Source organism: Shewanella sp. YLB-07, from assembly GCF_009377275.1.
In genome coordinates, this window is record NZ_VOQB01000001.1 from 674,048 (window position 1) to 789,390 (window position 115,343).

Below are 115,343 nucleotides of genomic sequence, written 5' to 3' on the forward strand. Positions count from 1 at the left end.
TAGGCTTGAACTTAACGTGTGGAGCACCAGCGAGTTCGATAGGCTTGAATTTCACGTGTGGAGCACCAGCTAGCTCGATAGGCTTGAATTTCACGTGTGGAGCACCAGCGAGTTCGATAGGCTTGAATTTTACGTGTGGAGCACCAGCTAGCTCGATAGGCTTGAATTTCACGTGTGGAGCACCGGCTAGCTCGATAGGCTTGAACTTCACGTGTGGAGCACCTGTAAGAAGGAGTTGATTAGAGCCGATTGCAGGAGTTTCAAATGCCATTGTAGAAGTTGATAACACAAGGGCGATAGTCGTTGCTAATACTTTAATCATAGTCTTCTTCTCTCAAGTTTTTGTACATCAGTTAGTGAGGTACATGGTCAGTAGGTAGGCCAATTATTATTTTTTGGCACTTGAGAGAATAGTTGCAGTTGTTATGCCATCTTTATCATTTCCTTAAAAGCAATCGATTGTTTTGTTGGGTTTATATGGCTTTTTTGCCATTTTGTACTAAGTCTGGTTCGATGAACTCCTTGTGGAGTAGTTTGGTAAATTCTGCTTCTGATACAGGCTTGCTGAATATAAATCCTTGAATTTCCTCACAGTTAAGCGCTTTTAAAATACTAAGCTGTGAGGCGTCTTCTACACCTTCTCCTACAACTGAGAGCCCCATGTTGTGGGCAATAGTAATAATCGAGTCAACCATCTTAAGATCACGATCGGACTTATCGATATCGTCCACAAAGGCTTTATCTATCTTCAGCGTATGAATAGGGAAACGTTTAAGGTAGGAAAGTGAAGAGTAACCCGTACCAAAATCGTCTAATGCTAGGGTTACTCCCATCTTAGATAGCTGTTGCATCACCTTTATTGCTTTCTCTGGCTCTTTAATGACAGTCCCTTCGGTGATTTCAAGCTCTAAATTCGCTGCCGGAAGCTGAGTTAGACGTAAAATTGACTCGATACGCTGCTGCAGATCGGGTAGAGCGAACTGATATGAAGATAAATTGACTGCCACACGTCCATTGAAGATTCCTTGACTCCGCCATTTTTGTGCCGCGAAGCAGGCTTTTTTCATGACTATGTCGCCAATTTCTACGATCAGGCCATTCTCTTCGGCTAATGGAATAAATTCACTAGGTGGGATCAGTCCTTGCTCTGGGTGATTGAGCCTGACTAGCGCTTCCATACCTGCCATTTTTCCACTTTTAAGATCAATCTTAGGTTGATAGTAAACTTCAAACAGGTCTTCCTTGATACCTTGTCTGATTAGGTTTTCCACTTCCAGTTGTCTAATTGCGTTACGGTTCAGTGATTCTGAGTAGAACTGATAGCGATTGCCACCCGCTGATTTGGCGTGGTACATGGCAATATCAGCTTTACGTAGTAGGGCTTGTTCATTTTGGTCATCTTCAGGGTAGAGGACTATACCAATACTCATGCCAACTACGACCTTGTCTGAGGTCAATTCGAACGGTGTGACGAAGGCTTCGATAACACTATTAGCAATAACCGCACTTGAGCCTATATCTGGATTATCGTCGACGAGGATGGCGAATTCATCACCTCCGAGGCGATAGATACTGGTGTGGTAGGGGACTGCAGTTTCGATGCGTCTAGCGACTTTTATCAATAATTCATCACCAACCTGATGTCCTAGAGAGTCGTTAATTTTTTTGAAGTTATCAAGATCGAGCACCATGAGTGTGTGATGAGAGTCGCGTTTAACCAGGTTACCTAAGGTGACCATCAAACTTGAGCGGTTGGGAAGATTAGTCAGTAGATCGTTGTTGGTTAGCTTTCTAAGCTCTTCCTCTTGCTGTTTACGACGAGAAATATCTGAGAACACGCCTACGTAATGAGATAGTTGCCCCAGTTCATCATAGATAGCATCGACAGTGAGTTCCATCAAGAAACTAGAACCATCCCCCTTAGCGGAATCGACATCGTTACTCCATCGACCTTGTTGATGCAATATAGTACGGATCTGTTCAGAATAGCTATCGGGGTAAAGGTCGAAGTTAAATTGCTCGCCAATAAACTTATCTCTGGGTTTTAAACACAGCTCACAACAGGCTTCATTTACTTCTACAAATCTAAATTCACTGTCTAGAATAAACATGCCTTCTGAAATGTTGGCGATAGCTCGTTCAAAGAGCCTCAACTGTTCTTCGGCATGTTTAAAGTTGTTGATGTTCTTGATGGTACCCGTCATTCGAAGCGGATTATCTTTCTCATCACGTTCGACAATTTTAGCCCGATCTAAAATCCAAACCCAGTCATCGGATTTTCCTTTTACACGATAGGCTGCTTCGAAGTGATCTGACTTGCCATAGAAATGATCATTAAGCGCCGTACTGACACGCTCCTGATCCATGGGGTGAATATTACTCTCTTCGCCTGTTTCACCTGATCTCTGCCCATCCCGAGGAAATTCGAGTGATCCCCAGATATTGGAGCGGTATATCTGTCCGGTTTCAATATCCCAATCCCACATCTCATCACCGCTCCCCCATAAAGAGAGCTTTAATCGTTCTTCAGATTTAGCTATTTGATTTTGAACTTCACGACGCCTGAGTATGGCTTTGACTATTATTGCTGAGGTAATCAATGAAAGCATAAAGTAGACAAATTTAGCTTGTTTTGATAGCCACCAGGGAGGCGTAATGATGACTTTAAGCCTTTTAATGTCGCCTTTTTTACTTAAAAATCGGTCAACAGCATAAATGTTAAAAGTATATTCACCTGGAGAAAGGTTAGTGTATGTTGCTGAATTTACCCCCTTTGACTCAATCCAAGAATCTGATAATCCTTCCATCTGGTATAAAAAATCTATTTCACCAAGATGGTTGCTTGGTGACCAAAATTTAAAAGTGAAAGGGTAATCTGAATACTTCAAGGAAACTTGTTCAGAAATTGAAATTGGTTTTGATAATATACCATCACCTGGAGTTTTTACTATATTGAACACTAGGAGGTCTTCTATTTTTACTTTCGGGGTCGATGTTTCTGATATATATGAATCAATATCTTTTGGTATCAAAATACTGACACCATTTATTCCTCCAAAAATAAATTTATTCTTCCAATATAATGATGATTGAGTATTGTACTCATCTTGACTTCCAATAGTATCATCAAGGATATAAAGGCTTTCTTTATTAATATAAATTACTTCGCCCATAGATGTCGCGATTAACTTATCATTTTCAGACGAGATAGAGAATACTGCAAGATTATTACTGTATATCACTTCGTGATGATTGTTTTCCTTGTTATATACCATTAGGGATTTGGTGGTACCAAAAAAAACTTTGTTAGATGTATTTTTAACGCTGAACACTATGTCATCAGTATAAACTGGTTTTGAATTATCTTTGTTAATCTCAAAAAGTCCACCTTGGCTTGAGACGAAAACTGAATCGTTATATGAAGATATATCAAATATAGGATTCCCTATGTCTACAGGCAATCTATTAATAATAGTGTTGGTTAATGGTTGAACAACTAGTAGTAACCCGTCGGTTGTTCCTGCAAGTATCGTGTTGTTAAATTCATTGAACTTTAAAGCTGAAACAGGATGGTTTGTTAAAATCTCTCTTTCATTGCTCAGTAAATCTATTGAAAATAATCCACTTGTACTGCCTACATAAAGTTTTCTTCTGTAAGTTATGGCAGTTTTTGCGCCAGTTATACTACTATCGTACTTTTTTATATTGTTCGAGCTGTCATAAACAGAAACAATATTTGAATCAGTTGCTATAGTCAGTTTTATATTTTTTTCTTTATTTATTGACCATATGTTATTTGTATTCTCTGAGCTTTTTTTTATTATATTTAACTTTTCTCTTATTTGTATGAAACCCATATTTTGAGTTGATACAAACAAACTATTTGTTTCGGGGAAAACTAGTGGTTTGTCAAGAGTGTAATCTAAATTTGTAATTATTCCTGAGAGTGACGGAGTGAAGTTATAATCGATAGAGTAAAGTTTGTTCCCGATCATTCCGTGAAGAGTCTTTTTTAGAATGAAAATCGTATCAAATTGCATTGGGTTAACTTGGATTATTTTATTTCCTTGGACTGTAGATAATCCGAATTCGCCATTCACGATGATTGTTTCATTGTACTTTAAAATGTTTTTGGAGTTTTTCACTATTATTTTGTTTTCGATTTCATCTATAATATCTCCATTGTAGTTTCTAACCAAATATGCGTTATTGTTTTTTATTATTGTTTTTATCCCATCGAATAAGTCGCTTTCAATAATCGAGTTTATAGAGAAATTATCTTTGTTTATATTTATAATTTTCTTATTTGTACCTACAACTATATTATTTCCAATAATCATTAATGACCATATTGGAAGTTTTTTTGATATTAACTCTTTTGATATAGGTACAAATTTGTCAATAGTTCTATCTAACATCACTAAACCTTTGTCCGTCCCCACCAAAAGGTTACCTTTATTATCAATAAGTAAGCTTCTAATAAATGAGCTGGGAAGACCAGAATAGCTATCATCTGCAAAATAATGTTTGAAATCTTTGCCATCAAAACGGTTTAGACCGTTAAGTGTCCCTATCCAGACATATCCATCTTTATCTTCTACTAGTGATGTCACAGTACTTTGTGATAAACCTTCAGGAACACTGTAAGTGTCTGCATTTAGGAGTATTGAAGCTTGCTTCAGTTCTAGAGGGATTTCATTGCTTGATTCAGATGGTTGATCAATAGCTTGCGCCTGGCCGAAAAGACAGAGGGCCAGTAGGAGGATGGTGATTGTTTTCATAATCGCGTTTGGCATCATTTTTAGTTTGATTATTAGCCAGTAATGCTTAGGCAACAGGGATTTAACCTCACTTTTTCAGAAAGTGAAGACTTTGTCAAAATTTGAAGGAAAATTGTTTAGTGATAATCATTATTGATTAATGCTTGGCTGTTGTTTTATGCCTAATAACCTTCTTAGTTTAACCATAACATCTAGAGTTTCCTTCAAGTTTAGGTGATTTGACTAAAATAGGAGTGTTTTTATGACTTCTCTAATTTGTTGAATAATCCAGCATCGTTTGTGGGAGAGGCGGGAATCTCTTACGGCTCTGAATGTGAAAGATCAATTTCTATCACAAGTCAAAGCTGAGTCGAATTACTATTATGCTATAAGTTTAGCTTAAATTTGAGCTCATAATGCTCAACCGGCTAAATTTAAGTGACTAATTTTAAGAGATTAGTAGCTGAATTTATTTGCTTGAAACTTAAAACTACGCAGATCTGTGATCATGTTGTCCGAGCTTATGCGCTCCTCATGTCTGTGATTGTCGCCTGTGGTGAACAGCACTAACCGATCACAGAGTTTGTTACGCATTTTTTGCATCATAAACTTGATCACATCGGCGCGAGTCAGCTTTTCAATCTCCTTCACGACTAGCTCTCGTTGATTAAAGTCATAATCCTTATTGCCAATGCTAGACCAATAGCGCTGGCCTCGGGTCTTAAGGTTAGCATCGTGTTCCATCACTTGGTTGACAAGTCCTTGTTTAGTTAGCTCCCACTGCTGATTAGTGATCTGCATAACCGCGTAGTTAAAGTCGGCAATAAACTCGTCAATAGCTTCTAGGAGCTGCAAAGGGCTAGATGTTGGTGACTGGATATAAAATATGATACCTGGATAGCGATTAAGTGGTAAGTAGCCAGTACCTACCATATAGCCCAGCTGTCTCTTGGTTCTGAGTTCGTGAAAGAAAGTCGAAGACATGGTGTGGTTCAATAAACTGAACAGGGCCATGGTTTCAGGATTCGATTGAGAAGCTTGATAGTAGATGATGATGCTGCTGTCTTGGTGAGACGCGGTAATTTCACGTAGAACCGTTCCCTTACCCGAAAGGTTAACCAACTCACGGTCTGATTCCCCACTGGGTGATGAGACTAGGGAGAGGATATGATCTAATCGCTTGCCTAGTGCCTTAACTTCTTCGACCAACCAATCGCCGTAGACTAATCCTTCGAGGTGGATTTTTTCATAGAATTTTCTGACGTGTTCATGTAGATCTTCTAAAGTTATCTCTTCTAACTCTTCAGCCATGCGTGATGGCTCATAACTGCGCTTTTGAAGTGTCACCGTTAAACTGGTGAAGATCTGTGAGATTGGCTTAGCTCTGGTTTGGTTATACCAATTTCTCAAAATCTGACGTTTGATTGAATTAAATCGATTCTGAGTAAAATTGCGTTCTCTGGCTTTATTGATCAATAGCGATAACAGGGCTTCTTGTTTACCGGTAAAACCTGTCAGGTGTAAGGTGATACCGCCTTGGTGAGGATAGATGTTGTAACTTAAGCCTGCCACTTCGGCTTGATAGGTATATTCAACCAGATAGTCGAGCAACATCTCAACATAGAGCCTGGTTAGTGCGGCATTTCTGGGAGACGATGCGGCATGTTCAGAATCAAGAGATAGATACATATGGCCCTTAGGGACATTAAACTCATCATCCTTGCGGTGCCAGATCCGATAACCTTCCTCTTGAGAAACGATAATAGGGGTCTTATTCTGACTCTTTTCGGGGCGAGGAATTGAGTCAGATATGATAAATGGATTCGCGGTCGGTAGCTTGAGTTCGGGTCTGATCTGAATATGACTCCAGGACTTGAGCCTCTCATCTGCAATGGGCTTTATCTGATACGGCGTGTGGTACCAGGCAGCTTGCTGCTCCGTATCTAACTCGGGTGCTATGATCTGGATGCGCATATTCGATGGTGTCATCTGTTGCAGTAAGTCTAACGTTTCGCTAACGTTAAGACTGTCCATCTTATAGTCACCATAAACCAAATCTTCCACATCATAATGGTGCATATTGATGCTGAGGTGGCTGGCCAGATCTAATGTTCGAATCTGCTCTTGATACCTAAATGCCAAATTGAGCAGATTCGCCCGCTCTTGATAGCGCCAGTCTTCTAGACCTTGGGTTTTAATGAGCTCGATATATTCAAAAGCGCAGCGAATGACCGTATCCAGGTGAGCGAGTCCTTTCTCCGTAAGCTGAATACTGATGTTGTAATCTTTAAAGTTATAGCCATTGACTCCACCACCGGCAGATAGATTGATAGCAAAACCTTGTTCTTTCAGGTAAGACAGTAGGCTGCCATTACCTTCATAACCCAGTAAATGGCTGATAAAGGTCAGTGGCTTGTGTTTATAGAAAGGATCTATCGCTGGCAAGTTGAACGTGATCGCCACTCGCTTCTGTTCCTTGAGCGGGATGATATGCAGTTGGGTTGTAAGTTGTTCTTTCTGATAAATAGGTACCGCAGGATAGTGCTTCTCGAGTTGGTGATTATTTACTTTGCTGAAATATTGCTCTGCCAGTAATTTAAGTTCATCTAGCGGTCTGGGACCAACCAGGCACAGAGTCATTATATTCGCACTGTAATGGCTGCGATAAAACTCGACGAGCTCCTCTCTCAGAATTGATTCTTCGCCGCAGAGTGTTTTCAAATTTCCCACTGAAAACTTTGAGAAAGGATGCTCAGGGTTGACCGTCTCTTTCTGTACTTGATAGGTTCGACGAATGTCATCCTTAAGCTTTAAACTAAATTCAGACTCTATGGCATGTCGCTCACGATCGACGAGCTCTTCATTAAATAAGGGCGCGATAAAAAATTGGCTGAATCTATCTAACGATTCCTCAAAAACATCGGCATTAATACTGAAGAAAAAATTGGTGTGTTCAGTGCCTGTCCATGCGTTATTGTTACCGCCATGCTGATTAATAAATGCGTGATACTCGCCTGAGTCAGGGAATTTTTCTGTGCCCAAGAAAAGCATATGCTCGAGAAAATGTGCCATGCCGGCCCGCTCAACGGGATCATCGAAGTGACCCACATTGACTACCATAGAGGCTGCGGCTTGGCTCGCTTCCATATCTTCAACCAAGAGCACGGAGAGACCATTGTCGAGTACTAAATGTTGATATCGACGGAGATCATTGGGACTTTTGATTATTTGCAAGGATTCTGACAAGTAGAAGGCTCCGTCTGATATACCAATAGGCTCATATACACAAGTTAACTATGAGGTATCATTAAAAAAATACTAGCTATTTATCGGAAATAAAAAGCGAGTAATACATATTGGTCCCCTTAACCTGCTTTAGCAAGTCTCTATAGGGGCTAAATATTATCCATTTTTAGTCTCGAATTTGAAAGATAGAGAGATCCTAAGTCTATTCGACTAATTAATAACTTAAATAGGGTTTGTGCCGATGACTTTTGCGGCTACAATTGGCATATAACGAGAAAAATGAGTAGCGAGAGTGGTATGCAGCTATTTTTAATGCGTCATGGTGAAGCGAGTTATCAAGCTCACTCAGATAGAGAACGAACCCTAACCGATACGGGGCGATATCACACCTCTGTGATGAGTAACTGGTTGGCCAAAACTGTACTTGAGTTTGATCTGGTCCTTGTCAGCCCCTATTTGAGAGCACAGCAAAGTTGGCAAGAAGTCAGTAAACATTTCCCCGAGCCCAGAAAGTGGTTAGTGCTCGATGAATTGGTTCCATCGGGAACCCCTAGCACTGCTGCGGAGCTCACCTTAGCGTATGCCGAGCAATATAAAGCCGACAAAGTGTTAGTGATTGCTCACATGCCTTTGTTGGGTTACATGGTGAGTGAACTGGTTGCCGGTATCGAGCCGCCTCTTTTTGCTACTTCAGGGGTAGCCTTGATAGATAAGCATAGCGAGTGTGCAACTCTGGTATGGCAACATGCGCCCCACACCATCAGTTAAATACTCTTTGTTACATGCTATTAATTAGCTATATTTAAAAACATTAGGTCTATCTTGTAAGAAAACAGTGGTTCGCTTGACTGTTTTCTTTGTTTGAATATCATACTGCTCGCACCTCGCACCTCGCACCTCGCACCTCGCACCTCGCACCTTTTACCTTCTATAGGGCTCATCGCCAATATCAATAAGCACGAGTAAGGCTGCATCACCTCCCCATTCTTTGGGCGCCTTATGGAAAGCCTTCACATGTGGATGCTGGGCTAGCCACATGGGTATATTCTGTTTGAGGATACCGGTGCCGTGGCCGTGCATGACACAGCAGCAATGAGACTGTTGCTTAATACAGGCTTGAATTAATGCCGCAAGCTCAAGTTTTGCTTCCGACTGACGCATACCATGCAGATCCAAGAGTAGGTCAGGTTGATAATCTCCCCGGCGAAGTCGTTTCAGCTCGAAGCTATCAATATCATCCCGTGACCAACGCATTGGGCCCTCACTGGGCAGGTGAGGTTGATAGGTATCAGAGAAATAGCTGTCGGCATGGAGCTGTTGGGTTTTCTCCTCGATCACTTTCTTATCTTTCTGCTCAGATCTGAAGTGACGCTTATCTTGCTTAAAAGGTTTGATCCCTTTAGTCATAGATGAAAATAGATCTTGCTCATCAGAGGTGTCTTTATTCTTCATGTGTCTATTTTGTAAACCTTAAAATCGTTTGAAGCCGCTGTAGATACTAATAAACCAGTACAAAAGCTAAATCATAGAGATGATCGGCGTTATTCATACTGCTATTTTATTGAATCCGATGCCTTATGAATAGAGTTCAGTTACAATGAAACGGAATAATTATGCTGGAGTGAGTTTTGGATAAGATTTTTGTAGATGAAGCCGTAACTGAGCTACGTACCATAGGTGATATGTTGCGTTGGGGCGTGAGCCGTTTTAATGATGCCAATATTTATTATGGTCACGGAACCGATAATGCCTGGGATGAAGCCATAGCCTTAGTTTTTCATGCCCTTCACCTGCCTGAAGAGCTAGGTCAGCAAGTTATCCACTCTAATCTCACCAGCAGTGAAAAGCATAAAATCGTCGAGCTCATTATTCGTCGCGTAAGAGAACGCCTACCGGTTCCTTATTTGACTAACAAGGCTATGTTTGCCGGGCTTGAGTTTTTTGTCGATGAACGTGTGCTGGTGCCGCGCTCTCCTATTGCCGAGATGATTGCTAACCGTTTCAGCCCTTGGCTCTATAATAAGCAAGTTAATCGCGTACTTGACCTATGTACAGGCAGCGCTTGTATTGCTATCGCATGTGCCTATGAATTTGACGAGGCAGAAGTGGATGCACTCGATATCAGTGCCGATGCACTCGATGTCGCCCAAATCAATATAGAGAGTCTAGGCGTGATGGATAGGGTTTTCCCTATCGAATCAGATATATTCTCTGCGATACCTAAAGGTCCACATTACGATCTTATCGTGTCTAACCCGCCTTATGTGGACGCCGAAGATATCGGTGATATGCCCGATGAATATCAGCACGAGCCTGAGATCGGCCTGGCATCGGGACGTGACGGACTCGATCTGACTAAACGTATTCTGGCAAATGCAGCAGACTACATGACGACAGATGGTTTACTGGTTGTCGAAGTGGGTAACTCTATGGTTCACCTGATGGAGCAGTTCCCCGATGTGCCGTTCACTTGGGTGACATTCGAAAATGGCGGTGACGGTGTGTTTGTTTTGACCCGTGAGCAGCTAGTCGAAAATGAATCATTGTTTGCCATTTTCAAAGACAAGTAATAATCGCGGCTCGACAAGTCTCAATGGGCGCTGGTGATAAAAAAGGCTAATGACGCATAAGTTTTATTTAAGCTTGTCACTTGTTGCTCATTTAAGCTAATCTCGGCTTGTGTACAAATTCAGAGTATTTTTAAACTAGTCAGAGGTTAATAGAGCGGATGTCGGGAAATAGTATTGGACAAAATTTTGTCGTGACAACATTTGGTGAGAGCCATGGTGTCGCATTAGGTTGCATTATCGATGGCGTCCCCCCGGGACTCGAGCTCAATGAAGCAGATATGCAACATGACCTTGACCGACGTCGTCCAGGGACTTCTCGTTATACTACTGCAAGACGTGAAGCCGATGAGGTGCGTATCTTATCTGGTGTATTCGAGGGTAAAACCACAGGCACCTCGATCGGTCTTATGATTGAAAATACTGACCAGCGTAGTAAAGACTACTCCAATATTAAAGACTTGTTCCGTCCGGGACATGCCGATTATACCTACCAGCAGAAGTACGGTTTACGTGATTATCGCGGCGGTGGACGTGCATCAGCACGGGAAACTGCCATGCGTGTGGCTGCAGGTGCCGTGGCTAAAAAATATCTGAAACAAGTTCATGGTATCGAGATCAATGGTTACTTGTCTCAGCTTGGCCCCATCAAGGCCGAAACAATAGATTTTAGTCAGATTGAGCAAAATGCCTTCTTCTTCCCCGATGCGTCAAAACTCGACGCGCTCGATGAATACATGCGAGACCTGAAGAAGAGTGGCGATTCTATCGGTGCCAAGGTATCTGTGGTTGCTACAGGTGTACCCGTTGGTTTAGGTGAGCCAGTATTCGATAGACTCGATGCCGAGATTGCCCATGCATTAATGGGGATTAACGCGGTTAAAGGTGTCGAGATTGGCGATGGTTTCGAGGTGGTAAATCAGAAAGGCTCGGAGCACAGAGATTTGATGTCCCCCGAAGGCTTTGCTTCAAACCATGCAGGCGGCATTCTAGGTGGAATTTCATCGGGTCAACCGATTATCGCTCATATTGCCATGAAGCCGACGTCGAGCATCAGCATTCCGGGTGAGAGCATCAATGCTCAAGGTGAGAAGGCTGAAGTTGTGACTAAAGGCCGCCATGATCCTTGTGTAGGCATTCGCGCCGTTCCAATTGCCGAGGCTATGCTTGCCATCGTATTGATGGATCACCTGCTTAGGCACAGGGCGCAAAATATGGATGTGCACAGCAGCACACCCCAGATAGGTATGCGTTAATTAACATTGATGTGTGCTAAATGAATTCGGGGGCGCCTCTGTTGTATTCGGAGGCGCCCCTTTTGTTTTCTCATAACTACTTATTTTGTTGTTAGCAGCTTAAAATCGATAGCTGCTTTATATAAGAAGCGACATCATGGATCAAACATCTCAAGTCAGTACACAACTACGTTGGATCAGCGCCTGTTATTTCTTCTTCTTTGCCATCTTAGGCGTGATGGTGCCATATCTCGGGGTCTTCTTCGAAAACCGGGGCTTTAATCCTCAGGAGATAGGCTTTCTTCTGGCCATTTTAATGGCCACCCGCATCATAGCACCCAATATTTGGGCCATGGTGGCCGATAGAACTGGCATGCGTGCCCAGCTCGTCAAGTGGGGAGCCGCCGCCGCATCGGTAAGCTATCTGACCTTCTTCTATGATGGCAGTTTTACCTATCTTGCCATCAGTCTGTGTGTCTATACCTTCTTCTGGAATGCTATCTTGGCACAGCTCGAGGTGATTACCTTAGAAACCTTAGGCGAGAATACCTCCCGTTACGGCGCCATTCGCAGCTTTGGCAGTCTGGGTTATTTGGTTTTTGTCGTGGGGGTGGGCTTTGGTATTTCCCTCTGGGGCACTGAGATCTTGCCCTATGTTGGCATGGTGTTATTTATCGGGTTACTGCTCTGTGCGCTGCCTCTACCCTCGGACCGAGCCGTGGTGAAGAAGAAAAGCGATACGCCTAAGCTCACCTTAGATAAAGGGATTATCTGGTTTTTAATCTCGGCAATATTACTGCAGATGAGTGCGGGGCCATTTTATGGATTCTTCGTGCTCTATCTTAAGCAAGCTGGATACACAGAAGCGGTCGCGGGGATTTATGTGGCACTGGGTGTGCTGGCCGAAATATTGATGTTTATGATAGCGCCAAAGCTATTGGGGCGCTTTGGAGTCAAACCTCTGTTAGTGGTCAGTTTAGGTTTTACCGGGATCCGTTGGTTGTTAATGGCATACTTGGTTGATAGTGTTATCTGGCTTGGCCTGAGCCAACTGCTGCATGCCTTTACTTTTGGCTTAGTCCATGCAGCCTCGATACAATTCGTTCATCGCCGCTTCGATGCGAGTCACAGAAGTAAAGGCCAAGCCTTATATGCCAGTCTCAGCTTCGGCGTCGGCGGCGCACTGGGTACTTGGCTGTGCGGCATGATCTGGGGAGACGGCACGGGGGCTTATTTAGCCTGGCTTGCCGCGGCGATTTGTGCTTTTCTCGCGATGTTGACTGCTTATTTTATACCTAAGCAGATCAATAGCAATCAGCACACAGCTTAAAATAGGGTCGCTCTAAAAGAGTCGAAGGTGAGCTTTAAGGTCTAATTTGAGTTATTTCACTCTTATATGTGACCATTTATAGAGTGCATGTTTATCAGACAGAATAAAGGACAGTAAATGGCAATTCGATTTCGTCTGGGGTTAATCATCAACCCTTTCGCAGGTCTTGGGGGCAGCGTTGCACTCAAGGGTAGTGATGGTGTGGCTGAAGAGGCGTTGGCGCGCGGGGCTAAACCTAAGGCGCATTTGCGTATGCAACAGGCACTCGAGGTGATCTTACCCTACCAAGATAAGATTGAAGTGATCACCGCCTCCGGCGACATGGGTGAAGCCTTGGCTAAAGAGATGGGTTTTGATGTCCGTGTCGTGCATCAAGTTTCCGGCAAGAGTGAAGCTAGAGATACTCAGGCTGTGGTTAAACACCTGTTAGATGAAGAGTTAGATTTGCTGCTGTTTGCCGGTGGAGATGGCACTGCGCGGGACGTGTATTCAGTGGCCGATGAAAACATGCCGGTTCTCGGTGTACCAGCTGGGGTCAAGATCCACTCCGGCGTATACGGTATCACGCCCCATGCATCAGGCATGGTGGTTAAGATGTTACTCGATGGTGAGCTAGTTAGCCTGATGAGCGCCGATGTGATGGATATCGATGAGGTGGCTTTCAGAGAAGGCACTGTCAGAGCCAAGCGCTATGGTGAAATGCTGGTACCCGCCGAGCCAAGGTATATTCAAGCGGTAAAGATGGGCGGAATAGAAATCGATGAGTTGGTGCTTAGTGATATCGCCGCCGAAGTCATAGAGAACATGGAAGATGAGCTTTATATCATGGGCTCTGGTAGTACTGTCGCCGCCGTGATGTCTGAGTTGCAGCTTGAAAATACCTTGCTGGGTGTCGATTTGGTGCAGGACAGTCAAGTTATCGGTGCAGACTTAGGCGCCAGACAGTTATTGGATATGACTAAAGATCAGCCAGTTAAGTTAGTGATCACCCTGATAGGCGGGCAAGGGCATATTCTGGGTCGAGGTAACCAACAGTTGTCCAGTGAGCTGATTAAACGTGTTGGCAAGGACAATATCATCATACTAGCGACAAAAACTAAGTTAAAAGCACTTGAAGGACGCCCCTTAATTGTGGATAGTGGCGACCCTGAATTAGACAAAGACCTGTGTGGCTATTATCGAGTCATCACAGGTTACCATGATTACGTCATGTATCAGGTTGCTAATCCCGACCTGAATTGAGCTAGTCAACACATAAAGATTAAGCTTTGCTGCCAGTGAGCGGCATGTATTGATAAAGAAAGAGCGGAGTTACCATGTTAGAGCAGTATGAAACATCATTATATGAGTGGATAGACGATATCGTAGCGAAAGGGGATGAAGATGCCTTGTTTGCCAGTGGTTACCTTCAGGGGCACTTTGCGGTGGCTATCTCTCAGTTAGAAGTAGAAACTGTGCAAGGCATCGCGGCTCTCGGTGAAAAAATGGATGTGTGTCTGGAGCTGGCTAAGAAAGAGCTGGATGATACAGATTTTGCTTTGGTTGCCTCTGCATGGCAGCAACTGAATGATAAACTTAGCGCGTGACCTCAAGTGTTGACAGCGTAGACAGAACCAGCCTGGTTAAAATTGGTTTAGTGAATCCCAAAAGCCCGACCAACGTGGGTGGTGTGATGAGAGCCGCAGGTTGTTATCAGGCCAATGAGATCTTATACACGGGTAAACGTTATGCGCTCGCCGCTAAACACAGAGGCGAGCAGTACAATACCGATACTAAGAGGGCGGGGCAACATATTCCCCTGACTGCAACTGACGATCTTTTATCGGCCCGTACAGACGGTGTAAAGCTGGTGTGCGTCGATTTAGTCGAAGGCGCAATTCCCTTGCCTGAATTTGTTCACCCCGATAAAGCCATCTATGTGTTTGGCCCGGAAGACGGCACCATAGATCAAGCCCTCATCGATGAAGCCGATGCCGTGGTTTATGTTCCTACCATAGGCTGCATGAATCTGGCGTCGTCGGTCAATGTCTTACTCTATGACCGTTTAGCCAAGACCAATATGCAGATCGCCGATGATGCGCTTATCAGGCAAAGCCGTGATAACAATAATCGGGTTAGAGTCAGACAAAAATAACATCGACCAATGTAAACTTATTCATGATATACAATCCATTAGCTATGGATTATGTTGCTGAGACCCGCATTAGCAATGGATTGTATTATGAAACGTTTAATTTCCCCCATGTTTTTTCTTATATTGGCTACAGTCGCATGCAGTACTCAGCCACTCAAACTCAGTACCGATAGTGCAGATTTCAGAGATGATGGCCTGGTTAAAGTCGAAAACTCAAAGCTCGATATGTCCTTCGTCAGGCCAAACGTCAACTGGTCACAATACACTAAGCTCTATTTTGAACCAGTCAAAGTCACAAACGACCACGCCCCTGACTATAAACCTCCCAGAATCGATCGGATTAGCGATGGGATGAATGCGAGCTATGAGCTGCGAGAGCAAGATCTGCAGAAGATGGCCGATGAATTTCATCTAATGATTCAGAAAGTATTTAATAAGGAACAGCCTTATACGCTGGTCGATATGCCTGGGGAGGGAACGCTCGTGGTAGAGGCTGCGGTTACCGACATCAGGCTCAGTGCCCCTCGTGAAGACACGCGTAGAAGTTACAGTTCAATGGGTAAAACCTATAGTCAAAACTCAGGTTCTATGGTGCTATTGGCGAGTATAAAAGACGGTAAAACCGGTGAAGTGTTGGCAAAGGCTGCAGATAGAGGCCAGGGCTTCGATCAGTGGCGACAAAATACTTCGGTGTTTAACTGGGGGGATGTCAGAACCGTGTACCGCAGTTGGGCTAACTCTCTTAAAAATGCCCTAATACAGGCTGGAGCCGAAACGCAGAAATAGCAAGAATTGCATAATACATTCGCTAAATATAAACAAAGCCAGAGGCCTTAACGCCTCTGGCTTTGTTTATGGAAACTAGACTAAAGTGCCTTACCTTTAATCAGTTTACGCATCCACATTCGATTGGGGTTAAGCAGGGCTAGTGTCGCCATATCCAGTGGTATCATCTCTCCGCAAAGTTGAGAAGCTAGAGCCTCGGCAGCGAGTGGTCCTGTGGTTATTCCCCTCGAACCTAATCCACCCAAAATAAACAGGCCATCATGAATTGGGGCTGGATTATCCTTCCAGAACTTGATACTAGCCTTAGTATGTTGATGTAGCTGGTAATTTTCTAGCATTACATGGGTATCGGGGGCGCAGCCCAGCATGGGCGCATGATCCCGAGTGACCATACGCACGCCGACTCTGGCACTGTGTCCTGTGATATCTATATCGTCGACCCACGCCTTGTTTTCAAAGCTGTGCTGCATCTTTTTAAGATTATCCAACTGCTCGTGAGGACAGTAATCAAGGTGCTCTGGGTCTTTAACATAACTGGCACCTGTGCAATGAAGCTGGTCATTGCTCGGTGTCAGGTAGCCGTGGGAGCACAGAACCGTAGTGAGCTTTGCCAACTCATTGCGGGCAGGAATATGACTGACTTGACCTCTGAATCCGGTTGCTGGCAGGAGTTTACTCTGTTCAAACTGAGTTAACCCATGGCCATTAGCGAGTACTAAGGTGCTGAAGGGACCATGCTTAACTTTATTATCTTTACCTTCTTCTTTGCTATTTTCAGAGCCTGTCTCATTTCCTGAATTAGAGTCATTCCCTGAGCCAGAGCCCTGATACAGGTACCACTGACCTTGGCTTTGCTCGATACGGGTGATGTTACAGTTAAATAAGGCTCTGATATCGGCAATTTGGCTAGCCTTATCGAAAGCGGCTTGGGTAAAGTCTGGCGGACTTATCCAGCCACCTAATGGATAAAACACACCTTCCTGGTCTATATCTATGTCGGCGAGATTGGTGGCTTCTTGTGCGGATACCCTGTGGGCTATCTCTTTTGGCCAAGCTTGAGCCGAGATGATTCGGTTGATTCTGCCGCGGCTGCGTTCATCGTGGCCAGTATGTAATACACCACACAGTTCGTTGGCTATGTTAAAGCCTTCATCGACCAGGGTGGTTAATCTTCTTCGGGTAAACAGTAAACCTTGCTGGAAATATTGACTCAAGGTGCCATTATCCGGAGTGAGCAGGGGATAAATTGCGCCTTGCTTGTTGCCTGAAGCTTGTTGGCTAAAAGCCTCATCCTGACAAAAAATCCGTACGCTTTTATTTCGCTCCGCAAGGGATAGCGCAAGATGAGTACTGGCAATCCCCCCCCCTATAACAGCAATTGTGCCCTCTTTTGCCGGTAACTGAGGATAGTGCTGAAACCCATTGGCCTGAGCTTGCCTTAATGCCCGTCTCTCTTGTTGGGATATCTCGTCACTTAACTGGGCCGATGCCCGGGGGAGAGCGCTCTTTTCTGGTGTTGAGTCATTTAAAAAAGAGTTTGCTAACAGAAAGCCCGCTATTTTCGCCAAGTTAGTCTGTTGCTGGCTCATGTTCGAGCTTGATAGCAAGGCGGTATTACGGCTGAGTTTTGCCATCTGCCATATTGTTCGCTCATCCAGTGAGTGTTGATCTGAGGTGTGAAGCCAAGCATGGATATAAGAGGCTGGATCTGCAGGCGCTAAGGTGTCGCTTAAACTTGAGAGTATATCACCGATATATAGGTCGATGAGGCAACGCCCTTGATTCAAAATAAGTCTCTGGCAGCCAGGTATCGCCACTAGTTTGGCATCGATAATTTGTTTAATTGCAGCTTGCTTATCTACACATGAGCCAGACTCTAAATTAGAGTCGAAGCCAGAGCGAGAGCCTAAATCGGTATGGGCCGATTCTTGACACTCTTGGTTCTGAGTTTGAAGTGCGACGAGTTGCAGATTTATGCGCTCAACGGCTGAGCAATCAGATTCGAAAATTTTCACATAAAATCGAGTATCCGGTATGGACTTTTGTTGCAATAAGATGACAGATAGCAGTTGCTGAGCATCACAAAGTCCTATTTGGCCTAATGATAATTTTTTTTTGTCTGGATACATTTCAACTATTTGCTCATGAAATGAGTCGAAATGACTACAATTACGGCTATTTACCATCTTTTCTTCACGTTCTTGGCTCAAGGAATTTACTCTGTGTCTTACTTTAGGCATTATTTTACCCGTGTTTATGGAAAGCTGACCACTTAATTGCACTAAAAGCGATATTATTGCCGCAGCAAATTTAGTACTGAAAGTACTAAATGTACTAAATGGAAAGAAATAATGAAAAGAGTCGTGATCACCGGACTTGGCGTAGTTTCAAGTATTGGTAACAATAAGCAAGAAGTCACTGAGTCACTGAAAGCTGGCCGCAGTGGTATTACCCACTCAGCTCAGTTTGAAGAAATGAAACTTCGCAGCCGTGTTTGGGGCGATATCACGTTAGATCCGAAAGAACATATCGACCGTAAAGCACTTCGCTTTATGGGTAAAGCCGCAGCCTATGCCTATGTTGCCATGGCTGAAGCCATTAAAGATGCCGGTCTAACTGAAGAGCAGTATTCAGATCCTCGTGTGGGTATCATAGCCGGTACTGGTGGAGCTTCATCAGCTAATCAGGTACAAGCCGCGGATATATTACGTGAGAAGGGCGTTAAGCGTGTAGGCCCGTATATCGTGCCGCGTATCATGTCTAGTACTGCGAGTGCGTGCCTAGCCACCCCATTTAAGATTAAAGGCATGAACTATTCAATCAGTTCTGCTTGTGCAACCAGTGCTCACTGTATTGGCCATGCCGCTGAACTTATCCAGATGGGTAAGCAAGATATGGTCTTTGCCGGTGGCTCTGAAGAAGTTGATTGGACTTTGACTATGGGCTTCGATGCCATGGGCGCACTGTCTACTAAATATAATGACACGCCTGAAAAAGCGTCTCGTACCTATGATGCTGACCGTGATGGTTTCGTTATCTCAGGTGGCGGCGGAATCGTGGTTGTCGAAGAGCTTGAGCATGCGTTAGCACGTGGCGCGAAAATCTACGCCGAAATCGTCGGTTATGGCGCTTCATCAGATGGCTATGACATGGTTGCTCCGTCAGGAGAAGGTGCAGTACGTTGTATGCAGATGGCGCTTGCCGATGTGGATACGCCTATTGATTACATCAACACCCATGGTACATCTACGCCAGTCGGTGACATGCGTGAGCTTGAAGCTCTGCGTGAAACCTTCGGTGATAGCTTGCCACCGATCGCATCGACCAAGTCACTGACGGGTCATGCACTCGGCGCTGCTGGTGCTCACGAAGCTATCTATAGCCTGATCATGATGGAACATGGTTTCATTGCGCCGAGTATCAATATTGATAACCTAGACGAGAAAGCCGAAGGTATGCCAGTCGTGACTGAATATCGTGAAGCAGAACTCAACACTGTGATGAGTAACAGCTTCGGTTTCGGTGGCACTAATGCGACCTTGGTCATGAGAAAGTATAAGTAACCTTCAATCTGAACGTTACGTAAAGTGTGAGCTACTTTATCGCTAAAGTACCAAACACCGCGAAGGGAGCTTAGGCTCCCTTTTTTGTGTCTGGCATTCTCGTAGCGATAGTTATGTCAATTTTGCATGGATAGCTATAAATTGACTTTGTATCTTGACCCAGCGGGAGCGTCCTCATATGCCTATGTTATCGCTAACAATTGCGAATAATTTACTTTAACGATATTCATTAGCAAAATATATGGGTAACATCCCCTCCATTAAATTTCTAACAACAAGTTGTAATCATGGATCCAAAGATTGAATTATTAGCACCAGGCGGAGATGTTGATGCGATTAAAGCGGCGATTATTGCTGGAGCCGACGCCGTTTATTGTGGCTTAGATACCTTCAACGCTCGTAACCGTGCTGCTAATATTTCCTTTGAGGAACTTGTTGGGATCATTCGTCTAGCACACCAGTATCAATGTCAGATATTTCTTACATTGAATATTGTTATTTTAGAGAATGAGTTTAAGTCACTGGCCAAGCTGCTAAGTAAGTTGGTTAACACCACATTAGATGGTGTTATTGTGCAAGATATCGGCATGTTCTATTTACTTAAAAAGCATTTTCCGACATTAGACATTCACGCATCAACTCAGCTAACAACCCATAATGTTGGTCAAATCTCTTTTTTAAAGAAATTAGGCGCCTCACGGGTTAATTTGTCGAGAGAGCTTAATTTACGTGAGATCGCTGTATTAACCGCTACGGGTCTTGAAAACGATATCACCACTGAAGTGTTTGTGCATGGATCCTTATGTATAGCGTTCTCAGGGTTATGCTATTCCACATCAGCCAGTGTGGGTAACTCAGGTAACCGCGGCCGCTGTAGCCAAGCTTGCCGTGAAGAGTATGAAACCACTGAGACTGGTCATAATTTTCCGCTCAATATTAAAGATAATTCGGCGTTTTTCGACCTACCAGCATTGATAGAAGCAGGTGTTCACTCGTTTAAGGTGGAAGGTCGTATAAAGGGCGCAAGTTACGTCCATACAGTCATAGACAGCTTTCGTAAGCAGATAGATGGCTTCCTAGCTACTGGAGAGCTGCTTGAAGACGGTGAGCGCCTTTATAAGGTATTTAACCGCGATCTGACCAACTCTTTTCTAAAGGGGGACTTAAATCAGTCGATGTTTATCGATAACCCCCGTGATAACTCGAAAAACCACCTTAAAGATAAGCTCACTCACAATGGTTTGAAGTCTATTTCGGTAGTACAAATTCATGATGCAGAGCAAGAGTTACAGGTAGAAAAGAGCCAAATTCAAACATCTGTCGACGATAAAATTAAACATCTCAGCATAGAAAAACTGCCACTGACATTGTCTTTTTCAGGGCAATTGGGACAGCGGTTATCAATTACCGTGAGCACTCAAGACTTTATTATTGGCCAAACCCAGTTAGAGGATAAAACCTTTACTGTGCAGTCTCCTAGTCTGCTGACGATTAGTGATGATGCCAGCATTGATGCCAGTGCAATTGAGAAGCGATTTAAGAGTTTACATAATGCAGAGTTCGACTTGCAGCAGTTCGTCACTGATGATTTAGCCGCTGGCCTTAGCATTCCCTTTAAGGAGCTGACAAGCTTAAAGAAACAAGTGCTGTTGCAACTTAACCATGAAATTCCCGTGTTACCAGCCGTTGAGTTACCTAAACTGGCGAAGTATCTAAAGCCTGAAACACAAAGACCTAAATTGTCTATCTTGATCTGTGATGAGGCTGATATCGCCCTTGCCGATGCCACCGATGCCGACATTTACTTTAAGTTACCCGATGCCTATAAGCGCGGCTGTACTAAATATGTAGATTTCTTCAAACAAAACCCGCGTCTTATCCCTTGGTTCTCATCAGTGCTAATAGGTAAAGATTTTGATGCGGCGCTGAATATTTTAGAGCAGGTTCAACCAGCGCTTATTGTCACCAATAATACCGGTATCGCCAATCGCGCCTTTGAGCTTGGAATTAAATGGATCGCGGGTCCGTTTTTAAACACAACTAACTCTTATGCATTATTGGCCATACAAGAGCAGTTTGATTGTCACGGCGCCTTTATTTCTAACGAAATCAATCAGAATCAAATTAAACATATTGCACGGCCTGCAAACTTCAAAATGCTATACAGCATCTATCATCCTATTTTGCTTATGGCGAGCAGACAGTGCTTCTTCCAGCAAAGTGTAGGTTGTGAAAAGCCACGTATCGACAATGGCTGTATGTTGTCTTGCGATAAATCTACCAGCATCACCAACCTTAAAGGTGATGAGTTTGCTATCGATAAGCAAAAAGCAGGCTATCCAAGTATTTATAATCAAGACCAATTCTTAAATACTGAGATCATTGAGGATCTAGCACACCTCTTTGATGGCTTTATGATTGATTTAACCAATATTGGTGCCGGAAATAAGCCATCTCCTGACAAGGTGCAGCTAATCCAACAGTTTGAGAGACTCCTCAGTGGCCAATCTAATGTGGTTACAAGCCTAGGTAATATGGTGCCTAAATCGACGGTATTGCAGTACCACAATGGGTTGTAACTTGTGGGGTAACAGGCTGGGAAAAGTATCTATTGTGGTTTCATTGGGCTTTATTGTTATTTAATTGGCTTTTTGAATGGTGTGACTTCTATCTAATCCATCAATTACCGTGAGTGCTGCGTAAGGATATGCGAATGTCGTGATCACATGGATGTGAATGAACGACCTTAAAGTGCAAACACTTCAGTGACATGCAGCAAGCACTGGCCATCTTCTTTAGAATAAGAATGGATGTCTTGGTTATCGTATGACCGTCTAGTTTGAAGATCGAATAGCAGACTATATATAAATTAGGTTGTTACACTGAATCTGATATAGGGCCTTTAAACTGTCAATGTCAATGCTCGTCAAGCTCTCTATTACTCCAACTACGTCTATCTTCATAGGATTTACTACAAGTGGCCATCAACCCCTGTTATCTAGGTGTGTCTAGGGCCTGCTGCAGCTCAATACTCATTTGAGCGCTTCTTGGGCAGGGTATAGCAAGCTCCTAATTTAAGCCAATAAAGAAGGGGAAAGTTTAGCTATGCCCCTGTTTATTCTTTAGCAGCATAGCTGTATCTGAGGAAGTCCGTTCCTTAATTTATAGCGGCGAGATCTCTATTTTCGACAGAATTTTAATTAAGCTTCAGCTAGTTTCAGTTTATTTACAGGCTTAGTGAAGTACCCCATTGCAGTCATCGTAGTTAAAAGTACAGCAAAGGCAAAGTACGAATTGTTCGCAGACCCCGAAATACTGGCTAAGATACCTCCAAAGAAACCTGATACTCCCCATGCAGAATAAAGAATACCAAAATTAGTTCCGTATGTTTTTAAACCGTAATCATCAGCAGTAATTGGGGGGAATACACCGAATAATGCACCGTAAGACATCGCACCGATTGAGATCCCAACCATTAATGGAATTGGCGTTGTAATAGTGGTGAAAAATACCATATTAGCTGCTTGCAACATGAATATTAATGCCAGCGTATGAACACGCCCAATCCTATCAAAGATTAATCCGCCAATAACACGGCCAGAAGTATTAAAGATAGCGAGTAAAATGATACTAAATGCAATTTGTTCAGATGTTAAACCGATTGACTTACTTATTCTACCGACAGAACCAATAAGCATGATTCCTGCAGAAGATGAAACCATAAACATTAACCATAATTGATAAAATTGTGGTGTTTTTAACATTTTATGCCAACTAATATTAATGTCACTTCCTAATTTAAGTGCATTATCTTCTGGTTTATCTGTAACGTAATCAATAGGTGGGTCCACAAGCATTGATGCGATGGGGACCATAAATAGTAGACCAACCCCTAATATCTTAAAGGTGTCTAAGATACCATAATGTTCAATAAGGCTAGTAGATAATGGTGCTAAATATACTGCGGCCATTGCGAAACCACCTGCAGTTAAGCCACTAACTAAACCTTTTTTATTTTTTGGCCACCACTTCATAGTGCTCGGACCAATACATGCGTAAGCGAATCCCATACCAGCACCGACCATACAACCAAAAGTGAACTGAAGTTCAGCTAAAGTAGTAGCGTAGCCAGAAGCAATAAGACCTAGACCAACAAGAGAGATGCCAAGCATTGTCACTTTCTTAGGGCCCACCTTATCTTGCCATACACCAGCAACAAGTAAACAAACAGCAAATGTGAAAACAGAGGTTTGGTATGGACCGTCAATATTTTCAGGGGCTACATTTAATACTTCAGCCAGAGGCTCACTAAAAACACCCCATACATATAGAATACCTATTGATAAATTAATCAGAAGACCAATCAATAGGATTTTAAGTGGTTTATTAATCATTTTTATTAGTTGTAAAGGCTATTAGAACTCGTTACTTATAATAACTTTGAGTGCTTTATGATCAGAAGCATGTATAAAAGTACTGTATGCTTGTTCGCATTCAGATAAGTTAAATTGATGACTAATTAGCTTCTTAGGTTTCAAGTGACCGACCCTAATTTGCTTGATTAGCATGGGGATAGTATTGGTATGAACCATGCCCGCAGTCATAGTAAAGTTACGTTTCCACATATCTTCAAGGTTAATAATTGCTGATTTTCCATGCACACCTAATACAGCTATATTTCCGCCAGGGCATACAAGTTTCTGAGACATATCCCAGGCAACTGGTATTCCAATGGCTTCAATAACCACATCAACCCCGATCCCATCTGTGACGTCTAAAATTTGTTGAACTGCAGTGCCATCTGAGTTATCGATTGCATGTGTAGCGCCTAACTCTGTCGCAACTTGGAGTCTGTGGTTGTTTGTATCGATGGCGTAAATTTCACTTGGAGAAAAGAATTTTGATGTCATTAATGCTGAAAGTCCAACAGGACCACAACCAATAATGGCAACAGAGCACCCTGGTTTCACTTGACCATCTAGAACACCAACTTCATACCCTGTTGGGAAAATATCACTTAATAACACAAGGGAATCAGTATCAATATCAAGAGGTACAAGGTGCAGACTGGTATCACCAAAAGGTACTCGAACATATTCAGCTTGGCAGCCATCAATTTCATTTCCTAATAACCAGCCGCCCTGTAAGCACTGACCGAATTTTGAAACTTGGCACATTTTGCACCTACCGCAAGATGTAATGCATGAAATTATTACGCGATCACCAGGCTTGAATCTGCTAACCAATTCTCCACATGACTCTATAATTCCGACGCCTTCATGACCCATAATTGTACCTGGGTTAAATGTCGCGACATTATTTCTCAAAATATGTAAGTCAGTGCCACAAATAGTTGTCTTTTCGACCCTTACGATAACATCAGTCTGCTTTATAATTGTTGGTTTTGGTCTTTCTTCTAGTTTGGAACTTTCTTTACCGTCGAATACGTACGCCTTCATAATTTAACCTTTAATTAATGTTGGTATGTGATCTGAATTTGTTTTTATATACGCAGTCGTGATACTAACAAAATTTATATAACAGTGCTCCCAATAATATTATTTTAACCTAATTTAGCTTCAGCTTAACTATTTTATAGGGGTCCCTATATATCAACTGTACAGTTGGGCAGGTTATCAGATGTGTAATATTATTATTTTAAATGACGAACTCACCCGGATTGACATTGTTGTGAGTTTATTTTTTGGTATGTAACAACTTATCAATCGATGGGCGAAACTCAACTTAGTTCAGTGGTGCGTCTTCTTTATTAAATTAGTTATTGCGTTTGTATTTATATGTGTCACTTAAAGTGGTTGATTTGTTCTGTCAATCCATCTGTTGGCGGTTTACTTATTATGGTTCTACGACAAAATTATTTCAGGCAAGATTTTTATATGTTTTATAATGTACGGCAGATTATTAATGCTATTTTTGGTCTATTGTTTTATTGTATTTTTAATTATTTTTATAATGATTGTGTTAAACAATTAACCATAACAGTTTATGAGTCATCCTAAGTTTAGGATATTAATTTAGGTTTTTTATGCTGTATATATGAGCGTAGTTTTAATCGGTATAGTCGACTGGCGATACCGGGGAAAGGTTTATCTGAGGTTCCTTGAACATCCTTTTACGCAGCTCGATAGCGGCTCCTCCCTCTGCATACCAAGTCTGCACACAAAGGATAATGCCATAGGAAAAGGGCTGGTATTTAACGAGTGCCACCAGATTGTAGATCTAAAATCTGGTGGCACTTAGCTGAAAGCCTATCTTTGTAACCTGAGCTCAATAAACGAGTTCGGTAAATAATGCCCGATAGCGTTACATTAATGCCTGATCTCGTTAGTTACCCGTCACCAAGAAAGCGAAAATGATTCCTATTTTGTGGAGTATTTATGTTGCTTTCAAATGATATGAGTCGCATGACAGCATTCAAGGCTATGCTGTCATGCGAGCAGCGAAGAGTACGGATCTCAATCGGGTGTGCAGTCCTGTGCAGTATGGTCGAAATGGTGCCTTGGTTATGCCTATACTTTTTTGTTCAGGCTATCTATGACCAACAATCCCCCTATGAGTATCTAGTTGTCATGGTAGGGGCCTTGATGACCCGTTATGCTTTGTATACGTTGGCTGTGTGGTATGCCCATTTGGCTGCCTATCACATTATTCAAAAAATAAGGCAACACATGGTGCTTGCTTTGGCGAATATGAAGATAGACAAGCTGCGAAGTCTGAAAAGGGGCGATATTGAAAAACGCATTTCAGATGATTGTCAGAGTTTAGAGCCGCTCATTGCCCATCATGGCACCGATATTATCAACGGGGTCTTGATGCCACTCTTTATGACAGTGTTCCTTTTTTATATTGATTGGCGGATAGCCCTTATTGCGCTGGCACCATTGCCTTTGGCGTTGAGTGCTCAGTTTTTGATGATGCGTGGCTTCGCAACACGCCAAGAGAAATATACCCAAATTGTGTCGAATATGCACCAAGCCCAATTAGAGTTTCTTCGTAGTATTGGCGTCATGAAATTGTTTGCCGTTGATGCGAACTCTTATCTCGAGCTCAGTCGCACAATCCAGTCACACAATACGATGGTATCGAGCTATACCAAGAAAATGGTGGGGGCATGGGTAACTTTTGTGACACTGGCTCAAATATCCTTGATCTTGGTGGTACCGGTTGCCATTGCGCTGAATAATATGGGGCAACTGACGCTGGTTGACCTCATGATGGTGGTTTGTATAAGCGCAGGTATTCTTAAGCCTTGGCTGGACCTGACTCAGGTGTTTTCACAAATTCAGCAATCAATTGTCTCTATCGATCGCATATTACCTTTTTGCCATGCCAAAGAGCAGAGTGAAGTGGTTTATGACCAAGCTTTACAACAACTATCTTGCGAAAATTTGACGGTCACTCGCGGCCCGTCACGAGTATTTGAAAACGTGAACCTCTCCTTTTTTCCAGGGCAAAGAGTGCTTATTGAGGGGGACTCAGGTGCCGGGAAAAGTACACTTTTATCGACACTTTCCGGCTCGCTAACTCCAGAACATGGCGGTTGGAAAATCAATAAAGGTTTCGTCACGGATTTAGATGACGAAAGCCGAAGCCGTTATATTGCAGTGGTGGATCAAGAGGTCACATTTTTCTCAGGGACGTTGCGTGATAATTTGGCACTTGCTAAACGGGTGATTAAAGATGATGAAATATGGTCTTTATTGGATTTATTGGGTCTTAAGGACTTGGTTGCTGATCTTCCGGAACAGCTGAGTTGTGATGTTGGAGAAGCGAGTCGATGCTTCAGTGGCGGCGAAATGCAACGTTTGGCTATCTTGAGAGCAGCGTTGGCCAAAACGCCCATTCTGATCTTAGATGAAGCGACTGCACACTTAGATCAATTATCGGAACAAACGGTACTAGCCGGGCTGCGCCAATATTCCCCTAATCAGATCCAGTTGATTATTAGTCATCGCCCTCGGCAAGTTAAGCAGGTTGATGTGCGTTTGAATATTATAGGAGGCAATGTTGAGGAGGTGTCCCTTGGATAAAATGAGACAGTTATTTGTTCATAGTGGCGCGCAAACTCGCCAATTTTGGTTTGGCTTATCAGGAAAAGTAGCCACTGAAATTATGCCTCTCGCGATTTGGTTGATGCTATTTGCTTTCATACTTTCCCTCTATACCTTGTCTGTTAGTCATATGCTTCTCTTGGCTTCCTCAGTTATTGTCCTGCAGTGGGGCTTAGGTCAAAGTGCTAAGCAAAGCTTTTTGGGCGCGTATGAGATCACTCATCATCTGCGCAGCCAACTGTTAACCGATATCCGTCGTCAACCACTTGCCTGTTTAAAAGGCAAAGGCTTGGGGGAGAAGATGAAGTTGCTCACATCAGATCTGAAGCAATTTGAAGACATTTTTAGTCACATACTGGCTGATTTTGTCGCGGCTTGGGTTATTCCTATCTCCATGATGACGATGTTGTTCTGGGTTCAACCTCAGATAGCGCTGGCGATGCTAGGTGTCTTTCTCCTGGCGATTGGTGCCTTAATTATGGCGGAGAAAAAATTTAGCCACCAAGCGGATCATTATCATCATTCTAATATGGAGAGTGCCAACCAGCTGCTTGAGTATATTGATTGCTTGCCTATGTTGCGTGGGTTTGCTCAAAGCCACCAATTGGCTAAGCCATTATGCGATAAAATTGAGCAACAAAGGCATGAAGGGCTGGGTTTAGAGTGGGCCGGCGGGATGGGGGTACTCATGGCGACGCTAATCCTAGAGCTTGCGTTAGTGCTTAATCTGGCGCTCTGTCTCTGGTTTATCAATGAAGGTTTGTTAAGTCTTCCCCAATTTCTCATCGTGATCATTGCGACAGTTGCTTGTATTCGGCCATTGGCACGAATGACCGTTTACGCGGCATTACTCAGGTATATGCTCAAAGCCGCTAGCCGTTTACAGCAGCTTGCTCAAATGCCTCAACAGCAGGAGGAAGGCACTAAGCCTTGTACATTTAACCTCTCTTTGACCAATGTTGACCTAACCATAGATAATACGATGGTGCTGAAGGGCATCAATCTTGATATTGCGCAGGGTGAGCATATTACACTGGTCGGTAAAAGTGGATCTGGAAAGTCAACCTTGTTGGATTTAATCGCCGCCTTTCATATACCCAGTGAAGGCAGGCTGTCGTTGGGCAAGAAATCCTTCGATGAAATAGGGACTCGGCAGTGGTATCGCCATATCTCTTACGTGACTCAAGATGTTCAGTTGCTTGGCGGCAGCCTGCGCGATAACTTACTATTAGCCAAGCCAGAAGCTGTGGAAAAAACGCTTTTTGAGGCTATTGAGGCGGCCGGATTAAGCCCTCTTATTGCCAAATTGCCAGAGGGTATAGACACATTGATTGGGGAGAACGGCAATCAACTATCTGGTGGAGAGCGTCAAAGGTTGTCTATTGCCCGCGCCTTACTTCATGATGCACCAGTGTTGTTATTGGATGAAATTACTTCAGCACTGGATTATCGTACACAAGCACAAGTGTTGGATTCGATTGAAAAGCTATCTAAAGGTAAAACGGTGATCTCTGTGGCGCATCGGTTAGATACCATTCGAGATACAGATAGGATTTACTTTATGGAGAGTGGGCAGATCATTGGAATGGGTTATCACCATGAATTGGTGATAACCCATTCTGGTTACCGTCAATTATGGCAAGCGGGTCAGGTGGCATAACAGGACTGGATATGTGGTTATATCAAACTTAAAGCATTTAGCTTGCTGTATATATCAATAAAAAGAGCCTAGCTTGCAAGCTAGGCTCTTTTTATTACCTAGGGCTATAGATTAACGATACGTGTTGAGCATCCAAGGTTTTCCATTAGGGCCCGGTACGCTTTTTTTGTCTATTTTCCCGACCGCGGTTTTAGGAAGGGAGTGCACAAGGTGCAATTCGTCTGGCATTTTAAATGCAGCGAGATTTTTAGATTTCAGAAAATGGCGAATGTTCTGCAGCGTCAAAGGCTCGCCTTTACAGACTAAAGCTACGCCGATACGTTCGCCTAAATGAGTATCGGCAACAGGAACGACGGCAACCTGAGCGATCTCTGGGTGGCTGAGTAGATGTGCTTCAATTTCATCGGTGGCAATGCTTTCCCCCGCACGGTTAATTACATCTTTGATTCGGCCAGTGACCGTGATATATCGATCTTCATTCATTCTCACTTTGTCTCCACTTCGATAAAAACCGTCATCGGTGAATGCAACTTGATTGTGTTTCGGTGCTCGATAATAGCCGCGAAGTGTATAAGGGCCACGGGTAAGCAGTTCGCCTTCTTCGCCGATGGCGACTGGATTTCCTGCGTTATCGACGATTCGAATTTCATCCCACTTGCTGACCGGGCGACCTTGTTTGGCCGCGATGATTGCCGGTGCGTCGCCTAATCGGGTGCAAGCGATTAAGCCTTCTGCCATGCCGAAAACTTGCTGCAATACCTTAGGAAAGGCGGTTTGAATCGCTAATGCGTCGCTATAAGCCAGCTTTGAACCACCGACTTGCATCAATCTGAGACTGGACAGGTTTGCCGTCTCCCATTCGCTCGCTTCTGTCCATAACTGAGCCAATGCAGGCACGAGCGCTGTCGCTGTGATCGAGTGGTTTTCAATTAAATCGAAACAATGATCTGGCCCCGCCTGGGTCGAAAAGATCACTCGTCCCCCTTTTGATAATGCGCCTAATAGGCCAGGGCAACCCAGTGTAAAGTTGTGTGCGGCGGGTAAAACCGCGAGGTAGATGTCGCTTGCCGTGATATCGCTAACTTCGACGCAACTTTGAATGTTGAACAGATAATCGTTGTGCGTGCGTGGGATAAGTTTGGGGAGCCCTGTGGTTCCACCGGATACCAAAAATAATGCCGGATGTTCGGGGATTACCTTTGGCGGAGTGAAGCCGGGTTGAGATGAGGGGTGAAAGTCGAGATATTTACCGTGATGCTTGATGGCATAAATATGGGTCAACGAATTGTCGCTCATGCTCAGTGCGTCCGCAATTGCCAAAGACTCAGGCGACCCTGGGATACGTTCACAGATGTATCCTTTGGCCTGAGATACTGCGACAAAATGGCTTATTTCTGCGAGCCCATGAGCGGGCAGTGCCATCACGGGGACCAGTCCTGCTCGCTGAGCGGCAAAAAAGGCGATGGCAAAGTAACAGGTGTTGCTCAGTTGAATGACCACGCGATCGCCCATGATCAATCCATCTTCTTGGAAGCGCTTGGCGATCCCATCGGCTTGCTCGAGTAACTGACGGTAGGTCAGCTCACGTACTGTATCTTTAATCGCCACTTTGTCAGCATGATGTTGTGCCCCTTGGCTTAATATTGTCCAAAGGGGGGCGTTGTCCCAAATCTGGGCTTCGGTGTAGCAGCGTGCCAGAGATGGGGGGTAAGGCTCAAATCCTTGAAGTAAATCATCCACTGCACTTAAGGTATCAGACATTGAGTTCATGACTTTTCCTCGCAAAGGATGCTATCAGCGGGCACGGTATCGGTGGCAAGGTGGTGCTTTTCTTGTCCTTTTTCAAATACTAAATGATCGAGTACACAGGCCATCTTTTCACCGGTTTCTTCCCATTCTCTTTCGGGGGTTGATAAACCTATAATACCAGCGCCAGCTTGTAATAAAGAAACTGACTGGTGCTTATAGGCCGTCCTCAGTACGAGTGCTGCGTCGAAGTAACCATTGTGATCGGTCACAAGAACGCTGCCGCTGTATAAGCCCCGGGGTAAAAGTTCGAACCTGGCAATCGCATCAATGGCTTCTCGCTTTGGGATCCCCGATGCAGTAATTGAGGGAAACAGTACATTGAAGGCATCCCAGGCGGATTTCCCCTCTGACAAGTTGCCAGTGACACGAGAAGCAAGGTGCTGAACGCTGCCTCGTTCTGATACTTGCATAAACTCTGCTACGTTCACTGTCGAAGAGGGACAAATCTGCGTTAACTCCTCGACCGCGAGTTTGACTGAGGCCGCATGTTCGGCAATCTCTTTCGGATCTGTCAGCAATTCGTTTCTAAGTAGAATGGCGGCTTGCGGATCATCAGGCAATGCGCGAGTGCCCGCAAGGGGCTGGGTGCTGAGATTGCCGTGTTCATCGACTTCTAATACTGTTTCAGGAGAAAAACCAAAGGCTTCAATTTCACCGAGTTTCAACATAAATGAACGAGCAGGTGTATTTTTCCTACGCCCTTCGATGAAGCTTTTTTTCGAGTCAACATTAGCTGGAAGTATTGCGACACGGGACAAAATAACCTTGTTGTATTTGTGTTCCTTTATCTCCTCGACAGCTGAGCGCACGCTTTCCTGAAAGTGCTGTTTGACTGCCTGAGCATGAAGAATATCGTCTTGGGTCAGAGCGGTGTGGCAGTGCTCTGTGGCGGTCGTGTTATTGGTACAGTCAGCAATAATACTTTGGATCTGTGGCAGTACCGTATCGTCCATTGTGCGAATGACAATGCGCTTTTTTGTGATCCGTATATCCGTTTCCGGCACAAACAATTCCAGCAGTTCGCGGCTGGTTTCTTGCTGTTGTAGGTTGTGAGCAAAGCGGCAGAACTCGAAATCTGCGCGCCCAAACAACCGCCAATCTTTTATGTTTAACGTTTGGGTTGCTTGATGAATCGTCTGGCAAATTTTTGTGGGCTTGACCCTACGCTTGTAGCCATTAAAATCAGTAATTTCACCGCTGCTACTGACGGTCAGTTGGGTTAGTTTGTTGATGCCTATGGCCCATTCATCGTGGTGTTCATAGACGAGGTAATCCTTGCAAAATGCTAAGCTAGTCAGCTCAGTTGCCAGTAATATGGGTTGGCATTGGTGTGCTAGTGTGAATGTTTTGTAGGTTTGTTCGTGGTGATTAGCCATGTTGCTCTCCGGATCTGACAGGGTTTGCGCTGTTTGTTTGCTTTGGGGTGGAGCGAACTAAGGTGGTACTTTCCGTCTGTTCGATAACATGTCGAATAAACGTCGCGGGGGATGTGGTGATATAAAAATGGTCGCCGGGAATTCCGACTACCCGGGCATGTGTGCGTAAAGCAGGGTCAAGCCATTCACGCCACTCTTGTACCTCTGAACTCCAAGCTTCTGGATCGCTTTCTCCAAACACTAACGTGCATGGGGTGTATCGCAGTTCAGGGGCGTTTTCAAGTGCACTGTAATAGCTTTCGGTGGCAAGGAAATCGGCTCTTAACATGGGAAGAAACACCGGTAAAAGTTCGGGGTGTTGTTTGAGGACAGCGCTTCCGCTGCCGATTTCAATTAATTGATCGATGAAGTCGCCATTGTGTAAGTGGCTGAGTGTTCTTCGACTTTCTAGATGTGGGGCGTGGCACCCTGATAACACCAATTGGGTGATTGGGGTGGCAGAACCATAGTGCTCCTCCAATTGCTTGCAAACTTCAAAGGCGACCTGGGCGCCCATGCTATGACCACACAGGCGGAGAGTGGCATTGGCGGGTAAGTCGCTATGGGAAATCAGGTTAATTAACGCGTCAAACAGATTGTTGGCTAAATCCGAAATGTGTTGATGTGGCCGCTCGCGCATGCGGTTATCGCGACCTGGGTAGGTTGCGAGTAAAATAAGCGTATTGTTTGGCAGTAGGTCATCTCCCAGAGATGTCCAACTTTTGAATGCGCTCAGGCTGCCTCCGGCAAAGGGGAAAATCACCCAAATATGGTCTGGCCGATTGCTACTTTTATGTAAGGTTTTGAATACTTGCTCCATTATACTTGTCCTCTTATTGGCTCAGCCAATGGCATCTTGATGCGGATAGCGGGTGATATGGCTTGCTCTTGTGGTTGTCCTGAAAGTGCCAGAATGTGTTCCCAAAGTTGCGCGACGTTTAATTGGTGCGCGAGCGTGAATCCAGCCTCACACGCTTGGCCATCTATCACCCGAGAAAATTGCTCAAGGGTAAACAGCACACCGTCCGGGCCTAGGCTCTCAAAGGTATCTTTTACCTGACTTTGGTTGTCACATAGAGTTTGAGTTGTGCGTTGGTTAAGGTAATGACCTTCAGGCTTCGAAACGATTTGGTACAAGCTGTGGCTGTCGCTTTGGTGATTATCAGCATGCAGAACCGGCGTCCAAGTCACAGGACCATAACTGTCTGCGAGTGCCAGATAGCCATTGTTCCAACCCAGCATGATGCGGTGCATGGCTAAGCTGTGCATATCTGGATCTCGAGGGTCGAGATAGTTTTGCAATTGCAATAGATAATCACCTTGAGCTGAGTGTAGGTTAATGATGTCGAATTGTTTCTGTTTACCCAGCAAGGTGGGCTGTAATTTGGTACTTTCTCCCAGAGATTGCAGTAACAGATCCAATGTGGAATACAGGAGTTGACGACTGGTGGTGAGGTTGCCGTAACTCGCATCCTTTCGTGTTTGGCTACTGAGGTGTTGTGCGCCCGCGATCAGGGTTTTTCCTGCTGCAGATGAGGCATAAAAACTGTTTATTCGATAATGAACACCGTGCTGCTGAGCAAGGGATTGATGACGGTTCAGCTCATTGACAGAGACGGGATGTTCCTGAATGACGTGGATCTTACGTTGTAAAAGGTCTTCGACTAATAGGTTGCCAGCTCCGCCGATACTCGAGGCTCTGATGACGACGCAAGCAATATCGATATCCAGAGGCAATTCGCTGACATCCTGAAACAAAGGGACGCCAAAGGCGTTTGCCAATGTCTGTGAGCGTTGGCTACCTTGGGAAATGATACCCGCCAGCGCCAAATCTGGGTGAGGCTCGATAAAAGCATTGAGATAAAGCTCGCCAAATTTAGTGCCGGCGATGACGACTTTTTTAGGTTTATTCATTTTCAAACACTTCCTTGGATCTATTCTGAATTGAGTCAGTCTGTTGTTGAGGGCCCGTCAGCAACTGAGAGATTTCTTGGGCAAGTGACGCTACATTTGGATCTTGCAGCATGGTGTAGTGGTCTCCCGGTATAAAGTGCACCCGCGGCGCGCAGCAGTCCTGCCAGCCATGACAAGCTCGATTGGCTATCTCTGGGTGTTGATAGCTCATGAAGTCCAAATGGCTGGGTTGTTCTGCGGCAAAGAGCGTCACGGATAACTGGTTCATCACCGGGGGGGAATAGCTGAGCATGGCACGCAGGTTTCGGCGGTAAACATTCAACAAACTGGCAATGGTGGCAATATCTAGCAGGCCAGAAGATGTTGTCGTGTCGAATGCGGTAGCCATTGAGGAGAAGAAAACGGCATCTTGGCTGAAATCTGGCACTTCAGCTTCGGCCAGCTCTGGAAATCTGCCGACACAATCGGCATAAAAGTGCTGACGAATCGCTGAATCGTTTAATGGTGAGGCTTCATTCATGCTCGGCTTGTAGCTGTCAATGAGTAGGCAGTTGGTTACCTCATGGCCCTGCGCGCTCATCTGATGCGCCAGTTCATAGGCCACCACACCACCAAATGACCAACCAGCAAGTTGATATGGACCTTGTGGCTGAATCGTTTGGATCATACGTAAATAGTCGTGCGCCAACGTCTGAATATCAGGCTCGTGATTCGTTAGCTTGTGTTCAGGATATTGAAGCCCATATAGCGTGACATTGTTAAGTTGGCTTGCGAGGCGCTGATAGCTCAGTAAGTGTCCCCCGATAGGGTGAATAATGAACAAGGTGTTGTGGTGTTTATCGCTGCAGTGTGGAGTGAGGAGGATGGGCACTTGCTCTGCCGTCGAATCTTGAGATTCGGTCAATGTGGCGAGGCGCTCAATGGTGTCGTTTGCTTGCAGTTGTCCTGCGGTGAGTGAGACATTGAGTTGGGTGTTGATCTGATTGATGAGATGCACCGCGATCAGGGAGTTGCCGCCGAGATCGAAGAAGCTTTGATTGGCCGGAATACTCTCTACGTTCAGGCATTCAGCCCATATCTGTGCCAGCCTAAGCTCGGTGTTCGAGGAAGGCTGACGCAATAAATGGGTCTTTGGGGTAAAGTGTGGGGATGGTAGGGCGTTACGGTCAACTTTACCGTTGGCCGTCAGCGGTAGGCTATCTAGTGTGACTATCTGCGAAGGGCACATGTATTGCGGTAAGACACCTCGCACATAATCAAGCAGATACTGGTTATTATCCGCGGCATTGTTCCCATACACCACATACGCAATCAACCTGATGCCACCACTGGGGTGAGCCATCGATTTGACCATAGCATCCTGCACGCGAGTTCCCAGGTTTTCGGCTGGACACTGACGCAACACCGTTTCGACCTCTCCGAGCTCAATACGATACCCATTTACCTTGACCTGTTGATCATTTCTGCCGAGAAACTCAATGTTGCCATCGGGTTGGTAACGGCCCCAATCCCCGGTTTTGTACAAACGAATACCGCTATGTGGATGTGTGATGAAGGCAGCATCTGTTTTGTCAGTATCTTGCCAGTAGCCTGTTGCCAGCCCATCACCGCCGATGTAAAGCTCGCCGGCAACCCAGTCTGGGCAGGAGGAAAATGACTTATCCAGAATATAAAATCTTTGGTTGGATAAGGGTTTGCCATAGGGAATGCTCGTGCAGTTGGCATAGCTTTTATTGATTGGGTAGCTGATGGACCAGATTGCTGCTTCTGTCGCACCACCAAGGCTGAGCTGTTGTGCGTTTGGGGTCACCTTGAATAAACGATCGGGTAAATTGACGGGGATCCAGTCTCCGCTCATCATGATGTAGCGTAGCTGTGGCAGCTTGGATTGGTTGCGCTCCAGGCAATCAGCAAGCAACTGCACAAAGGCTGGGACACTGTTCCAAACGGTGATCCCTGCGCTTGCTGCCAATCTAACCAGGGCTTCTGGATCTTGCGCCGGTGATATTTCAGGTATGACCAACCTTGCCCCTTGGCTCAGTGTCGAGAAGATATCGAAGACCGATAAATCGAAATTAAGCGCAGAGATAGCCAGGACCTTGTCGTGGTTATTGAGACCAATTCGAGCGTTGATATCCAGCAAAGAGTTGACGACGGCTTGATGATCCATGACGACCCCTTTAGGCCTGCCCGTCGATCCTGAGGTAAAGATGACGTAAGCTATATCACTTGGATCTATCGTTGGAGCAGTAAAGCCACTGGGGGCTTTTGCATCCAGACTGGGTACCAGAGTTTGGTAGCAAGCGGAGGGCGTGGGAACATGGTGTTGGGTGATCACAGTGCAGACATCACTCAGTGCCAATAATTCCGCAATTCGCTTGCTTGGATACGACGCATCCACAGGCATATAGGCTTTACCTGCCAGCAAAATGGCAATGGCAGAGATAATTTGTTCCCAGCCCTTATGCATCACGATGGCGATCAAAGGGCGGTCGTCTTCGCTGGCTAAGATCTGCGCTGCCAACGCGTTGGATGAACGCCAAACTTGCGCGTAAGTCAGTGCGACATCACCTTGTTGGATGGCGACATCATCAGGGTAATCTGTCACCCCATTTTGGATCATGTCGCACAGTGTCTGGACGGGTTTATCTCTGCCATTGTAGGTCTTCAAAGTCAGTGCTGCTTTGGTTGCATTCGCAAACTGGCGTGATGTAACTTGCGATGTTGACATGGGTGGGGATAGGGGACTACCCCAGTTAGCTGATGGCAATGAACGTACTGTTTGTACGTAAACCTCAAACATGGCATCGAATACACCGGGTTTCAGGTGATGCTCCTGAATCGTCCATTTGATGTCGATACCACCGCACACTGAGGCGATCAGCATGCAGTCCAGATAAACGTGTGGTGTCTGTGCGCCAAAACTCCTTAATTTACCGATAGTCAGTGGCTTGTTCTGACCTATTGATACCGTGTCGTTAAACACTATTGGCATGCCTGCGCTGAAGTTTCGATTTTGGCGGTTTTTTTCTGTTAGCACCTGCTGACCATCAAAACTGGCGTGGGCTAAGTCTTCTGTCATACGCTGTTGGAGCTGATGAGCGAAAGTGCTTAAGTCCATACCTCCCGTGGCATCGACTTCCAACATTGAGGTGGTTGACAGGTTACCTATTACCGTCTCTGACTGCATAGGCTGACGATTGCTGTGAAGAATGTTGATCGAGAAGTGTTTAGTCTCACTCCATGTTTTCAACACCAGACAGAATACCGTGAGCATGGCCATGGAGGGCAGGACATTATTGGCCAACGCAGTACTTTGGATCTGAGCCCATTCTTGTTGACTAATGCGATGAGTAAGCACGCATTGAGATAAGTCTTCATCTCGGCTGTCAGCAAGCGGAAGCGTGGGGGCTTCGGGCAAGGTCGGGATCCTTTGTGACCAATAATGCTGCGCGCGTTGATAGCCCTCAGAGGCTTTGGTGTTTTCCAATTCACGGAGATACGCGGCGGCGGTCATGTGAGGGACAGGTAAAGCTGAAGATGGGTCTTCATACAGAGACTGTAATTGTTGGAATAAGATGCCTAAGCTTTTGCCGTCTGCCACCACCAGATCCACAACCAAATGCACCAGTGAGGTGTCAATGTCGGTTTGCAATATGTTGATATCGAACAGCGGCCATTGGTCGGTAGGGACACCTTGAGCCGCGATCTGGTCTCTCGCTTCGCCGATAAAGCGATCTTTTCTGGCTTTATCCATGGCGGTGAGATCGACATATTGCGGCTGATAGTAAGGCACGTCTTTGCTGATGCAGTATTTCCCGTTATCAATGACACCACGTAACTGATCGTGGCATCGGATCAGCTGATTCCACGCCAGAGTCAATCGCTCACGATCAAGGTGTTTGACCTCCAGTTCCGCGTAAAAATGAGCAATGCCGTTTCCAAGTGAAAACAGATCACTCTCTCCAAGCCAGTAAGCATGTTGTAGTGGGGTTAATGCATATTCATTATCTTGATGAGTGCTTCCATCGTGTGGCTCTGTGTCAGCCGTAGAGCCGCCTTGCTCTGGCTCAATAGAGACTGATTCTGCTGTGGTCGGGTCGATAGCAAGACAGAAATCAGCCAACACAGGATGTTCGAATATCAGCTGCAAACTTGCGTGGATGAAACCTTGCTGATTCAGCTCGACAATCATCTTAGTGGCCATCAAGCTATCACCGCCAATCTGGAAAAAATCACATTGTTGCCCAACCTCACGGTCGAGCATCTTAGACCACACTTGCGCGACTGTTACTGCCGTGCCTGAATTGGTTTTTAGCGCCAGAGTTGGGCTTTGAATGTCATGTTCAAGGATATCAGCTGTGGCGGTAAACTCAGGCTGGATCACCGAGGTGTTGTTGGCTACGACCAAGTGTTGGCGTAGCACTGAATGCTCAGTGTTGGGGTAGACCAGTTGGGGGACGAATCCGTTTTCAGACAATAATGTTAACCAAGCTGGCAAGTCGAGCATCGCGCTTTTCTGCTGCTGCCTAAAATCACTGAAGGCATTAATCCCTTCAATAAAGCCCACCGTTGCCAACTGCATTGGGCTAAATTGCTCCGTGGCTTCAATAAAGATCAAATGCCCCCCGTGAGCCAGTAACCCACGCAGTTGCCTAAGCGCTTTAGGCAAATCTGTGGCATCGTGAAGCACATTGACAGCAATAATAACCTGATAGCCTGTTTCTACTTTCACACTTGCACTGGCGGGTAGGTTGATGTCGAACAACTCATAGTGGACTTGAGAATAGGCAGATAATGTCTGTTTAGCTTCTTGTAGGAACACTAATGATATATCGGTGAACTGGTAGTGTTTGATGGTATTTGAAGCTATTCTCAGTACCTCTTGTGATGTCGAGGCGGTACCAGCCCCCACTTCCAGTACATTTATTCCTTGTCGGTATTCGCCGCCAATCGCCTTAATGGCCTCGGCTGCACTTAAGTTCAGAATGTGCAGCGAAGGGTTGGAGCGATATAGGCAATCGGTGACTTCGTTGTCTTTGAACAAAATCTCTAATGCTGATTTACTGTCATCAAGCAATGCGGGGTGAGCCTGTATGCTTTCGCTTAAATACTGCGACAAACGCTGACACCAGTTAGCCGTTGGAAGAGATGTTGTCGGTGGCGTGGGGAATTGGCCGCCAAATAGGTAGCCGTGACTATCTTGGGTTAGCATGCCTTCGCGGCTGAGTTGATCAAGCCAAAGAACAATCAGTTTGTGGTGTTTAGTCGCAACATTTAACTGTGCATAGATGTGTTGGAGTGAGTAGTGTTTGCCTTCTACTGTAAATAGCTGATGGTTTTGCAGTGTGTTCCAGATCCCAACAAGCGCTTGATGTTCGATATTCATCCACGCGTCGGCGACCTCCTTGGCTGTTTCTTCGGTGATCTCCGGTAGGGTTATTGCCTGTAAAAGGGGCGAGGGCAAAAGCAGGGGCGAGGGGCTTAGAGTCGTTCTAGTTTGTGGGGCTAAAACGATTTTTTCCATCGATAACGGATTTGCAGCCACGTCTGTCAGTTGTTGGTTATAGTCGGCGAACATGGTACGCAAGACATCATGTTCCAACACGTCTTCCATGCAGTACCAATTGAAGACGAGAGCGCCGTCGACCTCCATTATTTGGTGATCGAGCCAGACTTGTGGCGTCTGGCTCAGTACGTAAACGGGATCGCCAAGCAGACTGGTCATGGCTTGTTTTATGTCCATCCCATCCATAGACATGCCAAGCATGCTGGTGAATACCACTGGGGTCAGCGGCAAAGTCGCTTCTTGTTCGCTTATTTTGCCTGAGGCCTTAAGGTGTTTAGCCAGTTCGCGGATCACTTCTACGCCATTGACCTGGCTGTGTCCCAGCCTTTTCCAAAGCTTCTCCTGTGTTTCAGACATATATTGCTTCAAGCTGGACGGCGCTGACAGCATAAAGTCCATCAGCAGCACGGAGGTAAAATCACCTATGATGCCCTCAACATCTTCATGGAATGGCTGACGGTTGAAGAAGGTCATGTTTAAGGTAAAATCTGATGACGAGGTCCATTTAGCGAGTGTGTGTGCAAAGAGGGTCAGCAGACCGGCAGACGGGGTCACTCCCCACTGCTGCCACTGGGACTTGAGCCCTTGCCACTGAGCCGAATCCAGCTTGCCTCCAAGTGTGATGAATTGGGGGCTTTCGCTATCATAATTGGAGTTCAACGGCAACCTTGGGGCTGTTGGCAGGTTTGGAATAGTCTGTTGCCAATAATCCCATGAGGCTTGCCAGTCTGCTTGTTGCCTTAGCTTTTGTTCGTGCATCACGTAATCACGAAAAGTGAGTGGCATCTCAGGTAAAGCAAGGCCTTGATATGCGGTCGTTAGATCATCCATCATGATTTTGAAACTCTGAACATCAAACTGCAGCAGGTCAAGATTCATATGAAGTCTGATTTTGGTGTCTGACATACGGGTGAATCGTAAGTCAAACAATGGCCATACATCTGCGGGGCGAACGTCGTGGCTCATTGAATGTCGGATCGCATCGAGTGCATTGCGCTGTTCATTTTCCGGTAGCGAACTGACACTGGTTTCGGGGATGGTGAAATGCGGCACGTTAGCCTGGACGATTTGTTCACCGTTGGGTGTTATCGTCATTCTTAGCATATCGTGGCGTTCAATCAGCGCATTCCACGCATTCTCAAACTTCTCGGGATCGAATTGGTTAAGATTTTTGTCCCACTCAAATACTACGTGGCAGGCGATGCCGCCGTATTTAATCCAGGACTCTCTACCAATCCAATAGGCATGCTGTATTGGCGTCAGCGGGAATGGCAGATGCTTATCTTGCTTTTCTATCTTGAACGGTAAAACAGGTACAGATCCAGCGCCGTTTCGCACCCTTTCATTGATGAGTGAAACCAAGCCAGCAACGGATAGGTCTTGGTAAGCTTCATCAGCATTGATCTTAATGCCAAATTGCTTCTGAATTGCTGTGCTCAGCTCAATAAATTGTAACGAGTCCATGCCTAATTGCAGCAGATCCTGCGCGTCGCTGACTGCGGTCGATTCAGCAATACCGAGTTGGTAGCGCACTCTATCAGTCAGCCAAAGCGGTAGGTCTGATACCTCTGATTTTGCCGTGTTATTGTTTTTTTCAGCACCAGTAGAGGGGACTATCGATGTCGTGACTTGGATTGCGGGAGCTATACTGTCAGCGAAGTAGCGGCAGAAATTTGGATGCTGGTTTTCTATGTTCATCGCTAGCGAATTTGACTGGCCATTTAAGAAGCATTGACTCAGGTGCCATAACCCTTCTTGCGCGCTTATGGTGTGCATGCCGTCTTTACTCAGCTTGTCGAGCAGTCTCTGGCTGCTTGTCATGCCAATGTTGTCCCAGGCACCCCAGCTAATGCTCATGAGACGGCTGCGGCTTGTTGCTTTCTGACTGAGGGTATAACCCTCAAGATAAGCATTGGCAACCGCATAGGTACCTTGTCCCAGTGCGCCTAAAGAGGCGGCTGAAGAAAACCCAATAAGGTACTGAGCATCTTGTGCCTCTAACCATTGATGTAATGCCGTGAATGACATGGCTTTGGTTTGAAGCAATGCCTCTGTTGCAGACTGATCCCATGTCGCCAATAAACCGTGTGCCGATGTGCCAGCGGCATGAATAGCACCGATGATCGGCAGTTCGGTCTGCCAACGGCTTAGTGTCAGTTCGAGTTGGCCTTGTTTCGACATGTCACATACCAAGGTGTCGACAGTGCAGCCCAATGTCGCCATTTGTTGGCAAAACTCTGGCCAATCTGGGTGCTCACTTCGTCCCAAAACGGCGATATTTTTGGCCCCTGAACTTGCTAGCCATTTGACGACCAAGCGTCCTATCCCGCCCATTCCACCTGTGACTAAGTGCCACCCTTGGGTGGTAAACCATTGCTGAGGGATAATGCTGTCTGATGCCTGTACTGGCAGAATCTTGGGGCCGAAATAGCGGTCTTCTCTACACGCAAGCTCAGTACAAAGGCTAAAAGGAGCTTGCTTAATGGCGCGTGAGATATGCTCGGGATGGTGGTTATCGACGTCTAGCAAGTAGATTGTCTTTGTGGGGTATTCGGCCCGTGCAACTCTCAATAGTGACATCAAGGCAAATTTTTCTGGTTGAATATGATCGCCTGAATTAACAGGCATGGTGTTTGAGGTGAGTACATAAAGCGTGTCAAAGTCACGACTCAGTACTTTGGCCATTTGCGCCGTGACATGGCTTAAGTTGCCCTGTGGCAAGGTGACCAAGCTTTGATGTGAATTCAGACGGTGCACTTCGCCTGTGGTTAACAGCGCTTGTTCAATATCAAGTGGGCTTATCGTCAGTGATTGGCTGTCTGTGTAAGGGGCGATTCGTTGCCACTGCCACTCATAGTGATTGTGCGGAGAAGGCAACAACTTAAGGGCATCAGATGAATTAAAACCTTTAGTATAGGCGTCGCCCAGCCATTGCCAGACCCCTTTTGCTGATTTGGCTCGTAGGTCATATTTTGCCTGTCCCCACATGCCAGAGGTTCGGCTGACTGCGACTTGGGTGACTTTATTGGGTGAAAACGTACTCGAAACCGATATTTCCCACTCGGCGTTGTTTTCTTGCGTAAAGGCTGGGATCTGCTGGGATATTAGAGTGAACAAGTCTTGCTGGTGGGACAGAGATGACCAGTCTTGATAGGTAAGGCCACCATTTACAGTGTGCTGAGGTCCATGTTTTCGACCTTGCGTTTCGGCTACCCCCAGGCGATTGCGCAGCAGGATATTGACTTCTTCGACGCGGTTGTGACCATGAGCAGGGATATGTTCAAGACCGCTTAATTTATCTTTTAATGTGGTTGAGGCTTGAATGAGGCATTGGATTTCAGCCATTGAAATAGGGATTTTATTCGGTGTTTTCAGTATCTGTTCTCTTAACCATTCGGCTGCGGTGTCTGTTGGGGGAAGTGGCTTCTTGGTGCGCACAAACCGCTTACCATTGCTGCTGTAGTAGCCGTTGTCGATAAGCACATCTAGCAACGCGAGTACTATTTGACGATAACGAGGCAGGAGTCTCCCCCCTAGAATTACCGCTTTGAGCGTAAAACGATGGCTTGAAATACAAGATTTAACAAAATTTTCAATCGCGCAGCAGCGCATTAATTCGTATCCAGCTGCGGCAGACTCCGGCTCATTCATTCGAGTGAGTTCGCTGTCTTTGTTGTGGTTAACGGGATTGATTGTCTCGGCTTGGTACCAATATTTTTGTTCGTCAAAGGCGTAGAGTGGCAGATCGCACTGATGGCCAATCGTGTTGAACTGTGATGGCCAGTCGGTATCCATCCCTGCGACGTACAATGTACTGAGCACGGCAGCCTTTGATTTCTCTGCGGTCATCTTGTGTTGGTGCGTGCCTTGCCAACGAATGTCCTGTTGCCAGTGTTCTCGTTGGCTGATGGCTGTGAGGTGGGGAGTGGGGCCCATTTCTAGGAATACGGTACAGCCTTGGGAAATCGCCGACTCTACCGTGCGTCTAAATTGTACGGGTTGGCGAACATGTTGTGCCCAGTAATGGCTGGTTAGTGCGTTTTCTGATGCAAGCAGTTCTCCAGTCAGTGATGAGATCAGCGGGATAGCGCCTGCCGAAGCCGAGATGCCTGCAGCAAAGTCTGAAAAGGGGCTCAGCATATCATCCAACAATCTGGAATGAGCCGCGCATGGCACATCAAGTGTTCTGAAATTGATGCCGCTGGCGTCAAGTGCTGTTGCTGCGCGTTCTACTGCAGCAGCGCTGCCAGAAAACACCCAATGTTGGCTGCCATTGTGGGCGGCGAGATCAAGTTCATCCAAGGCAGAGATGGATTGGGTTTCTATTTCGCTGGTGAAGACCGCCAGCATGACGCCTTTTTCTTGTTGGGCACATTCATGCATTAATCGCCCGCGCTCGGCGACTAATTCAATGGCTTGCTGGTGACTGAGATAACCGCCTACGACACATGCCGCGAATTCACCGACGGAATGCCCCATGACTATATCGGGCTCGAACCCTTTGGCTTGCCAATGAGCGGCCATAGCGATTTCGAATGCCACGATAGCCAGCTGAGCATGATCGGTACGGGTAAGAAGGTGCGTTTGTTCACCAAACATGACCTCTGTTAGCGGTGCCTCCCTAACGTGTTGGCAATAAGTCTGGCTGGTCTCTATGCTGGCTTTGAATGCTGGGCAAGCAAGGTAGAGTTCATGCCCCATCCCTGGGAATTGACTCCCTTGGCCGGTGAAACACCAGGTGACTTTGGTCGACTTTTGCTTCTGACTCCAGTCCAAATTGGGCGATGTTTGTCCTGATTTGGCAAACCGGATCAGTGCTTCTGCTGCTGATGCGCTGTTGTTTACGGCCAGTCGATAAGGCAAATCCGTGGACCGCGAGGTTAACGCTGAATAGGCAACATCATCAAAGTGCGCATTGTTTTTCAACAGGCTGCTGTAACCCTTAGCTATATCTCGTAATGAGGCTTCACTATTTGCTGATATAAATAAACTCAAATCTGAGGCCGAGGTCGTCCCGTTGATCACAGGTTGCGCTCGCTTGGGGACAGATTGCACCAGCATGTGGCAGTTTGTCCCGCCGATCCCGAATGAAGAGACTGCGGCGGTTCGTGTTTCGCTATGCCAATCGATCGTCTCCTTGGCCAGCTTGAAACCAGAGTCATCGAGCTGCAAGGCGGGGTTTGTTTGGGTGATATTGAGAGATGCAGGAATTTTCCCCCGAGATACAGCGAGCACGGTTTTGATTAGAGAGGCGATGCCAGCCGCGGTGTCCAGATGACCCAAGCTACTTTTAACTGAGCCCAAATAGCAGGTTTTTACCTGAGCATTACGCTGGTAAGCCTGTTTGATTGCCGTGACCTCTATTGGATCGCCAAGCTTAGTGCCTGTGCCATGTGCCTCGATCATTTCCACATCGTCTGCTTGAATATCAGCGAGATGGATGGCCTCTAAGAGTACTCGCGTCTGACCACTTACAGATGGTGCCGTGAATCCTACTTTGTCTTGACCATCGTTGTTGATGGCACTGCCACGCAGCACGGCAAGGACGTTGTCGCCATCTTGCAAAGCGTCTTCCAATCGCTTCAACACCACACTGCCGACACCGTGTCCGCCGAATGTGCCATCGGCATTAGCATCGAATGGGCGGCATAAACCATCGGATGAAAAGATCATTCCCGGTTGATACTCGTACCCTGATATTTGCGGGAATGACACCGCAACGCCGCCAGCGATGGCCATGTTGCATTCGCCGGAACGTAAGCTTTCGCACGCTAAGTGAACGGCAACCAGAGAGCTAGAGCACGCAGTCTGAACGGTGAATGCGGGGCCTGTCAGGTTGAATTTATGCGCGACCCGAGTGGCAAGATAATCTTTGTCGTTACCTATCAGCGCCTGCAAGCCTTTAACCTGACCAACTTGCGTGACATCGAAGTCGTTAAATGATGGGTAGGTACTGGTACGGATTGAACCAAATATGCCCGTTTTGACCTTGATCCCTGTGGGTGCATGGCCAGAATGTTCCAGCGCGTGCCAAACATTTTGTAAAAACAGCCTTTGCTGTGGGTCGATAGAACGCGCTTCTTTAGGCGAATAACCGAACAATCCTGCATCAAAGTACTCAGGTTTCTCTATCACAGCACCGCTTGGCACAAAATTTTTGCGCTGATAAACATTCGGTGAGATGCCCGAGGCATTGAGCTCTTGCTCTGAAAAGTATGACTGACCTGTGATGCCATTCATCAGATTGTGCCAGAACGTTTCCACATTGGGTGCTTTTGGAAATCGACACGCCAGTCCAATTACGGCAATTGGGTCACTGTGGCCGTACATGTTTGCTAAATCTTCCATTTTGAATCCTCTGGAACTCTGCGCCGATGAATAACAACTCCCTCGGCTTATGCTGTCTGTAATTACTTCACTCGTTGACGACGGCTTATTTTTCGATTGGCTTGTCGTTGCTGCCTTGCCTGTAACGCGTGATCAGGTTGTGACGTTTTGGCCGCTCCAGACACTGCTGCAGCAAGGGACTCCGGCGAGGGATAGGCGAATAAATCCGTGACTGAAATATTCATCCCTTTTTTATGCAGTGCCCCATGTAACTGAATAAGCTGTAATGAGCTGGCCCCAGCATCGAAGAAGTTTTCTTTTTCTCCAATGGGGGTGCTTAGGATTTGGCTAAATGTTTCGCGTATTTGGTTGACGGTTGCTGGGTCGCAATGAGTTCCTCCCGCCCACATTGGACTGAATGTTGGCTGAGTCGGCTCTGGGGTAAAACGGGTTAGGCTCTTGTCTGCCACAATCAGTTGTTCCATTGGCATTTGCCAGCATTCTGGATTGGCTGCCAGCATTTTTAGTAGCTGGATATATTGTCCGAACATCTGGTCCAATAGTGGTTTCGGTAGCAGTGTTTCAACGGCATCCCAGTTCAAGCAGAGATAGCCAGATGACTCGTAGACTTGATGGTCTAACCAAACCTGTGGCGTTTGCGAAATGCCCCAAGCGGGTTTAAGCCAAGCAGAATCGGCAATAAAATCGCCGTCGGAAGTACCGAGCGCACTGGTGAAGACCACGGGCATTGACGTGTTTGCTATGTTCTGTTGACGCGCCAGTTCGCGCATGACCCAAACCGCTGAGATGTCACGGTGTTTTAAGTCTTGCGCCAGCTGCCCTTGTAGACGCTTAAGGCTAGATAACCAGCTGTTTTCCGGGTGCCAAGCGAGCAGGAGCAAAGTGGTAAAATCCCCCATTACCTGATTGATCTGCGGGTGTAACTCTTGTCTATCGAATAAGGTGAGGTTGAGGGTTAGCGATTGATTGTCACTCCATGCTGACAGCGTGGAGGCATACGCGCACATCAATATAGCCGACGGAGTGATCTGATGCCTTGCAGCCATTTCTTTGAGCGCGCGCCACTGTGTTGGTGATAATGTGTCTGCCGAACGGATGAATTTCGGCTTGCTCAATCCGGTGGGGTCCGACTGGATGGGGAGATTGGGCGCTGGCGGTAGCGTGCTCAACTGGTTTTTCCAATATGTTTGCCCCTCTTCTTGTGCGTGTTTATTTGAGTGTTCATGGTCTTTTTGGTGCTTGATATAATCCCTGAAGCTGATGTCCAACTCAGGAAGTTGTGCCAGCGGATCTTGATAGAAGGTTTCCAGCTCAGACAAGAAAATTTGCATGCTGAGTCCGTCGAGCATCATATTGTCCAAGCTGACAAACAAGCGGGCTTCATGGGCCGTATCTTTAATGGCTTCGATACTGAATAGCGGCCAGTAAGCCGGGTTTTTAACCTGATGCGAGAGTTCGTTGCGAATGTCATCGGCTTTTGCACAATCGAGATCATCAAACATATGACAACGAAGCGAGAATGAAGGCACGTCTCTCAGGATCTGTTGTTGATGGTTACGAACCACTGCTCTTAGCATGTCATGACGTTCAATCAGCTTGTCCATTGCTTGATTGAAACGGTGCACGTCGAGCCTTTGCACGCGAAACTCAATAAAAAATTGAGAGCTGGTTTCACCCAGAGCAAAACCTTTCTGGCGCCCAATCCAATAGGCTTGTTGAACCTCGGTCATTGGAAATGGCAGGTAGCGATCTTCTGGTCGTGCAATGAGCGCCTTGTTATCAAGCTGATGGCTAGGATCTGCAGGCTTTAGGGTGGCGGCAAATTCGCCCAAAGTTGTCTTGGTGAATAACTCAGTCAGGTCGCCCTGAAATCCTATTTTTTGTAGCTCGCCAATGCAGCGTGTTGCCAGTAGACTATCGCCTCCTAATAGGAAGAAATCACTGTTTTTGTCCAGCGCGGCTTGATTGAATAATGACTGCCATACTTGCCCTAATACGGTCTCTTTTTCGGATAACAGTGGCTTAGCTTCGGGTGGGTTGATTGAAGAGCCTGTATTGTGTTCGCTGAGGCATTTTCGATCGACTTTTCCATTGGGGGTTAGCGGTAACGCCTCCATGAAAGTAAAGCGTTTGGGGATCATATATGCGGGCAAGAGTTCACTGAGTCTAGCCATTAACTTGCTGGTATCGGGCTTCATCACTGCATTGTTGTTCTTTAATACGTATAAAGCGTGATTGCCGACAATATCCTGATGCTCGAGGCTAAATCCCGCTTGTTCAAATGAAGCTTCAAGTATGGCACCTGACAGTCGCTGTGGTTGCACTGCCTCCAGTACTTGTGCGCTTATCAAAGCGCCTTCACCGAACTCTGTCACTTCAAACACCAGCATCATGCCGCCGGGAGCAAGCAAGGTTTTAACGTCATTGAGATAGTCGATAGGATCTTGTTGGCGGTGCAGTACATTGTTCAGCAGTAGTACGTCTGCTTTGTTAGCCATTATTGCTGTTAAGGCAGAATCATGATGCCGGGCTTTAGCATGTGTCAATTGCTGAAGGCGTGAGCTGGCTTGGTGGGTCATCGACAAGGATGGATCCACAGCGTGATATTGAATTTTATCGGGTCCTAACAGGGTGGCGAATTGACTTGCCAGTAAGCCGCTGCGTGATTCGGTTTCAACCACAGTGATCGGTTTACCCAGTTTGGCAGACAGCCTGGAAACCGCGCCGATGGCCTTAGTGAACAGCACTTTCAGAGAGGGGGAGCTCATGAGTAATGATTCTGGTGATAGGGGACTGTCGAGCAGCGCATACGCTGGGGTATTGCCCGTGATTATCTGCCTAAGAAGCTGGTTTAATTTAACTAAGTTAGCCGGTGAATGGTTTAGTAACCAAGAGCTTTTGGGTACTTCTGGGGCTAACTGATAGGTCGGATAACGACCATTTACGTGTTTTTCTGCCAGATTATGTTGGCAAAGAAGTGCTAACCATTGCTCGAATAACTCAGTGTAACGTTCAATGGGGCCGTAACTCTGGAGCCATTCCTTTAGCGATTTCGGCGAGAGACTGTCGGCCATACAAGTAGACAAATGCTGGTGCAAGAAGCCTCCAACATCGGCGTCTTGCTCAGCGGTTTTTGTATCCACACCTTGTCGGAATAGCGTTTGGTAGTTATTGGGTAGAGACGGGTGGGGCTCAACAATTGAAAGTAACTCTACTCCTTCCGTTACCACGAAGCCTTCCAGTTGTTTATCTTTGCTGGCTGCCAGGCTAAGTGCAAGCGTAATACCTTGGTTAATACCGTCGAGACGGTTGAGTGCGGCATCTATTTCGCCAAGTTCTATGCGGTAACCGCCAACTTTTACCTGGTTGTCTTTACGCCCTAAAAACTCTAACGTCCCGTCTGGCCAGTAACAGCCTGTATCTCCGGTGCGATACCAACGCTGGGTCGCGCCTGTCTCAGAGCAAACCCGTTCGATGAACTGTTGTGACGTTCGTTGGTTGTCGTTCCAGTAGCCTTGAGCCACTCCGGCTCCGCCAATCCATAACTCTCCTTGAACCCAGTCTGGACAGTCCCGACCCGCATCATCGACCACTCTAAATGCCTGATTTTTTAGCGGGTAGCCATAAGGCACTGAGCGCCAGTGGGGATCGGTTTCATCGACAAGGTATTCATTCGACCATATGGCGGCTTCGGTTGCCCCACCCATGGCGCTGAAGGTGCCTTCAGGTTGAAAATGACGGTACCGTTCAGGTAGTGATAGATCTATCCAATCGCCAGATAACATCACAGTTCTAAGCAGAGACGGGGAGTTGAACTTCATTCCTTCGCAGAATGTGAGAAACATATTGAAAAGGGCTGGGACTGTGTTCCATAACGTGATCTGGTGTTCCGACACTAGGTTATCCCATGCCATTGGATCGCGAAGTTGGTTTTCTTGTGGCAAGACCAATGCGCCACCAGCTGCCAGCACACCAAAAATGTCGTAGACAGATAGGTCAAAATGCAAAGCAGAAAGCGCGAGAACCCGGTCGTTTGGGGAGACCTTGTGGTGGTCATTGATGTCCACACATGTATTGAGTGCCGACTGGTGGGAGATCATCACCCCCTTGGGTGTGCCAGTTGAGCCTGACGTATAGATTATATATGCCGTATCTTCTGGCCTGCGTAGGGGGGCTGGCAATGGCAGAGTGGGCCCTTTTGCATCCTGCCAATTGATGTGGATTGAGTCAGTCCACTCAAATTGAATTATCGCGGTTTTACAGCGTAAGACAATGCGGATGTTGGCATTGGCGACAATGGTTTGCCTGCGGCTGATGGGTTGATTTGGGGCAATAGGAACATACACACCACCGGCGTAAAGAATGGCGAGTACTGCGACGATTTGTCCTGTGCCTTTTTCCATACTGACAGCGACATGATCGCCACTTTGCATGTTGGCCTCTACCAGTAAATGGGCCAACTTTCTGGCTTTTATGGTGAGCGCATCATAACTCAGTTGCTCGTCAGAGCTGATGATCGCAATGCGGTCCGGGTGTAAGTTTGCTTGCTCAAATATGCGGTCGTGAAGTAGCCCAGGTGGTAATTCACCCTGAGGCTGATTCAGTTTACTGCGTATGCTTCTTTGTGTTTTAGGCTGTAAATCAGGGAGCGGAACATGCCAATGTTGATTCCCCTCCAGTAGGTGTTCTATCAGTTGAACGAAAGCATGAAACATGGTCTCCATAAGACCGTCAGGGAACAACTCATCAATGCCATCCCATTGCAGAATGATCCCATCACCTTGTTTAAATGCAACAAAGTCCAGCCATACCTGAGGCGTTTGGGATATGCCCCATCCCGGCTCACCGAGAGGTCCATCGGTGTCGTCACCAAATAGGGACTTATTGAGGTTGCTGGTAAATACAATGGGCGCACCATGGGGATGAGTGCCGTTCTTCTTCAGATCGCGAAGCACCTCGACCCCGGATATCATGCGGTGCTCATAAAGTTCCGCAAACCGGTTTTGGTGAGCTTTGATGAGGTCGATAACATTGGCGCCATTAATTTCGCTATCTAATAGCAAAATATTGGTGAAGTCTGCCAGCATGGTATTGACGTGATCATTGAATGGGTGGCAATCAAACAGTGTTAAGTTCAGCAATAGCTTGCTCTGCCCGCTCCAACGAGACATTACTGCAGAGTAAAGCGTGGCGAGCACCATGGTTGGTGTTACCAGATTGCATGACGCCAGTGCTTGAAGCTGTCGCCATTGAATATGACTTAATGGGTGTCTGCGGCGACTAAATTGTGGTTTGTTTACTTGTGTAGGCTCTTTAGCCAGAGGCAAATTTGGGGCGGCAGGTAAGGTTTCCCATTGTGATTGCCAAAAGCTGGCTGCTCGTTTTTTTTGTGTTGCAAATTCGGTGGATTCTTGGTGCAGGTAGCTGCGAAAATCGTAATCTGGCGATCGGTTTTGCAGCGGTTCACCTTTAAGTAAAGCTGATAGCTCGTTGAAGAATAGGCTAAAGCTTGATGCGTCCATCACCAAAAGATCAATGCTGACATGCACGCGGGACTTGTGCTCATGCAGCAGCGAAATATGAATGTCGATGGTTTGGCCGTTTTGCACATCCAGTACTCGGTGACTTAGTCGATCACGGATGGACTTCATTTCATACTCAGCGTCACTTTCAGACAAGGCGGTGAAATCGTGTCGCGTTACCTGATACTTGCCAATAGGCGCTTTCCAGCGTTGCATCCCGTTATCTTGGAATGCGACACTGAGCATTGGGTGGCGGTTAATCAGTGTATTAACCGAGGTTTCAAGCTGTGCGGGGTTAAGATAATTGGCGTTAAACTCTTGATACAGGTGGCAGCTGTTCCCTCCTAAAGGTTGGCTTTCGTCGCGGCCAATGTAATACGCAAGCTGTACTGGTGTCATCGGGAAGGGGCTACCATCGGTCATGATGGGATAAGGTGTCTTTTCCGGCTTGACGTTATTGGCTTTGGGGCTTGATCTTAGCTTTAACTCTACCAGAGTTTGGATCTCCGCGAGAGTCGGGTGCTCGTACATCTCTTTTAATGTGATGTTGCATCCAGCCCGACGAAATTGGTTAACCATGCGCATGAGAAACATCGAATCGAGTCCAATTTCAAACAGGTTGTCGGTGTCACTGAGTGCATTGCTGGAGATGGCAAATGAGTGGTAAATCGCCTCCCTAAATTTTGATACTATTTTTTTCGAATCTGACATATCGGCATCTTATCTTGGCAAATTTTAGGTAAAAGAAACCCAGCCGTTGACGTGTGCAACAGCTTAGACTGGGTAATTAACTGGACAGCCCATGAAATGTGGGCTTTAGAATTTACTTATTTTTTTCTTGGGCACTGAAAATGCTTATATTAAAAGATCTTTGATCGTGGGTACGAGTGGATTGATGTAATGTAAACGCAGCTAAAAAAGTGGCTATGATGGCCATGGTGTAATGGACCTTGTATCCAAAGTTGGCAATAATCCAGCCGCACAATATGGCCATTACGATTGCTACTATCATGTCCATGGACTGGAAAAAGGAGAAATCAACACCTGCTTGTTTGCCGTACGACCATTCCATCATCAGCGTATACAAGGCAACGAACTTGGCCGCAAAGATGAAGGCATTAATGACAAAAAGGACCTCCAGTCCATACGGTAAGTGGATTAACTCGCTGGAGTAAAAAAAGAATCCAGTATAAACAATCATTTCTGCTAATAAGCAGTAAGTCACCATCTTGATCGCGCTGATATGTTTAATTATCCATCCGCTGAAGGCTATCCCGATAAACCCAGTGATGGCGCCACCGCCAGCAGTGAGTAACCCCAGGTTTTCCAGATTAATGCCTCTGTCGTACAGGAAAGGCATCATCATAGATAACACGCCGCGCGTACCCAATTGGCACAGGGCTATCAGTAGTAAACCTTGTCTTATTTTGGGGTTTAAAAAAGCACTTTTAAGAGAGGGTATGTGGCCATCACTTACGCCAGATTGTGTCGTGTTTTTGCTAAACAACTTAAAAGTAGGCAATGACATGATCACCACGAGTCCAATTAGAACAAATATGGCGATTTGCCAATTCATGGTTCCTGTTAGGTAGATGAACATCCCCCCTCCAAAAATGGCACCCAAATAGGCGCCTCCCACTTGCATGACGTTACCGACTCTTCTTTGTGACTTGAGCAACTGATCTACTGCCAGTCCATCGGTGCTGATGTCAGCAAAGGTCGATAGCAGGGCTAGCACTAGCACGCAGGCAAAAATTAGCGTGAGCTGGTGCAGCGCAGAAGTGAGTGCCAAGATCCCAAGTACGACAAGCATCATCACTTGAGCAAACAGGATGAGGTAACCGTGATTTTTGAGTGTGCGACCTTGCTTCCTCAGTGACTCTATATAGGGTGACCAAAGAAACTTCAATGCCCACGGCAGCATGGCGATATAGAAAAGACCGATTTGGGAGGTAGAAACACCTTCTGATCGCAGTACTGCAGGGAGGCCTTGCAGTGTGAACATACCGATCAAGCTTTGGATGGTATAAACCCCTGCCATTACGCTCAGCAGTGATGTGAGTCCTAAGCCCGGAACATTACGGATAGTGGACTCCATCAGGTTACCACTCCATCTTCACGTTCAGACCCACTTCTCTGCTGGTGCCATAGTTGCTTAACGCAGGTCCACCCATAGAGAAGGAGTAGGTTTTGTATTCTACATCCGTTAGATTATTGCTGAACAAACGGAAGGAGAGCTTGTCGTTGAACGCGTAATTAACGGCGAAGTCTACCAAGGTGTAGCCTGACTGGGACAAGGTGTTTCGCTCGTCGAAGAACAAGCTTGAAGTGTAACGTGCGTTGGTTATCAGCGACACTTCGCCATCAAGCAGTGATTGTGGCAAGAAGTACTCAATACCAGCGATTGCTGTCGTATCAGGCGCATATGGCAGTGTGTTGCCTTGAAGACCTGCATTACCTGACTCAAATGTCGACTTTCCTTGTGTGCCCCCCAGTGTCAGCGTCAGGTCTGTGGTTGGGTAGAAAGCCAGCTCAAGCTCTAGCCCATGGCTCTTGGCCTCACCCAAGTTTTTAAGTATTTGACTGCCTGGTACACCGGTATAAAGTTGCATATCTTTGGTTTCGATCCAATAAAGTGCGCCGCTCACAACTAGAGTGTTTTCGACCAAATAAGTACGCCAACCTAGCTCTCCATTCAGTGATTTTTCAGCATCATAGCCGTCTTTATCACCATAACTTCGAGGGACGGGGCTAAATCCTCCTGGGCGGTAACCACTGGTTAAAGAAGCGAATATTCTGGAGTCTTCATTCACTTGCCAACCAATGGCGACTTTTGGAGAAAGCATACTTTCAGATTTCTCTTCATTGTAGCCAGCAATCATCCATACTGGATTACCATCAAAGTCAGAGCTGGTAGACAAATGAGAAGCGCGCAGGCCAAAGGTCAAATCCAGAGTGTCAGTTACCCCATAAGTGGTTTGACCGAACATCGCGTAAGTATCGCTCTTGATCGTGTTTTTGGCTCCAACTCCTGTACCTACATCTAACCGACGGCTTTCAAAGTAGCCGCCGAATAATGCTGACAGTGATTCATTAAAGCGGGTGTTTACCAGTAGCTCTTGACTCAATGTGTTTTGATCTTCTTCCCAACTCCCCCCAATAAATTGACGATCGACATCTCGGTTTTGGTATGCCGTAATACTGGTGAGTGTCACGTTGCCGAGGTCATAGCCAATGTTAATTGAATAGGTGTTTACTTGGCGTTCTAACTCAGGAATATTCTGGCTAGTTTTTTTGTTATCGAATTCAGTCTGAGTGAGGTACCATTCTTCATTACTGTCCAAGTAATCAGCCGAAACAGAAAGAGTCATGCTCAGAGGAGAATCTTCCGGTATGAAGTGAAGGCGAGCAACGCCACTGAGCTCTTTGGTTTCGTTTGCTTTTTCTGTGTTGGTTGGAACATGGGTGATGTTGCCTTCATCGGTTAAAGAGCGGATAACCAAATCTGCATAAGTGGAGTCGCTGAGCTCAATTGCTGTCGAGCCATTAAGCTGATGACTCTGGTTGCTGTAAGTCACGCCTGCCGACGCTTTGGCTTGGTCGGTTGCTTTTTTAGTGATGATATTAATGATACCACCTTGTGCATTACCGCCGTACAAGGTTCCCTGTGGGCCTTTGAGTAATTCAACATGCTCAACGTTTTGTAGTTGTTGTGTGAGAAAAGCACTGTCTTGCAAAATGCCATCTACATAGATGCTAACCGTAGGAGAATAGTAGTCTGGTGAACTTATGCCACGAATAGTGGTGTTGGCGTAGGTTCTGTTACCACGAGTTTGGATCACTAAACCTGGGAATACTTTCTCGAGATCTTTAACCTCAAAGATCCCGGATTTTTCAAGTTCTTCGCCTGTTTTAACGCTAACAGAATTGTCCACGTGCCTTAATGGAACATCTTGCTTGGTGGACTTAATTATAATCACTTCATGATAGTTATCTTCTGCAAGCGTACAGTAACTTATTGTTGCCAAAGTCATTCCAAAGGCGATGGGGTTGAAGTATTTCCTGTACATCTCAAGTATATCCTTTCATTTAATAACGCTGAGCATATAGTGCAAATTTGGGAGAGTATTCGCTAACTCAATAAGGTGAAAAAAAAGCGAGAACCGACGTTTTTCCGCTCTAACTGTATGACCTTATAGATCGTAATGGTTAATAATTGGTGAGGCTTTAAAAGGTGGGTTTATGTTTATATTGGTGTGTCCAAGGTATGACTTAACCGTTTTTACTGATTGTCTGAGAATCATTAAGCGCTACACGCCAGTCAAGTTAGTGTTGACGTTATCAGTAACATGTAAAGGTAGGGCGTGCTGGTTTTTGGTTTGAAGATAGAAAACAAGAAGGTTTGCATCCTAATTCTTTTTTGAATGCGGCAGCAAAATGACCAGGGTTTGAGTAACCGACTTCCTGAGCCACATGACAGATAGGGAATGCTCCTATCGATATAAGCTCGACCGCTTTGGTCATTCTTTGTTGGATAACGTACTGATGAATCGTGGTATTGAACTCTTTTCTGAACCATTGTTTTAAAGAGGTTTCGTTGGTGCCTACCCGACGTGATAATTGGGTTATTGTGGGCGGTAACATAAACTCTTCGTCTAAGATCGCGATCGCTTTTTCTAGACCTTCACTTTTGTCAATACGGTGACTTCTGCTATTGTTTTCAATCAAATAGCGTGTAACATCGCTGATGAAGGAATAAGCAAGGTGTTGATGTATTGAAGCGTTAGACTGGCTCATTGGCTCTGACAGCTTTGAGGCGATACGACAGAATTGTGCATTGGCGGGCTTCATTAAAATAAAGGGTTCTCGGCATTCCAGTAATCGCTTGGTTTTTTCTCCAATCTGCATAATGTCGATGTATTCTAGCAACAGACTTCTTGGGATCTGCAAAGCAAAAAGATGACTTGCTTGAGGTTGATATCTGCACAGTCCAGTCCGAGTATCTGAATAACATAGCGCGATAGAATGGCTCGGGAAAATTTTGGGCGAGTTCAAGCTGTCAATCTGGTAATAAACAGCGTTGCCCAAATTGAGCATGATGGTAATAGCGTCGTACTCGGTCTTGTCTAGGGTATCCAGTTGCGTCGGTGCGTAAAAGTTCCCTTTAAATAGGCTAAGGGTGACTTCTTTGTTAAGCCTATGGCACCGTAAAGAGAATTCGCAATGGGTATGCTTGAATACCATATTTCCGTTGGTTTGAATGGACTCTTCCATTAAGTCCAAATTAAAGGGCAGTGTATAGTAAGGCATATTTTCATTTGCAGTCATTAATGGTAATGAGAAACATTACCATTTGAGTTTGTTTGAGTCTATCATTACCTAAGTGAAAACGGCTAGGTTGGTAAATAAGTGAACCTTAGCTGGAATAGGGACACCTGGTTTTTTCCTTATCTTTTTTAGTTAAATAAATGTGATTGGGCTGCGCAGATTTTATCATGGCAGGGACACACTGCCATGTGAAATATGAATGCTGCTACCAGCAATGCATCACTCAGCCGCGAGCCTAACTAAGAGAGATGGCGATTTTTTCGGTATTGAAAAGGGGGTTGTCCAAAGTGCTGTTTAAACAGTTTAGTGAAATGCGACGGGCTGGAATATCCAACGTTGAAGACAATGTCAATGATTGGATGCTCTGTGGACTCCAGTTCCTTTGCCGCTACTTCCATGCGTATTTGTTGAAGAATTTTGGAGAAGGTATTGTTGAACAATAATTTGAAGCCTCGTTTGAAGCTGGTTTCATTGGTGCCTACTGCGTTGCATAGTTGTTTGATGCTCCAGTCTTCACCTGGCGTCGATGTGATCAAACCGTGAGCTTTGCGGATTTTATTTAGCGTGTGGTTAGACAGACAAGAATATTTATCATGTTTCTTGTTGGTCATGATCATCTCTAGCTGGTTGAGTAGCTTAGATAAGCATTGGTAAGCTTGTGACACTACAAATAGGTTACCCGTTGCATCCGATGCTTTATCGGCACTTTCGCTTTTCAGTTGGTTGATGAATTGTTGAGTTTCAATGCTCGTGTCGAAAACGAATGGACGATTTTCAGTGCGTGGGTTAATGCCATTATCCTCAAATTTCTCACTCATCTGTTGATAAATCGACATCAGGTATTGACAGTCAAACCGGATGTCAGTGATCTCTACGTAGCTTTCAACTTCGCTGATGAACACATCATTGAATGTGTTAGCAGAGAATATCAGCACGCTTTTTCCTTTCTGCAACAATAGTGGTTCGTCAGTGCCTTTGCTCCATCGAATGTTGTTGCCTTTGACGACAATAAGGAGACGGAGGACAACATTTTTCTCTTCAGAACTGGCTTGATATGACGTACAGCCACCGTAGCCGGAAAGTGTGTGTATTTGGCACCCCAAACAGCCACCAAATGATTGACATGTTGGCGTTTCCAGATTGCCGTGGTCGATGTAGTGATTCGTTATTGGGATAGAATTTGAGTGAGTTTTTGTGAAAATGTTGTTCATATTAGTTACCGTTTAAAACTTCTTGGTCAGCTAGTACGCAAATATTTCAGTGGCATGAATGGACATGCGCTGCACGGAATGATCTGTAGTGATCGCTGGTATCTCATTGCTATTCCATTGACAGAGCAAATTTCATAGCAGAAACCAGAACGCTATTCTGTTGAGCATCTCACTTTCTGTCTACTCGAATTGGTAGTAATTTAAGGGCATTATTAACTCGAATTGAGTAAAAGACTTAGTGTCAAAACGGCTACCTAAGTTCGATCCCGGTGCTGAACTTAGGCAGAACCGCTAAATATAAGTGTTGTCCTAACCATTCCCTTCTCAATTTAATCTTTTCTGTAAGTCATCACCATGGCATCGACTTCACTGAAGAGACACTTATGACGGTCTATAAAGTCTGCCAGGGTGCTATTTGTAAAGTTCATAGGAATAAATTGCTAACAAATTTAGAAAAGATAACAATGATTATCATTATCTTTTCTTGGGGGCTGTTGCTATTGGGGTCTTGGTGTAAAAAAAGATGAATATTTTGAATTGGCCTTCAAACCTTCAGCTTAGCTATCTAGGTGTGAGGTATAAACCAGAATATGAACAACTGATGCTCAACGAAGGCGTCACGCTGCCACTCTCATTAGAGCGAGCTATGCTAAAGCGTCGTTGTGAGTTTTTGGCTGGTAGGATTTGTGCCAAACGTGTACTTACAAAATTACATATTAATACATCAGAAACCATCAAAATTGGTGCTGGTCGTCAACCCCTTTGGCCAGCAGGAGTCTCAGGGTCAATTTCGCATTGCGATGGTCATGCCGTTGCAGTGGTAGCCTGGCAGGAGGAAAATGTGATGGGGGTTGGTATTGATATTGAAAATATCGTTTCCTCTGAGTTGGCTCAAAGCATACATGAACAGATTATCTCTGAAACAGAGTGGGGTTATTCAAGGCTGTTTACTGATTTTCAATTGTTTTTGACCTTGATGTTTTCTGCAAAAGAATCCATTTATAAAGCAATTTACCCATTTATTAATCAAATTCTGGATTTCAATTCTGTGAGCCTTATTAATGTAGACTTGAACAGATGCGAACTTTTTTTTACTTATAATACCTATCTTCAATCCGTGTTTGGCAGGACAGAAGCTTTGGTGGTTAGATATCAAATCAATGATGGTTGCTTGCTTACTTGGTGTAGTGTTTCCCAAAAGCATCTATTTTAAATGGGATAGGTTCATATATGTAGGGAATGTCATCATGGTACCTGAGTATCATTGGCCCCTGCGATCAGAAGTGCTTCATAAGGGGATCTTTACCTAAAAGTCAGTTCAGTATCTTACTTCTCGCTCGCTTGAAGCTAAGGCGAGAACAAAGATAAAAATGTAACCAGCTTCATTCTCAAGCTGCCCCTACCTTGTTAGAATGTGCCATTCAACGCATTCACCTCACTTTTGGAAGTTAAAATGAAGATCCTTGCCGATGAAAACATGCCTTATGTACAAGAGTTATTTGGGGATTTGGGGACGATTGAAACCGTTAATGGCAGGGAGCTGACGCCAGAGCAGGTTAAAGATGCCGATGTGCTCTTGGTACGCTCTGTGACTCAGGTCAATGGGTCCTTGTTGTCGCTTAATAATCAGCTTAAGTTTGTCGGCAGTGCCACTATAGGTACAGATCATATCGATACCGATTATCTTGCGAGCCGTGACATTCCCTTCAGTAATGCGCCAGGCTGTAATGCTACGGCAGTGGGTGAGTTTGCCTTTATCGCCATGCTGGAGCTCACTCATCGTTTCGGCGGAAAACTTAAAGATAAGACTGTGGGTATCGTGGGGGCGGGTAACACGGGGTCGGCGGTGGCCAAGTGTCTTCAGGCCTATGGCGTGACTGTTTTGCTACATGATCCGGTTATTCAAGATAGCGATCCCCGTGACTTTGTCTCATTAGATGAACTGATAGCTCGCTGTGATGTGATAAGTCTTCATGTGCCTATCACTAAGACTGGTGAGCATAAGACCTGGTATTTGTTCGATGAAGCCAGACTCAATAGCTTAAAGCAGGGTACCTGGCTGCTTAATTGTTGCCGCGGTGAGGTGATTGATAATCGCGCGCTGATTAAGGTCAAGCAAGAAAGGCCGGATATCAAGCTGGTACTCGATGTGTGGGAAGATGAGCCAAATCCTATGCATGAGCTTATTCCTCTGGTCGAGTTGGCGACGCCTCATATTGCGGGTTACAGCCTGGAAGGTAAGGCTCGCGGCACTTATATGCTGTATCAGAAGCTGATGCAGGTACTGGGCAGAGATGCTGATAAATCCATGATGGCATTATTACCGTCTCTATGGAGCGCTCAATTGGATATCGAGTCGATACCCAATGAGAAGTCCCTGCTGCAACTCGCACGTTTTATCTATGATCTTCGTGATGACGATGAATTATTTAGAAAAACCATCCTTGATGATTCATCAAAAAATGCCCAAGTTAATTCTTCTAATAACAATGGGTTTGACTTTATGAGAAAAAATCACAAGCATAGGCGTGAATTTAGTGCCTTAAGGCTAGTAAACACTGGGCATTCTGATGTAAATTGGCTGACCAATTTAGGTTTTTCAGGAATCGGACAGTAATTATGTCGCAAGAATTCAATGTTGTCGTATTAGGTGCATCGGGCGCAGTGGGTCAAACCATGATAGAGATCCTCGAAGAGCGCAATTTTCCCGTTGCGAAATTATTTCCTCTAGCCAGTAGTCGTAGCGCTGGTGGTACGGTCAGCTTTCACGGTAAACAGGTAGAAATTCTTGACGTAGACGACTTCGATTGGTCTCAGGCGCAGATAGGCTTCTTCTCTGCCGGTGGTGATGTGTCTGAAAAGTGGGCGCCTATCGCAGCTGAGAACGGCTGTGTTGTCATCGATAACACCTCTCATTTCAGATACGATAACGATGTACCTCTAGTTATCCCTGAGGTTAACCCGGAAGCGATTGCCGATTTCCGTAACCGAAATATCATCGCTAACCCAAACTGCTCGACGATTCAGATGTTGGTTGCACTTAAACCTATCTATGATGCATTCGGTATTTCACGTATCAATGTCGCCACCTATCAGTCAGTGTCGGGCTCAGGCAAAGTGGCTATCGAAGAGCTTGCTGGCCAATGCTCTAAGCTACTTCAAGGTCTTCCTGTAGAGCCTAAGGTTTATCCAAAACAGATCGCCTTCAACGTGTTACCGCAAATCGATAAGTTTATGGAAAACGGTTATACCAAGGAAGAGATGAAGATGGTCTGGGAAACTCAGAAAATCTTCGGTGATGACAATATTGTCGTCAATCCGACTGCGGTTCGGGTGCCGGTATTTTATGGTCATTCGGAAGCGATACATCTGGAGACCATTCAACCTGCCGAAGCCGAAGATGTTAAAGCTGTGTTGCGTGAGGCTCCGGGGATTGAATTATTTGAATCCAATGAAGAGTATCCTACGGCAGTAACTGAATCTGCTGGCACGGATCCTGTTTACGTGGGACGTGTACGCAAAGACATTTCTCATTCACACGGTATAAACCTTTGGGTTGTATCTGATAATATTAGAAAAGGTGCGGCACTAAACAGTGTTCAAATAGCCGAGGTGTTGATTCGCGATTATTATTAATTTCGAATGTTATAATAGGTTAAACGCCTAATTTGATGAAAAAGTCTGCAATATGCAGGCTTTTTTTGTTTTAGCAGTTGTTTTTGAATTGTGAACAGTAGCAGACCTGTGATTTCTGGTTTATAGTAATCTCAATAAATACAATTGCCTAAAGCTTCGCTGCTGGAATTGCAGCATCACTGCGCTTGAAAGGGAAGAATTGATGAACTTTCGCACTTCGTATCTTGTCGGTCTGATGGCCTCAGCTCTACTCGTTTTTTCTGTTAGTCCTCTGGTCCAAACGGCTTTTGCTGCTGAGCCGCTGAAGATCACTGGCCCCGATGGTGAGATGAGGCAAACTAATCGTCAGTATGGCCCGACTCGGTCTTCCGATACTTTCTGGAGCATAGCTCAAAAAGTTCGCCCTGATAACAGTGTCAGTATCTATCAGGTCATGGCGGCTATCTATGATGCCAACCCTCATGCTTTTTCTAACGCCAACTTTAATAGTCTAGAAAAAGGCATGATACTGCTCATTCCGTCAAAAGACTTGATGTCGGCCATTCCTAAAAGTATGGCTAAATCGCGGGCTGAAAGAGATGATAAAGGCTGGAAGAAAACGACTCAGCCTAAAGTTGTGCAAGCAGCACCAACAACACAAGCCCCAACAAGTACGCCAGCCAGACCCGTCACCTTACCTATTGTCCCAGCCGACACGAGTGTGGCTCAGAAACCTGCAGCAAACCAGGTTTTGACCGAGCTAACGGCTAAGCTCGAAGCGGCGGAAGCTAAAAACCTGCAACTCACAGATGAGCTAGGCAGGGCTCAGGATCAGTTGGATTTAGGCGATTCAGATACAGATACATTGAAGAATAAGATTGGCGAACTCGATGAACAGGTTGCCATTTTAGAAGAGCAGCTGCAAGCGAGTAAGCTGCAAGGTGCCGGGCTCAGCGAAGAAGTTAAATCTTTACAAGAGCAGGTTAATGCGCTGCAAACTGCTGAGCCTGAGGAAGATACAGCACTGTGGCGTGATCTGATGAGCAACCCTCTGATGTTAATCGCGGCTATCTCTATTCCCGCATTACTGGTATTGGTGTTTTTGTGGTTATTCTTAAGACGTCGCCGTGATGAAGGCGCTGGTACAGAAGAGGAAACTGCTAAGGAAATTGATGTTGAGGATACACCCGTGCCGAGCGCCCCTGCTGAAGCAGAAGCTACATCGGCGCCAGCAGAAGATCTTGAAGCCATGGCAGTTCATCTAGATACCGAAGATGATGACTCTATCGATTCACTCATGAACATAGATACGGCCGAGTTGCAGCCGGAAGTGGATATGAGTAGTGATGACCAGGTGGATCTGGCCTCAGATATGTTTGTTGATACAGGTGAAACTCCGAGTGAGGAAGCTGTCGAAGAGGAAGGCCAGTCTTTGGATGACCTCTGGGCCGAGGCGATGGGGGAGCAAGATGAAGAGGAAGCTAAAGCGGGTGAAGACGATTTAGATTCTCTACTAGCGGGTTTCGATGAGCCTGCTAAGGATGAAGCCCCAGATGAAGAGGCTCCAGTAGAAGAAACCCCTGTTGAAACTGACACTGTAGAAGAGAGCACTGAACTTAGCAGCTCTGATGATTCAAGCAGTGAAATCGTCTCAGCGGATGACCTGGATTCTCTGTTAGCGGGTTTCGATGAGCCTGCCGATGCAGTAAGTACTCAGGTAGAGCCAGAGAGTGAGACCGAAACCGAAATTCAGAGTGAAGTTGTCGCAGAAGATGATTTAGATTCGCTTTTAGCGGGCTTCGATGAGCCTGCCGATGCAGCAAGTACTCAGGCAGAGGCTGAAACAGAAAGTGAGACCAAAACCCAGAATGACCTTGTCGCAGAAGATGATTTAGATTCTCTATTAGCGGGGTTCGATGAAGCTGTCGATACACCGAGTGATGATGCTGCTAATCTTTCAGAAGAGATCGCTGCCGAATTAGAGCAAGATGTCACTATGACCGCCGAGGAAGATACATCCGGTGAAGAGATTGTTGAAAAAGAAAGCGCTGACAAAGAGAGCGCAGACGATTTAGATGCCTTACTGGCAGGGTTCGATGCGCCTGCAGAGGATACCAGCGGCGAGACGATTGTTGACCCCGATCTTAGCGAGGCTATTTCTGCCGAGCTCGAAGGTGAAGTGGATGCAAATCAAGATGCCAGTGCTGAAGATCTTGATGCTCTGTTGGCGGGTTTTGATGAAAAGAATGATGCACCAAGCCAAGACTCTCCGGTAGAAGACGCTTTAGTAGAGGAAAGTCCTTCTGAAATAGCTGCCGAGCCTGAGGACGATCTTAGCGAGGCTATTTCTGCCGAACTCGAAGGCGAAGTAGAGACGACTGCAGATAGTGAAGATGATCTTGATTCATTACTTGCCGAGTTCGATATTGCCGACCAGCTCGATATACCTGAAACCTTGGATGACAGCCTGCTAGAGCCTAGCGCTGAACGTGAGCCTAGCAGCGACGATGCGCTGGACTCATTGTTAGCCGACCTTGAGGCTGTCGATCCTAAAGCTGGCCAAGACCCTGTGGCAAGTAAACCTGCTGGCGGCATGTTTGCCGATCTCAAAGGCGGTAAGAAAGCCGATGATAACAGCCTAGATTGGGAGTCGAGTGCCGATGTCCAAGAGCCAATCATTGTGCCTGCGAGTAATGATGAGCTGCTAAGTCCATCATCAGATGCTAGTGACAAAATTGCAGATAGCGAAATTTCTTTGAATCTGGATGAAGAAAAGCTAACTGTCGACGAAGCACTAGCCGCTCTCGATGCTAAAGAGTTGTCTAAATCTCCTGCGGTCGCAGTACCTGAACATGACCTTACCAGCTTCCAGAAGGACAATGGTTTTATCGATATCGATCGTCTACTCAATGAGGCTGATGAAGAGGTGGTGGACACGGATCAATATAAAGAGCTAGATGTCGACATGGGAGAGCTGGACAGCCTGATGGGTAATGCTGCCATGGTGGACGTTGATGATGAAGAGAATTCAGTCAATGCCAAGTTAGATCTCGCCAGGGCCTATATAGAGATTGATGATAACGACAGCGCGAAAGCCTTGCTTAAAGAGGTGCTGCTCGATGGTAATGACAGGCAAAAAGAGGAAGCGAATGGTTTAATCACTTCCTTAGATTAAATTTGTCCCACTTCTAAAAATAACGGCGCATCAAGCGCCGTTTTTCTTATCTGTAATTCAAGTGTGTGCTAAAATCCGCGCCCAAATAGGTTAAATAACTTCTCTGGGTTTTCTTCATAACGAGCTAACCCCCATGATTGATAGCATGAGTGGCGACAGAGACAGGTTCAAAGAGGGTGTATGCGAGTAGCGTTAGGTATCGAATATGATGGCAGCAAGTATTATGGCTGGCAGCGTCAGCTCGAAGTTGACACGGTCCAGGCTCAATTAGAGCGAGCCCTGTCAAAAGTAGCCAATCAACCCATTACCGTTCACTGCGCGGGTAGAACCGACTCAGGCGTTCATGGTACGGGACAAGTGGTTCACTTCGAGACTACGGCTATTCGTAAAGAGAGTGCCTGGACCTTAGGCGTGAATGTGAACTTGCCCGATGACATCGCGGTCAAATGGGTGAAGCTGGTCGATGAAGATTTTCATGCTCGCTTCTCCGCGACGGCCAGACGTTATCGTTACATCATCTATAACTATCATTTAAGACCCGGGATCTTACGTTCGGGTGTGAGTCATTATCGCGGTCAACTCGACGAGAACAAGATGCATCATGCGGCGCAGCATTTTGTCGGTGAGCATGACTTTACCAGTTTCAGAGCGCTGCACTGTCAGTCTAAAACCCCGTTTCGACATGTCCATGAGGTCAATGTGACCCGCCAGGGCATGTACTTATGTGTGGATATCAAGGCGAATGCCTTCTTGCATCATATGGTGCGAAATATCGTAGGTTCATTGATTGAAATTGGTTTAGGTCATCAGAATGAAGACTGGATTGTCGACCTGTTAGCGCTCAAGGACAGAAGCAAGGCGGCCCCCACGGCGAAGCCGAATGGGCTCTATATGGTTGATGTGACCTATCCGGTTAAATATGAACTGCCAAAATTAGCACTCGGTCCGCTATTTATGTTGGATTGATAGCGCTGCTAGGCATCTATACCCAAACTACTTCAAAATACAGGATTCAGCATGTCGAGAAGTGACAGAGTTCAAGGCATGAAAGAGTAGTACTAGTTATTCTAATTCAATATTTCATAACGCAGAAAAATGTTGCTTCTCGCCTTGCCCTGCGGGAGCTCCCGTAGAATAACTGCACTGCGTTAGTGCTATCGACAAGGGAGTAACCATTCTCTCAATCACTGCCTTGTTCAGCTATCCTACGGGGGCTCTGAAACGAGCACCTTGAGGTAGCTTGGGTATATATCGGCACCACTGTGTGGTGAAATTTCTAATTAATTATCAAGAGCAGAATAATCATGATTAACGCTCCCGCTCAAGATGCCAGTTTAGATATCTGGTTAGATTACTTGCTCGCCATACACCCAACTGAGATAGAGATGGGGCTTGGGCGAGTATCACAAGTGGCCGATCGACTCGGGCTTAGGGATCTCGGTACCACTAAGGTGATCACTGTTGCTGGTACCAATGGCAAGGGAACCACCTGTGCCATGGTCGAACAGGTGTTACTTCTGGCAGGGGAAAGCGTCGGCGTTTATAGCTCGCCCCATATGCTCAAATACAATGAACGGGTCCGTATTGATGGCAAAGATGTCGATGACGGGCTTTTTATTCAAGCATTCGATGCCATCAATCAGGCTCGTGGTGATATCTCCCTGAGCTACTTCGAGTTTGCTACTTTGGCAGGCTTATATATCTTCAAAGCGGCTAAGTTAGATACCGTGTTATTGGAGGTCGGACTGGGCGGCCGATTAGACGCCATCAATATTATCGATGCCGATATTGCCGTTATTACCTCAATCGATCTCGATCACCAAGAATATCTTGGCGATACCCGTGAGTCCGTGGGCATGGAAAAAGCGGGCATCTTGCGCGCCAATAAACCCGCGATAATCGGCGAGCCTGATTTGCCAGCCTGTGTGGTTGAATATGCCAATGATCTAGGTGCAGTGTTACATCGCGTCGGTCACGAATTTAGCTATCGCTGTGAGGCTGGTTTCTGGCAGTTTAGCGGTCTACAAACCATTAGTGATATTCCTCTGCCTTCGCTGCCATTGCCCAATGCGGCAACGGCACTAGCCTTACTCGAGCTGGGCTGGCCTCGACTCAGTGATGACATCATTCGCCAAGGCATACAAGGGGCAAGACTCACAGGTCGGCTCGAAGTGGTCAGCGAGCAGCCTCTGGTCTTGCTTGATGTGGCCCATAATCCTCATGCCGCACGTTATCTGGCTAAACAGCTTGAAAAGCATCAAGCTAAGCGGTTATTTGCTTTATGTGGCATGTTAAAAGATAAGGATTGTCGTCAAGTTATCGAGACGCTGGCACCACAGGTCGATATGTGGGCATTTTCCAGCCTAAAAACTGAGCGTAGCGCCTCAGGAGAGGCCCTCAAAAAGGTATTTGTGGAACACGTTCAACATACAGGTGGCGCATTGTCCGATGCTAAGCACTTCGATTCAGTAGAGTCGGCTTGGCGCGCAATTGCTGCAGAAATATGCCAAGGAGATGTAGTAATTGTATTTGGCTCCTTTTACACTGTGGCAGAGTTTAAAAATATCGAACTGGGTGGTCGTGATTAATCATGGATACAAAGGATAAAGAGCAAGATAACAAGTCGTCGGGTCATTTTCAGAACCGTTTAGTGGGCGTCATAGTCTTCGTTGCATTAGGGGTCATTTTCCTCCCCGATGTTCTCGATGGCAAGAAAGTGCAACAAGAAGAACAATTTTCCGAGATCCCCCTGCGTCCTCAAGTTGCCGAGATGACCTTGCCCGATGAGGCGATACAAGCGGTTGACCTCAGTGACAAGGAGCAAGCGTTTCAGCCTGAAGAGCAGGTCGCTACATCCGATTCTGGAAAGTGGGAAGTGGTCGAGACAGAGCCAAAACCACAGCAGACGGTGACTACTAATGTGAAGCCACAGAGCAAGCCCAAGAGTAAACCTAAAGTTAAGCCAGCTGTGAAGCCGACGAATAAACCTGTTGTTGAGCCTGTTGTACCGACGAGTTCAGCCTATACATTACAACTAGGCAGTTTCAATAATGCCGCCAATGTTAAAGGCCTTATCAGCAAGCTTAGAGCCGGAGGTTTCAATGCCTATACCTTGCCGACTAATCCCGTCGATGGCAAGTTGACTAAGGTGTTTGTCGGGCCTGAATTCTCCAAATCTAAGCTGCAGTCGCTTCAACCTGGTATCGAGAAGTTGACCAAGCTTAAAGGACGAATTGTCGCTTATCGCCCAACGGCCTCTTAAGCGAAAACTGTGATTAGAGATCGAAACAATAAATTATCCCATTTGGGGGTGAGAATGTGCTCGGTCTCTGTTAAAATCCCGCCGTCTTAACCCTATGTCGGATTATCATTAAATGGTTTGGATCGATTACGCCATTCTCACTGTTATCGGAGTCTCGACTCTAATCAGCTTGCTTCGTGGTTTCGCTAAAGAAGCCATGTCTTTAGTTGTCTGGTTTGCAGCCTTCTTTGTCGCGAGTCAGTTTTATCAAGACCTCGCGGTTTACCTCACCCAAATGCAAGATGAAATGCTTCGTAATGGCGTCGCAGTTGCTATTCTATTTATAGCGACACTTATCATCGGGGCGTTAATTAATTATCTCATCGGTCAGTTGGTCGACAAAACTGGGTTATCCGGGACCGACAGAGTCCTGGGTTTGTGTTTCGGTGCCTTGAGAGGCGCCTTAATTGTCAGTGCGTTACTGTTTTTCCTGGATGCGTTTACGGGCGCACCCAATACGGATTGGTGGCAGAGCTCAACACTCGTGCCTGAATTTGGCGTTGTTATCCAGTGGTTTTTTGACTACATAGAAAATACGTCAAGCTTTGTACCCAAAATATAAAATGCATTAAAGCATTAGTAGGTTTAGCTTAAGTCGATTCTGACTTTTGCGACTAAAAATTATAATTATCAGAACATCTTACAATGAGGAATCTCACCCATGTGTGGTATCGTCGGAATAGTTGGCCGGTCATCGGTTAATCAGCCTATCTATGATGCACTAACCGTACTCCAGCATCGCGGACAAGATGCTGCTGGTATCGTGACTGTTGATGGTAGTGCGTTTAGATTACGTAAGGCCAATGGTCTGGTAAAAGACGTATTTGAAGTTAAACATATGCAACGCCTGCAAGGTAACATAGGTATCGGCCATGTCCGTTATCCAACCGCAGGCAGCTCGAGTGCATCTGAGGCTCAACCTTTCTACGTAAACTCGCCATTTGGTATTTCATTAGCCCATAACGGCAATTTGACCAATACTGTAGAGTTACATCAGCGTCTGATTAAACAGCGCCGTCACGTGAACACCACATCTGACTCTGAAGTCTTGTTAAACCTGCTGGCCGATGAGCTTCAGCAGTGCAAAAACGAGAACTTAAGCGCCGATGAAGTGTTCGATGCGGTGACTAATGTGCACGCATTGATCCGTGGTGCTTATGCCGTTGTTGCCTTGATAATTGGTCAAGGTATGGTTGCTTTTCGTGACCCATTCGGTATTCGTCCTCTGGTACTGGGTAAGCAAGAGACCGAGAACGGCGTCGAATATATGATTGCTTCCGAGAGTGTGGCACTCGATGCGGTTGGCTTCGAGCTGATGCGCGATATCGCGCCGGGCGAAGCCGTGTATATCTCCCAAGATGGTGAGCTATACACACGTCAGTGCGCTAAAGATCCCGTCTACGCGCCTTGTTTATTCGAATTCGTTTACTTCGCACGTCCCGACTCAACCATAGATAAAGTTTCTGTCTACGGTAGCCGGGTGAACATGGGCGCTAAATTAGGTGAAAAAATTAAGCGTGAATGGGAAGATCATGACATAGATGTGATTATTCCGATTCCGGAAACGTCATGTGACACTGCGTTAGAGATAGCGCGTCACTTGGATCTTCCATATCGCCAAGGTTTCGTTAAAAATCGCTACATCGGCCGTACTTTTATCATGCCTGGTCAACAAGAGCGTAAGAAGTCGGTACGTCGTAAACTCAATGCCATAGGTGTCGAGTTTAAGGGCAAGAATGTCTTATTGGTCGATGATTCTGTGGTTCGTGGCACGACTTCAGAGCAGATCATCCAGATGGCTCGTGAAGCCGGCGCTAACAAGGTGTATTTTGCCTCTGCAGCTCCTGAAATTCGCTTCCCTAACGTCTATGGTATCGATATGCCAACGGCGAGTGAGTTGATTGCTCATGGTCGTGATGTGGACGAGATCAGTAAGATGATTGGTGCCGATGGTATGATCTTCCAGGATCTTGAAGACTTGGCTGAAGCGGTTCGCATGGAGAACCCTGAGATTAAGCGTTTCGAGACCTCGGTATTCGATGGCAACTACATCACTAACGATGTGGATCAGGCTTATCTGGATCATATCACTCAGTTACGTAATGATGATGCTAAGGCTAATCGCAGCAAAGATATCGGTACTAATTTAGAGCTTCACAACGTTTGTCATCCATAAACACTCGCTTAATAGTGAGTGTCTTCTTAGCGAAGGCAAGTTAACGTTTAGAAAGCCGACATATCAACTTTGAGTGTCGGCTTTTTTATTGTTCAAACTTTGGGGAATGAAGATGGTACAGGAAAACACTTATCCAATCGGCGTCACGGGTCAGAAGTGGGGCGCAGCGGAAAAGGTACTCTGGTTAACCAAGCAGACGATTAAGCGTTCCTATCAAGCTGAGGTGGCCGCGAGAATTGCGCCACTTGCCGAGCACTTTCAAGTCGACCAGTATGGCGCCTTGTCTTATAACCCCAGCGAATACCCCTTGTTTGTGGTCAAGTCTACGCAGTGGAGTGAAGATAAACCGACTGTGTTAGTCACGGGCGGGGTTCACGGCTATGAAACCAGTGGCGTACAAGGGGCGATACGTTTCTTGGAAACCAAGGCTAAGGCGTATGAGGACAGGTTTAATATCTTAGTAGCCCCATGTGTTAGCCCCTGGGGATATGAAACCATCAACCGCTGGAATCCCAATGCGGTCGATCCTAATCGCTCATTCTATCGAGACAGTCCGGCCGAAGAGTCAGCGGCCTTGATGGCGTATATTGCAGATTTAGGAATTGATATCACAGTGCATATCGATCTACATGAAACTACAAATACTGATAACTCAGCGTTCAGACCGGCCTTAGCGGCCAGAGATGCGGTGGAACATACCAATTGGAATATCCCCGATGGTTTTTATCTGGTGGGCAATACTGAGCTTCCGGCCGAGGCATTTCAAACTGCAATTATCGAGTCGGTAGAAAAGGTTACCCACATAGCTCCAGCCGATGATGCAGGTAAGCTTATCGGTGTCGCCTTGTCTCAGTTTGGCGTAATTAACTATGCTACTAAGGCTCTGGGACTGTGCGTCGGCTTTAGTGACAGCATCTATGCCACCACGACAGAAGTGTACCCGGATAGCCCTAAGGTAGATGATGAGAACTGTGTGTTAGCGCAAGTTTCCGCAATCACAGGTGGATTGGATTACATCTTACCACTCTCTTAATTACCTATCTTAATCCCTTATGTAAAGTTAGCTGTAGCCACTTATTAGCGTTAACTCTCTTATTGTAGAGTTAACGCTTTATTTATCGTTTTCCAAGCTCAAGCTGTAATTTAAGCTAAATGAACACACCAGACGAGCATCCAGATGGCGAAGAGTACGCTAGCAGCACGTTTACTCACAGTATGTCCCATGCTCAATCCTATGAGTGTGCTGATACAGGTTAAGACTATTTGCATGGTCACCAATAACATCAATTCAAAGATTTTATTGTCAGTGATTAGAGGGGTGATCAACAGGGCGACAGCGGTCACCATGAGGAAATGATATAGAAGTAGCTTATCTAAGCCGCTGCCGGTTTCTGTGGTCGATGCAATCATGATGTACCTGCTTAAAAGATTAGCTAGTCGCTAAATAATAACCAAATGATAATCATTCTCAACTGAATTTACACAATAATAAGTATTGCAGTGCTATTGTAGGGAATTATACCTGCAGTGATTGCAGCTAGTGTCTCTTTAGGCTAAAGTTACTGGTAATTTGTACAGTAGTTTGAGTTCCGCTTATGATTCTTTATATCGCAGAAAAACCTTCCCTCGGGCGAGCCATCGCCGATGTGCTGCCTAAACCCCACAAGAAGGGTGACGGTCATATAATGGCGGCGAACGGTGATTGTGTTTCCTGGTGTATCGGTCATCTGTTGGAGCAGGCTGAGCCCGATAGCTACGATGCCGCATACAAGTCGTGGAAGTTTGAGCATCTGCCCATCATTCCCGAAAAGTGGAAGATGAATCCTAAGCCCAAAACTCGCAGTCAATTGACCGTGCTTAGGGGCTTAGTAAAAAAAGCCTCACAACTGGTTAATGCCGGCGATCCTGACAGGGAGGGGCAGCTATTAGTCGACGAAGTGATCTCTCATTTTGGCGTTAAAGGCGATAAGCTTAACAAGACACAGCGTCTGCTGATCAGTGATCTCAACCCCCAAGCGGTGAGACGTGCATTGGGTCAGATGCGCAGTAATCGGGAATTCATTCCCCTGTCTACTTCTGCTTTAGCTCGTTCTCGTGCCGATTGGCTCTATGGTATGAACATGACCAGAGCCTACACACTACAAGGGCGTAAGGTGGGTTATCAGGGCGTGTTATCAGTAGGGCGAGTGCAGACTCCCTTGTTAGGTTTAGTGGTTCGCCGGGATGAAGAGATAGCTAACTTTGTTTCTAAGTCTTTCTATGAAGTTCTGGCCAAGCTGACTACAGAGAAAAATGAGGCGTTTACAGCCAAATGGCAACCCAGTGAAGCCTGCCAACCTTATATGGATGAAGAAGGGAGAGTCTTGTCTAAAGGGCTGGCACAGAATGTCGCCGGTCGTATCAGTGATAAACCGGCACAAGTTACTCAAGTTACTGCTAAAGATAAGCAGCAAAATGCGCCTCTACCTTATAGTCTATCTTCGCTGCAGATTGATGCAGCCAAGCGATATGGTATGAGCGCCAAAGAGGTGCTCGACACCTGTCAGACGCTTTATGAGCGACACAAGTTGATCACTTATCCCAGATCTGACAGTCGTTACTTGCCGGCGGAGCAGTTTGCCCAAGCCCCTCAAGTCATAGATGCGGTGCTATCAGGGGCGGGTGAGTTAGTCGAAAAAAGTGATAAGCCAGATCCTAAGATAAAATCTAAGGCCTGGAACGACAGTAAGGTCGATGCTCACCATGCCATCATACCCACAGAAAAACGAGCCAACCTCTCGAGTCTTAGCGCTCGGGAGAGGCAAATCTACCTGCAAGTGGCTCGTCAATATCTCGCCCAGTTCTATCCGCCTTACCTCTATAGCGAAACTGAAGTTCATGTGTTGATCGAAGGCGGTCACTTCAAGACTAAGGCAAAGCAGGAAAGGGCGCAGGGTTGGAAGCAGCTATTTGCGCGAAATAATGCTGGTAACGCAAATAGCGCTAGCGCTGGCAAGGAAGACGATGATGAGTCACAGCAGAAGTTGCCAGCCCTGAAGAAGGGTCAGTCTTTGCATTCCGGGGCTGGTGTGCTTATCGAGAAACAGACCCAGCCACCGAAACATTTTACCGACGCCACCTTGCTTGGTGCGATGACGGGGATTAATCGCTATGTGACGGATCCTGAGGTCCGAAAAATATTGAAAGACACTGATGGGCTGGGCACCGAAGCGACCCGAGCCGGCATCATAGAATTATTGTTTAAGCGCACCTTCCTCAGCAGACAAGGCAAAACCATTATTGCCACCGAGGTCGGTAAGGGGCTGATTAACAGTCTACCTTTGAGTGCTACCACGCCGGATATGACTGCACTGTGGGAGAGTAATCTCGATGCCATCAGTCGTAAGGAAGCTAAGTATCAAAGTTTTATGACGCCACTCATCGACTCTCTAAGCAACTTGATCACTCAAGCCGGTTCACAACTGCCGACAGCCTTACAAGGGGTCAAAGCGCCGAAGAGCTCTTTTAAGAAGCGTCGTTACACTAAGAAAAAAGCCAAGAGTTAATCATAGGTCTGATTGGGATTAGATGACCATGAGCCGGGGATGGCTTGTTGAGGGAATTCACACCGATAGAAAAGGGAGAGAATGATTCTCTCCCTTTGGTTATGGCTTGTTATACCAATTGGTATTAATCAATTACAAGATGAAGGTGGATACCTGAGAGCTGAGATCGTTGGCACGATCTTTCAGTTTCTTGGCTTGTGATAAGTCAGCCATCGCCGCCACGGTTATCTCATCGGTGACATCTTTAATTGCGACGGTATTTTGGGTGATTTCACCCGTCACTTGAGTCTGCTCTTCGGCCGCTGTCGCAATTTGTCCCGCCATCTCTGAAATTGCATTGACCGCTTGAGTTATCTCCTCAAGGGCATTGGCCGCCTCATTGACATCTGACACACTGTTACTGGCTAATTCTTGACTACTCTCCATCAAGTTAACGGCCTTCTCTGTTGTGTGTCGTAACGTCTCAATCGTGGTGTTGATCTCTTGGGTTGAATCTTGCGTTCGACGAGACAAGACCCGTACTTCATCTGCGACAACCGCAAAGCCACGACCTTGTTCGCCCGCACGGGCCGCCTCGATAGCGGCATTGAGTGCGAGTAAGTTAGTTTGCTCAGCAATGCCCTGAATTGTCGTGAGAATACTCGAGATAGATTGAGCATGACGGCTCAGATCGCCGATGACATCTGTAGCTTGCTCGACTTCGTTGGCTAAAGAGTTGATGGTGGTGCGAGTCTTATCTACCAGGGCTTTACCATCTTCGCTGCTGGCTGCCGATTGTTGTGCAGCGGTCGCGGTATTTTCAGCATTGGCGGCAATTTCATTAGTCGCACTGGCCATCTCTGTAACGGCTGTGGCCACCATATCCACCTCTTGTTGTTGACGTTGCAGCTCGGTAACAGCCGTTTGGTTGGTGGCTAAACTTTGCTCAGCATCGGCATCGAGTTCGCTGGCTAATTGGCGGATATGACTGATAAGCAGATGTTGACTGCCGACAAAACGGTTAAAGCTATCGGCAAGAACACCGACCTCATCTTGGGTATCGACTTCGATGCGCTGAGTTAAGTCGCCATTACCGTCGGCTATTTTGGCCAGTGCCACAGAGACTCGGTTTAAGGGTCCCAGTAACACGCTAAGTAACCATGAGATTGCTATCACACTCAAAAATAACATTAAGGCTGATAAGCCAAGTTGAGTGAGCAAGAGAGCTGATAGCGGGGCTTCTAAAGTTGCTTTATCCAGTATGAAAATCAATTCCCAATCCGTGTTTGGAATTTCTTCGCCCCAAACCAGCTTCTCTTTACCTTCGCTCTCAAAATATACCGGTAGCAGTGTGCCTGTTTTGCGGCTTAAGTCCGGCAAACCACGGTTGAGTTCACTGTCAATATCACCTATGGGTCGCATCGTTTTGCTCTGGTCTTTGTATGCGATCACCGTGCCGTCTTTATGCATCATGATGGCGTAACCATTCGCCGGTAATTTCATTCTGTTAATACTATCGACCAAACTGTCGATAGATAAGTCACCACCCACAACACCTTGTGAGGTGGGTTGAGCCATGGTAACAACCAGAATGTTATAGGCAACATCGACATAAGGTTTCGTCAAGATAGGACCGCGTTCGCGCATGGCCTGTTGGTACCAAGGTCGGCTGCGGGGATCATAGCCGGTACGGTCGATGCTGGGATCTGAGTCCTGCATCTGCCCAGTTTTAGTGCCAAAATAGGTTAATTGAAAACCTCCGGAATCTTGTGCTTGTTGTAGAGCATTAAGAGGATCGCCTTCTAACTTGGTTGCGACGGCGGCTATGGCACTTTGGCGATCCGATAACCACTCCTGGATCCGTTGGGCTTGTTGATCACCCAAGCGTTGAACTTGCTCAATGCTGCCTCGCATCAAAAGAGATTTTTGGCTGGAATAGCTTTGCCAGGAAAGCAAACCTATGACGAGTGAAAGTGCTATTACGACGGAAATAAGTATCTTTTTCTTGAGCGAGTATGAGTTCATTTGAGATCTAATTATGCAAAGTAATGAAAATAGTGGAGATGCTGAGTGATTAGATAATATTTGATAAGCCTGAATTTCAGGTTAATCTCTTATCTAAAAATTAGCTGATCACCCCATAGTGAATTAAATAAACAAGGCGACCGTTCGGTTTTACATCTAAAGGTGTTAATTTTCGCATATTATGAGCAAATATGCCTTTAAGATAAAGCGCTTAGTTAAGTATTAGTTACAAGTTTACATATGGGGGCATTTGGAATGTCTATTATGAAACCTATCATGATTGTTGAACCTAAGCTTGAATGGTCAAATGAGTTTGATGCAATTGCACAACGGATCCGCGTCTTTGTCGGTGCTGAGGTGCAAAGAATGGATCACATAGGCTCTACCCTGTAGGCTCCCCTCGTAATTCATTCCCCCAACACCCACGAGTACTGAATATTTCGGATAACATTTTCGCGGCGTTAATAAGTTCACTTCGCGAGACTTGATAGTAAACTCGCCGCCTAAGTAGCTCTTTTGCCCATCCTTGCAGCAGAACGAGTTCGGCTGTGGCGTAAACTAAATCCATAGGCGGGATTTTTTAAGTCTCTGAACGTTTTTCCATTTGCATCCGCTTTCGATAAATGTTGACCAGTTTTTTAGGGGCACAGTTTTCATTGTTAAGTTAGTCACTAACGCCAGAGGTTCCTTAGCTGTTCTTCCATAAGCCTATTGGAGTGTATGGTGACAATCAGTCGTCGTACTTCTCTGACCAGTACTGCGCTCCTTAAATATAAGGGTGAGTGGCTTTTTTACGGATAACTCCAGGTAAACAGCTTCAATATTAAAGAGATGATTAATGAAGGCGGATCTCTCCCGCCCCAGGGTTTTACGTTAATCATTACGTAACCATAAATTATTTATCATCCGCAATAATTCGAATACCTGAAGCCTTGACCAGGCTCGTTTTTGTAATTTTAATTCACCGGTAGCGACAGTGAGCTTCTTTATCGGCGCATGATCAGGTTTGATACCATTATTGAAATATTTAACTTGCCGCTGTTCGACATCCGCTCGTAATCGCTGAGTTCGAAACCTTCATCGAGCCCTTTTTTAAAACATGGTAGGTATGTGGCCCTGACCTATCCAAGTGATGGTCTGCTTATCCACTTCAATCTTATATTTCGCAGGACTAAGTTTATGTTTCTTTTGAGGCCTGCGATTCCGTCAGTGCCACTGAATTTAAGTGCCACTGATGAGTGTCCATTGGCTTTATATTAACGGTTAGAGCTAGACGTTAAAAATCTAGCATTAACTAAACAATAGCAACGGACAGCCTGAAAGTTAGCTGAATCTATGTTTTTCAACAGAGTCATGGGGCATCATCAATGTAAGGATAATGTCCACCTGTAGGTTTAGGCTTATCTCTCAATACAGCCGATAGAGTGTCACCTTTGGGCCCAGGAACGATTCCTTTATCATTTAAATATTTGATTGGGTAAGCCAGCTGTTGAGCTTTATCTTCAAGATTATTAATATTCACTAATGCAACTCTCTCTCTTACCTTAACTTCTTGGAGCCTAGTCATACGAGAATCATTACTAGGCATAGACAGCACTGCAGCACGAGCTTTCATTGCTTTATTCTTGACAAACAGGCGAGCGGAAGGTAGCTGCTCTAAGATATTGCGTGCAACGGCATCTTTTTTGTAAATGCGTGCTGTTGCATTATCTATATTTTCAATGACAAAGTTTCTGGAGGCTACGGCTCTTACTGCATCAGTGGGGGCCATCGGAAAACTATGGGATGTGCCTCCTGCAAAAGTTAGATCCCTAGCCATGTCTTTTGAAGAAGAAATAATACTAGAGCCTTTTTTAATTTGGAATGATAAATCTGCTTTAAGTGTCTTTTTAATCATCAAATTACCTAGCCCCCCTGATAGGGACCCCGGTGTACCAGCGATGATGCTATGCACCCCGGGTATGCCTGGAACAATCCCCATAGCATAATTAACCCCAGAAACAGATATTTCTCTTGTGATATTTAAGGCTGTGTACCCTGATATTTTTTTTGCTGAAAAGCTCAGTAATCGAAGCTGATTCGCGGTCTCTTTTGCAATCAAATCAAGTTCACGTATATTCCACAAATACGTAAAAAAGCCTTTTACTTTACGGGGTGGGACTAATTGAGAAGTGGTTGAGGGAGCGGTTAAGAGATGACCATCACCGTCTCCAATAATAGACAACTCAACAGTCCGTGGCTCCATTTCAATTTTATGACGCCATGCAATATATTCTTTGTTGTTGCCATGGTGCCAATTTATACCCTCATTAGAAGACACTTCAAACGTCCCTTTGCGTGTCCTTGCCAGACTATCCGCTCCGTCTGCTGAAATTTTGACTGGTGTTGTTAGATCACCAATAATACGCCCAAGCCCTTTGCCAGCCAAATAGGCCCCTCCTTCAAAAGCCGCCTCAATGGCAACTGCAATCCCAGCATTTTTTAAGTGATTATCACGTTCATCTTGGGTATCACTAATCGCGGCTCTCCCCAGATGTGGAGCTGCAACTAACGCAGAGCCATATACAAACCCCGCAAATGGACTCATAGCTAAAGTAGGTACGAGTAAAAAGATGCTTGTAGCCTCGAGTACTTCAAAGAATTTTAGCGCATTGGCTTCTGAATGAGACCTGATTAATATATCCATATTTTTGGCATATTGGTCTATTATGCCTTCAAACAAATACGAGTAATCGCCGGCTCCCATTGATAGGGTGCTGGCCATGTCATCGTAGTTAGCATCAGAGTCTAACGGGAAATGCATCGAGACCCAATCACGTAGTTGACCCTCTTTTTTAGTGGTATCGATGAAATCATTTATTGAGGGAAATGAATAGGCTTGGTTGGTCGCTAAGGACACCACTTTGATAGGACTATGCTCAGGACTCAGGCCGACGGAGTACGTACTGGCAAGTCTCTGTCCCCCTTTTGAATCAGGGAATATCAATAGCATAGGCGCATTTTGGATGCTGTAGTGCTGATTTTTGTTCAGTCCATGTAATTCAATGACAGAGCTAGCATAAGAATAGAATTTTTGTTTAAATTGCCCATTATTTTTTATTTCTGTAAGCTGAGTAATGTAGCTATTCTGCATATCCACATTTTTAAGCTCTTGAAATAGCTCAGACGAAATATTAGAAGAAAGAACTTTTGAGTCACGCTCTCGGTAACCAAGATTCAACGCTCGCCATTCACGCTCTTTACCCATAAGGATATCCGCGATTGTAAATGTTTTTTCTTGTGTAGGTGAAAGTATACTTATTCCTGCTTGGAGATTCATATCATCAACCTTAGCGCGATATTCAACCAATACCTCATCGAATAAGTTATGCCCTGAGGCTAAGTCATTTAAGGTGTTTTGAAAGGCCTTTCTAGGTGATGGGATATTGGTTGATAAGCTACTTTTTTGACTTTCTACTTTTCGCCATTTATCCATGAACTTGGGGAATTCGGCAATATTGACTTTCTCCTCTTCCAAAAATACTTGAAGTGGTGGTTTAATCTCTTTTGGCCATAAAACATTCACATTTTTGCGGGTTGTAATAGAATGTTGAGTTGCAATGCTACCAAGGTAATCATTAACACTTATGATATTGCGCTCGGTTCTATCTTTATCAATATAGGTGTAAATGAGGTACGAATTAAAGAAACTGTTGATATCCAGCCCTTTGAAAAGGTAGGCATCAATGCCATTGTTAGCCGTTGCGATATTGTGGATTCTTGCCCTTGTATATGCTGAGAGGTAATTATTTTCAGGCTCTCGAGGTGAGCTCTGCAATAGAGTGGAAAGATGCCTTAATTCAGCTTCAACCTCCTCAATTCGCTCTTTAGAGGAAATTGCTAGCCGCTCATATCTAGCTTCATACACGTCTTGATAGCTAGATTCTGGATGGAAATAGAGTGGTGTTGCCTCTCCAAGCTTAGACACTCCTAACTTAAATTCTCTTTGTATGTCATATATCATGCTTTGATGGTTTTTATACTTGTTCAACAGAGATACGAAGCTTTCTTTAGATAGAAAATAAAACAGTGTCTGGAAGGTCGCTGCAATTGTTATGTTTCCATCATATATCTCCAATATGTCATCATAACGAGCGTTAATCCCCACATCAGTCAATGTTTTTTCTATTGTGGCTCTTTGCTTAATGTCTATAGCATCTTCATACTTTTGTACAAGCCTAACTAATGTGTTTTTATCGAAAGAAGCTCCTGTCGTCTCATACAAATAACCACGTTGAAATGATAAACGTAAAGATATAGAAGAAATGATTTCCTGAAAGGTCGTTACAACAATGTTTGATCTTTCGTCAAACATCAACAAATTCATACCATAACTATCGGTGAACTGCGGAAAATCATTCAAGGTTTTCTCAAGAACTTTCTTATCGATACCAAAATTATTTTTATATTCGTTTAACCACGTTTTTAAGGCTTCCTTTTGTTTTGAGGGCAACTCCTCGCTGGTGGCTAGTGCGTTTAAGGCAACAAAAGTATCTTTAGAAGAGGAGGTTTTTGAATGTTCTTTTATTATGGCTCTTAACCAGAGATAATCTTCGTGTTTTTGTTCCTCTTTATACTTTGTATACTTTTGTACAAGCGAAAGAAGAAGTTTTTTATCAAATTGCTCTCCCTTTTCGTACAAATAACCACGTTGAAATGATGAACGTAAAGACTCAGAAGAAATCAATTCCTGAAAAGTAGTTATAACGCCTGATTTGTGGTCAAACACCAATAGGTTCATATCATAACTACCAACAAGCTCAGGTAAATCATTTAACATTTGTTCTAATATTTTCTTGTCGACACCAAAATCATTTTTATATTCATTTAACCACGTTTTTAAGGTTTCCTTTTGCCTTGAGGATAACTTATCGCTGGTAGCGAGCACGTCTAAATCAGGAATTAAATCACTGAAAAAATGAGACCCGGTTACATTTTCTCCTAATGTTTTTCTTAACCAGATATTATTTATGGAATCTTCATTATTTTCCGCAAGGGAGTAAATCGTTTTTTTATTCATTATTTTCCTATAAGGGGCTTTGTGCCTATTTAATCGAAAAAGTTATAGGTAATACAAGATAGTTGATATTTATTGAGCGATTCAATGTACTGCTATTTATTTTAATTTAATCTATAGTGGTATATTTTTGTTTACCCTCCTTATTTATTTCGATATGGTGAGCCTAGAATAGGCAATGAAATTTACAATGTGGCTGTGATTTTATCCCCATCCTTTGATTGATAGAACCAAGTTACGTGGCTCTATCACATTTTCATAAAAGAAAAGGCTCGCAGTTCCCTTCAGCTATAGTTAATCAGCTAAAAAATAGAATTTAACACCTATTCTCCATTCACTTTTACAGCTCAATCTTGCTTTGGGATTCCAATTCGATCTTAATCTATGTTCTGTTTTTTAGTAATAGCGTTGAACTCTGAGGGGAATTATACGGTGATCAACATTAATTTCATGTTCTTCGAGTTCTTGAACGCTAACCTCATATTTATAATGCCAACGTGCTGACTAAATAATAATGCCGTAGAGGAGTTGTCGATATTTAAATCATGTCATTATGGAGTTGAGTAAAGTAAAATTAAAACTTAACTAAGTCAATATTATTTTCAATAGGGCTGAGCATGTGAATGTTTATTTGACTTGAAATGAATTTAATTGTTGTTTGATTGTTAAGGTTGTTGGGCGAAGCCGCTGTGCGGCAGAAGCGATAAACACCATTTTTACTCTCCCATCCTAAATACTACCTGGAGGTGACAAAAGTGGGTCGTAAATCTAGGAGTATTGTCATGAACACATCCGAACATAACTAATAGTACGAAGCGATTTGGTGAATATATTTTAGACTTAAACAAAAATCCACTAAATTGTTTATCAGTCTTCCTAAATCGAATGAACTTTTTTCCGTTAGCGTGATCTGATCTCCCAAGATTATTATGGGTATATTTATTCTGACGTTGCCATTGAAACTACATTAGGTGAATGGAAAACTCGTAAACATGGTAAGGGAAAGCGTCGTACCTGGTGAAAGTTACACCTAGCTGTCGATAGTAATACACATGTAATGCGCAGGTTAAGAGAAGCTTTATCTAGGTGGTTTTCTCTTTAGCTGTATTTGTATTCGTATTTTGGTTTATATGTCTGGAATTAGATAATGGTTAAACATTTTTTCAATTGCTTTTGTATGGTTTGAAAACGGGCGGGGAGTTGACGATTTCGTTTCTGTACCAGATAAAGCTGCTCAGTGACGGCCAGTTTGGGCTTATGAATAGTTACCCGATCTTTATGAGAGAAGCTATCCAATGCACTCTTTGGTAATACGGTAAAGCCTATGCCTTGGGATATGGGCAGCAAGATCTGACTGAGTTGATTGACATAACTGGCGGTGTCGAGTGTATCAATATTGAGCTGAGCAAGCTCAGGTTCGCCGCAGAGATCAAAATACAGAGACAGATAGTGGTCTGCGTCAGGGTGTTTTACCAGTCCACAGCGTTTGAGCACGTCAGCTGTGATGGGCACGCCTTGATACTGTTTAGGCAAAATCAGACATAGGGGCTCACAGCCTAAGGGTTCTGAGCTAAATAGACTGGGACTAGGTAGATGGGTCGCCACTCCTATATCGATTGATCCATTTTGAATATCATCGAGTATCTTATAATTGGGCGCGGCTTCAAGGTAAATGGTTAGCCTAGGGTGTTGTGTCTGCAACTTAAGTAATTCAGGGTAAATGAGCAAGGCTAATGCTCCCGAACAAGAGAGCCTGCATAAACCTGAATAGGGATCATCAAGACTTAGGTTTTCCAGTAGCTCAGTTTCATTACTCGCTAGCTGCAATGCAAAATCATAGACCTGTCGACCTTGCTCGGTGATCTCAAAACTTTTGTTTTCACGCTTTATCAGGGAATGACCACAGGCCTGCTCTAATTTCTTAATTTGCTGACTGACTCCTGACTGTGTCATATAAAGCTTGTCGGCGGTTTGAGTGAAGTGTCCAACCTCGATCAGGGTCTTAAAGGTGTGTAGCCAGGTAGGGTTTAGCATCAGCCAACTCAATATGATTATGTAATAACGAAAAATTATTATAATGAGAAATATTGATAATTTCTAATTATTGTTTAGCTTGAGTATATTGACTTCATCGAAAGCAAGTTCCTTTCAACATTGATTAACGAGGTCACTATGTCTACTCATAATGTCACTAACACTAGTGTAAGTAATACTCATGTAAGTAACGACAACACAGCCCCTGCACTTCAGCAGGCCATGCCTTACCCAAGAACGTTTTCCCATATCGGTATCTCAGTCCTGGATTTAGACGCAGCTGTGAAGTTTTATACAGAGGTGTTAGGTTGGTATGTGCTCATGGAGCCATCGGAAGTTATCGAAGATACCAGTGCCATAGGTGAGATGTGCACCGATGTCTTTGGCGCGGGTTGGGAGCGTTTTCGTATTGCCCATCTGTCGACTGGCGACCGTATCGGAGTCGAGTTGTTTGAGTTTAAGAATCAAGAAAACCCAGAAGATAACTTCGAATATTGGAAGACGGGCATCTTTCACTTCTGTGTTCAGGATCCGAATGTCGAAGAGTTAGCCGAGAAGATCGTTGCCGCAGGCGGTAAGAAACGCATGAAGGCGCCACGCTACTATTACCCTGGAGAGAAGCCTTATCGTATGATCTACATGGAAGACCCATTCGGTAATATCCTGGAGATCTATAGCCATAGCTACGAGCTACACTATGCCAGCGGTGCATATAGCGGCTAACCTATAGTGGCTTAGGTAGAGATGCCATGGACCCGATAATATCTTATCGGGTTATTGCATCTCTCGGTATTGATTACTGACTGAGTCGTAGGTAAAGCCCGCATCAGTCAGTTTCTTCTCTAGTTGCTCTCCGGGGATATCCAGATCATAAAACAATGCCTGCTTATCTTCACAGGTGAGACGCAAGTGCTCATTGACTATGCCGATCAAGATATCACAGCTCAAATCTGCTAAATGGTAATCCATTATTTTTCCTCCCGTTTGTGTCCTTTTACTCTTTAGGTTTAGCCTAGTTAAGCTTGGCTTGCCATTCATCGTTCAATGTTCAATGTTCAATGTTCAATGGCCACATAGGACTTTGAGATCTTATGGATCATGTGTTTGTTGTAGGACTGAAATTCGTATTTCTTGTTTTGTCTACCTGTCCTAAAGTGAAGTTACCTTGATCTGGGTTTTAGTCTATATTCGACTTGTATCAAAGTGCTACTGGTTACTTTGGTATGTTCCAAAATTTGCCTGTTGGTCTCTCTGTTCCGGTAGGTAGATATGCTTCTCAGTCATCACTGGTCCTTTTGGCTGGGAAGCACCCTTTACATCGCTGAAAATATTATTGTGTTAGCCGTTCTGAATCTGTATCCCTTCTTTTACTTTACTGTTCTTTTGCTCAAACCTGTTATGCCGAGACTGCGCTCCTTGAGGGTGCCGAACTGTCTCCCAATACCTTTCACTGCCATATCCTAAAATATATAAGCCTCTTTCTTAGACTAGGTTCTAGCTTGCCAGTGAATCTATGCCGTTATGTAAAGCCTATGTGGGAATCTTTTCCATATTAGTGATTGATAAATAATTGAATCATATGGTTTGCATGTGTAATCTGGGTATAAATCAAACAAGAAATTACTGGGGATTCAATGTTATTTGACGATGCCTTGACAAGGATTGCGGCGATTCATCAGCAGCATGCTATTAAGTGTTTCCTCGCTATCGAGGCATTGAAAAAAAGGTTCGATTGGACAAGTGAAGAATGGGTTCAAATCGACAATTTAGTCTATCTTGATGAGCCTGAATTTGATTGTGCGATATTGAACTCGAATGTCATTCCTTTTGATACTAAAACTCAACGGCGTCATTGGATTTTATCTCACGGTATATATCCACATTCCTACTTTACTATGCAGGAGTGGTTTCAGAGTGCTCAAACTGCAGAGGTTTTTGATTATTATCTAGAGCAGTGCCTGGAGAGTAACCAATATCTTGGCCACAACATCACTATCTTATTTGCCTTTAAAGAGTCGTGGGAGCTGGTTGAAAGTGAGAAGCAACGATTGAGGTTTATTGAGAGGTTCTGTGAGTTTGTTACATCGACCTTCTACGGCAACAACTTCATCGCCTATCCTGTCGAGCAAAGCTTTGTCCCGGATGATACTCCAGATAAATATAAGATATTAAAAGACTGTCTCAGCAATCCTGGCTTTTGGGGACATCATCTTATTTCGCTCACCTGGGTTTTGAAAAAGCAGTATGAGTTATCAGGCGATCAGTTTAATCAGTTAATCTCTAATATACAGCTGCAGTGCCATTGGCGATATGAAGACGAGACGGATAGGCCGAGTATCGATACTCGCTTTGTAGGAACGGTGTCTAGTGACGTACTGGAAGCATACTGTAGAAAATTATTACTGAACAGTGTGAGCAACTTGCATCAAATTACCTTGTCGGAATCTATCGTGTTTCTATTCTCACAAGAGTGGATTAAAGAGGAAGAGAGGGCAAGATTAATTGATGTGTTGGCGTTTTTCTCCAAGTCTTAATCGGTCAAAGATAGATACATAGCTTTGCAGTGCGTCTTTTGTAGATAACTGAGTGATTGAAAGGAAAAGTGGGATTTATGGCGGGCGTAGTAAGTCGTCTGCTTATAAGGATTTGGTGTGGACCGTGGCAACATCCTCAGATACTTCATAGAGCATTGAGGGGCAGGCCAAACTCTCTCTAGATACTATTCAGGCTAACTTATTAGAATTAGACTCTGATAAGACACGTATCGTTTCGGCTCAAGTTTATATTATAAATATGGCAGATAAACCTTGAAGGAGATGTGCTGATTGAAGTGACGGTTACCGCAGTCAGGTGTACATAAATTAAACATAATAAATGTCAGTATAAATGGCTATTTAAACTTTTGTTTTAACTGTTATTTTAACTATTATTTTAACGCTGATGAGGTCATTAATGAGTTTTGAGTTTATTCTTGCCACACTAGACGATAGAGCATATCTATTAAATTTGCGTAAATTGACTATGGTTGAGCATCTCGAGAACTCTGGGCAGTTTTTGTCTGATGCAGAGCATGAGATACGCTTAGATGATGCCTATGCCTGTTCACATTTAATCATTTTCAAAGGAAAAATCATTGGCACGTTAAAGTATCAAGAGGATGACTGCAGAGTTGAGATCATGCAGATTCAAATTCACCCTGATTTTCAAGGTCAAGGATTAGGTAAGAAAGTGATGCAGCAAGTGCTAGTTAAGGCTCGAAATAAGACGGTTGAGCTTACCGTGTTAAAAGATAATCCGGTACTTAAATTATATCAAAGGCTTGGCTTTACCATTACCGGCGAAGATGAGTATGAGTACCATATGCAAGCGACTAAAAAGTAACAGCGAGCATAATCAATGAGAGCTTGCAGTACAAAAGGAGTTGGACATTGTTTGAAATGATAGCGGTGTATTCAGGTTTAATCGCCACGGTTTGGATTTTTGTTGGGGTGTTGATCGTGGCAAGGTGTTATCCAAATTACTCCCATTCAAAACAGTTTTGTAGTGAGTTAGGGGCCTGTGGTAGCCCAACCCAGAAGCTGTCACCTTTAATTAATAATTATCCATTGGGTTTCCTGTTTTGCTTCTTTGGTTGGTACCTAGTCCAGTTAGATGATGTTTCTATTTTGATTAATCTCTCGGGTTGGCTAGTTATCGCTCATGGCATAGGCACTTGGGTCGCGGGTTACTTTCCGATGGACGCCGATCCCTACACTAAAGAACCGACATTTAATTGTAAAGTCCACTCATGGGCTGGGTTTATTATGTTGCTATCACTGTTGATTGCACCGATTCTGGTGGCTATCAGCCCAACAAGTGCACTTATCTCAACAGGATTTCGGGTGTTTTCTATCGTTTCAATGTTGGTGGCCACCTATTACCTTGTTGCGTTAGCTAAAGCGTTTAAAAATCGAGAAAACGCCGGGGGATATCAACGTGTTTCTTATGGCGCGCAGCTGGTATGGTTGAGTGTTTTCTCTGTAGTGCTGGCTTAAAAACAAGCTGCTAGTTGAAAGCGTTATACTGCTCGTTACGCAAATACGCCTAGTAATTGTTGGTTATTTATCCGATGAGTTTATTGCTCATTTAAGAGTGTTTACGAAAATAGACATATGTTTTAAAGAGGTCACATGCTAGAAAATATAAACCGCTTTTTCCCTATCTTTGCACTACTCGGTGCTACAACGGCTTACTTTATGCCCCAGTGGTTTACCGAGCTTAAATTCTTAATTGTGCCTCTGCTGATCATTATCATGCTTTCTATGGGGTTAACCCTTAGCTTAGATGACTTTTCTAGGGCGCTTAAGCAGAAGCGTGCCGTGTTGATGGGGCTAATTCTGCAATTTAGTATCATGCCCACCAGTGCACTGCTTATTAGTTTAGCCTTAGGCTTAGATCGTGACATGGTCATAGGTATGGTGCTGGTGGGTAGCGTGGCTGGTGGCACGGCTTCAAACGTGGTCTGTTATCTGGCAAAAGGCGATGTGGCATTGTCGATCACCATGACCGCACTTTCCACCTTGGCAGGTGTGTTACTCACCCCATTGATTATTAATCTGCTCTTGGGGCAGATGATAGATATTCCACTGTCGGCAATGCTGATAAGCTTGGTCAAAATTGTACTTATGCCAGTGGCTGTTGGTGTGCTAATTAACCACTTTTTCCGCTCTCAGATCGGTAAAATTACGCCAGTACTGCCTCTGGTGTCGATACTGGCCATTGTGATGGCAATCACCATTATAGTGGCATTGAATGCGGGTCAGTTCGATAAGATAGGCCCAATCATATTGGTGGCCGTGGTGTTACATAATGGCCTAGGTTTAGTACTGGGTTATACCTGTTGCCGCTTATTAGGATTCAATCATAAGATCTGCAAGACCATCTCTATCGAGGTCGGCCTGCAAAACTCCGGTCTGGCCACCGCGCTATGCATCAAATTCTTCAGCCCTGCATCGGCGCTACCTGCTGCGATATTCTCTATTTGGCATAACTTGTCTGGTGCTTTGTTAGCAGGATATTGGTCGAGGGAAAAGCAGAAAAGCCTTAAACAGGGTTATGTGGCAGATAAGTAGTGTCCAGAGCAGCATTTACAGAATCAGATTAGCGCTTAGTGTAAGACTCTAGTCGATTGAGGACATAATAAAACGGACAGGGCCAAGGCCGTGTCCGTTTTTTGTTCGAGTCTGGTTTAGTTGAATAGCCAGTACTGAACAGGATCTGCAGGGCATTCGAATGGACCACATTCTGCGAAGGTACTCAATACATTCATCAGAGTGACTAAAAGCACTGCGCCAACAGCAAGCTTACTCAGTAGAGGCATTTTAGACAGACTTTGATGTTTTACCTCTTGATACTGAGAGGAAAACGACAGCATGACACCAGTGCCTAATATGATCACCGAGAACGTGATAAAGGCCCAGGTATAAAAATGATATGAGAGGAATGGATCGCCATAGAAGGGCGTCCCTGGGATGACGTGCAGTGCCACTTGTCTAAGGGCTACAGCAGCGCCAAATAGTGCACCGAATAACATGATGCCGTAGTGTGAGGTTCTCGGACCATAAATGACGTTACAGAGCAGGCCAAACATGACGGCAACAAAACCAACCCTTTGCAGCAAGCACAAGGGGCAGGGGAGTTCTCCGGCAGCAAATTGAGAGTAAAAAGCGAATGCCAGTACTAAAGATATGGCTATGGCGCCAAGCGCATTGAGTTGTCGCGAAAATGATTCAGTCATCTTAAGCCTCCTATAGTAAAATTGAGAGTGTGTCAGTTGCATGGTGTGAGAACCAGTACAGGCTCACCATAAGAGAGACACCAAAGCCATAGAATGCCAAGTTGCGTTTGCCCTGTACCGCTAAAATCATAGCGATAAAGAACAAACAGAATATCAATGCCATCATAATTATTCCCCTAAATTATAATTGGTTACGTGGATATGCTTTTAGAATATATCTTATGTTTATTTACTTAAGCAAGGAGTAAATTAGTCAGAATAATTGGCTCAACATTACTATAAATACACATTTTCAAAAGGAAGTAAGTCTTGAAACACTTGTTGATTATATGTATCAGTAAATGGTGATGATAATCAACATGATAATTGGTTTACTGCTCATAGGTGTTAATTTTTATTGTCATGGATACGATTTAAAAATTTTGAGTGGGGCAATGTAAATTATTCAATAATCTTAAGCTTCCAAGTAACCTAGGCTTGAGTTAGCCAGCATTACATAAACGATGGTATAAGGTATTCTCACATTTTTATTAAGGAATGAATCAATGACACAGGATCACGACCATAACGCAGCGGGACACTCACATGGCTCGGGGAATCAAAGGGCGGTTGGTATCGCAGCGATTCTAACCGGCGGCTTTATGATTGCCGAAGTTATTGGTGGCATTGTGTCAGGATCGCTAGCCTTGATAGCCGATGCGGGTCATATGCTGACGGATTTTGTTGCATTGAGCTTAGCCTGGTTCGCTTTTCATCTCGCTAAACGTCCAGCGTCCTGGCAAGCCACTTATGGTTTCGATCGTTTTTCGGTATTGGCCGCCCTTGTCAATGGCCTGTCTCTTTTCCTGATTGCGGCATGGATCTGTTTTGAAGCCATTAAGCGGCTTAATGAGCCCGTGGAAGTCCTTGGCGGAACTATGCTTTTGATTGCCGTCGGTGGTCTGATTGTTAATATTCTCGCTTTTTGGATCTTGACCCGAGGTGAGAAGGACAACCTGAATATCAAGGCGGCACTCTTACATGTTGCAGGAGATTTACTTGGGTCTGTCGGCGCTATCATTGCGTCCTTAGTCATTATCTATACTGGCTGGACGCCTATAGATCCTATTCTCTCAGTGTTTGTTGCGATCATCATTCTACGTTCAGCCTGGCACGTAGTGCGTGAGAGCGGACATATTCTGCTGGAAGGGGCACCACGGGGTTTCGATCGACGTAAGCTTATTCAGGACTTGGAAGCTGAGCTGTCAGATGTGATTAAGGTGCAACATGTCCATGCATGGTCTATCACTCAAGAGCGGCCTATGATCACCCTCGAAGTTGATGTCAAAGAAGATGCAGACATAGGTCAAGTAAAAATGGCAGTAAAAACCTTGCTGAAAGAGCGCTTTGCAATCGCGCACTCAACCGTTGAAATTAATCAATACAGCCAGAAGCAGGAGGCTGATCTCAAGGATTAAAACCGCAACCATGCTGAATAATGTTTTATGGGATGCTGGCGTTATTTGCTATGTATTTGGTGACAGGCGATAAAGGCAGAGACAGCACAAGATTAGTCGATAACTTCTATAGTTAGATAGTACAAAAAACTATAGGAAAGAAACTAATGAGTTTAGCGGATATAGTGAAAGCAGGTTGGGAAGCCGTTGACACTGGTGATTTTGACACCTTAGTGGCTGATTATGCTGAAAAGATGACATTCATTATGCCGGGGCAAGCCGATGTTTTAGAGGGACGTCAGGCATTTCGCTCAGCTTTGGATGGTCTTGGGGATATTCTCCCACCAGGTTTTGAAATCACTGGTTTGCGTCAAATAGAGGGAGAGAGTGAAGTCGTCTCCATTGTTGAGTGGAAGTCAAATAAAGTGGCAAGCTCTCAGCTTGCGGTCTTGTTCAAGTTCGAAGGGAATAAAATCTTTGAGGAACGATGGTTTGTCGATACTGAGCAATGGAAAGGCACATTTTGAGTTAGCTTCGAATGAAGCTTCGTTCAGAGAGTTTTAATATGTGGAGTATTGTCCTGAGCTTACCGCTGTATCTAAACTCTCTGAACATCAAGGTGGCCATTTAATCGCTCAATCCCTTAACTGTTTCAGCATGACGATTGACTTAACCATGCCTTGGTCACAGTATCTATAGGCTTGCCTTCTCGAGATACTTGGTAATCAAGCGTTGCAATGATTTCATTTGAAAAGCGCAGTGCATCTAGTCGGTCTAATTGTGCCTGAGTAAATAGAGAGGCGCGGTCCTGACGTAGCAAAAGCACGGCTCTGTCTAGGATGCCTAGCAAGCCTTTTGGCTCTGATATTTCACGAATTTGGTAGCTGTGGTGCAAGAATTGCGGCTTCCATAGCGGTACGATAATCCACTCTTTATTGTTTACGGCTGTCTCAAAGGCACTAAAGCAGTCTTCTTCGCTGCCAGTATGAAAAAAGTAACCTGCATCCTTAAGGCCATATGTATCCATTATTTTGGTTGAGAAACGAGTGATCCCCGCACCTGGATTAATGCCTTGAATATCTTTATTCATTCGAGCAATAGCACCGGGTTTGACTAAGTCGCTGACTTGCAAAACCGCATCTTCTGGTACGTAATCAGGCACTCCCCAAAGTGCATAAGGTTCGTAATGCAAACCTAACTCAAGTAAAGGCTCGACGGCAACCATACTGACGACAACAGATCTATTTTGCCTGATTTTAGCTTAGCGAAGTTGTCTTGGTGAGTAGAATAACAAGCTAGTGTGGCTTTATTTGCTGGGTATGATATTTTTCTTGAGTAAGCTGCGATAGTTTTGCTTATAACCGTTTAACTTACTGGTAAGTTAATTAATGGCGCTCTTAAGCCTTCAATATTCAATTTGTGGAGTCAGTAATGGAGCAAATCTTGCTGGAAACTGAGAGACTCATCCTACGCCCATTTGAGTTATCAGATGCCGTTCAAGTTGCCAATTTGGCTGGTGATCCCAAGGTATCAAGTTCAACCATGAATATTCCTTACCCCTATACCTTAGACATGGCAAAGGGGTGGATATCAACCCATGTAGCTAGATGGCAGGATAGCTCAGGATTAATTTATGCCGTAACGGAAAAAGAAACTGATCGATTATTGGGCACGGTCAGTTTGGTACAAATTTTCGGTAAAAAAGCCGAGTTGGGCTATTGGTTTGGTGTGCCTTTTTGGGGACTTGGTTATTGCTCAGAGGCTGTTACAGCACTGATCGACTTCTCTTTTACTAAATTGGGCATAGATCATCTCCATGGAGAACATTTATCAAGCAACCCAGCTTCGGGTAGGGTAATGATAAAAAATGGTATGAAGCCTGTGGCGAGTATAAAGAGAGAGAACCGAGACGGCTTACTGTCCAGTGTTGAGACATATGAAAGAAAATGTCCTCAGATATAGTTCTTACCTAAGTTCATTTTTATGAGTAATTGTTTCTCGTCATTCCGGTAGAGTTGTTGGGCTGGAATCCAGAGGCTTGTGGTGTTGGGATATGTCATTCAAGGTCGTACTTTTATCCAGTCCATTATCCAATGGAGGAAGCTTGTGTAAACCAGGTAAACCACGCTTTTTTCTCATCTTCAGATGCTTGAGATTCCATTCCTTTAAGAAGTAGCAACAATAGCCTATGGTCTTCAGCTTTTGATGAATAAAATAGTGGATCGTAAAAACATCGACGTTGAACTAACTTTAATTGGGAATCAAATCCTTTTCTTATCCCCTCAATACAGAGCAATTTAGCCTCTTCATGTAGCGCTTTATCATTGTCTTTGAGTAAGTAAGCCACAGGACCAAACAGCAAGATCAGTGATAACCTCCCTGGCGGGCATTTATTCCAAGCATTCAATTTTTCCGCCTTAGCAAGCTGAAGGAGATCGAACCATTGCAATTTTACATCATTGGTGAGGGATTCAAGCTCAACTCCATTCCCTTTATCGTATATATCGAACCATTGATTTAGGAAATTATTCACTTTTGTATAACTCCAGTTTGAGCAAGGATTTTATGGTTTTATCGTGTAGCTATTGTTGAGGTAAATATAGAACTTGAATAATTTTGGGCACCAACAATGCTTTTTTGGCCAAAGAAGGCAATTATTTAAAATGATCTTCTCTATAGTGAAGGGGAGATCAATGATGAGCTACTGTCCTAAAGAACAGTTGACGCGATGGTGATCTTCTCTGTGAATCCAAAGGGCATAACGGAATTTAAATAAACGTCATGTGAAAGCCCAGGGCTGATGAACCGCCCTGAGCGCCATATAAGTTTGTATGACTACAGGATTAGAAACGACCTGTGAGTGCGATACCTAAACCCACACCGTCGATATCCCCATTAATGATTTTTGAGACAGCGAAGTTAGCGGAAAAATCATCAGAGATGCGTAACCAATAAGCTGTCCTGATATCGAAATCCCCATCATCCGAATCACGCGTATACCCTGAGCCAACAGACCATGAGTTGGATACGTACCAGTCAGCGCCTAAGGTGTAGTTGTTTTCTGAGTCGGCATGTAGCCAGTTTGCTGATAAATCAATACCAGGCGTGGAGTCTAATTCTAAATAACGACGAATGGTTAATCCGTAACTTTCCTCTGCATTGTCATCTGTGCCATCATCAAAAAAAGCTGAAAATGAGGTGTTATCATTAATATAATAACCCAGTTCAACGCCGTAAGTGTTGAGGTCAACATTGCCGATACTGTTACGTTGGTAGTTTAGGCCCACAAACCAATTGGAATCGAAGACATAAGTGCCATCAACACCGACGGTATCAATATTTTTGTCATCAAAATTAGTATAGAGTGCCCCGATATTAGATTCTTGAGCCAGAAATCCATTGAGTGCGTAAGGGCTGGTGTTTTGTTCTACAGGATTAACATAGTATCGGTAGTTGACGCCTAGAATCCCATCTCCCATTTCATCTGAGTTGGTCAAGTAACCGACACTAGCTTCATGTTGAAAGGCATTATCCTCGGCAGCCATTGCGTTTACACTTAATAGGGCTATCGCCAATGTTGAAGCTGTAAATAATCTCATTCTCTTTCCTTGATATATCACGTTGATAACTGCATAAAGTTAAGCGAATTTAAAGGATTCAGCCTGTTTACAGGCTGAATTTTTAGTCGCCACACAATATGTGGGGGCATAAGGTAAACATAAAACAGCTAGAATGTGAATATAAAAAGTAAATTAAACCAATGTGTTGCAATATTGTTCCCTTTCCCTTTTTGTGGCGCTGTTTGTGTTGAGACGCCTGCAGAGTGGTGTCTGAGTGTAAAGTGCGTGGTAGGTTTTATAGAGGTGTTCTGCGTAAAAGATGCTGGAGTGTTATATATGTTATCTAATTTGGTTTTTGAGCGATAAAACCTGTCGCAATACGGGGTATAATGAGTGGATAAACTCAGAGTTTAAGCGTTTTCTGAGTCCATTTGAGCTTATTCGCTACGCCCCTTTATTTTGATCGACTTCTCTTTTACTAAATGGGTCATTGTTTCTCGTCATTCAGGTAGCGCTTTTGAGCCGGAATCCAGAGGCTTGTGGTGTTGGTATATGTCATTCAAGCTCGTACTTCTATTTAATCTAACGTCTGCCAGGCGCGGGAAATGCACTCTTAGACTTTCATTTGCAGCCCTTAAAAGAACCGCTAATTTCTTTATATCCCGCTCAGTCGTTAGAGAATGGCTTAGCATCTGATTACTCTGTTGGGATTAACTCTGCTTTTTACTTACTTGCTGCGGGTTCGCGTACTCATTGATCTTGTTGTGTTTGCAAAGTGTTAAAAAGGACAGTGCGTCAGCTAATAGTGAAAGATTTACCCCTTCAAGCCGTACTTGTTTCTTGTTAATTATATAACTAAGGGCAGGACAGAATCATGATTTCAAAAAATGTTAATAGCCTCATTAAGGTCAGTATTTTATCTAGCTTATCAATCTTCTCAGCACCATTGTTTGCTACTGAGAAAACCATCCCCGAATTAGTCGATGCCGTTAATGGTACTTTGGATACCGAAAGTCGTGAAGCGGGTAAAAAGGTAAAATTGCGTAACCACGCTAAAGGCTTTTGTACGTCAGGTGTATTTAAACCTTCGCCCAAAATAAATAACGCATTAGCTATACCACTTTTTAATCAAGCAGAAATCGGGGTTATCGCACGTTTCTCCCTCGGAGGAACCAATCCACATGCCTCAGATAAGGGAGCTGGTCGTTTTATGTCACTCAAGATTGATGGCAATAATGAAAGCTTGAATTTTGTGACTACGAATTCGCAAGTCTTTTTTGCGAGTGATCTTGACGATTTTTTTACCTTTCAAACCAAAGTCAAACAAGGGGCCGAAGGTAAGCAATGGCTGATTGATAATAAACCTGATGCGAAAGCATTCTTTGAACATATAGATCAGATGTTACCGAGCTCTAGCTTTGCAAACAGCGCTTACTTTGGTGTTAACAGCTTTCTATTTAATACTTATGATAATCAAATAACGGCAGGGCGTTGGATATTTGAACCTGTTGAGGAGAAAAGTACGCTATCCCAAGTTCAATTAGCTCATCTAACTGATGATTTTTTAAAAGAAGAGTTGTTAACACGTATAAAAGCTAAACCAGCAATGTGGAATGTGTATATTAAATTTGCTGAAGAAGGTGACTCTATAGATGATCCTACTATTCTATGGCCTGAATCTCGCCAACACTTGTTAGTAGGCGAAGTGATTATTAATGGCAGTCGAGATGATGAAGCTGCAACTCTACAATGTGAGAAGAGTATTTTTAATCCAGTACAATTACCTAAGGGAATAGCCCCGTCAGCAGACCCAATATTAAATGCCAGAGCACCAGCCTATATAGAGTCTTTCATTAGGCGTTTATAATTGAAACCGGCCTTGTTTCTAATTCGATTGAACCTTTTACAGCTTGTATGATCTGCTCTCCCGATGTGGTGATCGGGAATATCAAAATGGGTCAAGCTAAGGGTAAAATCACCAACTAGTCTCTGTACAACAAGGCCTTGGTCAATCGAAGTTCGTTGACTTTTTTGATTGATGAGCAAGACATTAAATCTTGGTGTTACTCTGAACATCACGGACGCCGTGGTCGTGGGTATATTTACGCTGATGTTGAGGGATCCCCACGAATTTTATAGCCTGCTTGTGGAGTCCTGACTAAATTTAGCAGTGACTTAATTGCTGTTTGCCAATTAGGTTTCAGCAGCTTTAACTTCCGATCCTTGAATGCTCTCAAGCCAATAAATTGGTTTGAGAGCACATTACGATATTTAATTTAGTTAGCTTGGTATTTGTGCTTATCAGCAGCTTTGACGCTGGAGTTATACCAATCGGTATAAAGGTATGATCTAATATGGCTAATGAATTCTAAAAGTTGATTTGCATATGGAAAAGCTTGAAACCACTGATTGTCCATGATCGGCTTCTACCTCATGATTTAGATCGTTAATTTCCTGGTGCTAAAGTGGTGCTGCTGGCATTTGTCTGCTGACCTTCACTCCGTCATGGCGACGGCGTAGGAGGCGGCTTTGTCGGTAGGGATGATGGAAGCACTTGAGTATTTCAAACTCTTACCTAAAAGCCATTTAGCTGCCTTAGCATTACGGCGGGACGATAAATAACAATTGACGGTATGCCTTGCTTATCAACGGCCCGATACCGATCCCGCCATTCCTCTTTCACTTTGATGTCGATTTCATCGACCGTTCAGCTCAATTCCGCTTTGAGCGTTCAATACCTCTCTTATTTGTTTTTTATTTCTGGAGCATCACGTCAGATCCATATTTACAATACTCACGTACCGCCAAAATGGTAATGCCATAGGAACATTGTTGCTACTTAAAGCGTGTCATTAAATAGCTGCCCTAACATAAAAGAGCTGCTTAGATTATTCGACGACCTTTGCAACTGGGCGCTACATTAGTGACGGGTAAAAGCATGTAACCTTTACCTCTCACGGTGATAATTTTAAAATTCAGATTTTTCATCATTTTTCTTAACTCACAAATCACTACGGGTAAACTGGAGCGACTAACTGGAACACTCTCCCACACAAAGCAAACTAAGTCTTCATACAAACATAACTCATTTAATGATTTATACATGAAGCACAAAGCCCTCTTAGCATGTTCACTCAGAGGCAAATAACAGGCGCACACATCCAACTTGTTAAATGCAACGCTCAACTCTACACAATTAGCGCACACTACAGCAGGACATAATATTTGTTGCATACAAACCTCATTTTTTAATCCATATCCAAATAACCTAAAAACACCAACCCGTAACAGGGTAGACACAACGAAGCAACCTAATTAATAACCAGTTCATGCATATTTAAATAGCTATAGTAATACTTTGTCACCTTTCGATTTATTAAATCTTATTAAATCTTATTAAATTTTATTTTTCACCTTCAATTCGTAATTCCAGATGATAATAAATAAAGGCGTCAACAGTTGAGTTTTATAGCAACAGAAAAGGTCTGTAATTATTGTAATTATGTTAATTTTTCATTATTAAAATGAATATATTATCCATTACCTGTCATTTTGGCGCATTAAATCAAGTCAGTTACTCAATGAAGATGAAATACATAAAAACAACAGTGTGAGATGTTAATGAATAATTTCACGTTATACCCATCGTTAGACATTGTTGGTGGGCAAGCCCTAACTTCACAGTCAGCAATACGAGTGACACAAGGGAAAAGGCAACAAAAAAAAATTATTGGTTCGCCCTTAGATATAGCTAAGTCTTATCAAAATATGGGAGCAAAATGGATACATATTGTCGATTTAGATGCAGCTTCTGGAAAAGGGAATAATGTAAATGAAGTTATAAACTTAATAAAGTCGGTTGGGACTAAAACGCAAATTTGTGGTGGGATCCGTAACGTAGAAACATTAGAAACATTTATTAATGCCGGTTGCGATCGAGTGAACATCGGTTCATTAGCCATTGATAACCCTGAACGATGTAAATTATTACTGGATAAATACGGTGATCGGATAGCAATCGCTTTGGATGTAAAAATACTTGGTTCTGAGCACCGTCTAGCAACCCAAGGGTGGAATAACATCTGCGGTGATCTTTGGCAGATGATAAAGGCACTTGATGCTCATGGTTGTCGCCGATACGTCGTTACGGATATCGACAGAGGCGGCATGATGAACACCCCGAACCTGTCTCTATTAAAAAAAGTCATGTCAGTAACAGACACACCCATAGTTTCAGGTGGAGGAGTCTCTTGCCTGAAAGACATCGAAAATTTAATGGATATTGGTGTCGAAGGTACTGTTCTTGGTCAGGTTCTGCACACTAAAAGTATGTCTTATGAACAATTTAATCGACACTTAACACTGATGCGAGGGAGTGATGAGGATGATTCACCATCTATCTGATATTGGTATTCTAGGTGAGATAAAGCTTACCGACAAAGATGTAAAACTGTCTAATGACTTTTATTTAAAAAAGATGATCACCCCATCCATAGAAGGCATTTTTTCCTCAAGAGGAAAAAGATATTATATGAATTTAACTTTTGATGAGTTAATCAGTGATATATCCAATTACATAAATCAATATGGGAATACCGCTGAGTGTCATCATTCAAGATACATACTTCTGGACTATATATTAAATGGCTTACTTCGCATTGTTGATACTCTCATTATCAACAATGCTAAAGATGAGGTTATCAATCAAGTTATCGATAAAGCCTTAGAAACAGCTAAGTTGATAGTAGATTATTTTCTTGGGAAAACACTTGGTCCGCTAAGCCGTTTATTCTTTGATGTTCCTGATGCCATTAAAAGATTACAACCAAGAGTGTATTTAGAGGGAGATAACCACCTACTATCTTTACTCTTTTCTATGTATACCCCCTCTAAAGACGTCTGTGTTGGAATATTGTTTGGGGGCGGGGCCTGTGCTGCGGTTTATGCTGCTTATCATGACGTGCAACTCAATTACGTAAAGCTCTCTTACTATGACGATATCGGTAGAAGTAGCAAGAAACTCTGGGGGCGACAGGTCAATATAGATGCGTCGGTATTATTACTAGATGATAATTGTGGCACCGGAAATACACTACTTTGGGCAAAAGACATTCTCCATGAAAGATATGATATTGATGCAAAAATTGGTGCAGTTGAATTGCATTGGGAAAAACTTCTTCGTGTAAAAGGATATGACCATCAAGATACCGTATTCGATCTTTCACAGTTGGACTATCTATCTCCCTGGACTTTTCGTCATCACAAATTGCTTAATTATTTGGTTAATAGTGACGCTTCCCCTTCAAACCATAAACTGACGACAATAAGAGATTGGGCGAATTATTCGAGAACTATTATTTATCTCCTGTCGGATCTTGGTATTTCTGACATAGGTTTCGAAAGAGCAAAACAATTCTATTTTAACTTAGACCTCTAGTACCGAAAGTCATGTTTCTAGCATTTACCAAAAGGACACAATATGGAAGCTCATATCGTATGGGATTGGAATGGTACATTACTTGATGACGTACATGTATCTCTTGAAGCAACTAACCGCGCATTGCGTAAAGTGAATGTGCCCTCTCTATCAGTAAAGGAATACAAAGAAAACTACTGTGTGCCAGTCCATGATTTTTATCAAAAAATATTGTCTCGGACTCCAACTGAATATGAATGGAAAGTGATTGGTCAAGAATTTAACACCTACTATAAGCCTGTCATTTTAACTGCCTCTCTGTCCAATGGGGCGAAAGAGATCATCCAGCGAAGAGAAAGCCAGTCAGTCTGCTCTCTGATGGAGCATCATCTTTTGGAAGAAATGTTGAGTACTTTTAAGATTGACCATTTTTTTAACTTAGTTCAAGGACGCATGGTAGCGCTCTCAAGAGAAGGTAAAAAAAATCACCTTGAACAGCATATCCAATCACTAAGCAGTAAACATCATCTTTCTAAAGATCAAATCGTACTGGTTGGCGATGCCAACGATGATGCTGAAGCCGCGCGTTCTTTGGGCATAGCTTCGATTCTTTACTCCGGTGGAACTCATAGTTACGACCGTTTAAAAAATGTAGGTGTCCCCGTTGCGAATACGCTACAAAAAGCAATTGAGTATGCTGACAATATGGTAAATAGATAAAGAGAGGTAGGTATGTTTAAAGCAGTTATAGGTCTTCAGTTTGGGGATGAAGGAAAAGGAAAGTTTGTCGATCTTCTCGCACAAAGGTACAAACATATAGCCAGGTTCAATGGTGGAACCAACGCAGGCCATACCGTCAGTTTCAATGGAAAGCGTACTGTGTTTTCCCAGATCCCTGCAACAGTCATAGATGGGAAACATTTGTATGTGTGCCAGGGAGCCTTAATCTGCATGGAAAAAATGATTGAGGAATTAGCCTTTTTACGTGAATACTGCCCAAATAGTAAGGTGTTTATCGACCCAAGATGTCATATCACCTTACCTATCCATATCGAGTTAAATAAAGCGTCTGAGGCCTATAAGGGGAAAAATAAAATCGGGTCCGTCGGCGTTGGAGTCGGAGCTTGTTTTGAAGATAAGACCAATAGAACAGGTATCCGCTTGATTGATACAATGGACGAAAAAAGATTAAAAGAGAAACTTGAGATTCTATGGCATTTAAGGCAGAAACAAATATCCAAAGTCTTCAATAGTGAGCTTTGGTTGGACTTTGAACAAGAGTATTGCCGTCTTCTTGAGCAGGGAAAAGAGCTAAAGTCCTATTTCGCGTATACCAATGAAATCATAGGGGAGCTAATATCAGATAAAGTTAATATCCTGCTTGAATCTTCACAGGCTACATTCTTAGACAACAGTTTTGGGACTTACCCTTATACAGTGGCCTATCAAACACTGATCCAAAACTGCTTCCCATCAATTGGTATACCTGCAAATAAGATCAGTATTCTTGGTGTGATGAAGTGCTACATGATACGAGTTGGAAACGGACCATTTCCAACTGAGCTATTCGACGAAAAAGCCAACTACATTAGAGTAAAAGGGAATGAATTTGGCTCTGTATCCAAGAGGCCAAGACGTTGTGGGTGGTTAGACTTAGTCTTGATTGAGCACTCAATAAAATTAAATGGGGTAAATGAAATAGCAATTACCAATGTGGATGCCTTGGCTGGAGTTGAAACCGTTCAGGTCTGCACGAGCTACAAGCTAAATAATAGACCAGTTTGTACCAATGAAGCGTTACTTTATCTCGATGATGTAACACTTGAATATCAGAGCTTTAAAGGCTGGCCAGAACTAGCTGAGCATTATGATAATGTAGAGCAGCTTCCAAATGAATTGATAGAGTATCTGTGTTTTATTCAATCAAGAGTGAATGTCGATATCAGTCACATTTCCTATGGTCCGGATCGAAGTCAGACAATTGAAGTGAGGACCAAATTGCTCAAATGTAACTTCTCCCAGGTTGAGGAGATGTTAGTATGATTCGATATGTAACTGGATTTATGTTTTCTGATAATTTACAGAATGTTGCGCTTATCTCAAAGATAAAACCCGCATGGCAAAAGGGTCTATTAAATGGGGTTGGAGGGAAAATAGAACATTCGGAAACAGCTGAAGAGGCAATGGCAAGAGAATTTATGGAAGAAACTGGAGTTAACACTAATCCAGAAGACTGGAAGTTATACACGATCTTAAGTAGGCCAGATGAATATGAAGTTAATTTTTTTTATATGCGTGATGATCGAGTTTATTCAGTAAGAACCATAGAAAAAGAAAAAGTGGACGTTTATCAATCAAATTTTCTTCCTGATAAGGTCATCTGGAATTTACGCTGGTTAATACCTTTAGCACAAGATAGCGCATTACAATTTTCTCAACCTCTGAGAATTTACGAAAAAATAGCAGGTTCAGTCACCACGTTGATGGAATAAACTGAAGTGTTGATGGTGTTCTCACTTTGCGCTAGAGCGCCAACAGCATGACACTCAATCTACAGGACATGAGGCCCTATCAACAGGCGTATGGATGGCACATAGATAAGGTAATAGCAATATAGTAAGCGTGCGGCGAATTTCGCCTTGTCTAGAAAAGCAGAGGCTTACTCAAAGGAGTCGTATAAACCCGTCTATCGGGGCGGGTTTTATGTTTGCAGAACACTGTAGTGGCAGACTAAATACGAGCCCCTTTAACATTAGGCAACCTTGATGCGAACCAAACAATATGAAACTTTGATTGGTCCGCAATACACTAATGTACAACTCGACGCCAACCGATATTGTAAATGACACCCTGATCACACCAACACATTTGGGTTCCTCACCCATGAATATAGTAGGGCAAGCGTTAGAACTGTCCTACTCATAATGATTCAAAAAATTGCTGACTAGATGAGGAGGAATATAATTATCCACTCCCCTAGGACAGTAGAATGCCCCCCCTTGTTTCCTATACTGTGCATCACGTTTATCGCAACACTACATCGAATAGGATCATTTTTATGTCAAAATTTTTATCAACCCTTACGCACGGAAAACGATTTAAGGCAGCCGTAAAAGAACTCCCCTTTGACGAACTTATGGTGTTCGCCATCCGACTTGAGAACATCATTAAACAAAGAGAAACACAGGCCGCTGCCGACCTTGAAAAAAATGCAGAACGTAATGCGCAAATTGAGGCCATAAGAAAACAGGTGGTCGAGCTAGGACTCTGCATGGATGATATAAATTCGCTCCCTAGATCTGCTGGCGGGAAAATCGAGCGACGTCCAGCAAAATACAAGATTCAGGTTAATGACCAAGTCATCACTTGGACGGGGCGGGGGCGCAGGCCAACCGTATTTAACATTAAGCTGGATGAAGGTTTTGAGCTTAATGATTTTCTAATCAGATAACCTTTTTCCTTCTTTTTGTGCTTAGGGGAAATGTGCTTTCAACAAATAGATTGATGCCGCTGTGATTCAACATCCAGATAATGCATTTTGCATTTATGGGTCATGGCTTATCACAAAGCAAGTAACGTAGCCCCTCAGATATCCGGCTGAGCTTGAACAGAATAAACCTGACCGAATGACCTGTATCTCACCCCATATCCCTCGTTATTACAAGTGCGTCATTCGACGTCGCCTCGATTTTAAGTGACTATTTTCAAAGTGTTGAAACGTAAAGGTACATCGGAAAACCGAAACCTAATACTCAACTAATCGTTTTTCATAATTAAGCATAAATCACATTTTTTTATGTTACTAAGTGAAAAAAACACGTTATCAGTAAACCTGCCAGATCACCGAAGCACTTTCGGGCTAAGAGTAATCTTTGCAGAAAGAGCCCTAAATTCACCGTTATCATAGGTAAGCATCATGGAAAAACTATCCGGGCTTTCGCGCCGATGTGTCATTACAATTCTCTGGCCTGGACGAGGAATGATGCCTGATCAAATCTCAGAAGAGATAAAAGCAGGCGGAATTATCCTAGAAGACATTGCTTTATGATCATTGATGACTTTATTTTTGAGAGGGTTTTGGTGTTTCAGGTATTAAATATAGCGCTAGAGTTGATTGATAATCTACCCACCGTTATGCTTTTGCTCAGATGTTAACCAATACTTTAGTTCGTCTATTTTCTTGGTGGTTTCCTGATTATATCATCGTGAAAAATATGTTGAAGTTAAGGTCCAATACCATAGAAATAAGGTATTGGGTTTGTCCTCAAATTGCATTCAAACACAAGTGTCCTGACACAAAGGGGTCTAGCGCGTACTCAATAACGCAGTGATCTGCTACACTGCTTTTGATTATTTTTTTAATTTAAGATCAATTTGTTATGCAGCGCCCACCACTACGTCAAGCCAAAACCATAGATAACGTTTTTAATAGTGCCTATTGGCACCTTGGTCAGCAAGACTTTACCATAAATGAAATTCGCACCAAGCTTGAGCGTAAAACCGAAAATCAAGAGTGGATTGAGACAGTACTCGCCAAACTCATAGACAACGGTTACTTAAAAAATGACTATGACTTTACGGTACGCTATTGCGAGATGGCCTTTAGTAATGAACTCGGTGCAGGCGCGATAAGGCGTAAGTTGCAACGGCGCGGCATATCCGTTACCGAGATTGATACTGCGATAGAGCAAGTGATGGACGAGCAAAAAGTCGATGCCTTTACGATGGCCACATCTAGGCTGCTAAGCAGATTCGTTAACTTTTATGGCACCAACAGAGAAAAAGTCTATGCCCAGATGACCACAAGAGGGTTTTCTCGTGTAGAAATTGATCACGCATTATCACAACATCCACAACGTGAAACACTGCGCAGTAAATTAGCCGTAAAAGCAGACAAAGCCGACTTAACAACTGAAATAATCAAACTATTCAACAAAGGTAAAGGCGAAACCCTCATCCTGCAGGAACTAAAACAGCGGCTGATTGATGTGAGCGACTTTGAAGACACTCTGTACCAATTAACGCTCACAGAGAATGTCGATTTTTATCAAAGCTGTAAAAATGAGCTGGCTAAAAAGCGCTATGACTTATCGGACTATAAAGGAAAGTCGAAAGCCTATGCGTATTTATCCCGTAAAGGGTTCGGCAGTGATGAAATAAAAGAGGCAATGAATCCAGATGATGACAACTAGGAAGAAACCACTGAGACAGCTGGATTACTCACTTGAAATATTATAGAAAGTGATACATAGGTATGCGTCTAGAGTAGTTGGCACTTCTATTTTTCTACTTGTACCGGGTGCAGTTCAATATCGCAAAGCATGTTAGGCTGAACAATCTAAGCTGGCAAGAATCAGCCCAAAATCAAAATTTGCTAGTCCTCGAATGAAGTCTGATTGCATTCTCACTATGGGTAGTTGGGAAGAGTGCTTGAAGGTTTAGTCTTTGTTGTCATCTATTACCTGATTTAGTGAGGCTAACATCATGATTTATAGCTGTATTTAACCCTCAGTTTATGGGTGGGCATTTGTGCCTCACTTCTACTTAGATTAATTGTTCATTCATACCCTGCTAACCAGACTTTACCCTATCTGAGCTAATCCTTTATTCGATTGGGTAGAACACTTGAAACCAGCCTAAACAGATCGACTTCCTAATCGTTGGGTGTTGCTGGCTAGCCGCAAGCATTCTGCTATTTTAGTGAGTATTGGTTCGTCTATCATTGGTGAATTAATCATATTCATATTGAGTACTGAATTACTTTTTAAAATACTTGAAGATACCTCTTGTATTTTGCAACTATCAAACATCGATTCTGGCAACAGTGACATGGCGAAACCGGAATGAACGGCGGTGGCGACATTTTCAAGTATTGAACTGCTAAATACCTGCCGATATGAAATAGTGGACTTTTTCAGTCCACTGATGCATAAATCGCTGATGATGCAGTTATCATCATAAATGGCGACAGGTATTTCTTTCAGTTCTTCCACATTGATCTGGGCTGAGGCTGACCAGATCAATCGCTCACTCCAGAGCAATTGATCATCAGTGTAGTCTGGTTCGCCTGCAACAATAGCAATATCCAATTCGCCAGCTTTAAGCTTCTTTCGTAAGGTTCGACTGCGGTCACAGATTATTTTTGCTTCAAGGTTTGGTATTTCACGGGTCAATATAGGCATAAAGAAGTTTAAAAAATCTTGAGCATAATCCGTCGGAACGCCAAAATTGAACTGCCCGGACAGGTCTCGCTCATTTAATGCCGAAAAGGTTGCGTTATTGAGTTTCAGAAACTGTTCGCTGTAGCCGAGCAGGGTTTCTCCGGCATCGGTTAATTGTATCCCTCGGTTATTGCGTTTCATCAGAGTGCAACCAACCAATTCCTCTAGTCTCTTCATTTGCATACTAACGGCAGCTTGAGAACGAAAAATAGCTTGAGCTGCTTTCTTTAATTCTCCGGTCTTAGCAACCATGACAAAAGTTCGCAATAGTTCAAGATCGAGTAATAGATCCATTTTCAATCTTTTATTCATTTCCATCACTCCAAATTAAACTATAAATCAGTAGTTTCCAGCTCAGTTCAATAATTCTGAATCGTGGGTTAACTATTATTCGCTTGGCTGAATCATACGTTTTTTTTATTGTTATAGGTAGTCGAGTTGCTCCGGCTTTGAAACGCTGATAGGTGAAGAAAGAGTCTGAATCGCAATAATGTGAACAAATTTATGTCGTCCAATGAGATCGAGGAGAGTGATATCACAATGAACAAACTACCTAAGAAAATGTCTGGCGTTCTATTGACTGGCCACGGAGGTTTAGAAAAACTTGAGTATCGTACTGACTTGCCCGTGCCAATTCCAGAAAATGATGAGGTACTGATCAAAGTTGGAGCTAGTGCGGTGAACAATACCGATATTAACACCCGTGTCGGTTGGTATTCAAAATGCGTAAAAGAGCAGACTGATGCTGGTGCTGTCGATAGTTTTCAGACTATTAATGAGGATGATGCCAGTTGGTCTGGTATTCCAGTTAAATTTCCTCGGATACAAGGTGCTGATTGTTGTGGTGAAATAGTCGCTGTCGGTGAACAAGTCAGCTCTGACCGAATTGGCGAGCGGGTGCTGGTGCGAACTTTGCAACAAACGGTAATGACACCGGCTGAGTACAGTTGTATTACTTATGGCTCTGAATGTGATGGTGGGTTTTCCCAGTATACTAAGGTACTGGCAACAGAAGCATTTCCGATTCAAAGCTTCTTGAGTGATGCTGAATTAGCGTCGTTTCCATGCTCGTATTCAACGGCTGAAAATATGATCGATCGGGCCAATGTTAAAGCCAATGATACAGTTCTCATTACAGGAGCATCGGGTGGTGTTGGCTCAGCTGCGGTGCAATTGGTCAAACGACGTCATGCTGAGGTCATTGCTATCTGTAGTGAAAATAAAAAGGAGCAGCTTTATAAGCTCGGCGCAGATAAAGTGATCCAACGTGGACTGAACCTGCTTAATTCCTTGGGGAAAAACTCAGTGGATGTAGTCATTGATCTCGTTGCAGGAAAGCAATGGCCCGAACTCCCAGAACTACTACGAAGAGGAGGCCGTTATACTGTTGCGGGAGCTATAGCGGGGCCAATAGTGGAATTGGATATCAGAACGTTATATTTAAAGGATTTGAGTTTTTTTGGCTGCACCTATCAATCAAGAGCAGTGTTCGAAAACCTGATCCGATATATTGAACGTAGTGAGCTTCAGCCCTTAGTCGCAAAACAATATTCATTACTGGAAATTAAAAGTGCACAACAGGATTTTATGGCTAAAAATTTTGTAGGAAAACTGATATTACTGCCATCTCAGTAATATTGATTAAACCTATTTTATTCTTGGTTCAGCTAAGCGTTAGTTTCTACTCCAACTCTATTCCGCTACAATCGAGTTTAGATTAGGAAGTGAGGATAACTTCACCGTTTTATGTCATTTGGGGACTCTGTCGTTTAAGGAAACAACTTGGGCAGCCCAATGCTAATGGCATATTTTTGAATCAGGCGAGTCTTAACTTTCGGTTGTCTCTAGAAAAAAGTGTCATTGCCTGGGGGAAATATACTGGTATTGGTCTTATTATTTTCAAGCTGTGTCATTGCTGACGATTGTTCATTTGAGCCAAGTATTACTTAGTTGTTTATTGCGGCGTAGTTTCAAAAAGGAGTGTTAATGTCTATTGTAATACGAGACGCTAATAAAGATGATTCCAGTCTAATTCTGGGATTTGTTAAAGAACTAGCAAAATATGAAAAATCTGAACATGAAGTTGTGGCAACATAATTATGTATTCAAGATTCAATTTTTGGTGAAAATTCTACAACAACAGCTGTAATTTGTGAGAAAGAAGGCTGTCCTATGGGTTTTTCAGTTTACTTTTTTAATTACTCAACTTGGTTAGGGAAGCATGGTCTCTATCTTGAAAATTTGTATGTTACTCATACTGAGCGTGGCAGTGGAGCTGGAAAAACTCTCCTTAAACATCTAGCAAAAATTACTGTTGATAATGGATGTGGGCGATTTGAGTGGAATGTTCTTGGTTGGAATGAGCCTGCAATTAATGTTTATAAATCTCTTGGTGCTAAATCAAAAGATGAGTGGATAGGCTATCAACTAACAGGTTCGAAATTAACCGAGTTGGCAGAGTCATGAAACTAACAAGGTGACAAATAAACATAACACTAGGGTACTTAGTAAACTAACCAAGTACCAAACCGCCAATGAACTCACAAAAAAGATATTTGAAACTTGTTATCCCACAAGTCCCTCCTTTGTGAGGATTGTTGTCACCCCTTGTGAGTGGTATCAGCTATCGCAGCTGCTTGCCACGATTGAGTGCTATCAGTTTATCAAGAATATGCTCGCCATCCATGCGGATGCCGTTGTGCTCATACTCAGACGTTAACCAATACTTTAGCTCGCCTACTTGCTTGGCGGTTTCCAGGCTGTAGTTCATCTCGACAAACATATCTTCGCTGTAGATGGCTGCTGCGACGGGCACCTGGTTGTTCGCTAGGGTGTCTAAGTCATATAGCTGTGACCAATCAGATTTTTCCGCGAGTAAGTTGGCGGTATGTTTGAGTGGCTTAAGATTAGTGAACTGCTCGAAAAACCAAGGGTAGACCATCTCGCCGGTAAACAGGAAGGGCTTGCCTGACTCATAGTTAAATTCATCATATTGGCCGCGAACGCGCTGAGCCGACCAATTTGAGGCGCTTTGCTGGCAGTAGATACTCTCGTGGAGTAGGGCAAAAATAGGGTTGGTGTTGAAATCGAGCTGCTGGCAGAATTGTCCCAGAAAAAGCGGGTTAACCTCTGTACCTGACTCAGTTTCGATAAGTGCCTGTTCAAGCAAGTAGTAAACCGATTCTGGGCCTTGCTCCATGCCTATGTTAAGCCCGAGTAGCTGTAGCATCTCGACGGTGAGTCGTTCACCCGTGGCGATACGGACCACATTGTTACTGATGTGCTCGGCTAGCTGAGTGATAAGTGTCTGGGCATCGCTGAAGCGCTTAAAGAAGTCTTGGTTTTTCGCTAACACTCGTTTGTAGGTGGCTTGGTATACTTCATCTGCGTGGCGGGTCAGTGATGGCATGCCGCCAGTGATATAAGCTTCCTTTAATCCTTGTGGTGCATCATTTAAGTATTTAAGTACACAAAAACCACCGAAACTTTGGCCTAAGATGCTCCATTGTTCATCTGGGCAAAGCTGAGCACGTATCGCTTCGGCATCACGGATGATATTATCGGCGCGAAAATGCGTCAGGTATTGGGCTTGCTCTTCTGAGTCCATATGATTCAGGCTCAGATAACTCACAGGGGTAGAGAGGCCCGTGCCACGTTGATCGAGTAGTAAGACTTTGAACTCTGTCAGTGCGCGCTTAATCCAGCCTCCATTGGCGGCGGGGCGAATTGCCCCGAAACCTGGACCACCTTGAAAAAATACCAGGTATGGAAGTTGTTTGTCTTGGTTCTCAGGGGAAACCAGCTCACGAGCGAATACTTTGATCTGCTCGCCTTTGGGATTGGCATAATCTAAAGGGAGTGAGAAGCTGTGCTTTATGGCTGTTAATCCTGCAAACGTTAAGTCAGATTTCATGGAGGCCTTGTACAATAGAGTTAGAAATTGATGCTCATTATGTGTCTCACTACAATGGTGAGCAGAACGTGTTTATTGGCAAATTGTATACAAAATCACTGCAGATACAAAGTTTAAAAATTGCGTGATAATTTAGGCTGGCTTGATATAAATTGATCTAGATCAATTTATGCGCATACCCGAGAGAGAAAATAGTGAACTTGGCTTAACCTTAACTTAATATGCAAAGGTACTTGTAGAGAATGCCAATCTCTTGTATTAACACCTCTTATTAAAGAGTCATTTAACATCCCCGAATTAGATAGCTAGCTTTAGGCGGAAACCTATGAAGTACCAGATTATCCCAGTCACCCCATTTCAGCAAAATTGCAGCCTTATCTGGTGTGACAAAACTAAGGCCGCAGCCGTAGTGGATCCTGGCGGAGATATGGACCGAATATTGACTGAGGTGGACAAGCTTGGGGTTAAGCTGGAAAAAGTACTATTGACCCATGGTCATATCGATCACGTAGGTGCGGCTAAGAAACTATCCGAGCATGCTGGCATACCTATCATAGGTCCGCACAAGGCCGATAGTTTCTGGTTAGAGAATCTAGCAGAGCAGAGCAAGCATTTTGGATTTGTGCATTGTGAGCCATTTGCGCCGACGCAATATCTTGAAAGCGGTGATACCGTGACCTTAGGTGCTTTGACGTTAGAGGTGCTGCATTGTCCGGGGCACACACCGGGCCACATAGTGTTTTTCTCGGCCAGCAGCTGTACTGCATGGGTGGGTGATGTGTTGTTTCATGGCTCAATTGGTCGCACCGACTTTCCTCAGTCAAATCATCAAGACTTGATCCATTCAATTACCCAAACCCTTTGGCCATTGGGCCGTGATGTGGAGTTTATTCCTGGTCATGGTCCCATTTCGACGTTCGGCACTGAGCGAGATCAAAATCCTTTCGTGGCAGATCAGCTGTTTAGCTAACTTTAAGCTGAAATATTTTGCAATGTATTGGCTATTCACTCCATTAAACATCTCTGTTAGCTTAGATTTTCTGTATCGATAACAATAAGAGACAAATGGATATGTCCCATCATATCGAAGATATTCTCTCCCATTGGCAGTCTGCGCCAACCGATGACTGGGTGCTGGCCATCATTACTCGAGTACAAGGTTCTTCTTACCGTAAACCCGGTGCCATGATGCTGTTTCACCCCTTGGGGCGTGCGATTGGTATGCTTAGTGGTGGCTGCTTAGAGGGTGACTTGAGACGCCATGCACAGATGGCGATACAGAAAAGGCAAGCCATGCTGGTGCAATATGATGCCAGCGATGAAACCGATGCGAGTTATCACTTAGGTTGTGGTGGCATCGTAGATCTCATGTTAGTGCCACTGAGCCGAGATAACCATTATCTGCATTTTCATCAGCTTGCCGAGCAGTTACATAAAGGTGAGTCCTTCTTTTATCAATTGACTCTGCCCAGAAGATATACTGATCTGGCTAATGTCAGCGCTAAAATTGTCGAGTATTGCGATGCCGCATTTTCTGTCGATGACTTTACGCGAGCAGGGATCTTGCAAACCGATAGAAGCGAGCTGGTCGTGCCCATGCGGCCCAGGTTTAGGATTGCCATATTTGGTGGCGGTTTAGATGCCCAGCCTATGGTGTCGATGGCGCTTAATCTAGGCTGGCAGATTGATCTTATTGATGAAAGAGCCAGTTATGCCAGAAATTATGATTTTCCTGGAGCCAAAATATTTAAGCATTCGATAGACGATCTACCTGATAACTTCGCTGATAATTTAGATGGAGTCATTATCATGCAGCACAACCTTGAGTTAGATGCCAAGGCATTAGTATTTGCCTGCCAGGTTTCAGAAAATATTCTGTATGTGGCGTTATTGGGGCCAGCTCATAGGCGAGATAAAGTATTGAAAAAATCTGGGTTGTCGCTAGCTGATTTTAGCTGCCCGTTTGCGGCACCCGCAGGTATTGCCCTGGGAGGGGAGCTTCCCGAATCTGTGGCCTTGAGCATCTTGTCTCAGTGCCATGGTGTATTTCATAAAGCAGAGCAGGTCTCTCTCGATAAGGTAATGCTATGAAGGTTAAACAAACAAGGAGTGTGTAATGTCTGATACCGATCTGACACTGAAAATTAATGGCAAGCTGTTCCAGGTGGACGCCGATCCTAAGATGCCAGTCTTGTGGGCCGTGCGTGATATGCTGGGCCTGACCGGTACTAAATATGGTTGCGGTGCGGGCCTTTGCGGCGCTTGTACTATTCACGTTGACGGTAAGCCTGCTCGAGCTTGCTTAACCAGTTTGAGCCAAGTGCAAGGCAAAGAGCTAACTACCATAGAAGGCCTTGAGGCGGATAAGCTCAAGCAAGCATGGACGGAGCATAAGGTCCCCCAATGTGGTTACTGTCAATCCGGGCAGTTGATGTCGGCGGCGGCGCTGTTAAGCCAAAACCGCAAGCCCAGCGATAGCGATATCGATGAAGCTATGGCGGGGAACATTTGTCGTTGTGGCACGTATACCCGCATCAAATCAGCCATTAAATCAGCTTCCGGTCAGCAAACTTTTGCACAGCATAGCGATGTGAAAAGTGATGAGCAGGAGGTGACCGCATGAGTTCATTCACAGCTACGCAGAATTTTAGCCGTCGTGATGTACTTAAGCTTTTCGGTGCCACAGGAGGCGGCCTGGCATTGGGAGCCAGTGGCCTAGGTTGGAGCCCCATGGTGATGGCTCAAAGCGCAGAGTCACGCCTCAATTTATTTATTGCTATCGGTGAAGATAACAAGGTGTATCTGACCTGTCACCGCTCTGAGATGGGCCAAGGGATCCGTACCGGCATAGCTCAGGTCCTGGCGGATGAGTTAGGTGCCGACTGGGATAATGTGGTTGTGGTTCAGGGCCTGGCCGATAAGCGTTACGGCAGTCAAAATACCGATGGTTCACGCAGTATTCGTAAAGGCTTCGATAAGATGCGTGAGATGGGGGCCATGGCCAGAACCATGCTCGAACAAGCCGCCGCAGATAAATGGCAGGTCCCGATAACGCAAGTTTCGACGAGCAACAACCGAGTGAATCATGCTAAATCGGGCAAGAGTGCCAGTTTTGGTGAACTCGCCATGGCGGCGTCAAAAGTGAAGTTGCCAGATGTTGAAACCTTGCCCCTTAAATCTCCCAAAGAGTACACACATATAGGTGCGTCTCACGCTATTGTCGACATGCAGGACATGCTCACGGGTAAGGCGCAATATGGTTATGATGTGCAGGTAGACGGCATGCTGTGTGCGAGTATCACTCGCCCCCCAGTGTTTGGTAGTGAAGTGGCTAAACTCGATGATAGCGCAGCCAGAAAAGTAGCTGGGGTTGTAGACGTTATTCAGCTGTCAGCGACGAAAGGCGCACCCATGTTTTATCCCTTAGGTGGCGTCGCGGTTATTGCCAGTAATAGCTGGAGCGCTCTTGAGGGACGCAAGGCGTTAAAGATTGAATGGACAGATTCGAGCAATGATAGCCATGACTCTCAAGCGTATCTTAATATGCTAAAAGAGCGGGTCAGTCAGCCCGGAAAGTTGATGCGCCAGCAAGGAAAAGAGGTCACGGACTGGCCTAAAGAAAGTACCATCAGCGCCTTGTATAGCGTGCCTTATCTTGCTCATGCACCAATGGAAGCACCATCGGCCACGGCAAATGTGACTAAGAATGGCTGTGAAGTGTGGGCATCGACTCAGACACCTCAAAGTGTACAGCAGAACGTGGCAAGTGCCTTAGGGCTTAAAGAGGAGCAAGTAAAGGTGAATGTCACCTTGCTTGGCGGCGGTTTTGGGCGTAAGTCTAAGCCTGATTACTGCGTCGAGGCGGCTTTGTTGTCTAAAAAAGCAGGCAAGCCCATCAAGGTGTGTTGGAGCCGTGAAGATGAGATCCAAAATGGCTATTTGCATGCGATCAGTGCTCAGCTTTATCAGGCAAAAATTGGCATTGATAATATGCCAGAGGCGATACTGCAGCGCTCAGGTTTCCCGAGCATAGGCTCAACCTTCTCCGAAGGCGCAGATTACCCCGCGGGCTGGGAGCTGGACTTAGGTTTTGTCGATGTGCCGCTAGCGGTCAAGAGCTTAAGGTGTGAAGCTGTTAAGGCCGAGGCTCATACCCGTATAGGTTGGATGCGCTCAGTGTGTAACATTCAGCATGCCTTCGGCATCGGCAGCTTCGTCGATGAGCTTGCAGTGAAGGCCAATAAGCCCAGCACTGTGATGTGGAAAGAACTGCTTGGTGATGTGCGCCAAGAGACCTTTACCAATCAAGAGTTTAAATACGGTAACTATGGCGAAGATCTTGCCCGTCACCCTGTGGACATTGCCAGATATCGAGGCGTAATCGATGCGGTAGAGCAGGCCATGGAAAAAGCAGGCACTGCGGGTGATAACCAAGGTTGGGGCTTTGCGGTTCACAGAAGTTTCACCGCTTTCGTGGCAACGGCTTTATTCGTCGAAGTCTCCAAGGATAAGCAGTTGAAAGTGCTAAAGGCGATATCAGCCATAGATGCTGGCACTGTGGTCAATCCTGACAGAGTTAAATCTCAGACCGAAGGCGCGGTGATGTTTGGCTTGAGTTTGGCCATGATGGGGGAGATAGACTTTAAAGAGGGCAAGGTAGTGCAGTCAAACTTTCATGACTACCCTATGTTGAGAATGCCCCAATGTCCTGAAATCGAGATTATTATTATCGAGTCTGATGCGCCGCCGGCAGGCGTAGGCGAACCAGGCGTTCCTCCGGTCGCGCCTAGCCTGACCAACGCAATCTTTGCGGCCTCAGGAATGAGAATACGAGACCTACCCGTGAGTAAGCAGCTTAAGGTGTAAGCATTAACTCTGCTTATCGGACTTTGTTGAAAAATAGCAATACCAGTCAGTTTGACTGGTATTTTTTTCTTTGGCTCGTATTATACCAACCCTATTAAATATGTGATCGTTCAGCGGGAGTTCAGAGTGCTGTAGGCAAGGCGAATGTTTGAAGCTAATAGTGATTCTATATCGAGAACATGTAACGTAGCATAAAGTGCTTTGAAACCCGCACTACGTGAGCCTCTCAGGCATTCCACTTCTGTGTTTCACTGACTTAAAAGGGAATAACCATTTTTACATCAATGCGCCTTGAATTGAAAATCCTGAGTGGCTCTGAACTGAGAAAATATTTAATGAGGTTGGTATTTCAAACTTTAAAAATAAGAGGGTGTGCAACTTGGTAGGGAATGGCAAGCAGCCTGATACAGAAAGAGTCGATGTCATCATAGTTGGAACAGGACCGGGTGGTGCAAGTGTGGCTAAAAAACTCGCCGAAGTCGGGCAATCTGTGGTGATGCTGGAATGGGGCGATGATGCACCTCTGACTGGTCAATTGTCTCAGATGGTGAAGATTGCCGGAATTCCGGGCCGAGGAGCTTTGATGCATGCCGACATGTCACTGCTGATGCGTGGCATTACCGTCGGCGGCAGCTCGGCGATTAACTTTGCTACGGCCATGGCACCGCCGCTAGCCATGTTTCAAAAGTACGGCATAGACCTGACACAAGACTTAGCGGCCATGAGTCAAGAGCTGCCCATCAATACCTTGCCCGATCATCTTATTGGCCCGTTAGCGGG

Annotated in this window: 76 protein-coding genes and 5 pseudogenes (1 of these 81 cut by a window edge); 47 read left to right on the forward strand and 34 right to left on the reverse strand. The window is 44.5% G+C overall.

The annotated features are described in order from the left end of the window. The 3 genes and pseudogenes from FS373_RS02790 to FS373_RS02800 form a co-directional block, all read right to left on the reverse strand. Positions 1–322: pseudogene (locus tag FS373_RS02790) on the reverse strand (hypothetical protein); the annotation flags it as partial. Positions 323–473: 151 nt separating this feature from the next. Then, a complete protein-coding gene (locus FS373_RS02795; protein ID WP_416221745.1) occupies positions 474–4,781 on the reverse strand; it encodes an EAL domain-containing protein in 4,308 nt (1,435 codons plus the stop codon). Positions 4,782–5,216: 435 nt separating this feature from the next. Next, positions 5,217–8,006, reverse strand: coding sequence for an insulinase family protein (locus tag FS373_RS02800; protein WP_144047204.1), 2,790 nt, complete (start codon positions 8,004–8,006; stop codon positions 5,217–5,219). A gap of 297 nt (positions 8,007–8,303) precedes the next feature. Between FS373_RS02800 and sixA the strand changes: the two genes are divergently transcribed. Then, positions 8,304–8,774 (forward strand): phosphohistidine phosphatase SixA, encoded by a 471-nt coding sequence (gene sixA / locus FS373_RS02805; protein ID WP_144047203.1) that lies wholly within the window; start codon positions 8,304–8,306, stop codon positions 8,772–8,774. A 153-nt stretch (positions 8,775–8,927) separates the two neighbouring features. On the opposite strand, the gene smrB is transcribed toward sixA, so the two are convergent. Beyond that, the gene (smrB, locus tag FS373_RS02810) at positions 8,928–9,458 is read right to left on the reverse strand and encodes an endonuclease SmrB (RefSeq protein WP_152828989.1); all 531 of its coding nucleotides are present in this window, start codon (positions 9,456–9,458) and stop codon (positions 8,928–8,930) included. A gap of 176 nt (positions 9,459–9,634) precedes the next feature. Between smrB and prmB the strand changes: the two genes are divergently transcribed. From prmB to FS373_RS02845, 7 genes are all read left to right on the forward strand, one after another. Next, positions 9,635–10,576, forward strand: a complete 942-nt coding sequence (gene prmB / locus FS373_RS02815; RefSeq protein WP_144047201.1) for a 50S ribosomal protein L3 N(5)-glutamine methyltransferase — start codon at positions 9,635–9,637, stop codon at positions 10,574–10,576. Positions 10,577–10,734: 158 nt separating this feature from the next. Then, on the forward strand, positions 10,735–11,829 hold the full coding sequence (gene aroC, locus FS373_RS02820) for a chorismate synthase (RefSeq protein WP_152828990.1): 1,095 nt from the start codon (positions 10,735–10,737) through the stop codon (positions 11,827–11,829). A 136-nt stretch (positions 11,830–11,965) separates the two neighbouring features. Beyond that, positions 11,966–13,138, forward strand: coding sequence for an MFS transporter (locus FS373_RS02825; RefSeq protein ID WP_144047200.1), 1,173 nt, complete (start codon positions 11,966–11,968; stop codon positions 13,136–13,138). Positions 13,139–13,255: 117 nt separating this feature from the next. Continuing rightward, a complete protein-coding gene (locus tag FS373_RS02830; RefSeq protein ID WP_144047199.1) occupies positions 13,256–14,380 on the forward strand; it encodes an ATP-NAD kinase family protein in 1,125 nt (374 codons plus the stop codon). Between the two features lie 74 nt (positions 14,381–14,454). Beyond that, positions 14,455–14,724: a YfcL family protein gene (locus FS373_RS02835; protein WP_144047198.1), complete on the forward strand. Its 270-nt coding sequence runs from the start codon at positions 14,455–14,457 to the stop codon at positions 14,722–14,724. Next, positions 14,721–15,272 (forward strand): RNA methyltransferase, encoded by a 552-nt coding sequence (locus FS373_RS02840; RefSeq protein WP_322619453.1) that lies wholly within the window; start codon positions 14,721–14,723, stop codon positions 15,270–15,272. The genes FS373_RS02835 and FS373_RS02840 overlap by 4 nt, the downstream gene beginning before the upstream one ends. An 87-nt stretch (positions 15,273–15,359) precedes the next feature. Then, the gene (locus tag FS373_RS02845) at positions 15,360–16,058 is read left to right on the forward strand and encodes a DUF3313 family protein (protein WP_227992514.1); all 699 of its coding nucleotides are present in this window, start codon (positions 15,360–15,362) and stop codon (positions 16,056–16,058) included. Positions 16,059–16,138: 80 nt separating this feature from the next. On the opposite strand, the gene mnmC is transcribed toward FS373_RS02845, so the two are convergent. Next, positions 16,139–18,298, reverse strand: coding sequence for an FAD-dependent 5-carboxymethylaminomethyl-2-thiouridine(34) oxidoreductase MnmC (mnmC, locus tag FS373_RS02850; protein ID WP_227992516.1), 2,160 nt, complete (start codon positions 18,296–18,298; stop codon positions 16,139–16,141). 111 nt (positions 18,299–18,409) lie between these two features. Between mnmC and fabB the strand changes: the two genes are divergently transcribed. Together fabB and FS373_RS02860 are read left to right on the forward strand one after the other, a co-directional pair. Beyond that, a complete protein-coding gene (fabB, locus tag FS373_RS02855; protein WP_144047196.1) occupies positions 18,410–19,621 on the forward strand; it encodes a beta-ketoacyl-ACP synthase I in 1,212 nt (403 codons plus the stop codon). Positions 19,622–19,908: 287 nt separating this feature from the next. Then, positions 19,909–22,200, forward strand: a complete 2,292-nt coding sequence (locus tag FS373_RS02860; protein WP_152828991.1) for a peptidase U32 family protein — start codon at positions 19,909–19,911, stop codon at positions 22,198–22,200. Positions 22,201–22,821: 621 nt separating this feature from the next. On the opposite strand, the gene FS373_RS02865 is transcribed toward FS373_RS02860, so the two are convergent. Together FS373_RS02865 and FS373_RS02870 are read right to left on the reverse strand one after the other, a co-directional pair. Beyond that, positions 22,822–24,015, reverse strand: coding sequence for an OFA family MFS transporter (locus tag FS373_RS02865; RefSeq protein WP_152828992.1), 1,194 nt, complete (start codon positions 24,013–24,015; stop codon positions 22,822–22,824). Positions 24,016–24,036: 21 nt separating this feature from the next. Beyond that, positions 24,037–25,080, reverse strand: coding sequence for an alcohol dehydrogenase catalytic domain-containing protein (locus FS373_RS02870; RefSeq protein ID WP_152828993.1), 1,044 nt, complete (start codon positions 25,078–25,080; stop codon positions 24,037–24,039). A gap of 939 nt (positions 25,081–26,019) precedes the next feature. On the opposite strand from FS373_RS02870, the gene FS373_RS02875 reads away from it, so the two are divergent. Together FS373_RS02875 and FS373_RS02880 are read left to right on the forward strand one after the other, a co-directional pair. Then, positions 26,020–27,672 (forward strand): ATP-binding cassette domain-containing protein, encoded by a 1,653-nt coding sequence (locus tag FS373_RS02875; protein ID WP_152828994.1) that lies wholly within the window; start codon positions 26,020–26,022, stop codon positions 27,670–27,672. A 1-nt stretch (position 27,673) separates the two neighbouring features. Then, positions 27,674–29,353 carry an ABC transporter ATP-binding protein gene (locus tag FS373_RS02880; RefSeq protein WP_227992550.1) on the forward strand — a complete coding sequence of 560 codons (1,680 nt, stop codon included), beginning with the start codon at positions 27,674–27,676 and terminating at the stop codon, positions 29,351–29,353. A gap of 111 nt (positions 29,354–29,464) precedes the next feature. Here the strand turns inward: FS373_RS02880 and FS373_RS02885 are convergent, their stop codons facing one another. The 10 genes from FS373_RS02885 to FS373_RS02930 form a co-directional block, all read right to left on the reverse strand. Then, positions 29,465–31,123 carry a (2,3-dihydroxybenzoyl)adenylate synthase gene (locus FS373_RS02885; protein WP_152828996.1) on the reverse strand — a complete coding sequence of 553 codons (1,659 nt, stop codon included), beginning with the start codon at positions 31,121–31,123 and terminating at the stop codon, positions 29,465–29,467. After that, positions 31,120–32,538, reverse strand: a complete 1,419-nt coding sequence (locus FS373_RS02890) for a salicylate synthase (protein WP_152828997.1) — start codon at positions 32,536–32,538, stop codon at positions 31,120–31,122. The genes FS373_RS02885 and FS373_RS02890 overlap by 4 nt, the downstream gene beginning before the upstream one ends. Further along, entirely contained in the window at positions 32,531–33,397 is an 867-nt protein-coding gene (locus FS373_RS02895) for a thioesterase II family protein (protein ID WP_152828998.1), read from the reverse strand. Before FS373_RS02895 ends, FS373_RS02890 begins: the two co-directional genes overlap by 8 nt. Further along, positions 33,397–34,491 carry a Gfo/Idh/MocA family oxidoreductase gene (locus FS373_RS02900; RefSeq protein WP_144047188.1) on the reverse strand — a complete coding sequence of 365 codons (1,095 nt, stop codon included), beginning with the start codon at positions 34,489–34,491 and terminating at the stop codon, positions 33,397–33,399. Before FS373_RS02900 ends, FS373_RS02895 begins: the two co-directional genes overlap by 1 nt. Beyond that, positions 34,484–46,408 carry a non-ribosomal peptide synthetase/type I polyketide synthase gene (locus FS373_RS02905; RefSeq protein WP_152828999.1) on the reverse strand — a complete coding sequence of 3,975 codons (11,925 nt, stop codon included), beginning with the start codon at positions 46,406–46,408 and terminating at the stop codon, positions 34,484–34,486. The genes FS373_RS02900 and FS373_RS02905 overlap by 8 nt, the downstream gene beginning before the upstream one ends. A gap of 62 nt (positions 46,409–46,470) precedes the next feature. Beyond that, positions 46,471–52,641: a non-ribosomal peptide synthetase gene (locus tag FS373_RS02910; protein ID WP_152829000.1), complete on the reverse strand. Its 6,171-nt coding sequence runs from the start codon at positions 52,639–52,641 to the stop codon at positions 46,471–46,473. Between the two features lie 112 nt (positions 52,642–52,753). Then, positions 52,754–54,028, reverse strand: coding sequence for an MFS transporter (locus FS373_RS02915; protein ID WP_152829001.1), 1,275 nt, complete (start codon positions 54,026–54,028; stop codon positions 52,754–52,756). A gap of 4 nt (positions 54,029–54,032) precedes the next feature. Next, positions 54,033–56,000: a TonB-dependent receptor gene (locus tag FS373_RS02920; protein WP_152829002.1), complete on the reverse strand. Its 1,968-nt coding sequence runs from the start codon at positions 55,998–56,000 to the stop codon at positions 54,033–54,035. A 271-nt stretch (positions 56,001–56,271) separates the two neighbouring features. Next, positions 56,272–57,258, reverse strand: coding sequence for a helix-turn-helix transcriptional regulator (locus FS373_RS02925; RefSeq protein WP_221937424.1), 987 nt, complete (start codon positions 57,256–57,258; stop codon positions 56,272–56,274). A gap of 239 nt (positions 57,259–57,497) precedes the next feature. Next, positions 57,498–58,469 carry a helix-turn-helix transcriptional regulator gene (locus tag FS373_RS02930; protein WP_144047186.1) on the reverse strand — a complete coding sequence of 324 codons (972 nt, stop codon included), beginning with the start codon at positions 58,467–58,469 and terminating at the stop codon, positions 57,498–57,500. 523 nt (positions 58,470–58,992) lie between these two features. On the opposite strand from FS373_RS02930, the gene FS373_RS02935 reads away from it, so the two are divergent. The 10 genes from FS373_RS02935 to FS373_RS02980 all read left to right on the forward strand — a co-directional run bounded on the left by FS373_RS02935 (position 58,993) and on the right by FS373_RS02980 (position 71,769). After that, positions 58,993–59,682, forward strand: coding sequence for a 4'-phosphopantetheinyl transferase family protein (locus FS373_RS02935; protein ID WP_144047185.1), 690 nt, complete (start codon positions 58,993–58,995; stop codon positions 59,680–59,682). Between the two features lie 240 nt (positions 59,683–59,922). Beyond that, entirely contained in the window at positions 59,923–61,086 is a 1,164-nt protein-coding gene (locus tag FS373_RS02940) for a 4-phosphoerythronate dehydrogenase (protein ID WP_144047184.1), read from the forward strand. A gap of 2 nt (positions 61,087–61,088) precedes the next feature. After that, a complete protein-coding gene (locus FS373_RS02945; protein WP_144047183.1) occupies positions 61,089–62,105 on the forward strand; it encodes an aspartate-semialdehyde dehydrogenase in 1,017 nt (338 codons plus the stop codon). Positions 62,106–62,307: 202 nt separating this feature from the next. Further along, positions 62,308–65,259 carry a FimV/HubP family polar landmark protein gene (locus tag FS373_RS02950; RefSeq protein WP_152829003.1) on the forward strand — a complete coding sequence of 984 codons (2,952 nt, stop codon included), beginning with the start codon at positions 62,308–62,310 and terminating at the stop codon, positions 65,257–65,259. A gap of 180 nt (positions 65,260–65,439) precedes the next feature. After that, entirely contained in the window at positions 65,440–66,225 is a 786-nt protein-coding gene (gene truA / locus FS373_RS02955) for a tRNA pseudouridine(38-40) synthase TruA (protein WP_144047181.1), read from the forward strand. Between the two features lie 338 nt (positions 66,226–66,563). Then, the gene (folC, locus tag FS373_RS02960; RefSeq protein WP_144047180.1) at positions 66,564–67,847 is read left to right on the forward strand and encodes a bifunctional tetrahydrofolate synthase/dihydrofolate synthase; all 1,284 of its coding nucleotides are present in this window, start codon (positions 66,564–66,566) and stop codon (positions 67,845–67,847) included. A gap of 2 nt (positions 67,848–67,849) precedes the next feature. Further along, positions 67,850–68,521, forward strand: coding sequence for a cell division protein DedD (gene dedD, locus FS373_RS02965; RefSeq protein ID WP_144047179.1), 672 nt, complete (start codon positions 67,850–67,852; stop codon positions 68,519–68,521). Between the two features lie 112 nt (positions 68,522–68,633). Beyond that, entirely contained in the window at positions 68,634–69,122 is a 489-nt protein-coding gene (locus FS373_RS02970; protein ID WP_144047178.1) for a CvpA family protein, read from the forward strand. A gap of 99 nt (positions 69,123–69,221) precedes the next feature. Next, complete coding sequence (gene purF / locus FS373_RS02975) at positions 69,222–70,736, forward strand: amidophosphoribosyltransferase (RefSeq protein ID WP_144047177.1); 1,515 nt, start codon at positions 69,222–69,224, stop codon at positions 70,734–70,736. Between the two features lie 112 nt (positions 70,737–70,848). After that, positions 70,849–71,769, forward strand: a complete 921-nt coding sequence (locus FS373_RS02980; RefSeq protein ID WP_152829004.1) for a M14 family metallocarboxypeptidase — start codon at positions 70,849–70,851, stop codon at positions 71,767–71,769. A 110-nt stretch (positions 71,770–71,879) separates the two neighbouring features. On the opposite strand, the gene FS373_RS02985 is transcribed toward FS373_RS02980, so the two are convergent. Next, positions 71,880–72,146, reverse strand: a complete 267-nt coding sequence (locus FS373_RS02985) for a hypothetical protein (protein WP_144047175.1) — start codon at positions 72,144–72,146, stop codon at positions 71,880–71,882. 185 nt (positions 72,147–72,331) lie between these two features. On the opposite strand from FS373_RS02985, the gene FS373_RS02990 reads away from it, so the two are divergent. After that, the gene (locus FS373_RS02990; RefSeq protein WP_152829005.1) at positions 72,332–74,281 is read left to right on the forward strand and encodes a DNA topoisomerase III; all 1,950 of its coding nucleotides are present in this window, start codon (positions 72,332–72,334) and stop codon (positions 74,279–74,281) included. Positions 74,282–74,413: 132 nt separating this feature from the next. On the opposite strand, the gene FS373_RS02995 is transcribed toward FS373_RS02990, so the two are convergent. Further along, the gene (locus tag FS373_RS02995) at positions 74,414–76,285 is read right to left on the reverse strand and encodes a methyl-accepting chemotaxis protein (RefSeq protein WP_152829006.1); all 1,872 of its coding nucleotides are present in this window, start codon (positions 76,283–76,285) and stop codon (positions 74,414–74,416) included. A gap of 264 nt (positions 76,286–76,549) precedes the next feature. Here FS373_RS02995 and FS373_RS03000 point away from each other — a divergent pair, with 264 nt between their 5' ends. Next, complete coding sequence (locus FS373_RS03000) at positions 76,550–76,678, forward strand: GrpB family protein (protein ID WP_185976854.1); 129 nt, start codon at positions 76,550–76,552, stop codon at positions 76,676–76,678. Here FS373_RS03000 and FS373_RS31810 read toward each other — a convergent pair. The 4 genes and pseudogenes from FS373_RS31810 to FS373_RS03015 form a co-directional block, all read right to left on the reverse strand. Next, positions 76,668–77,086 (reverse strand): annotated as a pseudogene (locus FS373_RS31810) (transposase); the annotation flags it as partial. The gene FS373_RS03000 and the pseudogene FS373_RS31810 overlap by 11 nt on opposite strands. Before the next feature lie 6 nt (positions 77,087–77,092). After that, positions 77,093–77,347, reverse strand: a pseudogene (locus FS373_RS03005) (DDE-type integrase/transposase/recombinase); the annotation flags it as partial. A 289-nt stretch (positions 77,348–77,636) separates the two neighbouring features. Further along, positions 77,637–81,344 carry a hypothetical protein gene (locus FS373_RS03010; RefSeq protein ID WP_152829007.1) on the reverse strand — a complete coding sequence of 1,236 codons (3,708 nt, stop codon included), beginning with the start codon at positions 81,342–81,344 and terminating at the stop codon, positions 77,637–77,639. Positions 81,345–82,481: 1,137 nt separating this feature from the next. Next, on the reverse strand, positions 82,482–83,375 hold the full coding sequence (locus tag FS373_RS03015; RefSeq protein ID WP_144047170.1) for a LysR family transcriptional regulator: 894 nt from the start codon (positions 83,373–83,375) through the stop codon (positions 82,482–82,484). A gap of 222 nt (positions 83,376–83,597) precedes the next feature. Here FS373_RS03015 and FS373_RS03020 point away from each other — a divergent pair, with 222 nt between their 5' ends. Continuing rightward, a complete protein-coding gene (locus tag FS373_RS03020; protein WP_144049033.1) occupies positions 83,598–84,098 on the forward strand; it encodes a lactoylglutathione lyase family protein in 501 nt (166 codons plus the stop codon). 51 nt (positions 84,099–84,149) lie between these two features. Here FS373_RS03020 and FS373_RS03025 read toward each other — a convergent pair whose 3' ends face one another. Next, positions 84,150–84,344: a DUF4250 domain-containing protein gene (locus tag FS373_RS03025; protein WP_144049032.1), complete on the reverse strand. Its 195-nt coding sequence runs from the start codon at positions 84,342–84,344 to the stop codon at positions 84,150–84,152. 665 nt (positions 84,345–85,009) lie between these two features. On the opposite strand from FS373_RS03025, the gene FS373_RS03030 reads away from it, so the two are divergent. The 4 genes from FS373_RS03030 (at position 85,010) to FS373_RS03050 (ending at position 88,486) form a co-directional block, all read left to right on the forward strand. Next, a complete protein-coding gene (locus FS373_RS03030) occupies positions 85,010–85,909 on the forward strand; it encodes a hypothetical protein (protein WP_152829008.1) in 900 nt (299 codons plus the stop codon). Positions 85,910–86,327: 418 nt separating this feature from the next. Further along, positions 86,328–86,756, forward strand: coding sequence for a GNAT family N-acetyltransferase (locus FS373_RS03040; RefSeq protein ID WP_152829009.1), 429 nt, complete (start codon positions 86,328–86,330; stop codon positions 86,754–86,756). A gap of 47 nt (positions 86,757–86,803) precedes the next feature. Next, positions 86,804–87,409: a DUF998 domain-containing protein gene (locus FS373_RS03045; RefSeq protein WP_152829010.1), complete on the forward strand. Its 606-nt coding sequence runs from the start codon at positions 86,804–86,806 to the stop codon at positions 87,407–87,409. A gap of 135 nt (positions 87,410–87,544) precedes the next feature. Continuing rightward, entirely contained in the window at positions 87,545–88,486 is a 942-nt protein-coding gene (locus tag FS373_RS03050; RefSeq protein ID WP_144047166.1) for a bile acid:sodium symporter family protein, read from the forward strand. A 116-nt stretch (positions 88,487–88,602) separates the two neighbouring features. On the opposite strand, the gene FS373_RS03055 is transcribed toward FS373_RS03050, so the two are convergent. After that, a complete protein-coding gene (locus tag FS373_RS03055; protein ID WP_144047165.1) occupies positions 88,603–89,151 on the reverse strand; it encodes a disulfide bond formation protein B in 549 nt (182 codons plus the stop codon). 10 nt (positions 89,152–89,161) lie between these two features. Next, complete coding sequence (locus FS373_RS31395; RefSeq protein WP_185976852.1) at positions 89,162–89,317, reverse strand: DUF5993 family protein; 156 nt, start codon at positions 89,315–89,317, stop codon at positions 89,162–89,164. Positions 89,318–89,696: 379 nt separating this feature from the next. Between FS373_RS31395 and FS373_RS03060 the strand changes: the two genes are divergently transcribed. Then, complete coding sequence (locus FS373_RS03060; RefSeq protein ID WP_144047164.1) at positions 89,697–90,608, forward strand: cation diffusion facilitator family transporter; 912 nt, start codon at positions 89,697–89,699, stop codon at positions 90,606–90,608. Positions 90,609–90,754: 146 nt separating this feature from the next. Beyond that, complete coding sequence (locus tag FS373_RS03065) at positions 90,755–91,114, forward strand: nuclear transport factor 2 family protein (protein WP_144047163.1); 360 nt, start codon at positions 90,755–90,757, stop codon at positions 91,112–91,114. A gap of 125 nt (positions 91,115–91,239) precedes the next feature. Here the strand turns inward: FS373_RS03065 and FS373_RS03070 are convergent, their stop codons facing one another. Then, positions 91,240–91,779 carry a glycine betaine ABC transporter substrate-binding protein gene (locus FS373_RS03070; RefSeq protein ID WP_227992517.1) on the reverse strand — a complete coding sequence of 180 codons (540 nt, stop codon included), beginning with the start codon at positions 91,777–91,779 and terminating at the stop codon, positions 91,240–91,242. A gap of 239 nt (positions 91,780–92,018) precedes the next feature. On the opposite strand from FS373_RS03070, the gene FS373_RS03075 reads away from it, so the two are divergent. Then, positions 92,019–92,549, forward strand: a complete 531-nt coding sequence (locus tag FS373_RS03075; protein WP_144047162.1) for a GNAT family N-acetyltransferase — start codon at positions 92,019–92,021, stop codon at positions 92,547–92,549. Between the two features lie 124 nt (positions 92,550–92,673). Here the strand turns inward: FS373_RS03075 and FS373_RS03080 are convergent, their stop codons facing one another. Together FS373_RS03080 and FS373_RS03085 are read right to left on the reverse strand one after the other, a co-directional pair. Further along, on the reverse strand, positions 92,674–93,120 hold the full coding sequence (locus tag FS373_RS03080) for a DUF924 family protein (protein ID WP_144047161.1): 447 nt from the start codon (positions 93,118–93,120) through the stop codon (positions 92,674–92,676). Positions 93,121–93,430: 310 nt separating this feature from the next. Further along, positions 93,431–94,186: a putative porin gene (locus FS373_RS03085; RefSeq protein ID WP_152829011.1), complete on the reverse strand. Its 756-nt coding sequence runs from the start codon at positions 94,184–94,186 to the stop codon at positions 93,431–93,433. An 835-nt stretch (positions 94,187–95,021) separates the two neighbouring features. Here FS373_RS03085 and FS373_RS03090 point away from each other — a divergent pair. Beyond that, positions 95,022–96,014, forward strand: a complete 993-nt coding sequence (locus FS373_RS03090; RefSeq protein ID WP_144047160.1) for a catalase family peroxidase — start codon at positions 95,022–95,024, stop codon at positions 96,012–96,014. Positions 96,015–96,249: 235 nt separating this feature from the next. On the opposite strand, the pseudogene FS373_RS31820 reads toward FS373_RS03090, so the two are convergent. The 3 genes and pseudogenes from FS373_RS31820 to FS373_RS32675 all read right to left on the reverse strand — a co-directional run. Further along, a pseudogene (locus FS373_RS31820) lies at positions 96,250–96,465 on the reverse strand (hypothetical protein); the annotation flags it as partial. 177 nt (positions 96,466–96,642) lie between these two features. Then, positions 96,643–96,768 (reverse strand): annotated as a pseudogene (locus FS373_RS32670) (hypothetical protein); the annotation flags it as partial. A gap of 262 nt (positions 96,769–97,030) precedes the next feature. Next, entirely contained in the window at positions 97,031–97,381 is a 351-nt protein-coding gene (locus tag FS373_RS32675; protein WP_194165811.1) for a winged helix-turn-helix domain-containing protein, read from the reverse strand. A gap of 387 nt (positions 97,382–97,768) precedes the next feature. Here FS373_RS32675 and FS373_RS03105 point away from each other — a divergent pair, with 387 nt between their 5' ends. From FS373_RS03105 to FS373_RS03135, 7 genes are all read left to right on the forward strand, one after another. Continuing rightward, a complete protein-coding gene (locus FS373_RS03105; RefSeq protein WP_144047158.1) occupies positions 97,769–98,551 on the forward strand; it encodes a HisA/HisF-related TIM barrel protein in 783 nt (260 codons plus the stop codon). Beyond that, a complete protein-coding gene (locus tag FS373_RS03110; protein ID WP_152829012.1) occupies positions 98,532–99,584 on the forward strand; it encodes a hypothetical protein in 1,053 nt (350 codons plus the stop codon). Before FS373_RS03105 ends, FS373_RS03110 begins: the two co-directional genes overlap by 20 nt. A 42-nt stretch (positions 99,585–99,626) precedes the next feature. After that, positions 99,627–100,283 (forward strand): HAD family hydrolase, encoded by a 657-nt coding sequence (locus FS373_RS03115; RefSeq protein ID WP_144047155.1) that lies wholly within the window; start codon positions 99,627–99,629, stop codon positions 100,281–100,283. A gap of 12 nt (positions 100,284–100,295) precedes the next feature. Continuing rightward, the gene (locus FS373_RS03120) at positions 100,296–101,606 is read left to right on the forward strand and encodes an adenylosuccinate synthetase (protein ID WP_152829013.1); all 1,311 of its coding nucleotides are present in this window, start codon (positions 100,296–100,298) and stop codon (positions 101,604–101,606) included. Continuing rightward, positions 101,603–102,055, forward strand: coding sequence for an NUDIX hydrolase (locus FS373_RS03125; RefSeq protein WP_144047153.1), 453 nt, complete (start codon positions 101,603–101,605; stop codon positions 102,053–102,055). Before FS373_RS03120 ends, FS373_RS03125 begins: the two co-directional genes overlap by 4 nt. Before the next feature lie 566 nt (positions 102,056–102,621). Then, positions 102,622–103,014, forward strand: coding sequence for an H-NS family nucleoid-associated regulatory protein (locus FS373_RS03130; RefSeq protein ID WP_144047152.1), 393 nt, complete (start codon positions 102,622–102,624; stop codon positions 103,012–103,014). 928 nt (positions 103,015–103,942) lie between these two features. Continuing rightward, positions 103,943–104,755, forward strand: coding sequence for a RecX family transcriptional regulator (locus tag FS373_RS03135; protein ID WP_152829014.1), 813 nt, complete (start codon positions 103,943–103,945; stop codon positions 104,753–104,755). 444 nt (positions 104,756–105,199) lie between these two features. On the opposite strand, the gene FS373_RS03140 is transcribed toward FS373_RS03135, so the two are convergent. Continuing rightward, positions 105,200–106,096, reverse strand: a complete 897-nt coding sequence (locus FS373_RS03140; RefSeq protein ID WP_152829015.1) for a LysR family transcriptional regulator — start codon at positions 106,094–106,096, stop codon at positions 105,200–105,202. A 228-nt stretch (positions 106,097–106,324) separates the two neighbouring features. Between FS373_RS03140 and FS373_RS03145 the strand changes: the two genes are divergently transcribed. Next, entirely contained in the window at positions 106,325–107,419 is a 1,095-nt protein-coding gene (locus FS373_RS03145; RefSeq protein ID WP_152829016.1) for an alcohol dehydrogenase family protein, read from the forward strand. A 513-nt stretch (positions 107,420–107,932) separates the two neighbouring features. Continuing rightward, positions 107,933–108,250 (forward strand): GNAT family N-acetyltransferase, encoded by a 318-nt coding sequence (locus FS373_RS03150; protein WP_416221751.1) that lies wholly within the window; start codon positions 107,933–107,935, stop codon positions 108,248–108,250. A gap of 157 nt (positions 108,251–108,407) precedes the next feature. Here the strand turns inward: FS373_RS03150 and FS373_RS03155 are convergent, their stop codons facing one another. Beyond that, positions 108,408–109,697 (reverse strand): alpha/beta fold hydrolase, encoded by a 1,290-nt coding sequence (locus FS373_RS03155; protein ID WP_152829017.1) that lies wholly within the window; start codon positions 109,695–109,697, stop codon positions 108,408–108,410. Positions 109,698–110,022: 325 nt separating this feature from the next. Between FS373_RS03155 and FS373_RS03160 the strand changes: the two genes are divergently transcribed. From FS373_RS03160 to FS373_RS03180, 5 genes are all read left to right on the forward strand, one after another. Then, entirely contained in the window at positions 110,023–110,667 is a 645-nt protein-coding gene (locus FS373_RS03160) for an MBL fold metallo-hydrolase (protein WP_144047147.1), read from the forward strand. Positions 110,668–110,768: 101 nt separating this feature from the next. After that, positions 110,769–111,788, forward strand: coding sequence for an XdhC family protein (locus FS373_RS03165; RefSeq protein ID WP_194165821.1), 1,020 nt, complete (start codon positions 110,769–110,771; stop codon positions 111,786–111,788). A gap of 25 nt (positions 111,789–111,813) precedes the next feature. Beyond that, the gene (locus tag FS373_RS03170) at positions 111,814–112,320 is read left to right on the forward strand and encodes a (2Fe-2S)-binding protein (RefSeq protein WP_144047145.1); all 507 of its coding nucleotides are present in this window, start codon (positions 111,814–111,816) and stop codon (positions 112,318–112,320) included. Beyond that, complete coding sequence (locus tag FS373_RS03175) at positions 112,317–114,563, forward strand: xanthine dehydrogenase family protein molybdopterin-binding subunit (protein WP_152829019.1); 2,247 nt, start codon at positions 112,317–112,319, stop codon at positions 114,561–114,563. The genes FS373_RS03170 and FS373_RS03175 overlap by 4 nt, the downstream gene beginning before the upstream one ends. Before the next feature lie 370 nt (positions 114,564–114,933). Then, positions 114,934–115,343, forward strand: partial view of a GMC family oxidoreductase N-terminal domain-containing protein gene (locus FS373_RS03180; RefSeq protein WP_322619454.1) — the start only. The gene runs 943 nt beyond the window's last position; the window shows 410 of its 1,353 coding nt (coding positions 1–410); its start codon is at positions 114,934–114,936; its stop codon lies off the right edge, out of view.

Excerpts from the sequence above, each read along its gene's own strand:
- FS373_RS02795 (WP_416221745.1), bottom strand. The coding sequence starts at position 4,781 with ATGAAAACAATCACCATCCTCCTACTGGCCCTCTGTCTTTTCGGCCAG.
- sixA (WP_144047203.1), top strand. The coding sequence starts at position 8,304 with ATGCAGCTATTTTTAATGCGTCATGGTGAAGCGAGTTATCAAGCTCAC.
- smrB (WP_152828989.1), bottom strand. The coding sequence starts at position 9,458 with ATGAAGAATAAAGACACCTCTGATGAGCAAGATCTATTTTCATCTATG.
- aroC (WP_152828990.1), top strand. The coding sequence starts at position 10,735 with ATGTCGGGAAATAGTATTGGACAAAATTTTGTCGTGACAACATTTGGT.
- FS373_RS02825 (WP_144047200.1), top strand. The coding sequence starts at position 11,966 with ATGGATCAAACATCTCAAGTCAGTACACAACTACGTTGGATCAGCGCC.
- FS373_RS02830 (WP_144047199.1), top strand. The coding sequence starts at position 13,256 with ATGGCAATTCGATTTCGTCTGGGGTTAATCATCAACCCTTTCGCAGGT.
- FS373_RS02835 (WP_144047198.1), top strand. The coding sequence starts at position 14,455 with ATGTTAGAGCAGTATGAAACATCATTATATGAGTGGATAGACGATATC.
- FS373_RS02845 (WP_227992514.1), top strand. The coding sequence starts at position 15,360 with ATGAAACGTTTAATTTCCCCCATGTTTTTTCTTATATTGGCTACAGTC.
- mnmC (WP_227992516.1), bottom strand. The coding sequence starts at position 18,298 with ATGCCTAAAGTAAGACACAGAGTAAATTCCTTGAGCCAAGAACGTGAA.
- fabB (WP_144047196.1), top strand. The coding sequence starts at position 18,410 with ATGAAAAGAGTCGTGATCACCGGACTTGGCGTAGTTTCAAGTATTGGT.
- FS373_RS02860 (WP_152828991.1), top strand. The coding sequence starts at position 19,909 with ATGGATCCAAAGATTGAATTATTAGCACCAGGCGGAGATGTTGATGCG.
- FS373_RS02865 (WP_152828992.1), bottom strand. The coding sequence starts at position 24,015 with ATGATTAATAAACCACTTAAAATCCTATTGATTGGTCTTCTGATTAAT.
- FS373_RS02870 (WP_152828993.1), bottom strand. The coding sequence starts at position 25,080 with ATGAAGGCGTACGTATTCGACGGTAAAGAAAGTTCCAAACTAGAAGAA.
- FS373_RS02875 (WP_152828994.1), top strand. The coding sequence starts at position 26,020 with ATGTTGCTTTCAAATGATATGAGTCGCATGACAGCATTCAAGGCTATG.
- FS373_RS02880 (WP_227992550.1), top strand. The coding sequence starts at position 27,674 with ATGAGACAGTTATTTGTTCATAGTGGCGCGCAAACTCGCCAATTTTGG.
- FS373_RS02885 (WP_152828996.1), bottom strand. The coding sequence starts at position 31,123 with ATGAACTCAATGTCTGATACCTTAAGTGCAGTGGATGATTTACTTCAA.
- FS373_RS02890 (WP_152828997.1), bottom strand. The coding sequence starts at position 32,538 with ATGGCTAATCACCACGAACAAACCTACAAAACATTCACACTAGCACAC.
- FS373_RS02895 (WP_152828998.1), bottom strand. The coding sequence starts at position 33,397 with ATGGAGCAAGTATTCAAAACCTTACATAAAAGTAGCAATCGGCCAGAC.
- FS373_RS02900 (WP_144047188.1), bottom strand. The coding sequence starts at position 34,491 with ATGAATAAACCTAAAAAAGTCGTCATCGCCGGCACTAAATTTGGCGAG.
- FS373_RS02905 (WP_152828999.1), bottom strand. The coding sequence starts at position 46,408 with ATGGAAGATTTAGCAAACATGTACGGCCACAGTGACCCAATTGCCGTA.
- FS373_RS02910 (WP_152829000.1), bottom strand. The coding sequence starts at position 52,641 with ATGTCAGATTCGAAAAAAATAGTATCAAAATTTAGGGAGGCGATTTAC.
- FS373_RS02915 (WP_152829001.1), bottom strand. The coding sequence starts at position 54,028 with ATGGAGTCCACTATCCGTAATGTTCCGGGCTTAGGACTCACATCACTG.
- FS373_RS02920 (WP_152829002.1), bottom strand. The coding sequence starts at position 56,000 with ATGTACAGGAAATACTTCAACCCCATCGCCTTTGGAATGACTTTGGCA.
- FS373_RS02925 (WP_221937424.1), bottom strand. The coding sequence starts at position 57,258 with ATGACTGCAAATGAAAATATGCCTTACTATACACTGCCCTTTAATTTG.
- FS373_RS02930 (WP_144047186.1), bottom strand. The coding sequence starts at position 58,469 with ATGAACAACATTTTCACAAAAACTCACTCAAATTCTATCCCAATAACG.
- FS373_RS02935 (WP_144047185.1), top strand. The coding sequence starts at position 58,993 with ATGAATATTTTGAATTGGCCTTCAAACCTTCAGCTTAGCTATCTAGGT.
- FS373_RS02940 (WP_144047184.1), top strand. The coding sequence starts at position 59,923 with ATGAAGATCCTTGCCGATGAAAACATGCCTTATGTACAAGAGTTATTT.
- FS373_RS02945 (WP_144047183.1), top strand. The coding sequence starts at position 61,089 with ATGTCGCAAGAATTCAATGTTGTCGTATTAGGTGCATCGGGCGCAGTG.
- FS373_RS02950 (WP_152829003.1), top strand. The coding sequence starts at position 62,308 with ATGAACTTTCGCACTTCGTATCTTGTCGGTCTGATGGCCTCAGCTCTA.
- truA (WP_144047181.1), top strand. The coding sequence starts at position 65,440 with ATGCGAGTAGCGTTAGGTATCGAATATGATGGCAGCAAGTATTATGGC.
- folC (WP_144047180.1), top strand. The coding sequence starts at position 66,564 with ATGATTAACGCTCCCGCTCAAGATGCCAGTTTAGATATCTGGTTAGAT.
- dedD (WP_144047179.1), top strand. The coding sequence starts at position 67,850 with ATGGATACAAAGGATAAAGAGCAAGATAACAAGTCGTCGGGTCATTTT.
- FS373_RS02970 (WP_144047178.1), top strand. The coding sequence starts at position 68,634 with ATGGTTTGGATCGATTACGCCATTCTCACTGTTATCGGAGTCTCGACT.
- purF (WP_144047177.1), top strand. The coding sequence starts at position 69,222 with ATGTGTGGTATCGTCGGAATAGTTGGCCGGTCATCGGTTAATCAGCCT.
- FS373_RS02980 (WP_152829004.1), top strand. The coding sequence starts at position 70,849 with ATGGTACAGGAAAACACTTATCCAATCGGCGTCACGGGTCAGAAGTGG.
- FS373_RS02985 (WP_144047175.1), bottom strand. The coding sequence starts at position 72,146 with ATGATTGCATCGACCACAGAAACCGGCAGCGGCTTAGATAAGCTACTT.
- FS373_RS02990 (WP_152829005.1), top strand. The coding sequence starts at position 72,332 with ATGATTCTTTATATCGCAGAAAAACCTTCCCTCGGGCGAGCCATCGCC.
- FS373_RS02995 (WP_152829006.1), bottom strand. The coding sequence starts at position 76,285 with ATGAACTCATACTCGCTCAAGAAAAAGATACTTATTTCCGTCGTAATA.
- FS373_RS03000 (WP_185976854.1), top strand. The coding sequence starts at position 76,550 with ATGAAACCTATCATGATTGTTGAACCTAAGCTTGAATGGTCAAATGAG.
- FS373_RS03010 (WP_152829007.1), bottom strand. The coding sequence starts at position 81,344 with ATGAATAAAAAAACGATTTACTCCCTTGCGGAAAATAATGAAGATTCC.
- FS373_RS03015 (WP_144047170.1), bottom strand. The coding sequence starts at position 83,375 with ATGCTAAACCCTACCTGGCTACACACCTTTAAGACCCTGATCGAGGTT.
- FS373_RS03020 (WP_144049033.1), top strand. The coding sequence starts at position 83,598 with ATGCCTTACCCAAGAACGTTTTCCCATATCGGTATCTCAGTCCTGGAT.
- FS373_RS03025 (WP_144049032.1), bottom strand. The coding sequence starts at position 84,344 with ATGGATTACCATTTAGCAGATTTGAGCTGTGATATCTTGATCGGCATA.
- FS373_RS03030 (WP_152829008.1), top strand. The coding sequence starts at position 85,010 with ATGTTATTTGACGATGCCTTGACAAGGATTGCGGCGATTCATCAGCAG.
- FS373_RS03040 (WP_152829009.1), top strand. The coding sequence starts at position 86,328 with ATGAGTTTTGAGTTTATTCTTGCCACACTAGACGATAGAGCATATCTA.
- FS373_RS03050 (WP_144047166.1), top strand. The coding sequence starts at position 87,545 with ATGCTAGAAAATATAAACCGCTTTTTCCCTATCTTTGCACTACTCGGT.
- FS373_RS03055 (WP_144047165.1), bottom strand. The coding sequence starts at position 89,151 with ATGACTGAATCATTTTCGCGACAACTCAATGCGCTTGGCGCCATAGCC.
- FS373_RS31395 (WP_185976852.1), bottom strand. The coding sequence starts at position 89,317 with ATGATGGCATTGATATTCTGTTTGTTCTTTATCGCTATGATTTTAGCG.
- FS373_RS03060 (WP_144047164.1), top strand. The coding sequence starts at position 89,697 with ATGACACAGGATCACGACCATAACGCAGCGGGACACTCACATGGCTCG.
- FS373_RS03065 (WP_144047163.1), top strand. The coding sequence starts at position 90,755 with ATGAGTTTAGCGGATATAGTGAAAGCAGGTTGGGAAGCCGTTGACACT.
- FS373_RS03075 (WP_144047162.1), top strand. The coding sequence starts at position 92,019 with ATGGAGCAAATCTTGCTGGAAACTGAGAGACTCATCCTACGCCCATTT.
- FS373_RS03085 (WP_152829011.1), bottom strand. The coding sequence starts at position 94,186 with ATGAGATTATTTACAGCTTCAACATTGGCGATAGCCCTATTAAGTGTA.
- FS373_RS03090 (WP_144047160.1), top strand. The coding sequence starts at position 95,022 with ATGATTTCAAAAAATGTTAATAGCCTCATTAAGGTCAGTATTTTATCT.
- FS373_RS32675 (WP_194165811.1), bottom strand. The coding sequence starts at position 97,381 with ATGCAACAAATATTATGTCCTGCTGTAGTGTGCGCTAATTGTGTAGAG.
- FS373_RS03105 (WP_144047158.1), top strand. The coding sequence starts at position 97,769 with ATGAATAATTTCACGTTATACCCATCGTTAGACATTGTTGGTGGGCAA.
- FS373_RS03110 (WP_152829012.1), top strand. The coding sequence starts at position 98,532 with ATGATTCACCATCTATCTGATATTGGTATTCTAGGTGAGATAAAGCTT.
- FS373_RS03115 (WP_144047155.1), top strand. The coding sequence starts at position 99,627 with ATGGAAGCTCATATCGTATGGGATTGGAATGGTACATTACTTGATGAC.
- FS373_RS03120 (WP_152829013.1), top strand. The coding sequence starts at position 100,296 with ATGTTTAAAGCAGTTATAGGTCTTCAGTTTGGGGATGAAGGAAAAGGA.
- FS373_RS03125 (WP_144047153.1), top strand. The coding sequence starts at position 101,603 with ATGATTCGATATGTAACTGGATTTATGTTTTCTGATAATTTACAGAAT.
- FS373_RS03130 (WP_144047152.1), top strand. The coding sequence starts at position 102,622 with ATGTCAAAATTTTTATCAACCCTTACGCACGGAAAACGATTTAAGGCA.
- FS373_RS03135 (WP_152829014.1), top strand. The coding sequence starts at position 103,943 with ATGCAGCGCCCACCACTACGTCAAGCCAAAACCATAGATAACGTTTTT.
- FS373_RS03140 (WP_152829015.1), bottom strand. The coding sequence starts at position 106,096 with ATGAATAAAAGATTGAAAATGGATCTATTACTCGATCTTGAACTATTG.
- FS373_RS03145 (WP_152829016.1), top strand. The coding sequence starts at position 106,325 with ATGAACAAACTACCTAAGAAAATGTCTGGCGTTCTATTGACTGGCCAC.
- FS373_RS03155 (WP_152829017.1), bottom strand. The coding sequence starts at position 109,697 with ATGAAATCTGACTTAACGTTTGCAGGATTAACAGCCATAAAGCACAGC.
- FS373_RS03160 (WP_144047147.1), top strand. The coding sequence starts at position 110,023 with ATGAAGTACCAGATTATCCCAGTCACCCCATTTCAGCAAAATTGCAGC.
- FS373_RS03165 (WP_194165821.1), top strand. The coding sequence starts at position 110,769 with ATGTCCCATCATATCGAAGATATTCTCTCCCATTGGCAGTCTGCGCCA.
- FS373_RS03170 (WP_144047145.1), top strand. The coding sequence starts at position 111,814 with ATGTCTGATACCGATCTGACACTGAAAATTAATGGCAAGCTGTTCCAG.
- FS373_RS03175 (WP_152829019.1), top strand. The coding sequence starts at position 112,317 with ATGAGTTCATTCACAGCTACGCAGAATTTTAGCCGTCGTGATGTACTT.